This window comes from Desulfitobacterium metallireducens DSM 15288, from assembly GCF_000231405.2.
In the GTDB taxonomy this organism is placed as follows: domain Bacteria; phylum Bacillota; class Desulfitobacteriia; order Desulfitobacteriales; family Desulfitobacteriaceae; genus Desulfitobacterium_A; species Desulfitobacterium_A metallireducens.
Window position 1 is genome coordinate 1,093,195 of the sequence record NZ_CP007032.1, and the last position, 115,343, is coordinate 1,208,537.

Sequence of the window (115,343 nt, forward strand, 5' to 3'; positions counted from 1 at the left end):
TCATCTTTTAGCATTGTCTCTATCTGCCCGTAATTTAGCCTTAGCCGAAAAAGCTGGAATGAAAGATGTTATGGCTCCATGTGCAGCTTGTTTTAATCATTTGCGTACTGCTGAGGTGGAATGTGCTAAGGATAAAAAAATTCATCAAGAAGTTCAAAAAGCGATTGAAATGAAGTATAATAATCAAGTTCACGTCGTTAACATTCTTGAACTCTTAGTCGATCGAATTGGAATTCAGAATATCGGCAAAAAAGTTAAAAAACCGTTATCAGGATTGAAAGTTGCACCCTATTACGGATGTATGTTAACTCGCCCTGCGAAAATTGCCCAGTTCGATGATCCCATTAATCCACAAAGCATGGATCGTTTATTAGAAACCCTGGGGGCAGAAGTTGTTACATGGGGAGCGAAAACAGACTGTTGTGGCGCGGCTCATGTGTTAACTCGACAAGAGGTTGTTATTGAACTGACTGGACGAATCGTCCATCAGGCGAAGGAAGCGCAAGCTGACGTTATTGCAACAGCATGCCCTATGTGCATGTCTAATCTGGATTTGCGGCAAACTGCAGTTGAAAAATCCACAGGTAAAGAAACTAAAGTCCCGGTTATGTATATTACAGAACTTTTGGGAATGGCTTTTGGAATTCCAAATTCAGAGTTGGGAACACGTAAACATGTCGTGAGTACTGCGGCAGTGACTGCTAAAATTAGTTAAAATATTATACGAAGATAAGGAAGGGTATTACTATGTCTTTGAGTAGAGAGCTGAATGAGAATGCACCTTATTTCGAAATTGGCCGCTATATCAATCAATGCAGAGTAAAAAGAGGAGTTTCACTTCAGCATCTCAGTGTACGATTAGGGGTGAATCCATCCTATCTGCGTGAGGTTGAACGGGGAGAGCGAGTTCCGAGCGATGAATTTATTCGGAGTTTAACTGAAAACTGTGATCTTGATGAGAACTATATTTTTAGTTGTCTAGGTAAATCACCTCTGATCGCCCGTGAGGAACTGGATCACCATGCTATCTTACAAGAAACGCTCAAAGAGATTGGAATGTCCGAGCTATCTGAACAACAGAAAGAAGAACTTTATCAAAAGTTTTCTGCAATTGCGGAATCTGCATTAATAAAAAATATATAAAAAATACAACAAAAACTGCGTGTAATTTTTGAGTTACACGCAGTTTTTGTTGTATTTTTGCTTTATTTCGGTATCTAATTTCCTATAATATAATTGACAAAAAAGGAGGTATCCTATATATTATAAATATAGTATATATACCCCCCGGGGGTTAGGCGTTAAGGAGCGAAAAAAATGAGCGATAAAATTTTGCATCTATCTACAGAAGAGTTTGACCATGAATTGAAAAGTTATAAAGGGTTACTCGTACTTGATTTCTTTTCGGAGGATTGTCCACCATGTGCACAATTAGCTCCGATTTACGAGAGAATGGCTGAAAAGTTTCTGCAGGTCAAGTTTGTTAAGATGATGCGCCAAGAGCATCGTCCATTAGCAGAACGGTTTAGTGTAAAAGGAAGTCCAACTGTCCTTTTCTTTGAAAACGGGCAAGAAGTTGGGAATAGATTAACCGGATATATTGCAAAATCCCAAATGCGAATAGCACTGGAAAAGCTTCTTGGGATTGAACCAGAAGAAATCAAAAAAGAAGTTGTTGAAGCCGATGTACTTGTTTTAGGCGGAGGTCCGGCAGGATTAACTACAGCGATTTATGCTTCTCGTTCTAGATTACGGACGATTGTGATTGAAGAAGGGATTGCTGGTGGTCAAGCCGCAACAACGTATCATATCGCGAATTATCCAGGGACGCCGGGAACGCTTGGCGGTAAAGTTCTCATGGAAAATATGATCACCCAAGCGAAGAGCTTTGGAACTGAAATTCATGATCTTAAAGAAGTGTTTAGTATTGATTTAAATGGTAAAACAAAGGAGATTGTTACTGAAGACACAGTTTATCATGCTCCGGTAGTAGTGATTGCAACTGGTGCAGAATCCCGTCGTCTTCCAGCAGAAGGAGAAGCAGACTTCCGAGGGAATGGAGTTCACTATTGTGCAACCTGTGATGGAGCTATGTACCAAGATGCTGACAACGTTATCGTTGTCGGTGGAGGTAATTCAGCTGTAGAGGAAGCAGTTTATCTTACTAAATTTGCGAAGCATGTGACAATTCTTCATCAATTTGATCATTTCCAAGCATCGAAGACTGCTCAAGAAGAAGCTGCAGCGAATGATAAAATCAGTGTCATTTGGGATTCAGAAGTGCGTTCGCTTCTTGGTGAAAAGCATTTGACGGGAGTGAAAATCCAAAATGTCAAGACACATGAAGAGAGCAAAGTTGAAGCAAATGGTGTTTTTGTGTATATTGGCATGCAACCTCGGACCCAACTCTTAAAAGATCAATTAAAAATTAACGATTGGGGTTATATTGAATCTGATAGTGAGATGAGGACGAATATTGAAGGCGTTTTTGTCGCTGGCGATGTACGGAGTAAGACTGTTCGCCAAGTTGCTACAGCCGTTGGAGATGGAGCTGTTGCAGCTGTTAACGCGGAACGTTATTTAGCCTCTCATAAGTAAGGCATCAATACTGTTTGTCCAAAGCTCACACGAATAAAATCCTAAGATTGGGGAAAACTTCACAGAGATTTTCGATTTTAGGAGGCTATTTAAATGAACATTGAGTTGACGAAAGATGAAGTCGAGATTTTATTGAAATCAGGGAGGCATTGTCTAGGCACTTGTGAAGAAGGTGGACCAGGTCAAGAATGTCCGGATTGCCAGAGGTTACAGCAAGTGATGGATAAATTGAAAGCCGGAGTGAGTGAATAATGTTAGAAAACTTTCAATTTAAATCACATTATGAGTTAGCGATTGTAGGATGTGGGCCCGCAGGTATGGCGGCAGCTCTTAATGCGAAAATTAGGAACCGAGATTTTATCTTTTTGGGGTCTGAGTTGTGTAGTCCCAAACTCTCTAAATCACCTCAAGTAGATAATTTTTTGGGATTTCCCGAAATCAAAGGGGAAGAATTACGACAGCGGTTTTTAGACCATTTAAAACAAAAGGAAATAATAATCGTCCCTTGGAAGGTCGCTAATATTTATCCTGGGCCTCCGTTTACTTTGATCGGTAAGGATCAGTCGTTTGAAGCAGATGCAGTAATTCTGGCAACCGGCGTCTCAGTTCAGAAATTAGTACCTGGAGAAGCCGAATTTTTGGGCCGTGGTGTTGGGTATTGCGCCACCTGTGATGGTCCGCTTTATAAAGGGAAAACAGTTGCAATTATTTCTTATGACAAGGAAGGGGAGACTGAGGCAAACTTTATGGCGGATATTTGCTCTACGGTCTACTACATCCCTTTCTATAAAGAAGTTGGGGAACTGGATGAACGGATTATTCAGAAGAAGGATAAGGTCAGAGAAATCAAAGGAAATCAGCATGCTGAGACACTTGTGCTCGGGCAGGAGGATCTGAAGGTTGACGGCGTTTTCCTTTTACGGGATAATTTGCCTGCAGAGCAATTGGTGCCAGATCTACAGATGGAAAAGGGCTCTGTTTCAGTAAACCACCATTTAGAAACGAACATTCCGGGTTTGTTTGCGGCAGGCGATTGCACGGGTCAACCTTATCAGCTGATAAAAGCGGCTGGTGAGGGTGGCACTGCATCCCTCCAAGCTATAAAATATCTCGATGAACTAAAAAAAGAGAAATAAGGAAAATGAGGGCTTAGAACGTTATAACCCGTTGAGGGTTGGGGGGAACAGTTGTGTCGACTTTCGAGATTGTGAAAAGGTATACAGAAGAAAATATTAATTCCAATTTAAGTTGCGGTGGGAACATTCAATATTTGGAGCTAATAGAAGGTGAAAAGGTTCTTGACCTAGGATGTGGCCGAGGCGGAGAAACGCTAGAAGCATCAAAGCATGTGGGCAGTAGTGGTTTTGCATGGGGGCTCGATTTAACTCCGCGGATGATTCAACTCGCTCAGGAACGAGCCAAGCAAGAGCAAGTTGAAAATGTTGATTTCCTAGTAGCTTCAATGGATCAAATTCCCTTAGAAGACAATAGCTTAGATGCTGTCCTCAGTAATTGTGCGATTAACCATGTTGAGGATAAAGTTACAGTCTATCGTGAGATTTATCGTGTGCTCAAACGGGGTGGGCGTTTTGTGGTTTCAGATATCATGACTGAACAGCCCTTGCCCCAAGAGATTAGAGAAGATCCAGAAGCAATTGCAGACTGTTTTGGGGGAGCAATCACAATTCAGGAGTATGAAAATGTTTTAAAGAATGCAGGCTTTTCCCAAGTCGAAGTGTTTAAAGAACGGCGCTATATGAAAAACGGTTATGAAATGATTAGTCGTACTTTTCAAGGATATAAAGAACCTATACTTTAGGCAAAAAGATTAAAATTATGAAGGGGGGTGAGCGTTAATGCGTCCAATTACTTCAACATCGTCAACTTGCTGTAACACAAGTCTAGCACTTACAGTTGCACAATGTTGCTCGAAGTCTTCCCAAATCGTCGCGGGTTGCCACGACTAATTAAGTGGCGGCAGAGAAAGTCTGCCGCCTTTTCCACACTGCGCATCAGCGATTTATTTATCGCTAAGCTCGGCACAAGCCGAGTTTTCTTCATATCATGATATTTCCTATTGAGGAAATTGATATACGAATAAAGAATAAAACGAAATTTGTTTATGAGAAAAGGGTGGGGAAATGTACTTTAGCCAATATAATTTGATTTTGCCGATGAAAGAAAATCCGAAGTTTCCATATGCGATTTTGAACTCGCTTTCAGGAGGGTTTGATCTTGTTCCTCAGGAAGATTATGAGAAACTTCAATCTTTGAAGCGAGGAGAAGTTGTCGAAGATACTGAATTTTTAAATTACCTACAAAGCCGAGGTTACCTTTATCAGGATAAGGAGGCCGAAAATAAACGTCTCCAAGAACGGTACCCAGAATTTAATAATGCGCTTAATGAAACAGCACCACAAGTGCTTTTCGTACCCACATATACCTGTAATTTAGCTTGCCCATATTGTTATGAAAACGGGATTAAACACAAAAAGGATTTGGTTACGAAGGAAGTTGTAGATGCGTTCTTTAACCATTTGGCCCAGAAGTTTCCGAATCGTAAACCTTTCATTACCTTGTTTGGTGGAGAGGCTTTAAAAAATTCGATAAAACAAAAGGAAATGATCGATTATATCGTGAAAGAAGCCGCCCGAGGCGGATATGCTATTTCAGCTGTTTCAAATGGCTACGATTTGAAGGAATATCTGGATATCTTACAGCAAGCGGAGATTAAAGAAATTCAGGTGACGGTTGATGGCCCTAAGCCGGTTCATGATCTACGTCGTCCTACTGCAGGAGGACAAGGAACATATGACCGTATTATGGAGGGACTCACAGAGGCAATTAAACGAGAAATTCCGATCAATCTTCGTGCCGTCGTCGATAAAACAAATTTTGAGGATCTTGTGACCTTAGCTGAGGACTTCGAGCGTCGAGGTTGGCTGGATTTTCCGCCCCAACGGTTTAAAACGGCAATTGGCCGTAATTATGAATTGTTTGAATGCTATGCCACTCCACAACATTTACTCGGGCAGGCTGACCATTGGGCTATGTTTATCGAGCTGGCCGAAAAATATCCTATTCTCAAAAAGTTCCACAAGCCGGAATTTAAAGGGATCAATCACCTAGTTCAGACGGGGGAACTTTATTTACCAACTTATGATACATGCCCAGCATGTAAAACGGAATGGGTTTATGATCTCTACGGCGATATTTATGGTTGTACGGCAAGCGCCGGACAGGATGAATTTAAGCTCGGCACTTTTTATCCTGAGTACACCCTTAAGGCTAATGAAGCGAAAGAATGGGAAGATAGAAGTGTCTTAACCATTCCGGAATGTAAGGATTGCGATGTTAGCTTAATTTGTGGAGGCGGCTGTGGTGCTATTGCTAAAGACCGGACAGGTCGTGTGCAAGGACCGGATTGTCGGCCGATTAAAGAAATCCTGACGTTAGGTCTAAAGTATTATGGTGATGATCTTCTCAAAATGGGATTTTAAAGGGGAGTGCTCATATGCCAAGCTATGATATGGTTTGTCAGGAGTGCGGGCATAAATTCTCAGTTTTTTGTAGTATAAGCCAAAAAGATCAGCAGAAGTGTCCGCAATGTGAGAGTTCGAAGATTAGCCAGAGATTTACGGCAGTTAATATTGGTGGTGGCAAAAGTAACAGTAGTAGCAGTGGGGCGTCAGTTCCAACATCAGGGTTTGGCTGAGCAGGCTGCTAAGGAACCGTGAGTTCCTTTTAAGATAGATAAAGTATAGGAAAGGGCTATAGAGGGGAGGAATTTGAGTGTCCGCGTATATTCTTGAAAAACTCTGTCGAGGTTGTCAGAGGTGCGTTCATGCCTGTCCGCAAAACGCCATTCAAATGCTGTCTCATATGGCAATCGTCAACCCAAGGCTATGTATCGAATGTGAAGAGTGTATGGAAGTATGTATGCAAGGAGCTATTACTTTCCGCGAGAATAGGGAGGAGGTCAGCACTCATGGATGAGAATCAGAAGAGAACAGCTGAAGCACGTCTTGATAAATTGCAGAAGGAGTTAGCTGACCTCAAGCTGCGTTGGCCGGCACATTCGCTAAAGCCTGCTATGCTCATTGAATTAGAGGACCTAGAAGAGGAAATCGATAATCTGAAAAACCTTTTAAGCGAAAAATGAACTCAACTCTTCAAATAGGCCCTTTTGTACTTCAGACTCAAGGCTTAGTCATTATTCTTTCAGCGCTTCTCGGTTACTATAGTCTCAATTTTCGCTTAAAACGTATCGACGGTATTAAGGATTCAGAGAAAAGTCGGATCGTTGAAACGATTGAAATCGCAGCAATTCTTGCGATTGTGATCTGGAAATTCAGCTTAATCTTATTTGATCCTGTGCGTGTTCTTACCTATCCTACGTCATTACTTTATTTTTCTGGAGGAGAGCGAGGAATAGGGTTATCCGTAATAGCTGCCGTCACCTATATTTACTATCATTCAAAAAAAGAGACTCACTCAATTTTGCTTTATGCGAATTTGTTGGCAGCTGGTTATTTAGTGGGTATGGGAATATACTCTTGGGTTGCGATCTTTGAAAATTTGAATAAGGCCTGGGTTTATGGAAGTGAAGTTGTTATTGCTATACTCCTTTATCAGCAGCACTTTCGAAAAAGTAAGGAAATTGCGTCATTCGAAAATCTGAATCAATCTTTACTTTGGTTTAGCTTAGGACAAATTTTTATTTCGTTTTTTAATCCATTGAAACAAAATTATTGGTGGGGTTTTTCCAAATTACAATTGGTCTTTTTAAGCCTTGCTGTTTTATGTATTGTTTTTGATTTTGTTGTGGCAAACAGGAAAAAAGAAGTGATCTAGGAGGAGTTCGATGGAGAATATCTCAGTTCTTTTTGCCTTCACAGCAGGAATGTTATCGTTTCTTTCACCCTGTGTATTTCCTTTGATTCCAGCTTATGTCGCGAATCTTACAGGTTCAACCTATGGTGATACTCGGATTGAGGCTTCCAAACGTGTGCTCTTCACGCGTTCAGTCGCTTTTATTCTGGGTTTTAGTCTTATCTTTGTGTTGATGGGGGCATCTGCTAGTGTTGTGGGCCGCCTCTTTGCTGATTATCGCGGCTTGATTCAAAAGATTAGCGGAATATTGATTATTATCTTTGGTTTACAAATGGCAGGAGTGTTAAAACTTCGTTTTCTCATGATGGAAAAACGCTGGGAAGGCAAGCCAGCAATGGAAAACTCGGTATGGCGTTCTTTGCTCCTGGGAGTTTCTTTCGGGGCAGGCTGGACTCCCTGTGTTGGCTTGGCCTTGTCCTCCATCCTTTTGTTGGCCGGATCCGCTGAGACGGTTTACAGCGGGATGTTTTTACTTTTTATCTATTCACTCGGTTTGGGGATCCCCTTTTTAGCTATTTCGTTAATTATTACGTATTCCTTTAAGGTTGTGAAAGCTATCAACAGCAAATTAGGGATACTTTCGAGCATCAGCGGGTGGATTTTGGTGGGTATGGGGATACTATTGTTTTCCGGCCAATTACGGAAGATGAGTGCTTGGCTATCCCAATTTACATTATTTTTCTACTAGAGGAGATGAGCAAATTGAAGAAATATTTAGCTATTATCGTTTTAATTGGCTTGGCTCTTTGGGGTTTTGGAAGTGTGCAAGGGAACCGCAGTACATCTAATACGTCTTCATCAAACCAAGCGCAGGCGTTGACTGTGGGTCTTGAGGTCGGCAACTTAGCACCAGATTTTGCATTACAAACGTTAGAGGGAAAATCAATCACGCTTTCCAGTCTTAAAGGGAAAAAGGTCATTCTCAATTTCTGGGCCAGTTGGTGTCCCCCTTGTCGGCAAGAGATGCCGGACATGGAAAAGTTCTACAAAGAAAATAATAACGGTGAAATTGAAATCTTGGCTGTTAATCTAACGGATGCAGAAAAAAGCCGAGCAGATGTCCCGACTTTCATGAAAACCAATGGTATTACTTTCCCTGTAGTTCTAGATGAAAAGGGTAAAGTAGGTCAGTTGTACAATGTATCGTCGATTCCAGCTAGTTTTATCATTGACTCGAAAGGTGTTATTCAAAAAAAACTGGTGGGTCCTATGACGTACGAGTCAATGAAGTCAATGCTGACTGCCATAAGATAGGATTATAATACTAGGGTGAAGTAGGAGACTATAGAAACTAATACAGAGGCGATAAGCATTGCCACTAACGGGCGGAGGGCTCGAGAACGTAGGCTTGCTAGATGAACATTTAAGCCGAGTCCAACCATTGCAGCTACGAGTAAGAAGGATGAAAGGGTTGTAAGGGAATCCAAGACCCGTGTAGGGATGGGTAAGTAAGAGCCAATGAGGCTCGTGAGAATAAAACCTATAAGAAACCAAGGAAACGAAGCAGTTTGGGTAGTTTCTGAATTGCCTTTTGAATTATGGCGTACCCACAAGGTAAGAATTAGGCTGATAGGGATAAGAAGGAAGACGCGTCCTAGTTTGGCGAGTAAGGCCTCTGCCAATGCATCAGAGCCTACTGGGCCAGCAGCGGCTGCAACATGAGCAATCTCGTGTAGGCTTACGCCGCTCCAAATTCCGTATTGGATCGGGGTTAGATGTAAGTAAGGATAGAGAAGGGTATAGGCAAGGGTAAAAAGTGTACCGACCAGGGCAATTATACCGGCTCCGATAGCGGTATCCTCTTCATTGGCTTTAATAATTGGAGCTACAGCCGCTATAGCAGCTGCTCCACACACACCGGTCCCGATCCCTAAAAGCAGAGAAAGTTGTTTCTCACCCTTAAGCCCTTTGGAAATAAGTAACGTAGTGGAGATGGCGATTACGATGGTGAGGGTATCACGAAGTAATAAGGGGATTCCTTGCTGAAGAATCATATTGATATTTAAACGAAATCCATAGAGTATGATTGCAAAACGTAAGACTTTTTGAGCACTAAACTGAATGCCAGGGCGAAGGCCTTCTGGATATCCTAGGATATTTCGATAGAGGACAGCAATCAAAATAGCGCACAGCATAGCGCCAATTCTATTGGTTATAGGCAAGTTGGCTAACCCCGTACCGAGAGCGGCAATGACGATCGTAAATAAGAAACCTAAGATAAACCGTAAGGAATAGGACGTTTTTGATGCAAATAACTTTTGAATTGTAAATTTAGTGCTAGACATGATTTCCTCCTTTGTTTATATAATTAAGATTGGCTGCAAATGTAACTTTACAGCGAGTTAAGAGCATCAAGCAAGAAGGATTTATTATACTTACGATAGGAAAATATTATTCTACGGCAATCGGAGGGTACATTTTGATCATTGAACCCCTTGAAATTTTTAAAAAGGTAGCAGAAGAAAAAAGCTTTTCCAAAGCGGCAGAGGATCTCTTCCTATCGCAACCTGGGGTTAGTTTACATATCCGTAATTTGGAGAACGAATTTGGTACGAAGCTTATTTATCGTTCGTCAAAACGCGTTGAGCTCACTCCAGCAGGTGAAATTCTCTATCAACAGGCCTGTCAGATCATTAATCTTTATACGCAGGCTAAAGAGAAAATCAATCAAATCCAGAGTATTGTTACAGGAAGTCTGCGTATAGGAGCAAGTTTCACAATAGGTGAATACATACTGCCTGAATTAGTTAGCCAGATGGCAGCAAAATATTCGAAACTCGATGTTTCAGTAACTATCGCAAATACGGAAGAAATAGCACAGGATCTCAGCCAGAATCGCTTGGATATAGCCTTGGTTGAGGGACGTGTCAGTGCTACCGAGTTTATTCTTGAGTCATTCATGGAAGATGAGATGGTTTTAATTGCCCCACCGGGGCATCCTCTGACACTGTTAAACAAGGTGACTTTAAAGAATATGGAGAACCAAATATGGATACTGCGGGAGGCAGGCTCAGGTACACGAGAGTTCAGTGATCATTTTATGCAAATACTTAAACTTAAGATGCAGCATTCTTATGTATTCAGCAGTAATAAAGGGGTTAAGGCTGCAGTGGTCAGTGGTTTAGGTATTGCCTTAGTCTCACATTTAATTATCGAAAAAGAGTTAGTTGCGGGAGAATTAGTGGTGATACCGCTTGATCAAGAGGTTGTTAGGCTAGCTAGGGAATTTGTAATTGTCCGACTACCTGATAATTATTTCACAAAGGCTTCTGAGGTGCTCCTGGCAGAGTTGCATGGTTACAGTCGCAAATCTTAATTTTAGAGATGCGAGTGAAAATCATAGAAAAAGTAGGAGGCGATTACCCATTGAATGATCTAACTAAGCTAAGTTTAGCCGATCTTAAGCGGCGCTTGCAGACCCTTGAAGAGGAACGAGAAGAATTAGAAGAAGAAAAAAACTATGTTCTCAGACAGACAGGTCTTCATATTAGTGCAGTTAAAGCACAAAAATATCAGTCTGAGTCGGAGGCCTTGGCTCAATCTATTGCAGAAATCAAGGCAGAACTTGCAAAGAGGGGCTAGATCGCATTTTAGATTAGCCAAGTTAGGCTAAAGTAAAGGAGTAGGAAGTTGAAAGAAGTTATTATGTATGTTGTTCCGCTATGACCCCATTGTATACGCGCTAAGCGGTTCCTTAAGGGTAAAGGAATTAAATGGGTTGAGAAAAATATTATTGTGCCAGCGCATAGAAAAGAAATGGGGAAAATAACTAATGCGCAATCTGTTCCTGTAGTTCAGGTGGGTAATCAGGTTTTGGTGGGCTTTTCTGCCCAAGAGTATGAGGAAACATTTAAAGAATGGGGATTAGATAAATAAGCAGGGGATTGCTTAAAGAAGAGAGAGGCTGGAGTGATAAGCTATGGTGAATGGTAATTTTCGTGATTATGCTATAGTCGCTTGCGGAACAATGATACCGGAACTAAACGCTTTGAAAGAAACTGGCTTTTTAGATGGAGTGCTTCTTTATACTGCACCAGGTCTTCATCAGGTGCCTGAGGAATTAGAAAAACAATTACAAAAACAGCTTGAAGTAGCTAAGGAACACGCGAAGAAAATTATTGTGGTCTACGGCGGCAAGTATTGTTATATCAACATGAGAGATTCGTATCGTACGATTGATCGTGTTATAGATGAAATGCGCGAAGATGGATATTATATTGCCAGGACTGAAGTGGAAAATTGCTTAGATATGCTCGCGACGGTGGAAGAGAGAGAGCAATTGGCAGAAGGTCAAAATATTTGGTTTTGTACTCCCGGATGGCTGAAATATCGGGATATGGTCTTTAAAGGTTGGGATAAGGCCAATGCTAATGAAAATTTTCCGCAATACACTGGCGGGGGAGTTATGCTTGACGGAATTGGTTTTTTTGATCAATATGCCATAGAACATGTGGAGGAAATTCTGGATTTCTCCGATTGGGCCGCAATACCGCTGGAAGCTCATTCAGTAAGCTTAGAGCGCTTAAAACAAGTTTTAATAGCAGCAATGGAGGAAAGTTCCTTTCAATAAATAATTATAAAATATAATAAAAGGAGATGGAAAAATGAAAGACGTGATCATGTTTACAACAAAAACCTGACCGTATTGTTCAATGGCGAAAGAGTTTCTTTCGCAGCATAAAATTCACTTCGTAGAAAAGGATATTAACGTGGATACTCAAGCTCAATCTGAGTTAATGCGACGAAATATTAGTGGTGTGCCTGCATTCTTTATTGGTGAAGATGTCGTGGTGGGATTGGATAAAGCAAAAATCCTCCAACTTGTCGATCATCGTATTATTGAATGTGAGAAATGTCAGACTAAGATGCGGGTACCTTTGGGCAAAGGGACAATTAAAGTAACGTGTCCGAAATGTGCCCATACTTTTAATGTAACTCCCAATTTACTTTAGTGTTAATATGACGATAATTCTTTAAAATGCACCTGTAATAATTTACAGGTGCATTTTAAAGGCCCATTTTTCAAAGTGAGCCAGGGAGAGATCATGAGATGAGAGATTAAGTACTTGATGGTTTATAACCTTATGCTGCATAGAATAACTTAGTTATCAAGGTGATTTAATATATACCTCCCCTTGGTATAAGGGGATTTACCTACCCAGGGTATAGGGGATAAACTAAGATAATCAAACAAAAATAGACTATTGAAGTGATTAGTGCACACAATCGCAAAATATGGCCTTTTTTGTCGTTCGCATAAAATTTAAAAACCATATATTATCTATCTATAAGTGAAAATATGAACAGAGGAGGTCCATGGTATGAGTTCGCTAAAAGAACGTAACGTGGCAGCCAAACAAACCACCGCTTCACGCGATGTAGAGTGGGTACCAAGTATCTGCAATTTTTGCTCAACGGTTTGTAATGTGCGCATTGGGGTTAAAGAAGTAAACGGTAAGAAGACTGCCGTTAAAATTGAAGGAAACCCTAATAGTCCTTTGAACCGAGGGAAAACATGTGCCCGTGGTCAGGCTGGATTAAAACAAACTTATGATGAAGGGCGTCTAACAACTCCATTAATTCGAGTTGAAGGATCTAAGCGGGGAGAGTGGAACTTCCGTCCAGCATCATGGGAAGAAGCCACTAATTATTTTATGCAAAAGATGCAAGAAAACCAAGTTCAGCCTTGGGAAATGGCAATGGTCGGTGGCTGGACCTCCTGCGTGTTCTATATGCCTTTAGCCTTGGCTTTTGCTTTTACAATGCAGATGCCTAACATTGTTGCGGCACCTATGCAACAATGTGTAACAGCAGGTCACTTAGGCAATGACTTCGTAACTGGAAACTTTAACTTTCATGATGAAGTGCTCGCAGATTTTGAAAATGCTAAATACATCATTTTTTCAGCAACAAACTCTGGTGTAGCAGCTGCTTCAACAAGCCGCTTAGTTCGCTTTGCTGAAGCTAAAAAACGGGGTGCAAAAGTTGTTGTACTCGATCCCCGTATGTCTGAATTAGCTGCGAAAGCGGATGAATGGCTTCCTATTAAACCTGGAACAGATTCAGCCTTTTTCTTAGCCATGATTCACGTCATTCTTCGTAACAAATTATATGACCTTGATTTTGTAAGAGATCACACAAATATGTCTTTCCTTGCTGTTGAACATCAGGGCATGGTTGTGCCAATGATGGAAAATGACGAAAAAGGCAATCCAACTGCTTTCTGGGTAATTGATGAGATTACCGGCGAAGTTCGCAAGCTTCCGGGTTATAACAATACAAATACGGTTGATGTGGATGGCAAGAAACTTGTTCCTGCATTAGAAGTTCCCAAAGGCTTCGAGATGAATGGACAAAAGCCAAAAACAATTTTCCAATATATGCTCGAACAAACTGCGAAATTCACGCCTGCTTGGGCTGAACAAGAAACGGATATCCCCGCAGCGACTATTGAGAAAATCGCAATTGAGTTTGGACAAACTCGTCCATCTCTTATTGATCCAGGTTGGCATGGTGCTCGTTATGGAAATATGATCAATACCCGTCGTTTGCAAAGTATTGTTCAAGCTCTTGTGGGTGGAATTGATACCACTGGCGGTTGGCTCATGTCCGGTGAATATCGGGAAAAGCTTCTTCATTTCGTTAAGAATATGAAAGAGGGTAAACCGACGCCAATTCTAGGACTTCCAGGGATGAACTTCCCATTGACGGCAGCCGGTAAATTTTTTGATCCAGCTTCATGGCAGCATGGTCATCCATCCTTTGCAATGGCCCATTCGATGGCTGAAAAAGCTGCAGGTCGCCAAGGTGTTGTTATGCCAGCGTTCTCTGATTATGGGCTAGAGGAAGCAATAGACGGTAAACTTCAATATAACGGTCAACCCTATAAGATTAAAGCGATTTTAATGAATGCAGCAAATCCAGTTAGACATTACTATCCTGAATCACGATGGAAGAAGATGCTGTCAAGCCCAAATCTTGGAATACTTGCGGTAATCGATATTGTACCTTCCGATACTGCGGCTTATGCAGACGTCATTTTCCCAAATCAAAACTATATTGAACGGGATGAGCCTTTCATCTATGGAGCAGGCCCTTCTACGGATCACGCAATTACGACTCGGTTTAGTGCAGTTGAATCTAGCGCAGATTTAAAAGGAACTGCGGATATTCTCTTTGGTTTTGCCCAGGCCTTTGGAGCAACCGACGCTTTAGTTCAAACGATTTCAGAGCTTAACGGTATGAATCTTCAAGACCTTCAAGAGCAAATTGGCAAAGCTGTTAAAGGACAGCAAACATACACTAAAGCGTTACGTAATGTTTCCTTTAAGCATCATTCAAAGAATTTGGGAATGTCGCCAGAAAAGCTCGAACAAACCCTTCGTGAAAAAGGCGTGCTTATCGTTGAGACAGCTGATAAGATGCGGGAGCATGCAACTCTTCTTAAGGATCTACCGGTCCCAACTCCTTCTGGAAGAATTGAAATCTATTCCTTGTATCTTGCTGGTTTCACGATGCAGCAAGGTCCTTCAGACACCTGGAATCCAGGATTCGTTTATATCCCTCCCCAGGTTAATCAAGCGAAAAAACCGGATGAATTCAACTTCATTTATGGAAAAGTGCCGACAGTTTCTTATGCATCAACAAACTCTAATAATCCCATTCTGATGGCATTATCCAAGGTTAAAGAAGATGAATTCATGGGCCTCTGGATAAACACCCAAAAAGCAACCCTATTAAATATCAAAACCGGTGATACCGTAACGGTTGAAAACTTGGTTAGTGGACAAAAAGCGCAAATTAAAGCTTTTGTAACTGAGATGGTTCGTCCTGACACCGTATTCATGTCTTCATCTTGGGGAAGTGAAAACCCATTATTGAAAAATGCAGCTGGAGTCGGAACAGCTATCAATAAGTTGATTCCCTATCAAGTTGAACCTCTCGTAAGTGCATTCCGGAGTCAAGAATTCACCGTTCGCGTGACAAAGTAAGGAGGAATATAATATGGCACGCTATGGCATGGTCATAGATCTGCGATCCTGTGTAGGCTGTCAGGCCTGTAGTGCAGCTTGCTCTCTTGAAAATCAAACTCCATATTGGTCTAATAAATGGCGGACTAAGGTAAAAGATATTGAAGTGGGTCAATACCCTAATACGGGTCGTCATTTTGTTCCAACGATTTGTATGCATTGTAAAGAACCGGCCTGCATGACGGTGTGTCCTTCTAAAGCGACTTTTAAAAATGATGATGGCTTTGTCTTGGTTAATTATGATACCTGCCTAGGATGTAAAGCATGTATGGCAGCATGTCCTTATGGTGCACGTTACGTCTATGACAAAGAGGATGTGCGTCAAGCTAAAGAAATCTATGGTGATAGTACTCAACACACCAAAGTCCATATTGATAAGTGTACTTTCTGCCAAGATCGGATAGCCCGTGGGATGGAACCAGCTTGTGTTTCGACCTGTCCCACAACTTCAAGAATGGTTGGTGATTTGGACGATCCTAACAGCGAAGTAGCCAAAGCGGTATCTTCAGGTTTGGCCAAACCACTCCGTCCTGACCTCGATACTGAACCACGCGTCTATTATATTTATTAAGGAGGGGATATTCATGGCAAAACCGATGCATCTTGAACGCCAAGAAGCTTATGAATGGCCGGTGGCCGTCTATCTGTTCTTCGGTGGTTTTGGTGGAGCACTAATTACTCTGTCCTATATATTAAATTTCTTTGCAGCAACTGCATCGATGGTTGGACTTGCAACTCTAAGTGGACTTGTATTTTTCGCCATCGCGGGTTTATTCCTTGTTTTCTTTGATTTAGAGCGGCCTCTCAATGCAATCTACTCTATGAATAACGCAACTAAGTCGGGGATCTCTTGGGACGTCATGCTCATTATCGTCAATTATGTATTTGGAATCCTTTTCGTAATTCCTGAGTTTGCGAATTTTAGTTTTCTAAGTGGATTATCAAGTATGCTTGCGCCTTATCAAGTGTTCTTTGGCGCCATTGCGGCAATTGCAGGATTCTTGTTCCCTATCATTTCAGGAGGGTTGCTCGCTGCTCCTGCATCAATCCCTCTCTGGCACACCCCTGCACTTCCGGTGCTCTATCTTGTAACATCCTTCTCTCTTGCACTTGCTTACCTCGGTACGCTTTATGCTCCAAACGGGACCGTATATACAGCTTTCATGGGTGCTATTTTAGCCCTTTCAGCATTAACCTTCGGCTTATCTTTAGCTTATCTCGAGCATACACATAATGGTCCAATTGAGGCTAAAGAAGGAATGCATCGTATGCTAAAAACGGCTCGTTTCGTCATTCTTTATCCCTTAGTTGGAGTGCTATTCCCGTTAGGGTTAAGTGCATATTTATTCTTCTCGGGTGCCACTTTAACATGGGCTATGCCAGCTCTGGCGATTGCATTATTCCTTGGCGGTTTTGCTGCTAGGAATTGCGTTGTGAACAATGGAATTGAAACTTATCCCTGGCCCTATTAAGAGATAAGATTTTCATGAAGTTAAATTATTGACAAGATGATTAAATAAAATGCCCTGTAGAGTAGTCCGTGAAAAACTACTCTGCAGGGTATTTTGCTATAATCAAGTAAAGTTCATAAACCCTTAAAGGGGTGGAGTTAGAGAGTATGAAGATTTTGCCCCCTGTGCGATACAGAGTTCATCTTCTAAGCCAAATAGAACTATGTTTTTTAGATGTCTATTATTACCACGATGTGAATAGCATAGAGAGATATGAGTCCACGATGAGTGGACTCATATCTTTTTTTAAAAAGGGCTTTATTTTTTGGTTGCTTTTGTATACAATATACATGAGAGATAAATACCTGAGTTTAAGCAATCTTGAGACTTCCTCATCAAATAAGAGAATAAAGGAAGGCGATTAAAATGAACCGTTTGCTCCAATTTTTTAAGGCCAAACTAGATAAATGTCCACTGCGTGAGGACGATCCTTATCGTACGTATTTTTATGGACTTGGATGTTATTCTTTCCCCAAAATAATAACAAGGGATGAAAAAATAAGAGAATTAACCCGTTGATGATGTAACGTAAATTTCAAATCAATCGGTTCAATATTACAAGCTAACGAAAAGAGCGTTTATGGCAGATATAAGATTTTCTGCTATAACGCTCTTTATCATTATCTTTATTTTATAGTGTTGCTTTATTTTTCAAGACTTTCTTTGACTTCATCCCAATTGTAATCCGGAACTGTTTTACTGATCTCTTTCATCATCGTTTCTGCAGGGACATTTTTTGGAATTTTGAATGTCGTATAAAAATGTTCGAGTGGTGTATTAGTTGCTTCAGCAGCATCCTTAATCGTCATATAGCCTTTGATTTCATCATAAGTGATTGCTTCTCCAGCTTTGAGGGGAGCCGGTAAAACCGTATATACACCAGCAGCCTTGAAGGTAAGGATAGAACCGAAAAATACAACTACGACCAGAGCAATTACGATGAGAGGCTTCATCGATTTTTGACCTTCCTTGTTTTCCAAGGCTCCTGGTTTAGGACATTCTAAGACGCAAAGTTGGCAGTTAATGCATTCAGCACTTTTCACTTCCGTGTTATGCTGGATATCTATATTCATCGGACAGGAACGGTTGCATTTTCCACAATCGATGCAGGTATTTTCGTTTCTCACAACTTTAAAAGGACTGACTTTGCCCAGTATCCCATAAAGTGCACCCATGGGGCAAAGATACTTGCAGAAGAAGCGGTCATAGAGTAGTGATCCAATCAAGGTTATGACTAAGAGGATTAAACCTACCGCAGATTCTCCCCATACACTTTCTAGACCTTCAGGTAAATGACCATAAGCTGACCAAGGATCATAAGGAGCCATCCATAAACCTGCAGTTCTCCAAGCATATAATACGGTAATGATGAGGACGAGATATTTTAAATATCTTAAAGGTTTATCGACCTTTGCGGGAATAACAAATTTTTTTCTAAAGATTTTCTGACCCATTTTTGCAAAGAACTCCTGAATAGCACCAAACGGACAGAGTAACCCACAAAAGCTTCGTCTGAAAAGAATCGCCAATAGAACAGTTACCCCAAAAAGGACAAGTGTCCCTGCAAATATTTTGCTAATGAAGCTCCCTGCTGTGAATATTTGATATAAACTCTCCAGTCCACCAAAGGGGCAGAGCGCGTGTATGGAAGGTGATTCTCCACCCCCCAGTTTAATATGCAGGTATGCTTCAGTCGTAATAAACAGCGTAATAAGGGCTAAAAGAATCCAACGTAAAAATTTAATTTGTTTCTCTTTTCTCAATTATTATCACTCTTCCTCTTATAAAAGGGCTACAGAAGGGTTTTCTTACCGTAGTGTAGCCCCTATTTCATTCTCTCTGTAAATGTCTTTGAAACTAAATTGATGTTGGAATCTATTTTTTAGTTTAAAGCACCTTGAGTAGTACTTGGGGTAGCATTAGTAGTGCTTTGAGTAGCACCTAGGCCGCAAGCGCCACCTCTACCGAATCCTGCCCCATTACCGGCTCCTCTACCCATTCCGTAGCCACCACCCATGCCATAGCCTCTTCCTCCCATTCCTTGGCCATAGCAGGTTGCTTGATTATTTTTGATGTTATTATAGATTTCATCGGCTTGCGCTTGGGTAATGTCACCAGCTGCAACCTGTTCGTCAAGAACAGCTTTTCTTTGTTCTAGCATTTGGGTTTGGAATTCATCTAGCTTGCCTGCTTCCTCGGCAATCGTACCATAAGTTTTGCCTGTGGTAGACCGTTGTTCGGTTACAGTTTCAACAGTTTGGCCTGTCACACCGGCTGTGATTTCGGCTGGGGTCTTGAGTGTTGCTGCATAAACGCTACCTGCTGTCCCTAATACTCCTAGGGTTGTGACGACGACGAGGAGTTTCTTGAGATTTTTCATGTTGACACGCTCCTTTTTATTGATAGTGTATATTTACCCTTAATTGAAGTATAGACAAGAAATGTGGCAAAACTTTGGCAAAAGTTTAAAAGAATTTTGTCATTTCGATCATCGAGCAGTTCCTAAAGACGTAATCCTATGCCATAATTATGTCACACATTAGTTTCATTAAGTGGTAGATTAATGTTAGATAACAATAATCCGGATTTTGAATGAAAATACTTAAAAAACAGTAGAGATGCAGACTGGAGGGAGCAATTATGAACAAGACAATCCTGATCGCCGATGATCATGAGGATATTCTCGAAATAATGCAACGATATGTGATTAAGGAGGGTTATACGCCACTCCTTGCGCATGATGGAGAAGAAGCCATTCAGAAGTTTAATGAATCGCCACCTATCCTTCTGTTACTCGATGTTATGATGCCTAAGAAGGATGGATTCGACGTTTGCCGTAAGATCCGTGAAACTTCGAATGTACCTATTATTATGATCACGGCTAAAGGCGAAGATGGAGATCGTATCATGGGTTTGGATATTGGGGCTGATGATTATATTGTTAAGCCCTTTAGTCCAGCAGAAGTTATGGCACGGATACGGGCGATTTTAAGACGGATTGACATTTCTGAGGATGAAGAAAAAGATATTATTCGTTTTCCAGGGTTAGAAATCAATATTTCAACTTATGAAGTATTAATACAGGGCCAAATCATTAATTTGACTAAGAAGGAAATCGAAATTCTATGGTTATTGGCAGGGAATCCAGGGAAAGTTTTTTCAAGGGATACCTTGCTTGATCGTGTCTGGGGTTATGATTATTTTGGTGATGCGCGAACAGTAGATACCCATATAAAAAGACTCAGATCTAAAATAGAAAATTCCCAATCGTTCAATTGGGATATCAAGACCGTCTGGGGAGTGGGATATAAATTTGAGGTAAAGCATGTTTAGAAAAACGATTACATTTAAATTAACAGCCGGTTTTGTAGTTATTGTTCTCATATCAATGCTAACGATTGGACTTTTTTTCATCCAAATGTTTAGACAATATACGTTCGACAGTAAAGAGCAAGTCCTGCTAGAAAGAGCGCGTAGTATTTCAGAACTATTCAGTGAAAATCCGCAAAGTAGCTCGCAGATGCGGGGCTATGGTGGACTGATGAAAGTATTAGGTAACCTTGCAGAGGCAAAAGTCTGGATAACTGATGACAAGGGTAACCCTGCTGCAATATCTGGTACGAATATAAACATGGGCATGGGAAACGGTATGGGGGGTAAGGGCGGTGGTCTAGGAAATAGCGCTGGAAATGGTATTGGTCAAGCCTTTAGTAAAGACCCTTTGCCTGCAGAAGCGGAAAACGTGATCACGGAAGTTTTAGCGGGTAAAGAATCAATAAGCGAAAATTTCAGCGGTGTCTACAACGAAGCAACGCTGACCGTAGGGGTTCCAATACGGAATTCGGATCAAAACGTAGTTGGTGCAGTCTTGTTACATTCACCTGTTACAGGTATAACCGAAACTATTGATAAAGCGATTCATATGTTAGAGATCAGTCTTTTGGCCGCTCTAATCCTTGCTACAGGCTTAGGAATATTCTATTCTTTACTTTTTACTCGCCCCTTGAAAGCCATGAATCGCACTGCCGTAGAAATGACGCGTGGCAATTATGCAACGCGAACAGGAATTAAACGTGAAGATGAATTGGGACAATTAGGAAACTCGCTTGACCAACTTGCCGAGAAGCTGGGTTACACGATTGATCAGCTTTTTCAGGAAAAGGGCAAAATAAGCGATATAATCGCCAGCATTTCTGAAGGAATAGTAGCCTTTGACCTGAATTTTAATTCACTGAGTATTAATAGTGCGCTTTCGGAAATCATGAATCAGACTTTGGTATACTCCAATGAAGGACTAAAAAAGGACTTTGAAGCTTTGGCGATCTACGACTCACTTGAACGAGTTATTATGGATAAAAAGTCGTTGCAAGTCCTCAAAGATTGGAAGGGGAAAAAACTAAGATTTACTTTATCTCCTATCATTGACAATCAAAACAAAGTTACGGGAAGTGTCGCCCTAGTTCAAGATATTAGTGAAAGCGAACGCCTCGAACAACTGCGTAAAGATTTCGTTGCTAACGTATCGCACGAATTCAGAACACCTTTGACGGTTATCAAAGGATCTGTCGAGGCCTTGATGGATGGGACTGTTGACCAAACACAGGATATCGAGCATTATTACCAAAGAATGCTAGCTGAAACCAAGGGGTTGGAGAGATTGGTTGGAGATCTGCTTGAGCTATCCAGGCTTCAGTCCGGAAAAATCTCAATTCATCAGGAAGAGATCTACCTTCCAGGCCTTATTTCCGATGTCATTAAGAGTCTGCAAACATTGGCCGATAAAAAAGAAATCCAAATCGTTTATCAAGGGTTGCCCAATGTTCCTGTCCTTAATGGGGATTATGATCGTTTAAGACAATTATTCGTGATTTTTATTGACAATGCGGTGAAATATTCTCATACTTCAACAGTGATAACAGTTGAACTAAACGTAATAAAAGATAGTACACTCCAAGTCAAGATTAAGGATCAAGGTTATGGAATTCCTCAAGAAGAACTGCCTTATGTGTGGGATCGCTTTTATAAAGCAGATAAGTCGCGTCAAAGTAAGGGCACAGGACTTGGGTTGGCTATTGCTAAACACTTAGTTCAGCTTCATCAGGGTCAGGTATTCATGACCAGTGAAGAGGGGAAAGGTACAACCGTTACAGTACAACTTCCTTTAAATATTTGTGCAGATTAGTGTATGGATTTGACACAGACAAGGGTAAAAGTTATGATATTCGTATATACCCCCTGCGGGTAATAATGATGAAATAAGATAAATACGGGAAACGGGTGAAATAAACAGATGATCAGCGTCACTGAAAAGGCTGCGAAAAAGCTTAAAGAACTTATCGCGAAAAAACCAAATTCACAAAATACGGTGATAAGGGTTTCTTTCGGGGGATTTGGCTGAGGCGGTCCTAATTTTAGCTTAACTCTGGATGAGTTAAATCAAGAAAGCGATAAAGTTGTTGAATGTAAAGGAATTAGAGTGGCATATATTTCCTCCATTGAAGAGTATATTGATAATGCTATTATTGATTATTCTAACTTTTTCTTAAATCGCGGCTTTTATATTAAAGGGTCAGGACTATCGTCTTGCTAGGAGGTAATAATGAGTCATAAATTTGATCCAGCTCATAAAGATAAACTTAAAGCCGAATGGCGAATAAAGGCCATACCCCCAGTGCAAACCTTACAAAGATTAGGGCTAGTTGCTGAAGATAGTGTAGCTGATATTGGTTGTGGAATTGGATTTTTTGCGATTCCAGCAGCTAAAATCGTTGATTCATTGAATATAATTTATGCGTTGGATACATCAGTAGAAATGCTCGCTGAGGTTGAAAAAAGGATGAGGGAGGAAGAGCTTTCCAATGTCATTCCGATAAAAAGTGAAGAGTATAATTTTAAACTTTCTTCTGAATCAGTAAGTTTTGCGCTTTTGGTTACAGTTCTTCATGAGATTGAAAACAAGGAACGATTTCTTCAGGAAGCCCGTCGAATTCTGAAACCTGCTGGGAGAATAGCCATCATAGATTGGGAGAAAAAGCCGACTGAGATGGGCCCGCCGCTTAACCACCGTCTCAGTTTAGAAGAAGTCGAGGAGCTTTTGATGATGACCGATTTTGAAGTCAATCAGGAACACCATTTTACCGAAGCATTTTATGGCCTAGTTGCTGTAAAAAAATAAGAGATTTTAGAGCTAGATATAATATCTTTTGTGGTAATAAAGCATGATGATTCGCTTTTTACCTTGTAAACTTCAATAAGAATATTGAACACATTTCAACCAGAATATTTAATTAGATTAAAAGCGGATGGAGGTAAAGAAGCAATAGAAGATGGCTATAGTTTTATCAATTCATATTAGTGACAAAAGGGGACCCTAAAAAATGATGTTGCAGAAGTCAAAGTCCTTGAAGGTTGAGGACTTGAGGGGGATGCACACGGGGGAAACTAGTCATTGAAAATAAATAATAAGAACAAAATAAAATTGGAGGGTTTCACAATGAAAAAAATAGCAATTCCAACTAATGGTGAGGTTTTAGATGCCCATTTCGGCAGAGCTTTAGCATTCACAGTCTTTGAAATCGAAGGAAATGAAGCGCGTAAAGTAGAGGTTCTCAGCGCTACTGGCCTGCAGCATCAACATGAAGGACTTGCAAGTATGTTTAAACGTGATGGGGTAAATGTCCTCGTCTGCGGAGGTATTGGTGGGGGTATGATCAATGGTCTTAATGCTGTAGGTCTGGAAGTAGTTACAGGAGCTTCGGGAAATGTGGTTGATGTGGCGAATTCGTATGCCAAGGGGAATCTTGTGAGTACCGGGTCTGTCTGTCATGAACATGAACACGAACACCATTAAGAATAAGAACCAGGTAAAGTAAAGATTGAGAATATCTTTCAGAAAAATCTATACAAACAATCTTTTTTGATGCTATAATTAGTAAGAATTAAATATCTGGACATGAGTGATTTTTCCTGAGGGAAAAATTTAAAAGGGAAGTTAGTGCAAGCTAACGCGGTACCCGCCACTGTAAGAGGGAGTTAACTTACATAGTGTCACTGGGGATATACCTGGGAAGACGTAAGTTGATGAAGATCTTGAGCCAGGAGACCTGCTCATACCAAACATTACGACTACCTACGGGATGTTAGGAAGGTGAATGCTTGTGTCTGCGGTTTTCGTACCGGATACTAGTTATGAACTCTGAACCCTTCTGTTGGTGAAGGGTTTTTTTTATTGGAGGTAAACACGAATGTTCATTCTTTTGGGAGAAACGGCTGCAGCACGTGAGATCAGTGAACATCTTAATAACAAGAGGATTGAGTATAAACGAATTCAAACCTGGTCAGAGAAGTCTAGTACGCAAATACCTACGGCCATTCTTGATGCCAGCCATCCTTCCTGTGGTGCTAAGTTTACCTCGTTGGGTAAATGGTGCGAACACCAAGGAATCCCCTTTCTGCGGCTGGAAAGACCTGAGACTCAGCTTCCGACCAACTCCTTAATTTCTTCAGTACATAATTGGGAGGAAGCCTTGCTTCATTTGGAACAATGCGTCGAGACACTTTACCAAGCGAAAGGTCGACCGGTTACGATTTTTGCGACGACAGGGAGCCATCAACTCGAAAGTATGGTGAATAGTTCTTTTGCCAGCCATGTTCGTTTCGTTGTGCGTGTTCTTCCTGAAGGGCGCATCGTACAGAAATGCCAGGATATGGGCATCCACCCTAAAAATATTGTTGCGATCCAAGGTCCCTTCTCAAAAGAGCTAAATCGGGTATTATTTAAGTCTTATGGAGCAGATATCATTTTAACACGAGATAGTGGTTCTGCCGGTGGGACGGATACCAAAATATTAGCTGCCTTAGAACTGGGGTTAAAAGTTGTACTTCTAAGGAAGACCAAAATAAGCGGAGGATTGACCATGAATAATGTTAATGAATTACTGGATTGGGTAGATAAGTATCAACAAGCGGAATCTACCTAAGGGAATAGAAAATGAGGAGGTTATCAGAATGAAAAAAAGCATATTACTTGCCTTAGTTTACTGTTTATCCGTATTTGCCCTCTTTCCTGATAACGCCTATGCCATGCATATCGCTGAAGGATTTTTGCCCATGAAGTGGGCTGCATTCTGGTGGATTGTCATTCTCCCTTTTCTGATGGCGGGGTTACGTTCGATCAACAAAACGGTGAAAGATAATGCTAACCTTAAAATGCTGCTGGCGATGGCAGGGGCCTTTGCTTTCGTTCTTTCGGCCTTGAAAATTCCATCAGTCACGGGCAGTAGTTCACACCCAACAGGTGTAGGCTTAGGAGCTATTCTTTTTGGACCTGCTGCAATGAGTGTGCTCGGGGTAATCGTTTTAATCTTTCAGGCTGTTCTCTTAGCTCATGGCGGCTTGACTACACTCGGAGCGAACACCTTTTCCATGGCAATAGTTGGACCTTTTGTTTCTTATGGGATCTATAGAGGCCTTCAAAAGTTGGGCGTTTCAAGAAGCATTTGTGTTTTCTTAGCCACAGCTTTGGGTGATCTTGGTACTTATATAACGACTTCTCTCCAGTTAGCTTTTGCTTTTCCATCTACTCAGGGCGGTGTAATGGCTTCGGCCACTAAATTTATGGGCATTTTTGCTGTAACTCAGATTCCTCTGGCGGTTAGTGAGGGTTTGCTTACAGTCTTAGTATTTAATCTCTTGACTAAATACAGTAGTAAGGAGTTAAAGCAACTTGCGATTTTCAGCACCCCAAAAGATTTAGAACTTGAGGTGAAATAATGAAATCTATTATGAAAAATATTTTATTGATAGTTCTCGTTGTTGTCTTAGTGGCTATCCCATTATTCATGGTTAAAGGAGAATTCACAGGAGCAGATAGTCAAGCTACAGATGCCATCATGAGTATTGAGCCTAATTACAAGCCTTGGTTTAATTCAATTTATACGCCGTCGAGTGGTGAGGTTGAGTCATTCTTGTTTGCACTGCAAGCGGCAATGGGGAGTGGAATTGTTTGCTTCTATCTGGGTTATAAAAAAGGGCAACATAAGAAGTCTCATGAAGAAGCTTATCATGATTAATATTGATCAATATGTTTATGCGAACAAACTTTTAACAATTCATCCTGCTGAGAAATCTTTTTTGGCTATGGCGACCATGGTTGTCTGTTTAATTTCAACCTCAATCTATACACCAATAATGGCTTTGACTTTAATGGCTGGATTAATTATCTTTAAGGCGGATATTCCTGCTAAGTTCTTTGGACATTTGATGCTGATCCCCATTGCATTTTTAGTAATGGGGGAACTCACCCTGGCGATTTCAATCTCCGATCATGCTGAAGGTTTCTTGTATCATTTTGTTGTAGGCGATATTCTTATAGGGGTTACAGCTACAGATTTAGACAAGGCTGTTCTGCTTTTGAGCAAATCGCTAGGTTCTGTTTCTTGTCTCTATTTCCTTGCTCTCACGACACCGATGCTTGAAATTACTTCCGTACTTCGTAAACTAAAGGTGCCTGCTCTTTTCCTTGAATTGATGAGTCTTATTTACAGGTTGATCTTCGTTCTATTGGATTCGGCTGCAACGATTCGGACTTCACAGAGTTCACGGCTAGGATATGTGAATTGGAACAGCTCTTTTCGTTCAACGAGTCAGTTATTTTATGCTTTATTAATAAAATCTTTTCAACGTTCTCAGGCGCTTGCGACTGCTCTGGAGGCCCGCTGTTATCAAGGGGACATCAGGGTTTTAGAGAAAGAATTTCCATGCTCGGTGCGTAATTATATAATTATCAGCATTATCGAAGTTTCTCTGATTTTGCTCAATTTCTACATTGGAGGAGGCAAGCTTTTTGGTTGAAACGATTTTAGAAGCAGAAGATATAGAATACACGTATACTGACGGAACAAAAGCGTTAAGAAAAGTCAATATGGTGGTGCGCTGTGGCGAAAAAATAGCAGTGCTTGGCTCAAACGGAGCAGGGAAATCGACGTTGTTTTTACATTTTAATGCTATTCTTCAACCAGAAAGAGGATGTATCCGTTTTCATGGCCGGAAACTTTCTTATAAAAAAGATGAGATCATGGAATTACGTCGCAAGATTGGTATCGTTTTTCAAGATCCGGATAATCAATTGTTTTCTGCGAGTGTCCTACAGGAAGTTTCTTTTGGCCCGATGAACTTAGGTTTGTCAGAGGCTGAAGTGCGCAACTGTGTAGAGAAGGCTCTTCGAGCCACAGAAATTAGCGACCTCATTGATAGGCCGACACATATACTGAGCTTTGGACAAAAGAAAAGGGTCTCCATCGCCGATATCTTGGCAATGGAACCTGAAGTGATCATTTTTGATGAGCCAACAGCCTGGCTGGATCCTAGGCATGCCCGAGAATTCATGCAACTCCTTGATGAACTGAGTCAACAAGGGAAGACAATCATTATTTCTACGCACGATGTGGATTTGGCGTATTCTTGGGCTGATCGAATATTTGTTATGAAACAAGGACAGGTGCTTACGGATGGAAAGCCAGAAGAGGTGTTTTGCCAACAAGAAGTGATCAGTAGTGCTGATCTTAATCGGCCTTGGCTAGTAGAAACTCATGATGAATTTATTCGTTTGGGGTTATTACCGTCGAGTACTTGTTTACCTAGAAATAAAGAGGAATTATATGAAAGCCTGGCTCGGCCGTGTTATAATGTATTCAGACACTTCTGAACAAGGATAGAGCGTGTGGTGATTTTATGTTAGATGAAGAAAAAGGGGTATATTCTATAGGTACTGTTGCCGAGTTGATTAGCGAACATCCAGAGACCTTAAGAGTCTGGGAAAAAAATGACCTAATTCGACCGGATCGGGCAAATTATCAAAGGAAATACTCCAATAATGATTTATTAAGGTTGAAATTTATAAAATACTTGATGGATCAAAAGGGTTTAAATATAGCTGGAGTAAAGCAACTCACATCAATGTATGCATGTTGGTACAAGCGAAATTGTAAGGGCGGGGCAATGAAGAATAGCACAGTCATGGTTAATGAGTCTAAGCCTTGTTGGAAGCTAGAAAAAACCTATTGTCTTGTCGCAAGTGATAAGAGTGAACTGTGTAATTCCTGTGAAATGTATAAGAATTGCTCGGATTGCAATGGCTGTAGATCTTAAATCTTAAGCATAACATCAATAAGATTATTGATGTTATGCTTAAGAAATTTTAGAGAAGGGTGATTTTTGTGGATGAACTGATCCTTCGGTCGATATTAAAAAATCAGGATAAACAAAAATCGGTACTTGCAACTATTGTCCATACAGAGGGATCTACACCTCGCGAACCGGGTACCCAAATGTTGATTATGGAAAATGGCCAAACATTAGGGACTGTTGGGGGAGGAAGTGTAGAAAAGCATATCTATCAAAGGGCCCAGGCACTGATGACAGTTGATAGTCAAGTTCAAGTGGAAATACAGCATTGGAAAATTAACGATGAGCCAGGTCATGATGAATTTCCAAGTTGTGGTGGTAATCTGGATGTCTTGCTGGAGCTTATTAAAGAGCAGGATATATGGCAATTGGTTTACAATTTACAAATAAATTCTAAAGCAGTGTTGATAACCGCCTTATTCCCCACTTATCAGAAGAGTCTTGTGGATCTTGAAGGAAATTTCCTCGGGGGTTCACAAACAAATTTCGAGTGCTCTCCTCAAGAACTGCAAAAGTTAATCACCAGTAAGCGTGCTGAAGTTTTGGAGAACAATGAAAAACAAAGATGGTTGGTTGAACCTATCTTAAAAAAAGAACGCCTACTTATCTTAGGAGCTGGTCATGTGGCAAAAGAAGTTGCTCAATATGCCAAGTCCTTGGATTTTGAAATAACGGTAATCGATGATCGGATAGATTTCGCCAAGACCAAATTTTTTCCGGGAGCGTATCAGGTTTTATGCAGCGATTTTGTGCAGGGAATTCAAAATTATCGACCGAACGACGACACCTATGTAGTGATTGCGTCATGGAGTCATCAGACAGATGCGGATTGTGTCAGAGAGGTTTTGAAGTTTGAAGCCAAATATGTAGGAATGCTAGGCAGTACTAAAAAAGTAGCAACTATTGTTAATAAATTGAATGAGGAAAATTACTTAACACAAAATATAGCTCGTTTACGAGCACCGATTGGCTTAGATATCGGTGCCCAGACTCCTTCTGAAATAGCGCTCAGTATTTTGGCGGAGATCATTTCTGTTCGGAGAAAATAAAAAAGCGAGGTCCAGTTTAGTTCATCATAAAATCTGGACCTCGCTTTTTTATAATATCCTAAGGCTACTAGGAGCTATGTAAATACAAACTGAACTAGAGCCATGTAAAGTAGAGTTCCTCCTCCAATACTCAGGAGAACGTTATTTTTCCAAAGGTGAACCAGGACAATGCAGGCAATGGCAATCCCTTCGGGAAGACCATAAGGGGTAGAAATAAGAGACACGTTTTTTAAGCAGTAAATAATCAGTAAACCAATTGAGGCAAAGGGGAGAACATTTCCCAGATAGAGAACGAATTTAGGGGTATCCCGGTTAGCAGGAAAGAGGAAGAAGGGCATTGCTCTCGTTAAAAAAGTGCCGAAGGCAATGGTGGCGATTAAGATGAGTGACTGTTGGATGGTAAGTAACATTTCTCTGCCTCCTTCTCAAATGGTTTCCTGTAAAAGCCTAAGGTAATAAGAATCAGACCCATTGCAGGAATAATGAAGTTTTGAGCGCCAAAAATCAATAAACATATGACCGAGGCGCTAATACCAATCAAGGCAGGAGCATGATGCTTTTGGGATTTCCACTGGTTAATAAAAATAACAACGAATAACGCAGTCATTACAAAATCGATCCCTTTCGTGTTAAAGGAGACTAATGATCCTAATATACCTCCAAGCGCACAAGCAGTAATCCAATAAGAGTGGTTGAGAAAGGTGACAAAGAACATAAACCATCCCTTATCGATTTCTGCTGGAGTTTCAGTTGCACAGAGAATGGAAAAAGTTTCATCAGTAAGTCCAAACATAAGATAAAGCTTTTTTTTGCCAGCTTCATTGTATTTTCCTAAAAGAGATAGTCCATAAAATAAATGTCTGGCATTAACCATCAGAGTCATAAAAAAGGCGTTCAGTGGATCAAAGGCCACAGTTAGTAGCTCAATGGCAACATATTGCATTGATCCGGCAAAAATAATGATACTCATGAAAATGGCCCATTTAAAGGAATAGCCTTTACTGTTTAGAAGTATCCCAAAGGCCATTCCCAGAAATAGATATCCGGTCATCACAGGAAGGGTATAGGGAAAGGCTGCTTTTAAGGCTTTTATCTGTTCCTGCATTGTCACGTTCTCCAATCGTTTTTTATCATCTATATCTATGCGATCATTAAATAGTCACTCTTCATCAAGGGGAATAGATAAGGTTCTTTTTTCAGTCTGCATAACGATACTTGTTTCCACACGGTTTACGCCAGGTATAGCCATAAGATAATCGATGATAAAATCCCTGTAAGTAGACATATCTTTGGCCACCACTTTTAAGAGATAGTCCTGACCGCCCGTAATCGTATAGCACTCAAGTACGTTTGGAGTTTCATTAATCTTTTGCACGAAGGAATTTGCAATCTCACGGTTAAGAGGAGATAAACTCACCATTGTAAAGGCAAGCGTCTCTATGCCTAGCTTTTTTTCATCTACAAATGCTGTAAAACGCTGGATGACTCGTAATTCTCGTAAGTTCTTGGTTCGGGCAAGGCAAGCCGAAGGGGACAATCCAATGGATTTGGATAGCACGAGGTTCGAGATCGATGAATCCTCTTGGAGTGCATGAATTATTGCTTTGTCATAATGATCAAGGGTTATGTTCATCATATAATTCGCCTTTCACATAGAATAGGAAATAATATTTTTATATAGACCATTTATACTATATATTATTTCGAGATGTCAAGTTATTATTGAATAATTATGCATATAAGGAAAGGACGCAGAATGATAATCATTCGTACGTCCTTTTTAGAGCTATTCAATTTACAAGATGTGAGCTCCTCGAGGGCTGATTTCAAGAGGATAAGCTTGAGCATTTAAACCATGATTCGCAAAGGTTTTAACCATCCCTTCGGCAACATCTTGAGTATACTCAGGTGCGAGGAAGGCCAAAAGAGTAGGGCCTGATCCACTGAGTGCTGCTCCGTAAGCTCCATTGTTTAGGGCAGAGCTTAGGGCTTCTGGTAGACCTGGAACGAGTGCAGCTCGTTGGTCTTGATGAAGCCGATCGCGCATTCCTTCTTTGAGAAGCGTGTAATCGCCTCGGATGAATGCTTCAATTATCAATCCGGCATGGGCGATATTAAAGACTGCATCAGAGCGGGAAACCTGAGAGGTAAGGACCTTGCGGCTCTTCGACGTATTGAGCAGAAATTCGGGGATCACCACTAAGACATCAATGTAAGGATTCTCATTCAGGACTCGAGGTAGGATCCCTTTTGCGGTTTCGACAGCAAGGGTAACTCCTCCATATAAAGCAGGAGTGACATTGTCCGGATGTCCCTCCAGTTCGTTGGCCATTTGGAGAAGGTCAAGCTGAGAAAAAGGATTTCCAGCGAGGGAGTTTGCAACGACTAGCCCACCAACGATCGCAGCCGAACTGCTTCCTAAACCTCTTGCAGGAGGAATATTATTCTCTAACGTTAATGTCAATTTAGGTGTTGGATAGTTTACTTTTTCCCAAAGATAAAGTATCGTTTTCCAAACGAGATTACTTTCATCTACTGGTAAATCGGCGGTGTATTTTCCAGATAAACGAATTTCCCAGTTTGAACTTTTTTCAACGGTAATCGTATTGAACAAATTAAGGGCCAGGCCCAGGCAGTCAAAGCCTGGGCCGAGATTGGCCGAAGTCGCGGGTATTCTAGCGGATAGCATTTTTTTACCTCCAGATTTAGTTGCCTTCAAAACGAATGACATTGTTGACGGCTAAAACTTTACTATAGGCTTTGACTGATTCAAGGGCTTCTCGAAGTTGACCCTCATAGATAGGGTGAGTTAATAGGACGATTTCTGCTTCCTTGTTTCCCTTTTGCTTCTGAATAATTGATGCAAAACTGACATTTGCTTCAGCAAAAAGAAGGGCGAGTGTCGCTAGAACACGTGGCTCATCTTTAACCCGAAGCCGGATATAGAAGGCCGTATTAAAATTATCGGATTTTTTCAGTGGAAGATCATTATAACAGGTACAGTTGATTGTTGCGGTGGATTTGGATTCAATATTACGCGTTACTTGAATAATATCTGATACGACGGCGCTACCTGTCGGTAGTGAACCCGCTCCTCGGCCGAAAAACATCGTCTCACCTATGGCATCTCCAATTACATAGATGGCGTTATAGACACCTCCGACAGAAGCTAAGGGGTGAGATTTAGGAATAATCGCAGGATGAACGCGAATTTCTAAGCCATCTTGCTGATGCTTAGCAATAGCTAGTAATTTGATGCATGAGTTGAGTTCGGAGGCATAAGCAATATCATCCGCAGTAATCCGCGAAATTCCATCAACATGAACATCATTGATGGTCACACGAGAATTAAAGGCAATGGAAGAAAGAATGGCTAATTTTCGTGCAGCATCTAGACCATCAACATCTGAAGAGGGGTCTGCTTCAGCATAGCCTAATTTTTGGGCCTCCCCTAATACTTCATCGTAATCTCGACCTTGTTCAGCCATTGCAGTAAGGATATAGTTAGTCGTACCATTGATGACGCCAACGACTGTAGAAATTCGATTCGCTGCTAAGGATTGTTTAAGGGCAGCGATAATGGGGATTCCTCCCGCTACACTTGCTTCAAAATAAAGGTCTTTCCCTACTTCTTTGGCAACATCAAGAAGTTCATGCCCATAGAGTGCAAGCAAATCCTTATTCGCAGTGACGACGTTTTTTCCTTGGTGTAGTGCTTCTAAAATATAAGTCCGAGCAGGTTCGATCCCCCCCATGACTTCAACAACGATATCAATATCAGGGTCTTCTAAGATATCTTTCGGTTTATCTGTGAGGGTAAAACTTCCACTCACGGAACGAGGAGTTTGTATATCACGAACGAGTACCTTCTTAATATTAATATGACTATTAGTCCTGTTAGTAATGTCTTCAGCGTTCTGGGTGAGAATTTGGATTACCCCACTACCCACTGTTCCGAGTCCTAATATTCCGATTTGTATCTCTTGCAAAATAAGCTCCTCCAATCCACCTTGTATAAACACTTGTATTTGTATAGTGGACATTATAGTATGAAAGAGGGCGTTTTACAAGAGTGATGAATAAATTTTAACTTTAGTGGAATAATGGGTTGACACTCTAAGCTGTAGCATATACACTAACAATAATAAATCAATGTATTATAACACGATACAAATCATGATAACACGAAGGAAGTGTACCTAGGGTTCCGGGGTAATCCTGTCTGGACCGAGCGGTACAGAAGTCCAGTGAATTGGACTTACACCGTGGGTAGAAAAAGCCCGAGCGGAAAGTTCCTATGTCTGGAACTTTTGCTCTGGTTTTTTATTTTATTTAAATAATAATTATAATTAAGATTTATACTTTCTAGGTATTATTATATGAAGTAACAGAGGAAGGGGTTGAATAATTAAAAATATCCTTAAATTAAATTAGATAACATACCATGTCGATGATGTGGCAACTAGGTTATAATTAAACTAGTTTAGATGAAATAAGATATATTAATAATTGGAGAAAAGAGGAATAGCCAATGAATAGTGACATTATTAAACAAGGTGTAGATCGAGCTCCTCATCGGTCTTTGCTGAAAGCGTTGGGTTTAACTGATCGGGAAATTAAAAATCCGTTTATCGGTGTGGTTAGCTCTTTTACCGAGATGGTGCCAGGGCATATGCATTTAAGACAAGTTGCAGAGGCTGTAAAAGCAGGAATCCGTGCAAATGGGGGAACCCCTTTTGAATTCTCAACCGTTGCGGTCTGTGATGGTTTAGCGATGGGACATGTGGGAATGCATTTTTCACTGGCCAGTCGTGAGTTGATTGCTGATTCCATTGAAGTGATGGCGAAAGCGCATCAATTGGATGCCTTAGTCTTGATTCCGAGCTGTGATAAGGTTGTTCCGGGGATGATGATGGCGGCAATGCGCCTTAATCTGCCGGCGATCGTAGTGAGTGGCGGACCAATGTTACCGGGGCATTTTGAAGGAAAACCTGTTACACTAAGCACTGTTTTTGAAGCGGTAGGGCAGGTCCATGCGGGTAAAAAGGATGAAGAATGGCTTTATGACTTGGAATCCAAAGCATGTCCTACCTGTGGTTCATGTGCAGGTATGTTTACGGCAAATTCAATGAACTGTCTAACTGAGGCTTTAGGGCTTGCCTTACCGGGGAATGGCACGATTCCAGCCGTTTATTCTGAACGGTTAATTTTAGCGAAAGAAACTGGTTATCAAGTGATGGAGCTTCTGCGAAAGAATATTAGACCTAGGGATATCGTGACGAAGACATCACTTAAAAACGGGGTTGCTCTCGATATGGCCTTGGGCTGCTCGACGAACACTATCCTTCATTTGCCAGCCATTGCGAATGAAGGAGATATCGATTGGGATCTTCGCAACGTTAATGAAGTGAGTGCTACAACTCCTCAAATTTGCAAACTAGCTCCTGCGGGGGATAACGTTCTCGCAGACTTGAATGAAGCAGGTGGAGTGAGTGCTGTCTTAAAACAACTTTTAGATAATGGGTTCATTGATGGAACTCCGATGACGGTTTCCGGGGTCAGTCAAGCTGAACGCTTAAAGAATTATAAAGTACAAAACGCTGAAGTTATTCATCCCATGGATCACCCTTATAGTGTCCAAGGGGGATTGAAAGTCCTCTTTGGTAATCTTGCTCCCGAAGGGGCAGTTATTAAACAAGGGGCCTTAGACAATCAAGAAATGGTTTTTGAGGGTACTGCAAAAGTGTTTAATGGTGAAGTTCCAGCGGCTGAGGCCATTCGTAATCGTGAAATCAAAGCCGGTGATGTTGTGGTCATTCGTTATGAAGGGCCTAAGGGAGGACCGGGAATGCGAGAAATGCTCGGACCTACAGCAACCTTAGCAGGAATGGGTTTAGACGCTTCTGTTGCTCTAATTACGGACGGACGCTTCTCAGGTGCCAGCAGAGGTTTATCTATCGGTCATTGTTCTCCTGAAGCTGCACTTGGCGGAGAAATTGCTCTTCTGAAGACAGGAGATAAGATTCGTATTGATTTAAAAGAAGGACGCCTTAATTGGGTAGCTTCTGATGAAGAAAGAAAAATGCGACGTGAGCAATATGAACAGAATCCGCTTCCGTTGGAAAACTTAAACCCCGAATTAAGAGCAGGGTATCTGGGCCGATATTCGGAATATGTACAATCAGCATCACGGGGGGCATCTTTTAGACGAACAACATAGAGAAGAAGAGGAGAAGAGGAGGAGAGGCGAATGGGTAAAGGTAAAGCAAAAGAGCAAGAGCAAGCACTTGTTAAGGTTAGTGGTGCTGAACTCTTACTAAATTCTTTGGTTAAAGAAGGCGTAAAAGTTATCTTTGGGTATCCGGGAGGTACGGTGTTATCAATTTATGATGCCCTTCTTCATTCCCCAATTCGCCACATTTTACCTCGACATGAGCAAGCAGCTGTTCACGCTGCTGATGCCTATGCTCGGGTCAGTGGGGAAGTCGGCGTATGCTTGGGAACTTCTGGACCCGGTGCGACAAATTTAGTGACAGGTATTGCCACAGCTTATATGGACTCAATTCCTATGGTAATCTTAACGGGACAGGTTCAGACTACGCTACTGGGAACAGATTCGTTTCAGGAAGTAGATATATCAGGGATTACGATTCCAATTACTAAGCACTCCTATATAGTTAAAGATGCCAGTCAAATTCCTCGCATTGTTAAAGAAGCATTTTATATTGCGCGTACGGGACGTCCTGGGCCAGTACTCATTGATCTACCGAAGGATATCCAAGCGGCTTTTGTCGAACCTACATCAGATGACCTGAAACTTAAAAGCTATAAGTTTTTCAGTAAGGGGAATGCGGGACAGATCGAAGAAGCAGCTCGTGTTTTGGCTGAATGTGAACGCCCAATCTTGTATGCCGGTGGAGGGGTAATTAGCTCTGGTGCGGGAGAAATTCTTCGCAAGATCGTTGAGAAAGGAAACCTTCCGGTTGTAACTACGCTGATGGGAATGGGCAGTTTACCTACGACTCATCCCAATCTTCTCGGTATGGTGGGAATGCATGGTACTGTGTCAGCAAATTACGCAGTCAATGATTGTGATTTGCTCATTGCGGTAGGTGTGCGTTTTGACGATCGTGTCACGAGCGGGTTAGGTCACAAATTTGCCACTAAAGCAAAGATTATTCATATTGATATCGATCCGGCTGAAATTGGAAAAGTCGTCAAGACCCATATTCCGATTGTCGGTGATGCACGGAATGTGCTTGAAGATTTGTCCAAGCATTTGGTTCCACCCCAGATCGATACTTGGTGGAAACAAATCCGCGAGTGGCAAAAGGAACAAGTATCAAGGCAAGAATCGTATGAAAATACACATCAGTTAACGCCACAAGACGTCATTCGCATTCTCGGAGAAAAAGCAGACCCACAAGCCATTGTCACGACAGATGTTGGACAGCATCAAATGTGGGCGGCACAATATTATCCAGTTTCCCAACCACGACGTTTTATTACGAGTGGAGGATTAGGAGCGATGGGCTTTGGTTTGCCTGCGGCGATTGGCGCACAAGTAGCTGACCCAGACGCCCAGGTCTTCCTGATTACAGGGGATGGCTCTTTCCAAATGTGTATTCAGGAATTAGCAACAACAGTGCAATGTAAACTCCCTATTAAAATTATTTTGCTGAATAACGGAGTTTTAGGAATGGTTCGGCAATTGCAGAAGCTCTTCTATGATGAACGTTATAGCCAGATTCAACTGAGGGATAATCCGGACTTTATCAAAGTCGCGGAGGCTTACCATATTCTCGGAATTCGGGTTACATGTTTGGACGAAGTAGAGTCAGCATTTGATAAAGCCATCGCTTATGATGGGCCAGTGCTTATCGACTTTACCATTTCTGAAGACGAACTCGTTTTCCCGATGGTTCCTTCAGGAAATGAACTAACCGATATGATAGGGAGGTGAGGCGTATGTTGCATACTTTAGCCGTACTTGTAGAGAATAACCCGGGTGTTTTAACACGGGTTTCTGGGCTTTTTGCTCGACGGGCTTATAATATCAATAGCCTTTCCGTTTGTCAGACAGAAGACCCCGGTATTTCTCGGATGACCATTATGGTTGACGGAGATGACGCGGTGATTGAACAAGTCACGAAACAATTGATTAAATTGGTTGTCGTTCATAAAGTTACAGATCTAACAGAGGAACAGATTGTCGATCGTGAACTCGCTCTTGTAAGGGTCAAGGTTAAGCCGGATACACGTCTTGAAATTCTTCAAATCGTAGATGTCTTTCGCGGTCGCGTTGTCGACATGGGTAGAACTAATGTGACTGTAGAACTTACCGGTGATGCTGAAAAAATTGATGCATTCGTTCGTACGATTCGACCGTTTGGGTTGATGGAACTTGTTCGAACAGGTAATATAGCAATTACACGCCTCGACAGTTAATAATTGACTATCCTTACATTTTAATTCAGATAGAAAAAGGATAAGAAAGCAAAATTAAAGGAGAGATAATAATCATGGCAAAAATGTATTATGATTCAGATGCAAATTTAGAAGTACTCGCAAAGAAAACGATTGCGATTATGGGTTACGGAAGTCAAGGACATGCACATGCTCAAAATCTTCATGACTCAGGATTAGACGTTATCGTTGGTCTACGCGAAGGCTCTCGTCGGTGGAAACAAGCTGAAGAAGCAGGATTAAAAGTTATGACTGTTTCTCAAGCTGCTGAAAAAGCGGATGTAGTCATGATACTCCTTCCAGATGAAAAACAAGCTGAAGTTTATGATACCCAAATCAAACAATATATGACCCCTGGTAAAGCTCTTGCCTTTGCACACGGTTTCAATATTCATTTTGGACAAATCATTCCTTCAAGTGATATTGATGTCTTCATGATTGCTCCAAAGGGCCCAGGGCATATGGTTCGCAGAACTTATGAAGAAGGTGCTGGAGTTCCTTGCTTGATCGCAGTTCATCAAGATGCTACGGGTAAAGCGCATGACATAGGAATGGCTTATGCCAAAGGAATCGGTGGTACACGAGGCGGAGTTTTGCAAACAACCTTTAAAGAAGAGACTGAAACCGACCTCTTTGGTGAACAAGCTGTTCTTTGCGGTGGAGTTACCGAACTGATGAAAGCCGGCTTTGAAACTTTGGTTAATGCGGGTTATCAACCAGAAAGCGCTTATTTTGAGTGTCTACATGAAATGAAATTGATTGTAGATTTAATCAATGAAGGTGGATTTGGCTGGATGCGTTATTCCATTTCCGATACGGCTCAATATGGAGACCAAATGATCGGTAAACGGATTATTACAGATGAAACTCGTAAGGAAATGAAGAAAGTTCTCGAAGAAATTCAAGATGGAACCTTCGCCAAGAATTGGTTAATGGAAAACAAAGTAGGTCGTCCTCAATTCAATGCTATTGCCCGTCGCGAACAAGAGCATCAACTCGAAAAAGTCGGTGCTGAAATTCGTAGCATGATGCCTTGGTTGAAAAAACACTAATATTTCTTATTAAGAATATGAATAAACGGAGCTGTAAGTCTTTAAAATAGCGTATAAAAACATAGTATGGTCTCAAGAACTTCAGGTGGAGTCTAAAACTCCGCCTGAAGTCAATTTCTATATTTAGGGAGTATCTCAAGTCTAGAGGTGAGGAGGTTCATATATGCGCCAAATCGATATTTTTGATACGACATTAAGGGATGGAGAGCAATCTCCGGGTGTGGCCTTAAATCCTGGTGAAAAAGTGCAGATCGCTCGGCAACTCGCAAAGCTAGGTGTCAATGTTATTGAAGCCGGATTTCCTATCGCTTCGCCAGGAGATTTTGAAGCGGTTAAACGAATAGCAGAGGAGGTCCGTCAAGTTTCAATCTGTGCTTTGGCGAGAACCCAAGCGCAAGATATTGAGAGAGCTTGGGAAGCAATTTTAAAGGCGGAAAGCCCGAGGATTCATACATTTATCGCAACTTCTCCGATTCATATGCAGTATAAATTGAAGAAATCTCCTGACGCTGTGTTGGAACAAGCGGTGGCTGGGGTTAAACTGGCAAAATCCAAGGTAGCAGACATTGAATTTAGCGCAGAGGATGCTTCACGCAGTGATGTCGATTTTCTGGGGCGCGTATTCTCTGCAGCGATTAAGGCAGGCGCAACCGTGCTCAATATTCCAGATACGGTCGGATATGCAACACCGGATGAATTTGCTCAGTTCCTTAGGGCTGTTATGGAACGTACGGAGGGTATTGAGAAGGTCAAGGTTAGTGTGCACTGCCATAATGACTTAGGGTTAGCGGTTGCTAATTCGCTAGTTGCTGTTCAAGCAGGGGTTCATCAGCTTGAAGGTGCTATCAATGGAATTGGTGAACGTGCAGGAAATGCAGCTGTCGAAGAGCTTGCAATGGCTTTAAAGACGCGACGTGATCAATATCAAGTTGAAACGACGATCAACAGTAAAGAAATTGCGCGCACCAGTCAAATGGTAAGTCGGTTGACAGGGATGATAGTTCAGCCGAATAAGGCAATTGTCGGAAAAAATGCCTTTGCACATGAGTCGGGGATCCATCAAGATGGCGTTTTAAAAGAACGCTCAACGTATGAGATTATGTCTCCGGATTCGATTGGTCTAGATATGGATACCATCGTTCTAGGCAAACATTCAGGACGACATGCTGTGCGGGAACGACTAACTGAATTGGGACTCGAAGTTGATGAGGCACGTATGGATGAAGTCTTTAAGGAATTTAAACTTTTAGCAGAACGGAAAAAAGAGGTGACATCTGCGGATTTGTTTTCCTTGGTTGACACACATGTACATGATGTTCCTGAAATCACCTTAGAATACTTGCAAGTTTCCAGCGGTACTCAAATTGTACCTACCTCAACTTTAGGATTGAATTATAAAGGTCAGCGCTTTGAGGATGCAGCTTGCGGAGATGGTCCTGTGGATGCGGCTTATAAAGCGATTGATAAAATCTTAGGAATAGATCATAAACTCCTTCGTTACGCTCTTCAAGCGATCGATGGAGGTGAAGATGCTCAAGGGGAAGTCACCATCAGCGTTCAGTTTAATGAACATACTGTTGGTGGACGCGGCGTAAGTACGGATATCATTGAATCCAGTATTAAAGCCTATATCCAAGCTGTTAATCGGGCGTCTGAACGAGGCTGGATTTCTATTAAGATCGGGGGTAATTGAAACAGTGGGTATGACAATTACAGAAAAAATCTTAGCTGATCATGCCGGACTTACGGAAGTTGTTCCAGGACAATTAATTACAGGAAAGCTTGATCTTGCACTAGCAAATGATATTACCGGTCCAGTAGCGATTCAAGAATTTGCAAAGTTTGAAACGGATAAAGTGTGGGATCCGGCAAAGGTTGCTTTGGTTCCCGATCATTTTACCCCAAACAAAGATATTGCCTCAGCAGAATTGAGTAAATCCTTGCGCGTGTTTGCCAAAAATCAAAAAATTGTGCATTACTGGGAACAAGGACGAGTAGGGATTGAACATTGCCTTCTTCCTGAACAAGGGGTAACGCTTCCTGGAGATGTTATCATTGGTGCAGATTCACACACCTGTACTTATGGAGCACTGGGTGCTTTCGCTACGGGTGTAGGTAGCACTGACTTAGCAGCTGGATTGGCAACAGGCGAAGCTTGGTTTCGCGTTCCGGAATCGATAAAATTTATATTTAAGGGTCAAAACTTTCAACCTTGGGTTGGAGGGAAAGACCTGATTCTTTATACCATTGGCAAGATTGGTGTTGATGGCGCTCGGTACAAGGCGATGGAATTCTCTGGAGAGGGAATTGCGGCTCTGTCAATGGATAATCGTTTCACAATTTGTAATATGGCTATTGAAGCTGGGGCGAAGAATGGAATTATCGTCGCGGATGAGAAGACGCTCGCTTATGTGAAGGAGCGTGCCCAACGTCCGTTTAAGGTCTATGAAAGCGATCCTGATGCACAATACTCAGAGGTATTTGAATTTAATGTTGCTGATATTCCGCTCCAAGTAGCATTCCCTCATCTGCCAGAGAATTCGAAAGCCGTTGAAGAAGCACGCGGAATAAAGATCGACCAAGTCGTTATTGGTTCTTGTACGAATGGACGGCTGGAAGATCTGAGGATTGCAGCCGAAATTTTACGTGGGAAGAGCGTTCATCCTGATGTTCGTCTCATCGTAATTCCAGGGACGCAAAATATTTATAAGCAAGCCATGAAGGAAGGATTAATCGACATCTTTATTGATGCCGGAGCGGTTGTGAGTACTCCGACTTGTGGACCTTGTCTTGGTGGATATATGGGGATCCTTGCCAAGGGCGAGCGTGCCTTGTCGACGACGAACCGTAATTTTGTGGGTCGGATGGGACATCCCGAAAGTGAAGTTTATCTTTCTGGCCCAGCAGTTGCTGCAGCATCCGCTGTTAAAGGCGAAATTGTACATCCACAGGAGGTGGCGTAATGAGTAAGGCATGGAGATTTGGCGATGATGTGGATACAGATGTCATCATTCCAGCACGCTATCTGAATCAAACCTCACCTGAACATCTAGCCGCACACTGCATGGAAGATGCAGATACTCATTTTGCTCAGGCAGTTAAGGTTGGGGATGTTATAGTTGGTGGCAAAAACTTTGGATGTGGATCGTCTCGCGAGCATGCTCCTTTAGCCATTAAATCCGCAGGAGTTCAAGTAGTAATAGCAGAATCGTTCGCTCGGATTTTTTATCGGAATTCATTAAACATTGGGCTTCCTATTCTTGAATGTCCAGAAGCAGTACAGGGTATTCAAGCGGGAGATGATGTTTCTGTAAATCTATCAACGGGTGAAATTCAAAATATAACTCGGGGAGCGAGTTACCAAGCACGCCCTTTTCCACCATTTATGCAAGAGTTGATTAAAGCGGGTGGACTTATTCCTTATGTGAAAGGACGGAAGAACAATGCCTAAAATTGCAGTACTACCTGGAGATGGTATCGGACAAGAAATCATTCCTGAGGCAGTTAAAGTTTTAAAGACTGTCTTGGCGAATTCTCCGGAAGACTTCGAGTTTAAAGAGTATTGGGTTGGCGGTACCGCTATCGATAAATGTGGAAAAGCTTTACCTGAGGAAACCTTAAAAGGCTGCGAAGAAGCAGATGCTGTTCTGCTCGGTGCAGTAGGCGGACCGAAGTGGGATCACCTTCCTGCTGCAGAGCGCCCAGAAACAGCAGCTCTACTTGGCTTAAGAAAAGGGCTAGAGTTCTACGCCAATATTCGCCCTGTTAAAATGTTAGTAAGTTTGATTGATTCTTCAACACTAAAAAAAGAAATAGTGGAGAACGTTGATATGGTTGTCATTCGGGAACTTACGGGAGGCGTTTATTTTGGGGAGAAGAAGAGAATTGATAATCCTCTCTCCGCTTATGACATGATGTCTTATTCTGCTCCTGAAATTGAGCGGATTGTCCGTTTAGCTTTCGAAATCGCTCAAAATCGCCGGAAAAAAGTGTGTTCGGTTGATAAAGCGAATGTCCTCGAAACCTCGCGTCTCTGGAGAGAGATTGCAATCAAAGTCTCGAAAGATTTCCCAGAAGTAGAGCTATCCCATTTGTATGTTGATAATGCGGCAATGCAACTCGTTCGTTATCCCGAGCAGTTTGACGTTATTGTTACGGAGAATATGTTTGGAGATATCCTTACTGACTTAGCTTCAATGTTAGGTGGTTCGATTGGAATGTTGTCTTCAGCAAGCATGAATGGTAAAAAGGGAATGTATGAACCCGCTCACGGCTCGGCACCAGATATTGCCGGTAAGAATCTTGCTAATCCTTTAGCTACGATTCTATCTGCAGCTTTAATGCTGAGAAATACATTTGGACTTGAGGAAGAAGCACAAAAGATCGAAGCAGCGGTTACTAAAGTTCTCGCTCAAGGCTATCGAACGGCGGATCTTGCTCGTCCAGGGGATAAACGTATGGGGACAAAGGAAATGGGTGATGCCGTAGTCGCAGCACTGTAAAAAGGTTAACTTCAAGAAGCAGTGGATAATTGAATCTAGTTATGGTAATATAAGGTTAATTTAAATAACATTAAAATGCTGATGAACGACCTAAACGGTCTACTAGTTGCTTTTAGAAGAGAGAGTGGCGGATGCTGAGAGCTACTTAGGGCACAGGCCGAAACCCAGTCGTGAAGTGCTGATGCTAAATCAGACGGCTCCCACCGTTAATGGGCTAAAGTTGGCATAAGCAATTAAGGTGGTACCGCGGAAGGTTACTTTCGTCCTTGTAAAGAGGATGAAAGTAACCTTTTTGATTATTAAACATTGAGAGGAAGTAGAGTTATGCAAGCAATAGGTTTTATAGGCGCGGGCAATATGGCGGAGGCCATTATTCGTGGCTTGCGCGCAGTAGGAATCTCTAGTGAAATACGTGTGACGAATCGTTCAAATCAAGAAAAACTACAGAAAATGGCAGAACAGTATATGATCATACCTTCCACTCTTGAGAAAATCGTCAAAGAATCAGAGATTATCCTGCTTGCTGTGAAGCCAAAAGATATGCTCGGGGTCTTAAAGGATCTGCAAAAGGACCTGAAATCCAGTCAACTCCTTATTACCGTTGCCGCTGGAATACCTTTAAAAACTTATGAAATGAATTTACCTGGAATTCCTGTGGTGCGCGTTATGCCAAATACTTCAAGCTACGTATTGAAGTCCATGACTGGCTTAGTTCAGGGAAGTGTAGTTCATGAAAATCACAAGCGAATGGCTGAAGAAATTTTTCAAGCGGTCGGAAAAACACTATGGATCACTGAAGATAAATTGAATCCTTTGATGTCAATCAGTGGAAGCGGACCTGCTTACATCTATCTCTTCACAGAAACCTTAATACAAGCAGGAGTAAGTTCGGGACTTTCTGAAGTGGATGCGGAGATGCTTGCAAAAGAAACTTTATTTGGAGCATCTCAAATGTTGCAAGAATCAGGAAAATCACCTGCTCGTTTACGCGAAGAAGTGACTTCGCCTAAGGGGACAACTTTAGCCGCTTTAACTGTTTTTTGGGAAAAAGATCTGCAAGACATTGTTACGAGTGCGGCTAAGGCTTGTCAAGATCGGGCAGAAGAAATGGAAAGGGAGTATCAGGGGTGAGCCGAAGAATCGTTATTAAAATCGGAAGTAGTAGTTTGAATCATCCTACGGGTGGTTTAGATGATACCGCCATTGAAAATATCGTTAAGGTAATCTCTGAAATATGTACCCAGGGTATTGAATGCATCCTTGTTAGCTCTGGTGCTGTCGCGGCTGGGGTGGGTAAGCTAGGCCTCTCATCAAAACCTAAAGATATTGCAGGTAAGCAGGCAGTGGCTTCGATTGGACAAGGGGTTTTGATTGAAAAATATGCTCAGGTACTTGATAACTACGACTTGGTTGGTGCCCAAGTCTTACTCTCAAGAATTGATTTAGCCGATTCATCACGTTACAAAAACGCCCAAAATACATTAGAACAATTGCTTAAATTTAAAGCAATCCCGATTATTAATGAAAATGACACAGTCGCTGTTGAAGAGCTTTGTTTTGGTGATAATGATCGGCTTTCTGCGCTTGTCGCAGGAATTGTCCACGCCGATTTGCTAGTTATCTTTACGGATGTCGACGGCCTCTATACGTCAAATCCCAAGACCCACCCAGGCGCTCGCTTGATTGAAAAGGTTGAAGATATTACAAAAGTAAAAGGACTTGCTGGCGGTGCGGGATCCAAGTTGGGCACAGGTGGGATGATTACCAAGATTAAAGCTGCTGAAATTGCAACACGGTTCGGTATTGGAACCTATCTCGTGAATTCTAGTCGGATGAAAGATTTGCCCGCGTATTTTAAAGGAGAAAATTTATTAGGTACCTATTTTGTTCCTACTACTCATCGTTTGGTGGGGAAGAAAAGATGGATCGCTTATGGCGGACTTTCTGAAGGGAGTATCATTATTGACGAAGGAGCAGTTAAAGCATTAGCTAAAGAGGGTAAAAGTCTCCTTGCTACAGGGATTATCGGTGTTGAGGGAGAATGGGAGAGAAAAGAACTTATCCGGATAGTTAATGCCAAAGGAATGGAAATTGGTCGTGGCTTAGTGGAATTAAGTAGCGAAGAGGTTATCTGCACCCAGGGTAAACATTCTGAAGAAGTGTTAAGGCTTATCCCTGATCTCGAGGGATATGAAATTGTACACCGAGATAATATGACGTTAATGGTATGAAATGAATTGATTAAATTTAATTTAATTTAATGTGGCTATTTAGAAAGAGAAGATCTTGAAATCTTATTTAAGTTCGGAGGATGTTTATGAGCGAGTTTGATTCTGTACTTCTGAATATTGGACTGAACGCAAAAAACGCTGCGCGTAAATTGGGCTATATTGGGACAGCAGCCAAAAATGAAGCGCTTACAGAAATGGCAAACGCTTTGATTCTTCATGAAGAGGAAATTCTTCAGGCTAACAGCAGGGATATTGTTGCAGCTGAGAAGAAAGGAATCAAGAAAAGCTTAGTGAATCGTTTGCGCTTAAGCTCAGAAGGAATTCATCAAATTAGCGAAGCTTTACTCGATGTGGTCCATTTAGCGGATCCCGTTGGAGAGGGTGAATTTTGGACACGTCCTAATGGGTTAAGGATGCAGAAGATGAGAGTTCCGCTTGGGGTTGTGGCCATGATTTATGAGGCAAGACCCAATGTCACTGTTGATGCAGCGGCGCTTTGCTTAAAATCTGGGAATGCCGTGATTTTAAGAGGAGGCTCCGAGGCGATTGAAAGCAATAAAGTGTTAGCACGCGTTATTGCTAAGGCAGCAGAAAGTAAAGGGATGCCCGTAGGAACAATTCAACTCGTTGAAGAAACGTCACATGAATGGGTTCATCAAATTATTAAAATGAATCAGTATATCGATGTCGTTATACCTAGAGGTGGAGAAGGGTTAATCAAAACTGTGGTACAAAATGCAACTGTGCCAGTAATTGAGACAGGAACAGGAATTTGCCATGCCTATGTTGAGAAGGAAGCGGATATCAAGAAAGCAATCCCCATTGTGATCAATTCGAAAACTCAGAAACCTGGAGTTTGTAATGCCTTGGAGACTCTCCTTGTGGATCAGTGTATTGCTGAATCATTTTTACCCTTAATGGGTGAAGAATTGGAGAAGCATAACGTTGAAATTCGTGGCTGTGCGGAAACCTGTAGAATTCTTCCTTATGCAGTTCCAGCGACTGAAGAGGATTGGGCGACAGAGTATCTCGATTTGATCATCAGTGTTAGAGTTGTTAAAAATGTAGATGAAGCAATGGATCATATCTATCAATATAGTACCAAGCACTCTGAAACAATAATTACAGAAAACTATAGTATCGCTCAGAGATTCCAAAGGGAAGTGGATGCAGCAGCAGTATATGTCAATGCATCAACGCGATTTACGGATGGTGGACGCTTCGGTTTTGGCGCAGAAATTGGGATAAGTACTCAGAAACTTCATGCGCGTGGTCCTATGGGCTTAAAAGAATTAACGACTGTCAAATATCTCATTTATGGCGATGGGCATATTGTGCCTTAACCAGTGGGCGAGCGGCTCTGCCTTACTTGGACTGAAAAGTCCTAGTAAAGTTTGGTCGTTGCCAGGCAAACAAAAGCGAAGGGACTATATTAATAGTCCCTTCGCTTTTGTTTATTGTGTAAAAGTTTTTAAGGTTTTATTAGTTTGCTTAAGAAGTAAATTGTGATTATTGGACAACCTCGTAAGATTTGTCAGCACTCCACCCTTTGGCAAAGCCATCCATACCAAATCCGAAATTTAGACTCTTGGCGTTGATTCCATAGAGATTAAGCATGGAGTCTATCTGTCCAGCCGTTTGTCCGGTATAGCAATAGACAACTACAGTTTTGCCTTTGCCATTGTCTTTAATTGAATCAAGATTTTTCGCAATTTCTGGACCGTAAGGAATGTTCACAGCTCCTTTAATATGGCCTTTGGCGAAATCAGCTGCTTGGCGAACATCAACAATATAGTATTTATCTGCTTCTTTAGCTAGGGCATCTTTCATAGCAGGAAGATCGATCTTATAGGAGTCTTTTACTGTAGAACCAATTGCAGCAAAATATTTTTGGACTGCATCGTCAATTGCTTTACTCTTAGTAGCAACTGCTGTAGCTGTTGGCATTGGAGTTGCTTCAGTTACAGTCGGGTAGTTCTGTCCTAACCATCCTCTAGTCTCAAAGCCTGGAGTACCGCTACCACCCATTCCTGAGTTTAAAGAGACGGCGTTGATTCCGGCAGCATTGAGAAGTGAATCTGTTTGACCAGCTGTTTGGCCGGTATAACAAGTAACAACTAAAGTCTTATCTTTGGCAATAGCCCGGATGTTATCAAGGTTTTTCGCGATGTCTGGGCCATAAGGTACGTTTATAGCTCCCTTGATGTGGCCAGCAGCATAATCTTTTGCTTGACGAACATCCAATACTACATATTTATCAGGGGTTGTATCAAGCGCAGCTTTGAGATCTTTCTCAGGAATTTTATAAGAATTTTTAACAGTGGATCCAATATTACCAAAATAAGTTTCAATTGACCCTTTAATTGCTTTAGATGAGTCTTCCGCAGGAGCAGTTGCTGCTGTTGTATTTGTTGGAGTAGTGGCAGCTGGCTTTGCTTGACTGCATCCGGTAACGAGAAGGCCGACAATTAGGAGGTTTGATAAGAGAATAGATAAATTCCTTTTTTTCATGTCTGAGCACCCTTTCAAATTTTATTTTTTAAGTTTGGTTGGAAAACCATATATAACATATTCTCCAAGATGTGAAAAATCCCTCTATCACAATTTATAAACATTTATTATATAGCCATAAAATTAAACTATAGAACATTGTGCAGGAGAGAACATGTACATGGCGAATATAATATCCATAAACATCTGCAGAAAAATCTATTTTGCGTCTTTGGCTACATCGCAGCGTGTAAAAATGCAAAATGCAATTTCTGTAGTAGAGCCTACATGTTTCTTCTAAAACATGTAGGAATTAATTATTTAAGAGGAGGGCGAGTGATTTGAAAGCTAAGTCGAAGTCAATGAGATCGAAGAGTTTAATGTTTAGTTTTCTGTTGTTACTAGGTTTTGGCATGATTTTTTTATCCGGCTGCAGCAACAGTCAATCAACGGCGGGGCAGGATCCGCCAAAGGCTAATAGCAGCCAAGAACAGGCGAATGTTAACCAGACTGCCACTACCATGATTCCTGATACTGCTAAGGTATCGACCGATGAGTTGGATGCTGCTATGCAAGCTAATAAAGGGTGGCAGTTGATTGACGTTCGGGAATCCAGAGAATTTGCAGCAGGGCATATCAAGTTGGCGATTAATAGACCTTTGGCTGACTTGAAAAACAACCTTAACCAAATTAGTAAGGACAAAGAAATTGTACTAATCGATCTTAATGGTAGTCGTTCTGAGTCAGCGTGGCAAATATTGGTAGATAGCGGTTACGATAAAAACAAAGTTAAAGTTTTAACCGGGGGCATGCTGTACTGGAACGGTATTATCAGTTCAGCAGGTAGTAATAGCGTTAACAATAGTAGTAGCGGTAGTGCTGCGACAGCGCCTAAGCCTGAAGTCCAAGGAGTGGTTGGCGGTTGTTAATAAATGTTATTAAATTCTTATTATATTAGATGTCAGATTTCAACATGAATGGAGGGGAACGTATGAAACGTAGAAATTTCATAAAGGGTTTACTTTATGGAACTGGCGGTACCATGGCTTTCATGGGCGGGTTCGGAACCTTTAGTAACCTGAACAATCTCAAAGCTGAGGCGACAGATTCTGAAACAACAGTATTTTCTTCATGTGAAATATGTCGGAATCAGTGTCCTATTGCTGTTAAAGTCAAAGATGGGAAAGTCACTAAAATTGAGGGTAATCCCAATGATACAGCTTTTGGTGGCGTGATTTGTGCTAGAGGAAATGCAGGCCCGTCACTTCTTTATGACCCGCAAAGAATTAAAAAACCGATGATTCGTACTGGCGAACGGGGTTCTGGTAAGTTCAAAGAAGTAAGTTGGGATGAAGCATACACTTATATTGCCGATAAATTATATAACGTAAAAGACCAATTCGGCGGTGAAGCTATCGCTCTCGCAAGCCGTAAAGGACCCCATGATTGGTTTTTCCGGTCAATCGGGAAAGCGATGGGTTCGCCTAATACGTTTTCCCATGAAGCTTCTTGTCCACTAACTCGTAATGTGGCCTTAGATACTACCTTTGGAACTGAAGCGATTGCTGCTGATTATGGAAATGCTAAGTATATTATCTCTGTTGGACGAAACTGGTTTGAGGGAATTCAGGTTGCTCAGACTAGAGCAGTTTCCAAAGCAATCAGCAATGGAGCTAAACTTGTAGTCCTTGATCCGCGTTTTAGTGTCACTGCATCGAAAGGTGAATGGCTTCCAATTAAAGGTGCCTCTGATTTAGCCTTTGTTATGGCTATGGCCAATATCTTAATTAAGGAAAATTTGTACGATCAAGACTTTGTTTCGCAATATACGGTAGGGTTTGATAAATGGGCCGAAGCAGTTAAGGATAAAACTCCGGAGTGGGCAGAGAAAGAGACTGGAATTTCCAAAGACAAAATCATTCAGATAACCCGGGAGTTTGCAGCTGCAAAACCAAAGGCAATCTTAGACTTTGGTTGGCGGACAGCGTATACATCGAATGACTATCAACTGCGTCGTGCCATAATGATCGTTAATATGATGATTGGAAACTTTGAAGTTCCAGGGGGCTATTATCATAACAAAGGAGCAGGAGTCTTAAAAAAATTCCCAGATCAAGCTGCTTATGGTAAAAGCTTAGGGGGTATAGCTCAACCGAGTTTTCCTACGCCTTCAAAAGCGAGAATTGATGGTACAGGCGTTAAAGGAACACTAGGTCAAATCATTCCTGCTTATGATGGAGCTGTCGGGAAAATCGTAGAGAGCATCTTAACTGAAGATCCATACCCGATTAAAGCATGGCTTGTTCACCGTTTTAATCCCTATATAACAATTACTGAAAGTGAGAGGGTTTTAGAGGCATTCAAAAAACTCGATCTCTTGGTAACCTGTGATGTCTACATGACTGACACTGCATATTTTTCCGATGTAGTATTACCGGAATGTACGTATTTAGAGCGTTATGAACCCATTTTTGATATGTCAGGATTAACTCCTAAATTTGTCTTACGGCAGCCTGCAGTGCCGCTTGTTTATGCAGATACAAAACCATATTGGCAGATTTATAAAGAACTTGGAGAAAAGATGGGACTCGGTGACTATTTTGGCTATAAAGATATGGAAGACTATCTCACTCAAACACTTGCGCCAACGGGTATAACCTTAGATCAAATGAAGGAAAAAGGCGTTTGGACTCCTTCAGGTATGAAAGCGTTCTACGTTCGAGCTAACGATCCCAAAGCTTCTTTAGATAATGTCTTGGAAAATAAAAGTAAAAAAATAGAGATATTCTCTGAAGAGTGCGAAGAAGCAGCAAAACAAGGTATCCCGCAATATGTGAGCCATCCACAACCAGAAGAGGGTAAGTTCCGTTTTGTCCAGGGTAAAGTCGCAGTACACACGAATGCGGGAACGGCGAATATCCCGGTATTGAACGAGTTAATGCCGACAAATACGTTATGGATGAATCCAGTGAGTTGCACTAAACTCGGCTTGAAAGATGGAGATGACATTGTTATTTCTTCTGGTAAGTATGAGCAAAAAGGTAAGTTAAAAATGACCGAAGGAATTCGGCCGGATACCGTATTCTGTTATCATGGGTTTGGACGAATTTCACCTGAACTGAAGAGAGCATACGGTAAGGGCATCAATGGTAATTGTTTGATTCCTAATGAAATTGGAGATGTGGGTAACACCGTTACCTCTGCTACGTTTGTAACGGTCCGAAAAGCCTAATGAAGTAAATATTTAGTTTGCAAAGTTGATTGAGTCAATGCGTCAACTAAAAAGGGAGAATTCATGGACAAAAGTATAATTGCAGAGCTCTATTTGTCTTTTGCAGCAATTTTTCACCGTCCTAACCAAGATGTTTCTGATCATTTGGAAGAGTTAATTATCCTCTGGTCTGAAGAAATACCAGGAATAGACATGCAGACTCAGGAATTGAAGAATTTTTGTCATCAATTCCTGCAGGGGGAACAGAGGCTCAATGCTTTGTGGGAACATTATATTCCTCTTTTTGAAACAGGTGCAGTTGAAGCCTCTCCTTATGCCTCTGTTTATTTCGAGGTCGAAGGCAGGGTTCTTGGTAAGGAAGCTTTTAATGTTAAACAATTTTATGCAAAATGTGGGTATGCAATGGGAACGGAAAGTGGCGAGCTTCCTGATCATTTGGCGGTTGAATTAGAGTTCTGTGCCTTGCTTGCCCAAAATGGACAGGAGTACACATTGAAAGAATTTGAAGAAAATCATTTAAATCCTTTCTTAAAGTGTATTTTGCCTAAGATTAAGAATTCTTCTCGTCCTGTTTACGCCGCTGTTGCGACTATTCTTGAAGTCAAACAGTTTAATTTACTGAAAGAGGGTGATTTTGTTGGCTAAAAAATATACTATGGTTGTTAACCTAGCTAAGTGCATAGGGTGTCAAGCCTGTACTGTTGCTTGTAAATTCCAGAATAATGTACCTGAAGGACAATTTAGAACGAAGACTCCCACAGAAGGGATTAAGGGGACTTATCCTAATGTTTCGACATATTTTATAAAAGAAGCATGCCAAATGTGTCAAGAGGCACCTTGTGTCAGTGTCTGTCCGACAAAGGCTTCTCACTACAATGAAGACGGAGTAGTCTTGATCGATATTAATAAGTGTGTGGGCTGCAAGTATTGTATGACAGCCTGCCCTTATGATGCTCGTTTTCTCAACAAGGAAACGGGTGCGGCTGATAAATGCACATTCTGTTACGAAGCAAGGGTTTCTAAAGGGGAAAAACCAGCCTGTGTTTCAACGTGTCTTGGTGGGGCTTTGATGTTTGGAGATCTTAATGATCCGTCAAGCGATGTTTCCAAGTTTCTGGCCACACATAAAAGTGAAGTTCGTAAACCTGAGTTCGGCACACACCCAAGTGTCAACTACATCTATGAAGGGGTGGTGAAGTAAAATGGACGTTACCTGGGGTGCGAGTGCAAGTGCAAATGAACTTGCTTGGGGCGGAATGATTGCAATTTATTTATTCCTAGCCGGGATTGCCGGTGGAGCATTTCTAACTGCTTCCTTGACAGATCTTTTCAATAAAAAGCAGTATTCAAAGGTAATTCGATCTGGAGCCTATATTGCTCCAATTACAATTATCATTGGTTTATTGTTATTGGTTGTTGACTTAGGTCGTCCGTTCACTTTCTGGAAACTTCTTCTTAATGTGAACTTTGGATCGGTAATGTCAATCGGTGTCTTTATCGTCTCGGGTTTCTCAGCTTTGTCAGTTGTATATGGTTTTCTTGTATGGTCAAGTGCTGCAGCAGAAAAAAAGGTTCTGATCACTACTGCTAACGCCGAAGTAGCAGCTACCTCAATGATAACAAAAGTTACTTCTATAGGTCAGGGCATTCAAGCTATTCGTAAACCTATAGCCGCGTTGGGAGTTCTGTTTTCGATTGGAACAGCTTCGTACACGGGTTTCTTATTATCCGCAATAGCAACCAACAGTTTCTGGCACACATCGTTTTTAGGTAGTGAATCAATTCCATTCTTGCCTATTCTATTTTTAGTGTCTGCAATTTCTACTGGTTTAGCAGCTACTTTGATTGGAGCAGTCAATTGCAGTGATTTAACTGTTTATAAAAAAGTTGATATTGTTCTCATCATTGTAGAGATCATCTTACTCTCTATTCTTTATCTATCCGTCAATCCTATTTACTTTACTGAAAGTATGACTGCTCTCTTCTGGTTAGGAGTTGTCTTGATAGGATTATTAATTCCATTGATTTTATCAATTTATGGTGTTGCTAAACACAAAAATATTGTTATTCCGGTTTGTGGGATGGTCGTTATTGGGGGACTGTGTTTACGATACTTCGTTGTGTATACTGGACAGTTGTTCAGATAATTTGGCAGTTTAGAGGATCAATTGAATATTATATCCTCGTTTATACTTATACGGGCTTTAAGCCCGTTTTCTTTTCGCAAATATATCATGATTCTAAAAGAAAAGTATTGAGTGATTACTGCAGAGAAAGCATTTGCGTAAGATTAATTTTATGAAGTTGGCGGTGATCCTGGGGGAGGCTCTTTTATCTCGAAAAGAGCGACAAGAGTACCGATGGCTAAGGCTAAACAGCTCAGCAGCAGTAGTAGATTAGCATCTTTTAAAACAAATTTCATAAAAACAAATGCAATAAGGATTCCAAAGCCTATTCCATAAACAACGGGAAACTTCGGCATCCTAACTCCCCCTCTTCTAGTCTTTCTTTCGGAATCTCTTAATCGTATATATAATAGAATATTCTGATTATATTATTGTATTCGTGGTCATATTATATGTTCCTGCTTCAAACTGAAAAAACTGTGGTTTCGTGTCTGTTAAATTTTTTATAATTGTAAATCATATAATGAATGAATAATTCGAAAAAGTTTTAAAACTGTGCAATAAAGCTTATGTAATAGAAGAAAATATGTGTTCCTAACTAAGATTGCAGGATAATGTCGTGTTGCTCTCGAAATTTTTAATAGTAGAGACGTGTCGAATTACGGAGAAAAAGTAAGACGCGAGTTCGTAGAACTCATGGATATTAAATATATAAAGGGGTGACCTTGTTGACAGATGATCGGTTGCTCTACAGTAGGCGACAAGTCTTAAATTTGGGACGTAAAGCTCTTATTGTCATAGGGGTAGGTTGCCTTTACCCTATAGGTCGCTATTTGACGGGGAACGAGGATCGATTGGCCGAGGCCCGTATTGCTAGTAGTGAAATGCCTTTGAGTCAGAATTGGAAGCGATTGGAGCAAACTCGCTTTTGGCTACGTCAGGGAGATAATGGGGTGGAGGCGATCTGGGGTAGTTGTACTCATTTGGGGTGTGAAGTGAACTTTAATCTCGAACAGGACCAATGGCTTTGCCCCTGCCATGGTAGTCGTTATAATAGAGAAGGTCAGCCTATTCAAGGGCCAGCTGTTATTCCCTTAGTACGAGCAAGCATAAAAGAGAAAGACGGTTATTATATTCTAAATCAGCCAAAAGGGTAAGTACAGGAGGGAGAACAAGATGGTTAAAAAGGAAAAGAGTTCCTTTATCGGACATATTCGCCCTCGCCAAATAAAAGCAGGAGCTCTTCGTCTTAGAGCTACTTTCTGCTTGGGTGGATTTTCTTTCTTGGCTTTTACCATATTGACTATCACTGGAGTGCTACTCATGTTTTATTATCAGCCTGGAGATAAAGCATTTGCTACCCTGAGTGAAATCGATTCCGCGCTGCCTTATGGGGGATTCATACGTTCACTGCATTTTTGGGCAGGCCAGTTGATGGTGATCAGTGTTTTTTTACATATGGTAAGGGTGGTATGGACTAGGTCCTACAGACCTATAAGCGAGCTTAATTGGATTGTTGGGGTAGTACTTTTTGTCTCGACTGTGATATTAGACTATTCTGGTTACCTTCTAAGGGGGGGACAGGAAAGCGGAGCCGCGGCATCAGTTGGACAAACTTTGCTTAGAACGTTACCTGGTGGGCAAGCTTTGGCAATAGTTTTTTTTGGACAACCTTCGCCTCTTAATGGGAGTACCATAAATGTTTTTGTTTGGCACATTTTTATTTTGTCGGGAATAGCAGGCTTTTTACAGATGTTCCATTTTTGGCGGGTACGGAAAAATGGTGGGGTGCGACCTTTGTAAAGGAGATGCGATAGAGTGTGGCAAGCAAGATTACGTGCTGAGAAAGAAAGTATTACGGATGTACAGGAAGAAAATATTGAACCCAATAAAAACGATAAGGTCATATTGAGTGAGTTGCAGGCGAGGGAATATATTAGTACATTTCTTTGGTTGGGCTTATTATTTGGCTTAACTATTCTATTAAAAGTCCCTTTAGATAGCTCTGCAGAGGCTACCGCAGTGGGTATATCTAAAGCGCCCTGGGTATTTGGATCAATTCAATGGCTTTTACAACGGTTTCCAGTTTGGCTGAGTGGGTGGGTATTGCCTGTTCTGTCGGGGATAGTGCTTTTAAGTTTACCGTGGTGGGCACAAAAAATAGGTAAAATGTGGACATGGATCGTTTTCCTGGTTCTGAGTTTGACTTGGGTAGGATTAACATTTTTGTATTGGTTTATGGACTGAAGGGGGGGTCAAGAATGTCTAAGCGTTTAAAGGTATTTTTGGGATTGGCAATTCTTATTTGCTTTGCAATGTTTTTTTGGGCAGTGAAATCATATAGCTCTTCCGCATGGCAGACTTGGCAAACAAAATATTTTGAAGCACAAATTGCTGTTCTTCAAGAAAATATGACTAAGGTCCAAGGAGAAGAGGAAGCGGAACAAATAAAACAAAAGATAAAGGAATGGCAGGAAAAGAAACCCACAGTGCAGGAGATCCGATTATCAAACGGCAACATTGAGCGTTGTACAACCTGTCATTTAGGAATTGAGGAAATTTCTAAGTCCCACCCTAGTGATATGGGATGTACGGTTTGCCATGGGGGAAATGCCTTATCCTTAGATGAGAAGACGGCTCATGAGGGGATGTATGGGGGAGGGCACTCAGGGCAGTTGGACGTGACCCGGCTAAGTTGCGGAGGTGGGAGTTCAGCAGTTGGACAGTGCCATAGTGGAAATAAACATGAGATTGATAATCAGGTGGATTTGATGAGCACCTCCTTAATGGCCAGTAAAGGGGGTGAACTCTCGATGACTAGGTACATGTATGGACTAGATATTCCACCTCAAATCTTGCTAAAGCCTGGGGAGACGGCTACTAATGTAGAAGTGCCCTTTAATCATCGTGCAGAGGAGATGAAATTCCAAGAAACTTGTTTATCAGCTTGCCACCAAACTGAAGGGAAACTACCGGGGCTAGAAGTTCAGTCTAACGGGTGTGAGAGTTGTCATGTACTTAGTAATAGTGAGCATACCTATGAGGGACGGGATGTTACCATATCACAAGAAAAACTAGGCTATGGGATGGAGCATAAATTAACAGTTCAAATTCCCTACACCCAGTGTAATCAATGTCATAATCAGGGAGAATATGAACTCTACACTATGGATTTTACTCCCCGTCCTGATTTAGATCGCGTTAATTCTTCTCCGTCACCGGATAAAGAGAGTTTGGAGACGCGTTGGCAGAATGTATATTCCCCAGGATTAGTTTTTACTAAATGTGAAGTCAACTTAGATTGCATCGACTGTCATACGCGGAAGGAGGTTATGGGGGATGGAGAGATGCACGTTTCCGAATGGAAAGCATTGAAAATTCAATGTCAGGACTGCCATGGAACTACGGACAGTAAGCCTCAAGAGTGGACAATAACAGATAGATCTGATATAGCTTGGGCGGAAGCTCGCATCAATCCTGATTTTCCCTCTCTCGAAATGGGGGATGTTATTCTGAAGACATTAAAGGGAGAAGAATTACCATACGTCCGCCTGGAAAACGGTCAATGGTTTAGTTATCGCAAAACAAACGGAGAGAAATTTCTGATTCCGCAGGTTATAGGTAGCAAATGCCTCCAGGATCCTGATAAACAGTCTTCAGACGACTGTCATAAATGCCATGATGTATCAAAGGATAAACCTTCTTCAGGCGGGAATAAGTAAAATAGAAATACTATAGCCAGATATGTGATATTATAGAGATAGAGTTTAGAATTTATTTACACTCATTGAAAGTCAACATAAGAAGTAGGTGAATGGCTATGGACAGTTATCAACTTAAAATATTTTGTACGGTCACTCGTGCCCAAAGCTTTTCTAAGGCTGCAAAATTGTTGCATATGAGTCAACCTGCGGTGAGTACACATATTAAGAATATGGAGGAATATTATCAAGGAGTACTCTTTGAACGAACCCCACATGGTGTCATTTTAACAAAAGCAGGCGAGGTTTTTTACGATTATGCCCAAAAAATCCTCGACCTTCACGATGAAATGGAACAGCAACTGGAAAGTGTTCTTCTAAGGAAGAGTCATCAGATTATCGTTGGAGCAAGTACTACAATAGGGAACGTTTCTCTCCCTTGTTCGATTTATCTTTTTAAAGAGGAATATCCAGAAGTTTCAATTCGTTTGGAAATTGCCAATTCTGATGAAATTTTACGTAAGTTAATGGTTAACGAAGTTAATATTGGCGTTTTTGAAGGTCACCATGAGTCCCCCGACCTCAATGCTATTCCTGTGACTTCAGACGAATTAGTCTTAATCGCTTCTCCTCATCATTCAAAGGAGGAAGGGAGCATTTCGATTGAGAACTTTTTGAAAAGACCTCTTATTCTTCGTGAAGATGGCTCAGGTACACGGAAAATACTAGCTGATGCTTTGGAAAGACATGGGCATAACATTAATGACCTCAATGTCATTACTGAGATGACAACAATTGATGCCATTAAATCTGCAGTCGAAGCGGGCTTAGGTGAGGCTATCGTTCCTCGTCTTGCTGTTCGTAAGGAAGCATATCTTGGAACGTTGAAGGTGCTAAAAATAACAGGAATGGAAATGCCTTTGGATTTTAACATTATTTACCCTTCTCAAAGATCTTTATCTACAGCGGCGAAACGGTTTATCCGATTTCTATCTGATCCTGAAGAGCGTTATTTGTGCTAAATAGAGGGAGGGGTACAGAGGACTAAACTAAGAAACGAATCAATAATTTAGTTCCGATCCAAACCCCTACCAAAATAGCGCCTCCAAAGATCCATCCGGTCAGGGAGCCCGAGGCTATACCGTTAAGAAATCCACCAATATTACATCCGTAGGCAATCCTTGCGCCATATCCCATTAAAATTCCACCGAGTAAAGCAGAGATAAAAAATTTTTTCTTGCGAATTGGGCGAAAACGAGCTTGTGAAGCTATTAGAGTTGACCAAAAGGCACCTAATACGACTCCAAGATTTAAATATGTTCCATCCAAGGATAATAAGTCACTAAAGGTAAAATAACTTTCTTTAGCTAGGCCTATCTTAAAGGCGAACCAAAGCGCCCATTCTTCGATATTGAGTGTTACGCCCCAGGGACATTGCCGTACATAGAGAATGATGATATTTAGAAACGCAAGAATTATAGCTCCAACCCAATAAGGCCAGGGACCATGCGAAAAGATCTTCCAGAACGATTTCATAATAATCACATTCTTTCTACGTGTGTGTTTTCGTAAGCTCCAAATGCCAAATTCCATTATCTATCTCAGTCTCTTCAATCATATATTTATTTTTCTTAGCCCATACGACAATTCCTTGTGAAGTGCAACTATGTTCTGTTTCCATAATCAGCATATCTCCAATTGCCATAGTTTTAAGCTTTTTCTGGGCCTTTATCAAAGGGATCGGGCACATTTCCCCCCAAATTTCTAATCGATACTGTTCCATGTCAATCACCTACTCCCCAAGTTGTTTATGTTGCCACCATTTAGCCAATTTCCAAAGGCCCGCTAGGATTAAAAGCTCAATAATCAGGGTCGGAATCCAACCAAGAAGAGCAGGAATAAAAATTCCAGGCCATTCTCCGAAGGTTCCCTGCCAAAAAGATCGCGTATTTTTTCCTGCGAAGGCTCCGATGAGCACACCCACGAGAGCGAGCATTTGCATTTCAAAACCTTCACCAATCCGCATCAGTATTCCTGAGATACAACCGCCGGCAAGAACCATTCCTATTCCGAAAAGGATTCCGCCAACGATCGTTGCGAGTCCGAATGGAAGAATAAACAAGGTAAGCGAGTAATGAGTGTTTTGACTAATTTGATATACAATGGCAAAGCCAATAATACTTAGTCCTATTAATAAAATAACGGATCGAGTTATTTCTGTAATTCCTGTAATCATCGGGTCGCGAAAAGCAGCCGTAAAGCAGAAACGTGATTTTTGAAGAGTATAACCTATAGCTGTGCCTAAAGCGAAAATAAGAGCAATCTTAACGCTAAACTGCAATAATGTAAGGAAAAACATAAACATAAATACTGAATAAGCAAGATTCCATTTACGTTGTGATTTTACCATGCTGTTTCCTCACTTTAATTAGTGTAAGCTTTCACGTAAAGAATAGCATTATAGAATTGTGCTTGTCAATTAATTACGGGGAAGATATGTTTACTGGATTTCTCTAAAAGTATATATAAATAGGTTGGTTCAAAGATGAAACAAGCATTCTTGCTTAAGAGTGGAAGTCCTCAGCCTAGGTACTAGGAGCAACCCTGCAGTTATTGAATGACCTGCCATATATTTTGAGTAGTAAATTAGTTAGAAATCGACATAATAAACTTTATGTTGACACATAGTATTCCCTATGGTATTCTAATTGAGCGCTAAGGGACAGCCGTTCCGAAGCCGGCAGAAATGCTGGCAAGTGCATGGGGGCTTAGAAATGACACTTGACTCGGTAGAGAGAAAATGTTAATCTAAGAATCCACGCAGACGGGCTTCAAATGAAGTTCAGAAGCGAAAAAGGCACTTGACTCGAGAGAGTCAATCTGACTAAAATAAATAACTGTCGCGAGTGATTGCGACGACAAAGATTGGTCTTTGAAAACTAAACAACAAGGAACAGCCAAGTGACTCGTTAAAGAGTTTGAGATGAATTTGAGCAATCAAATTTTCTTCATAAATTTTATGGAGAGTTTGATCCTGGCTCAGGACGAACGCTGGCGGCGTGCCTAACACATGCAAGTCGAACGGAGAACTCAATAAGCTTGCTTAGCGAGTTTTAGTGGCGGACGGGTGAGTAACGCGTGGGTAACCTACCCATTAAATCGGGACAACCCTTGGAAACGAGGGCTAATACCGGATACGTTTAACTGATGGCATCATCGGTTAAAGAAAGATGGCCTCTGAACATGCTATCGATAATGGATGGACCCGCGTCTGATTAGCTAGTTGGTGGGGTAAAGGCCTACCAAGGCGACGATCAGTAGCCGGCCTGAGAGGGTGAACGGCCACACTGGGACTGAGACACGGCCCAGGCTCCTACGGGAGGCAGCAGTGGGGAATCTTCCGCAATGGACGAAAGTCTGACGGAGCAACGCCGCGTGTATGATGAAGGCCTTCGGGTTGTAAAGTACTGTTTTCAGGGACGAACGGTAGATATGCAAATAGTGTATTTACATGACGGTACCTGAGGAGGAAGCCCCGGCTAACTACGTGCCAGCAGCCGCGGTAATACGTAGGGGGCAAGCGTTGTCCGGAATCATTGGGCGTAAAGGGCGCGTAGGCGGATAATTAAGTCTGGTGTGAAAACTTGGGGCTCAACCCCAAGCCTGCATCGGAAACTGGTTATCTTGAGGACAGGAGAGGAAAGTGGAACTTCCACGTGTAGCGGTGAAATGCGTAGAGATGTGGAGGAACACCAGTGGCGAAGGCGACTTTCTGGACTGTAACTGACGCTGAGGCGCGAAAGCGTGGGGAGCAAACAGGATTAGATACCCTGGTAGTCCACGCCGTAAACGATGAGTGCTAGGTGTAGAGGGTATCGACCCCTTCTGTGCCGCAGTTAACACAATAAGCACTCCGCCTGGGGAGTACGGCCGCAAGGTTGAAACTCAAAGGAATTGACGGGGGCCCGCACAAGCGGTGGAGCATGTGGTTTAATTCGACGCAACGCGAAGAACCTTACCAAGGCTTGACATCCTACGAATTCTTAGGAAACTAAGGAGTGCCCTTCGGGGAACGTAGAGACAGGTGGTGCATGGTTGTCGTCAGCTCGTGTCGTGAGATGTTGGGTTAAGTCCCGCAACGAGCGCAACCCCTATGTTTAGTTGCTAACGAGTAAGGTCGAGCACTCTAGACAGACTGCCGGTGATAAACCGGAGGAAGGTGGGGATGACGTCAAATCATCATGCCCCTTATGTCTTGGGCTACACACGTGCTACAATGGCCGGTACAGACGGAAGCGAAGCCGCGAGGTGGAGCAAATCCGAGAAAGCCGGTCTCAGTTCGGATTGTTCTCTGCAACTCGAGAACATGAAGTTGGAATCGCTAGTAATCGCAGGTCAGCATACTGCGGTGAATACGTTCCCGGGCCTTGTACACACCGCCCGTCACACCACGAAAGTCTGCAACACCCCGAAGCCGGTGAGGTAACCCGAAAGGGAGCTAGCCGTCGAAGGTGGGGCCGATGATTGGGGTGAAGTCGTAACAAGGTAGCCGTATCGGAAGGTGCGGCTGGATCACCTCCTTTCTAAGGAGACATGTTAGCTTAAGATTTTAAGTTAACTAATCCTATGGTCGATCCTCAATCGAGGAAGAATCTCTTTGGAGAAACGGAATCGATTGAAGGGTAGAGTCGAAAGACTCAAAAGCCGAAAAGGCAAAAGCGCAGAGCAATCTGCGAGGCTGTAAAGAAGCGTAAGCTTTCCTTTGTTGTTTAGTTTTGAGAGACCAGAAATGGCTTCTCTAAATTTTTTGTCCAATCCAGAGAATAAACCCTCAGAATTGGCCCAAAAAAATGGTGTTCTTTGAAAACTGCACAGAGAAAATAGTTTTTCAAAAGTCAAAGGATTCATATAAAAACCTGAAGTGGCGAAAAGATTTAGGTCAAGCTACTAAGGGCGTACGGTGGATGCCTAGGCGCTAAGAGTCGAAGAAGGGCGCGGTTAACAGCGAAATGCCACGGGGAGCAGTAAGCATGCATTGATCCGTGGATACCCGAATGGGGCAACCCCATTGGAGTTATATCCAATGATCTTTAACTGAATAGATAGGTTAAAGAGGACAACCCGGGGAACTGAAACATCTAAGTACCCGGAGGAAGAGAAAGAATAATCGATTCCCTGAGTAGCGGCGAGCGAAACGGGAAGAGCCCAAACCAAGCTCTTCGGAGCTTGGGGTTGTAGGACCCTCTATTAAGCATTAATTCTTAGCTGAAGAAATCTGGAAAGATTCAGCAAAGAAGGTAACACTCCTGTAAGCGAAAAGAAGAAATGCTGTGAGGGTATCCTGAGTACCGCGGGACACGAGAAACCCCGTGGGAAACCGGGAGGACCACCTCCCAAGGCTAAATACTCCTTAGCGACCGATAGTGAACCAGTACCGTGAGGGAAAGGTGAAAAGCACCCCGGGAGGGGAGTGAAAAAGAACCTGAAACCGTACGCTTACAAGCAGTCAAAGCACCCTTGAGGTGTGATGGCGTGCCTTTTGTAGAATGAACCGGCGAGTTACGGTATGTAGCGAGGTTAAAGCGAGAAGCTGGAGCCGAAGCGAAAGCGAGTCTGAAAAGGGCGACAAGTTACATGCTGTAGACCCGAAACCGTGTGATCTACCCATGGTCAGGGTGAAGGTGGGGTAAAACCTACTGGAGGCCCGAACTCACTGTCGTTGAAAAGGCAAGGGATGAACTGTGGGTAGGGGTGAAATGCCAATCGAACACGGAGATAGCTGGTTCTCCCCGAAATAGCTTTAGGGCTAGCCTCAATTGATGATTCTTGGCGGTAAAGCACTGAATAGGCTAGGGGCCTTACCGGGTTACCGAACCTTATCAAACTCTGAATGCCAAGAATTTAGATTGGGAGTCAGACTGTGGGGGATAAGCTTCATAGTCAAAAGGGAAACAGCCCAGACCATCAGCTAAGGTCCCAAAGTATACGCTAAGTGGAAAAGGATGTGGAATTGCACAGACAACCAGGATGTTGGCTCAGAAGCAGCCACCATTTAAAGAGTGCGTAATAGCTCACTGGTCGAGTGGTTCTGCGCCGAAAATGTAACGGGGCTCAAGCGTATCACCGAAGCTATGGCTTTACAGTTTACTGTAAGGGGTAGGGGAGCGTTCCAAGGTCAGCGAAGTTCAACTGGAAGGTTGGGTGGAGAGCTTGGAAGTGAGAATGCCGGTATGAGTATGCGAAAAGGTGAGTGAGAATCTCACCCGCCGAAAATCTAAGGTTTCCTGGGGAAGGCTCGTCCGCCCAGGGTCAGTCGGGACCTAAGCCGAGGCCGAAAGGCGTAGGTGATGGACAACTGGTGGATATTCCAGTACCTCTCTTAAACGTTATTAGCGATGGGGTGACACAGAAGGATAGGTTAAGCGTGCCGTTGGTTGAGCACGCCCAAGCCCGTAGGGTGTGAGGCAGGTAAATCCGTCTTACGCGTTGCCTGAAAGGTAATGGGGAGCGAAAATAAGTAGCGAAGTAACCGACTCCAAGCTGTCAAGAAAAGCCTCTAGTGAGTGAGAGAGAGCCCGTACCGCAAACCGACACAGGTAGATAAGGAGAGAATCCTAAGGCGCGCGAGAAAACCCTCGTTAAGGAACTCGGCAAAATAGCCCCGTAACTTCGGGAGAAGGGGCGCTCTTCGCAAGAAGAGCCGCAGAGAAATGGTCCAGGCGACTGTTTAACAAAAACACAGGTTCCTGCCAATCTGAAAAGAGAAGTATAGGAGCTGACGCCTGCCCGGTGCTGGAAGGTTAAGAGGAGAGGTTAGCCGCAAGGCGAAGCTTTGAATTGAAGCCCCAGTAAACGGCGGCCGTAACTATAACGGTCCTAAGGTAGCGAAATTCCTTGTCAGGTAAGTTCTGACCCGCACGAAAGGCGTAACGATCTGGACACTGTCTCAACGAGGGACTCGGCGAAATTGTAATACCCGTGAAGATGCGGGTTACCTGCGACAGGACAGAAAGACCCCATGGAGCTTTACTGTAGCTTGACATTGGATTTTGGTATAAAATGTACAGGATAGGTGGGAGACTAAGAAGCTAGGGCGCCAGCCTTGGTGGAGTCGCCGGTGGGATACCACTCTTTTTGTACTGAAATTCTAACTTAGACCCCTGAATCGGGGTTGAGGACCGTGTCAGGTGGGCAGTTTGACTGGGGCGGTCGCCTCCTAAAGAGTAACGGAGGCGCCCAAAGGTTCCCTCAGCGCGGATGGAAATCGCGCGAAGAGTGTAAAGGCAAAAGGGAGCTTGACTGCGAGACCAACAAGTCGAGCAGGGACGAAAGTCGGGCTTAGTGATCCGGTGGTACCGAGTGGAAGGGCCATCGCTCAACGGATAAAAGCTACCCTGGGGATAACAGGCTTATCTCCCCCAAGAGTCCATATCGACGGGGAGGTTTGGCACCTCGATGTCGGCTCATCGCATCCTGGGGCTGTAGTAGGTCCCAAGGGTTGGGCTGTTCGCCCATTAAAGCGGTACGTGAGCTGGGTTCAGAACGTCGTGAGACAGTTCGGTCCCTATCCGTCGCAGGCGCAGGAAATTTGAGGGGAGCTGACCCTAGTACGAGAGGACCGGGTTGGACGGATCACTGGTGTACCAGTTGTCTCGCCAGAGGCATAGCTGGGTAGCTATATCCGGATCGGATAAGCGCTGAAAGCATCTAAGCGCGAAACCGACCTCAAGATGAGATTTCCCACAGCACAAGCTGGTAAGACCCCTGAAAGATGATCAGGTAGATAGGCCCAATGTGGAAGCGCGGTGACGTGTGGAGCTGACGGGTACTAATCGGTCGAGGGCTTGACCTAATGAGCCATGAAGGTTGAAACTGATGACTTGAAGAAAAACGAAAAGATCTGTGTAGTTTTGAAGGAACAGAAAGCTCTGAAAAGAGCCCTGAAAACTTCAAACGATCTGGTGATTATGCCGGAGGGGTTCCACCCGTTCCCATCTCGAACACGGAAGTTAAGACCTCCAGGGCCGATGATACTTGGACCGCAGGGTCCTGGGAAAGTAGGTCGTCGCCAGGTAAGCAAAAGCAGAGAGACTATCTTAATTGATGGTCTCTTTGCTTTTTTCTTTTTACTGCGTGAAAACTCAATTGTGCCTGATATCTGAGGATGTTGGATACGTACGCATTTAAATGAGATTATATTTGAATTGAAAAGCTCAAATATGTAACAGTGTTTTGTCCATTTATATATTGCATGTTGCAAAGATTAGCTAAAATCGTTACATCGATACAATAAGCTTCTAAAGATAAGATTGCTTTATCTGGAAATCTGCACGGCTTATTTGAAATTAGAAATTTCAATGCATTCATGAAATCCATTTTGAATTTCCTCTCGTGAACATTCTATTAAACCCGTTACAGAGAAAGATCTACGTTGCGAGAGCGTAGCTCTTTCTCTATAATGAACTAGAAGCATTTAATTCTGAGTTTAATGGATTGACAGAGAGGTAAAAAGTATATTGGAGATTCAACGACAAACAAAACGCGGCTTTATATTAGTTAGTATTATGTTGGCTATGTTTATGGCTGCAATCGAAGGAACTATTATAGCGACAGCTATGCCGAATATCGTTGCTGAGCTTGGGGGATTTTCTCTCTTTAGTTGGGTATTTTCTGTGTTTTTACTGGCTCAAGCAGTGACGATTCCGCTTTATGGAAAGTTTGCAGATATTTATGGCAGAAAACCAGTGTTTACTATTGGAATAATTATTTTTATCATTGGCTCCTTTCTTTGTGGTTTCGCAAAAACTATGCAGACGCTAATCCTCTTCCGACTCGTTCAAGGTCTAGGGGCTGGGGCAATCCAGTCTATTGCTATGACAATTGTAGGGGATATCTATTCGCTTAAAGAACGTGCAAAAGTCCAGGGTTATATTTCCAGCGTTTGGGGATTCGCTTCCATCTTCGGACCGGCTTTAGGTGCTTTTTTTGTACAGTATATTCACTGGGCTTGGGTATTCTGGGTAAATATCCCGATCGGGATCTTTGCTGCTTTAGGGATTGTTGTTTTCCTTAAAGAGGATATTCAGATGCAACCTCATGAGATCGACTATCTTGGCTCAATCTACATTTTTATTTCCATTAGCGTGTTGATGATTGTTTTAATACAAGCAGGAACAGTATGGAAATGGTTGTCTCCTCAAGTGCTGTCAATGTTTGTAGCTTTCGGAGTAGGTATAACGCTTTTTATTTTCCAAGAGAAAATAGCAAGTGAGCCTATTATTAAGCTCGAGCTCTGGAGAGATCCAGCAATTCTTATTTCAAATATTGCAACGTTGACCACCGGCATTGTCCTAATTGGTATTTCGTCCTTTTTACCTACTTATGTTCAAGGCGTGATGAACCAGTCGGCGTTAATTGCAGGGTTTAGCTTAGGCGTTATGTCAATTGGATGGTTAATTTCAGCCGCGTTAGCAGGTAAATTCGTGCTAAAATATGGTTTTAGGAAGATCGCGCTCTGGGGCGGAATCTGGATTGTATCTGGAAGTATATTTTTTGTAAATATAATGCCAAATAGAGGCTGGGTTTGGGGAGCAATTGGGTCATTTCTTATTGGAATTGGTATGGGGTTTACCCGGACTGTATTTATAGTTGCCATCCAAGATAGTGTGGGATGGGAGGATCGTGGTGTCGCAACAGCTTCGAATATGTTTATGAATATTTTAGGGAATACAATCGGTGCAGCATTATTGGGCGGGATTTTGAACATGCGATTACTCAGTTATTTTAAAAGCATCTCCGCGGGACAATATTCTTTAGATCTGAATGTTGTAAATACACTCCTCGATGAGACTAAGAGGAGTCAATTACCACAGGAGCTCATTCAACAGATTACAACGGGCCTCTCTTTATCTCTTAAAAATGTATTTTGGGGAGTGCTTTTTTTTAGCGTTGTAAGTTTATTTCTTATCTTCCTTTTGCCTCAACATAAGGTGGAAAGTTGATGATATACTTGCCAAGTCTGCTATTTAATGTATTATTTAACAAGAGGAATTTATGTTAAAATATCGAAGTTACTGACATGATCGTAGTTATAGTATGAAAACTGTTTGTTTTGAGTAAAGGATGGGTGTTTTTTGTCTACGAATAATGATAACCTTGCTTATAATTCAGGAGAAATCGGGCAAGCTCCGTTACTACCTTCTTCACGGAAAAGAGAAATTGACTTCAAAGCGAAGTTAGCCTTTTTCCTTAAAGATGGGCTTTTCTTTTTCATGGTTATTTCACTTTTGCTTAAATCTATTCTTTTTATTGGTTTAGTCAATAATAATGGGACAAACTTTAGTGCATTACATGCATTTAAGAGTTTTAGTTCCCCCCCCCCACTTAGTGTTTATGTTTTCTTCATCGTTATTTTTCTTAGCTTTACCTATTTATTTAAAGGTAAACGTCATTACTGGGCTTTATTGAGTATTGATTTTGTTATCTCCTTATTTCTCATCGTCGATTTAATGTATTTTCGTGGGTTTGGTAGTTTTCTTACGCCTTTTCTATTGAGTCAATCATCTAATTTGGATAATCTTTTCTCGTCGATTATTTCCATGCTCCGCCCAGTTGATCTGCTATTTGTTGTCGATTTGCTTGTTTTAGGGGTGATTGGTCTCCGCGTACGTAATCTTTATGCCCGTGCGGAAAGAAGCTTTTTATTGTGTTTCTTTTTACTTGGTGTCTCGATTTCTGGTATTTATTATCAACATGTTCATCTAGATATCAAAGGGAACGGTGACACGATGCTTTTCAGAGTAGCCTGGGCGCCGAATCAAACGTTAACGAACTTATCCCCTTTGGGGTATCACCTTTATGACCTTTACAATTACTACGAGGATACGAAACCGTATACGTTTACGGTTCAAGAAAGTGAACAGCTCAAAACCTGGTTTGATGAAAAGCAGGAAAATTTACCTCCTAACCAGTATGCAGGGCTTTACAAGGGGGAAAATCTGCTCGTCATTCAGGTTGAGTCCCTGGAAAACTCCGTTATTAATCAAAGGGTTAATGGACAAGAAATCACACCAAATCTGAATAAACTTCTAAGTAATAGCTTATATTTCTCGAATTACTATGAGCAAGTCTATAACGGGAATAGTTCCGATGCAGAATTGATGACGAATACTTCAGTTTATCCCGCTCGAAAAGGGGCAACGTTCTTCCGTTTTCCTCAGAACACCTATAATTCGTTGCCAAAGCTTTTGGAAAGTCAAGGGTATAATACGCAAGCGATCCATGCTGATAAAGGAGCATTATGGAATTGGCAATCCGCACTTCAAGGGATCGGTTTTCAGAAAACGACGGATGCCTCATACTTCAATCAAGATGAACAAATTGGGTTAGGCGTTAGTGATGGGAGCTATCTCAAACAAGTGGTTCCACTCATTACTGAAAAGAAATACCCCTTCTACACCTTTATGGTGACGTTATCTAGCCATAGCCCTTTTGAGCTCCCGGAAAAGTTTCAAACGATGGATCTTGATGAGAAGTTGAATAAGACGAAGTTAGGGGGCTATTTTCAAAGTATTCATTATACGGATGAGCAACTGGGGACATTTCTGACAACGCTAGAGGAGAAAGGAATCTTAGAGAATACCACCATCGCAATTTACGGAGATCACACTGGAGTGCATAAGTACTACGATAACGAAGTTCAAGCAATAGAAGACCCTGAAAGTTGGTATCTAGATAATTCCAAACGTATACCCTTGATCATTTATCATAAGGGGTTGACCGGTCAGGAGATTAAGACTACGGGTGGACAAATTGATCTTTTACCTACATTAGCTTATCTTATGGGGATTCCAGAGGATAAATACAGTCAAACAGCGTTCGGGCGGAATCTGCTGAATACTCAAAAGGATTTTGCAATCCTCGCCAACGGAGAATATAAAGGAACACCTGTTTCGGTAGAAGAACAAAATCAGGAGATTCAAGGAATAGCTCTTGCAGATTTGATCCTCCGAAGTAATTATTTAAAAGACAAATGATTTGTATGTTTATGACATAAGCCTTCCATAATATAAAAGAAACTTACTTCAGGTTGAGTTTTCAACTCTAACCAAAAGTGGAGTTAAGGGATATGGAGATGAAGGAGTGTCATACTCATGCTAAAAAATAATGAGGGCTTTGAGGAAGAGTCAAAAAATCCGGAAGTACAAAATCTCAAAGAGTTAGGACAAATTCGAATACCGGAACCTGCTGAAAATATCTATTGTTTAACCGTAGTTGGGCAAATTGAAGGACATCAGATTTTACCCGCACAATCTAAGGCGACGAAGTATGAACATGTGATTCCTCAACTAGTTGCAGTTGAGCAAAATCCAAAGATTGAAGGAATTTTGCTCATCTTAAATACAGCTGGGGGAGACGTTGAAGCAGGTTTAGCTATATCCGAGTTAGTTAGTAGTCTAAGTAAGCCGAGTGTCTCCTTGGTTCTCGGGGGCGGACATAGCATCGGAATCCCGATTGCTGTTAGTTGTAGTAAGAGCTTCATTTCTCCAACCGGAACAATGACTGTTCACCCAATTCGTTATACTGGCTTGGTCATCAACGGTCATCAACAGTTTGAGTATCTTCAAAAAATGCAAGAGCGGATTAATAGCTTTATTGTCCAGCATTCGAAAGTATCAGAAGAAGATCTGAAGAAATTGATGTTTGCGACAGGTGAACTAGCTCAGGATATTGGAACAATTCTTATTGGGCAAGATGCTGTTGATGTTGGGTTGATTGATGCTGTCGGGGGGCTGAAAGAAGCTTATGCAGAAATGAAGCGTTTAATTGAGGTCCAAAAGACGAATTAGAAATCAAGAAAAAGCGGGCATAAGTTCCCGCTTTTTCGTTCTATAAAGCGTCGAAAACTATACATAAGTGAAGTTTCTATATTATACTAATAAGAGATAATAAACGTATAGGAAAAAAATGGATAAAACAAAAGGGATACTCAATTGTGTAGAGAAAAGTATTAATTTAGAACTAAGAAATCAGAAGGTGTGGGGGATTATTTGTGGCGAAGAGAAAAACACCACGCCGCACGGTAAAGAAAATGCCAACGATTAAGGAAACTGTACAGCATGAAGTCGTTGGAATATTGGCTTTGGGCATGGCAACACTGGGAATTGTCATGCTCTATTCAGGACCGAGCGGATTTATGGGTGAAAAGTTAAAATATGCCCTTACTGTTTTTGCAGGCGGGGGTAGGATTTGGGTGCTTATTCTGCTCGGACTTTGGGGTATCGCTTATATGAATCGGCGTCATCTTGATAATAGATGGCGTATCGGTGGCGTACTCCTGCTTTGGCTTGTACTAGAGGGAATTCTCCATTTTCAGCTTCCGGGAGTAGAAGCCTTTTCTAGAGCTGATCTTTGGCAAGCGGGCAAAAGTGGACTAGGTGGAGGAATCGTTGGTGCCGGGATTGCTATTCTCTTGAAATCCTCGGTTGGGATCGCTGGAGGCTATGTTATCTTGATCATGTTTTCTTTGATCGGTGCTCTGCTTGTCACGAATCGTTCTTTAATTGGTGGGGTTCAGGAAGCGAAGCAGATCGCTAAGCAAATGGGACAGTGGGTCAAGGAACAGGTCCAAGAATTTGTCTGCGTGGTTCAAGATCCGGAGCCCGATGAAAAGCAAGAAGGTCAACAGGAACCAGATGCATCCGTGAAAAAGAACATGAAAAAGATCATTAAGAAAAAGGAAATTAAGGATGAGATTATTTCCACCAAAGTTCTTGATCCTGATGTTGTAGAACGCCCCCTTATTATTCAAACATTACAAGACAGACCTGATTTTCAAGATATCGAAATAGATACAAAAAATTTAGAAGGAGTAGAACTTGCACAATCTAGTTTTGCTTTTTCATCAAAACAGGGCCAAGAACAAGAAGGGGAAGAGAAGAATCATCGTCAGGGGGAAATTCTGCCTCCGGGAAAATTGACGAGTACCCCCATTTCGCGACAGGTTCAAAAAGATAATACAACATACCAATTACCAAACTTTACGTTGTTAGAGAAGTCTTTAAAAGTTAAAAACCCACGCATCAATAAGGACTTAGCGGATAATGTTAAGATCCTTGAAGATACACTAGGAAGCTTCGGAGTGAAGGTGAAAGTCACACATGTTACTCAGGGACCTGCTATTACCCGCTATGAAGCGCAACCCGCACCAGGGGTGAAGGTGAGTCGGATTACGAGCCTTGCCGATGATATAGCCTTGAGTTTGGCCTCATCTGACGTTCGGATTGAAGCTCCAGTTCCCGGAAAATCTGTTGTCGGAATCGAAGTGCCGAATCGAGAGATTGCCATGGTCCATTTTCGAGAAGTCCTGGAGACTCCAGAATTTCAAAATGCCAAGGGGAAATTATCAGTGGCTTTGGGAAAAGATATCACAGGAACCCCAATCATTGCTGATTTAACTAAAATGCCTCATTTACTAATTGCAGGTGCGACCGGGTCCGGAAAATCGGTTTGCGTGAATACGTTAATTAACAGTATTTTATTTAAGGCCCGTCCTGATGAGGTTAAATTTTTACTTGTGGATCCTAAAATGGTAGAACTTACAAATTATAATGGCGTTCCTCATCTGATCGCCCCTGTCGTAACCGATCCAAAGAAAGCAGCAGGTGCTCTGAAATGGATCGTTACGGAAATGGAAACACGCTATGAGTTGTTTGCATCCTCAGGTGTGCGTGATATCGTTCGCTATAATTTTCTAAAAACCCAAGAAAAAAAAGAGGATGCTCCTCCCTTACCTTATGTGGTCGTGATTATTGATGAGCTTGCTGATTTAATGATGGTTGCCCCGGGTGATGTTGAGGATTCAATTTGTCGGTTGGCTCAGATGGCGAGGGCGGCAGGTATTCATCTGATTATTGCAACCCAGAGACCTTCAGTCGATGTCATTACGGGCTTGATTAAGGCAAATATCCCTTCACGTATCGCCTTTGCCGTTTCTTCGCAGACAGATTCACGAACGATCTTGGATATGAATGGGGCAGAAAAGTTATTAGGACGTGGTGATATGCTCTATTCGCCTATGGGTTCCAGTAAACCGATACGTGTCCAAGGATGTTTTCTAGCTGACAAAGAAGTGGAAAACGTGGTTCATTTTTTGCAAAATCAGGCAACCCCTGAATATCAGGAGATCCCTAACATCGAAATAGAGAGTAGTAAAGTTGAAGCAGCAGGAGACGAGTTGTTCCATCAAGCCTCACTTTTGTTCATCGAGTCGGGTAATGCTTCTGTGTCTCTCTTACAAAGAAGACTCAGAATTGGATATACGCGGGCAGCGCGTCTTATGGATTTTTTAGAGGAAAAAGGCGTCGTCGGAGGATATGAGGGTTCTAAACCTCGTGAAGTTCTCTTAACAAGAGGACAATTCGAACAAAAATTTGGTTTAATGGAGGAAATTGTCGGTAAATAAGTTGCGGATTTAGCGGGTAGGATTTATGATAAAAGAGAATACAGTCTTCCAGAAGGGAATAAAAAATGATTCGCGAAATTATTGTAGAGGAATTGGAAAATTTAGAGAATCCAATTCTTGTTGATGTACGTTCCGAAGGAGAATATCAGGAGGCCACTATTCCGGGTGCTCTGAATCTGCCTCTTTTGAATAATGAAGAACGGGCGCAAGTGGGAACCACTTATACCCAAACTTCACCTGCCTTAGCGAGAGAAGAAGGATTGAAATTTATTAGCCCGAAATTGCCGGACTTGATAAAACAGGCTCAAATTTGGTCAGAACAAGGACCGCTCGTTCTTTTTTGCTGGCGAGGTGGGATGAGAAGCAAATCCTTGGCTTCGGTTTTGGATCTTATGGGAGTTCCAGTATACCGTTTGCAAGGAGGATACAAGTCCTATCGTAAAAATGTTGTCGAGTTTTTCGAACAGGAGCCATTCTTAAAATTCGTTGTCTTGAGGGGAAATACTGGAGTGGGTAAGACCGAGATCCTTAAGCAATTAAAAAGTGAGGGCTATCCGTCGATTGATCTAGAAAAATTAGCGAATAATCGAGGGTCAGTTTTTGGCGATGTCGGTTTAGGTGCTGCCCCTTCACAAAAAAAATTCGAAGCTTTACTTTACGAAGAGTTGAGGGAAATCAAAGATAAGGGATATTCGTATATCATTGTCGAATGTGAAAGTAAACGCATTGGACGTGTTACGTTACCGGTTAAATTTTATAACGCCATGCAGCAGGGGACGCAGATCCTCGTTTACGATTCGATCCCTAATCGTGTCAAACGGCTAGTTCAAGAATATACGGAAATTCCTGATTCCCTTACTCAAATCCGGGAAGCATTGATCCGGCTTGCGAAGACACTTGGGCATAAGAAGTTAGAACAATACAATTTGCTTCTAGAGGAAAATCGTTTAGCGGATTTTACACAAAATCTGCTTGAGTATTATGATGCGCTTTACGGATATCCCAATGAATCAAGTCTTGAGTATGAGTTTGAGCTGAGCCAAATTGCTCCAGATCGAGCAATTCAAGAGTTGAAAAACTTTCTGGATAAGGAAGTGGCTGTTCAAATTGGAATATCCATTCAAGCAGACGAAATTTAGCAAAATAAACATGACGTATCAATTAAGGAGGGTTTGGTATGGCAGGCGAGGGAAAACTCCTTCAGATAGCACGTGAAGAAAAAGGGTGGAGTATAATTCAGGCCGAAGATGTAACGAAGATCCGGGTGCGTTATCTTGAGGCGATGGAAAATGAAAATTATTCGATCTTACCCGGAGCGACCTATGTTAAGGGTTTCTTACGAACTTACTCCAAACATCTTGGGATAAATTCTGAGGAGGTATTGGAACTTTATAAAGCGAGTGAACCTGTCCTGCAACCGAAAAGTGAGTCCGATCTTAGAACGTCTACTTCTCTTCGAAGGCCTGTTTGGTTTCGCCCCATGGTAGCAGTTTTGGTGGGCTTTCTTGCTGTAGGAGCTGTAGCAGGAATTGCGTCATTGAGTAAGCAGGGCGGAGAAGTTAAAACGGCAGATTACACGCCTGTTCCTTTGCCTAGTGCTCCGCAAACTGAACAAAAGCCAGCATCTGAGGTCAGCCCAGATCAAGCGCAGAATACCACACCTCAGAATCCGCCTAGTGTTATTGCTGCAACGACAGATGGATTAAAAGCACAAATCGTATTTACTCAACCTTGCTGGTTAGTCGTGAATGTTGACGGTAAACCGGCTCTCGAAGGAACCTTTTCTCTTGGCACAACGAAAGAACTGTCTGGTGCTGAAACAATCGAATTTGTTACAGTCGGAAATGCTGGAGGAATAACAATTACCCTAAATGGTAAAAATGTTCCCTCTTTTGGTACGGCTGGACAAGTTGTTCGCAATGTCGTCCTTAATAAGGAAACCTTGAACCAAATTTCGGCTCAAACTCAAACTGGTCAAACCTCACAACCTTCAGTACAACCGCAATAATGAAAAGCACAGCTGTAAAAAATGTAGGAAAAGGAGAGAATGGCTTTGGCTAAGGAATCTTCATTCGATATAGTTTCCCAAGTTGAGATGCAAGAAGTGAGTAATGCTATCCACCAAGCGCAAAAAGAAATTGAACAACGTTTTGATTTTAAAAATAGTAAATCATCAATTGAACTTCAGGAGGATAAAATCATCTTAGTTTCAGATGATGATTTTAAATTGCGTAATGTTGTGGATATACTCGAGAGTAAGCTGGTGAAAAGACAGGTTTCATTGAAAGCGTTGGATTATGGAAAAGTTACACCAGCTGCAAGTGATACGGTACGGCAGGAAGCTAAATTGGTTCAGGGAATTTCTCAGGAAAAGGCCAAACAAGTCAATAAACTGATCAAGGAGAGCAAGATTAAAGTCTCAAGCTCTATCCAGGGTGATCAGGTTCGGGTTACGGGTAAAGATAAAGATGACCTCCAGGCTGTAATTGCCCTGCTCCGGCAACAAGATTTAGGGATTGACCTGCAATTTATTAATTATCGTTAAAAGGTTTTAGCGAAAGAGATATTTTCGAGATCTCCCACTTCCAGTGGGAGTTTTACTTTTAGTTCTTTAAAGAATTGGAGTGATACTGATTAAGAAGCAACAGTTTTTACCCATAACTCAAGAGGATATGAAAAAACGGGGGTGGCGGGAACTGGACTTCCTGCTCATAACCGGAGACGCTTATGTCGATCATTGCACTTTTGGAATAGCTATTATTTCAAGAGTGCTAGAGAAAGAAGGATATCGGGTGGGAGTTATTGCCCAACCGGATTGGAAAGACCTTGAATCCTTTGAAGTTTTAGGCCGACCCCGGTTGGGTTGCCTTATTTCAGGAGGAAATCTCGATTCCATGGTCGACCACTATACTGCGGCTAAGAAGAGACGCGCTAAGGATGTTTATTCCCCAGGCGGAAAAGCGGGACTAAGACCCGACCATTCAACCGTTGTTTATTCTAATCGTGTGCGGGAGGCCTTCCCAGGACTTCCTGTCGTACTCGGAGGAATTGAAGCTTCCTTACGCCGATTTGCCCATTATGATTTTTGGAGCAATAAGGTAAAAAACTCGATTCTCTTGGATAGTCAGGCCGATATACTTGTTTTCGGCATGGGCGAAAAGGCTATCGTGGAAATTGCCAAACAATTAGAAACAGGAATTCCTGTACGAGATATTCAAGGAATTCGAGGGACGATGGTCCCTTGGAAGGGGGAACTTCCTGAGCAAGTCATCGAACTTCCTTCAGCTAAGGAAGTCGCTGCAGATAAGAGGAAGTATGCTGAAGCATTTTGGGTTCAATATAATCAGCAGGATCCCATTCGAGGTCAAGCTATGTACCAACTCCATGGCAAGGAAGGGGTATTACAGTATGGACCTGGATATCCTCTCTCACAGTCAGAAATGGATGCAGTCTATGCTTTACCTTATATGGGTACCTATCATCCAATATACGAAGAAGAAGGTGGGGTTCCTGCTATTACAGAAGTCGAGTTTAGCTTGGTCAGTGCACGGGGATGCTATGGTTCCTGCTCTTTTTGTGCGATCACCTTTCATCAGGGTAGAATTGTTCAAAGCCGTAGCCAAGAATCAATTATTCGGGAAGCAGAGCGCTTAACCTGGCATCCTGATTTTAAAGGGTATATTCATGATGTGGGTGGACCTACGGCTAACTTTCGACGTCCCGCGTGCCAAGCACAGCTTAACAGAGGGGCCTGTCCCCAGCGACAGTGTCTTTTTCCCTCACCCTGCCCAAAAGCTGATGTGGATCATGGAGAATACATCCAACTTTTGCGCCGTTTGAGGAGTATTCCCAAGGTTAAGAAGGTCTTCGTACGTTCAGGTATCCGTTATGATGTAGTACTCGCCGACAAGAAAACCGACTTCTTACGCGAGCTTTGTGAATACCACGTTAGTGGACAACTTAAAGTGGCACCCGAGCATGTAAGCGATCAGGTGCTTAAAAGAATGGGTAAACCCGGAAGAAAGGTTTATGACACTTTTGCCAAGGAATTTAAAGAGGTCAATGAGGAGTTAGGTAAGAAACAGTTTCTGGTTCCTTACCTCATGTCTTCACACCCTGGAAGTGGATTGCGAGAGGCGATTGAATTAGCAGAATATGTACGCGATATGGGCGTTAATCCCGAACAAGTTCAGGATTTTATCCCGACTCCAGGAACTCTAGCCACATGTATGTATTTTACAGGTTTAGATCCCCGTACGATGGAAAGTGTTTACGTTCCTCGAAGTATGGAAGAAAAAGCGATGCAACGAGCCTTAATTCAGTATCGAAATCCGAAAAATTACGGACTCGTTGAAAAGGCACTGAAAAAGGCTCATCGTGAGGACCTCATTGGTTATGGACCGAAATGTCTGATTCGCCCGAAACATCCTTTTTACAATAGATCCAAAGGATCAGGCGAGGGGAAAATGGAGGGATCGACTTTAGAAAAGTTTAGCTCGAAGAGAAGCTCCCGCGCGAGCGAACCTAGTAAAGCAGTGTTCTCTAGGGGTACTGCGAAGAGTACAAGCAGCGCAAAGAGCACTAAAAACGTAAAGAACGAAAATCAGGCCAAAAGAACAAAGCTAAAAAAGAAGAAAGCTAAATAATCGCTCCAAACTCTTCGATCAAAGCATCCTCCACTTCATTAAAATCAATAAACCCTAATTCCTTGGTATAGGTTGGTTCAAAATCGAGGAATTCCTCAAGCGTGAGGGGTTCATCTGAATAGAATTTGTTTAAAGAAAACCAGGTTCCTTTTTCATCCTTCTGAAGATATTGCAGTTGATAAAATTCGGTATTATCCAGTTGACTCTGAAAGATAATGGATTGCGCAGGGATGATAAAAACGACAGTGGCATCCTCATATTTGCGATTGTTAAATTTCCAGATAAAGGCTTCGATAAGAGCCAAAGAATCCTGTGGACCATCCTCCTGATCTTCCCAACTAAAATCTAAAGAATTTAGATTTCGCTGTTCCATCATATCGGCTAAGTCATCAATGCGCGGAACAACCGGTGAGGGAAGGGTATATTGGTCACATAGTTTACTGCCACAATGATAGACGGGGACTTGATGAATATGGCCCATTCCCTGAGCCAAGTCGATCGGAATTGTTCGTTTAGTTAAATAACCGGTATCGCCACAACCACAAAAATCTACGGGAGAAAGTTCTTTCATTGTTAAAAACGCCTCACTCTTTAAATATTCAAGTTTATTATACACATATATTATAGGATAAAAATTGTCTTGTGAAACTTTATTGTTCTATATAGTTTTTGACCGTTAGGAGAAGTTGGTTTATACTATTAGAAGAATGCATGAGGTTATGTAGATATTGAGGTGCAGTTTTTGAGTAAAAAAGTAGCTATAGTGACACTCGGATGCCCGAAAAATCAGGTGGACAGCGAGGTTATGTCCGGTCGTATCAGTGAAAAATATGACTTAGTTCAGGAACTTGAACAGGCTGATATTATTATTGTTAATACGTGTACTTTCATTGATAGTGCTAAAGAGGAGTCTGTTGATACAATTCTTGAAATGGCTCAGTACAAACAAGAGGGGCACTGCCAAACTTTGCTTGCGGCAGGTTGTCTAGCACAACGTTATGGCGAAGAACTGATGACGGATATTCAAGAACTTGATGGAATTTTAGGCACAGGCAATTTGGCAGAGGTTCTTGAAGTCATTGATGAGGCTCAAATTCATAAGACCAAACATGTGACTCAAGGAGCTCCTGAATTTCTTTATAATGATTTGATGCCGAGGCAACGTCTTTCACCAAAACATTACGCGTATGTAAAGGTCGCGGAAGGGTGCGATAATTTTTGTACTTATTGCATTATTCCTAAAGTAAGAGGGCATTTTCGGAGTCGTCCTGAAGAATCCATCCTGCGCGAAATTCGACAGATGGCTGATGAAGGGGTTAAAGAAATACTTCTGATTGCTCAGGATACAACGCGATATGGCAAGGATCTTTATGGAGAATTAAGACTTCCTTCTTTAGTCCGTAAGGTTGCCGAGATTCAAGGAATCGAATGGATCCGTCTGATGTACTGTTACCCTGATTTATTTTCAGACGAACTGATTCAAACGATGAAGGAGACGCCAAAGGTTTGCCGCTACATTGATTTACCTCTGCAACATGCGGACAACCAGATTCTAAAAGAAATGAATCGCCGGGGAACGAGTGAAGAAACTGAAATATTGATTAAGAAATTGCGTCAAGCGATGCCGGATATCCAGATTAGAACTACGATGATTACGGGGTTCCCGGGAGAGACGGAGGTCCAGTTCGCCAATTTATTGGCATTTGTTAAACGCGTAGGTTTTGATCGCTTAGGTGCCTTTGCTTATTCGCAAGAAGAATCTACACCTGCGGCTCAACGAGAAGATCAGGTTCCGCATGAAATTCGTGAACAACGTCGTGACGATTTGATGCAGGTTCAACAAGGGATAGCCCTAGAACGCCAGCAACGCTGGATAGGGAAGACCTTAAAAGTCTTAATCGAAGAAAAATTACCGGATGGACGCTATCTAGGACGATCAGAAGGGGATGCGCCCGAAATTGATGGTTCAGTTTATGTAAACTCGTCACAAGAATTGAAAATTGGTGAATTTACTCAAGTCAAAATCCATGAAGTGGATAGTTATGACTTAATGGGAGAGGTTGTTTCGTGAATTTACCCAATCGACTCACATTGGCCCGAATTATTTTAATACCGGTTTTTATGGCTTTTTTGCTGATTCAAGATGCTAAAGGGCATACGATTATCCCTTATCAAGATACAGTGGCTGCTATAATTTTTATTTTAGCAGCCACTACCGATGGCTTAGATGGCTATATCGCTCGCAAACGCGGTCAGGTCACGACTCTTGGTAAATTTATGGACCCGCTGGCGGATAAACTCCTCGTATCAGCAGCGTTGATTTCTTTAGTTGAGCTTGGAAGTGTACCTGCCTGGGTTGCTTGGGTGATCCTTGGACGGGAGTTCGCGGTTACAGGACTAAGAGCCATTGCCTCAGCAGATGGAATCGTCATTAGCGCGAGTAAGCTGGGTAAGATTAAAACCGTCACCCAAGTCATTGCTATTTCGGCTATACTCCTTGAGGATTGGCCCTTATCGCTCGTGCATATTCCGGTAGGCCAGCCGTTCCTCTATATTGCCTTATTCTTTACGTTACTTTCAGGTATAGATTATATGGTGAAAATGAAGACGATATTCCGTAAGTAAATTAACGATAAAAAGTGTTCAAAGAAGGATTCTCTAAAAAGAGCAATTCTTCTTTTTTTGTTCTCTAAATTTAACATATGTGGATATATTTATATAACCGTCAAGTATACATTTGATGATATAATGTGATATATCAAAATTGATATACCAAATTTTTGTTGAGATCAAGTACATGAAATGGAGGGTACAGATGTCGATGATGAAACAAAGAATTCTAAGGATTAGTTTTGTGGGAATTCTCGCTTTTGGACTTTTATTGGGTGGCCAAATTCTTTATAGAACGAACTGGGTTAATGGACAGTTAGCTCAAAATAGTCGCCAAATAAGTGGTGTCATTTCGGCGCAGATTACAGCGGAGAATGGACAAAAAGTTTTAGAAGTAACGACAAACCATGTTCAAAATCTAGAAAAAGTAGGGCAGCAACTCGAAACGCTGGCAGGGGAAAATCCAATACGTTTAAAAGATCAGAGAACACCTGAATTAGAAAGGCTAATGGCGAAGATGGAATTTCCCTTACAAGAAGGTATCACTCAAGGAAATTTCACGCAGATGGAAGAAACACTTCAACAACAAGCAACCCAAGCCAGGGTGGATCTCGAGTTATCGATGAACAGTGAAGGAATTTATGTGAACTTAACACAGGGACAAGCTCAGTTGCTTGAGGTTATTGAACGCCCGGGTCAAGGAAAATTTTTACCATCTAGAAGTCAATGAGAGGAGGAGCATAAATGGGTATTGATATTGTAATAGGTGCTGGAATTGGGCTTTTCCTCTTTCTTTGGGTAATCGGTTATAACGTTTTACCTCTTGCGTTTTTAGGAGTGGGGGCTTTTCTTGTTTGGAAATTAGTTATTCAGAGACAGGTGTTAACGACGTCCGGAAGAGGGGTTCAGATTTCAGATACCTCGGTGGATTTTGAAGATATTGGGGGACAAAGCGCAGCCAAAAAAGAACTACAGGAAGCTTTAGATTTTTTGTTATATTCAGAGCGTATGAAGGAATTGGGAATTCGTCCGCTGAAAGGGATTTTATTATCCGGCCCGCCAGGGACAGGTAAAACTCTTTTGGCGAAAGCAGCGGCTCGCTATACAAATTCTTCATTCCTAGCAATATCAGGAAGCGAATTTGTGGAAATGTATGCTGGCGTAGGCGCTGAACGGGTTCGTAAGTTATTCCACAGAGCCAAAGATCTTGCCCATAAACAAAAAAAATCGAGTGCGATTATTTTTATCGATGAGATTGATATTCTTGGGGCAAAGCGAGGAAGTAACGTTTCTCATCATGAATATGATCAAACCTTAAATCAGCTCTTAGTCGAAATGGATGGATTAGGGTTAGAGCAAGAAATTCAAATCTTGGTTCTTGCGGCGACGAACCGTGCAGATGCTCTTGATTCTGCTTTATTAAGACCGGGTCGTTTTGACCGGCAGGTCAAGGTTGATTTGCCAGATAAGGAAGGCAGGCTGGCAATCCTCAACATTCATACACGGAATAAACCTTTAGCAGAGGATGTTAACTTAGAAAAAATCGCTCAAGAGACATTTAGCTTTTCAGGGGCACATCTCGAAAGTGTCACGAATGAAGCTGCCGTTTTGGCGTTGCGTGATGACGCCCAAGAAATTGAAATGAAACATTTTCGAGAAGCGGTTGAAAAAGTCTTATTAGGAGAAAAACTCGATCGTAAACCCACCGTCGAAGAATTAAAACGAGTGGCTGTTCATGAAAGCGGGCATGCTATACTGGCTGAACGGGTCCATCCCCATTCAGTATCCCAAATTTCAATTCGCTCACGAGGAAATACTTTAGGGTATGTTCGCCATTACCCGAAGGACGATCTTTACCTTTATACTCAAGAAATGTTAGAAGAGCAAATTATGATTGCCTTGGCTGGCGCTTTAGCAGAAGAAGCCGTGTTGGGCGCACGAAGTACTGGCTCGGCGGGAGACTACGAACAGGCCTTGCGCTTAGTTGAGAAAATGCTAGCTTCAGGGATGTCCGAATTGGGAGTTGTGGATGTCAGCAAACTCGGTACTGATCAGAGGCAGGCAGTGACTCGTGATATTCTAAGCAAACTTGAGCAAAGAACTCAGGAAATCATAAACGAGGGAAAAACAATTTTACTCCAAATTGTTGATCTTTTGAAAGAGGAAGAAAGTATTAGCGGAGAAAAACTTCGTTTGTACCTTGGAACAGTAGCATAAATAATTTGAAACTCGGCCTTGACCGAGTTTTTTTATATCTGAATTTTAGTCAACCGGAAGCAGGATAAATCTTTTTACGATAAGAAATAAGATATAAATAGAGACGTAATGGGAATCCTTATAAAAAGAGAAATCTTAAATGATGGAAAAATCGCGTTAGTTTGCGTTTAATGGTGGAGAGTGATAAAATACTATGAAAGCTGAAATTATCGCTACAGGTACAGAGATACTACTCGGACAAACTCTAAATACCAGCGCCCATTATTTAACGGGCAAATTATCAGAGCTTGGGATTGAAGTGGATTACCATACCACAGTAGGGGATAACCGGGAACGGGTCGAACAGGTTCTGAAGCGGGCTATTAATCGTTCAGAATTATTGGTGACGACAGGTGGAACCGGGCCTACTGTTGATGATATGACGAAGGAATTAGTCGCTAAGGTCCTAGGCCTGAATTTACAGCTCGATTCTGGCAGCTTGGAGCGTATCCAGCATTTTTTTTCGAGTCGTGGTTCAGTTATGCCTAAAACCGAAGAAAAGGAAGCTTATTTCCCTGAAGGTTCAAAAATTCTTACTAATAATCATGGAACAGCCCCAGGTGCAATTATTCAGCATAAGGGGAGAACGATTGTGATCTTGCCAGGCCCGCCGGCTGAAATGAAACCCATGTTTGATGATTCTGTGTTTCCTTTCTTGGAAAAATTAGTAGTAAACAACATGGAACGTATGTATAGTCGGGTGATCAAGATCTTTGGTTTAGGAGAATCGGAGATAGAACAATCACTGCAGGATTTGATGGGGAATGATCAATTAGGGATGACGTTGCTTGCCAAACATTCAGAGATGCATGTCCGATTGGTTATTAGATCAGAAAGTGAGCCGAAAGCAATAGCACTTTTTGATAAAACTGAGCGGATCATTCGAGAACGTTTAGAAGCTAGGGTATTCGGAACAAATGATGAAACTATGCTGGGAATTGTCAATGAGATCTTAAAATCAAGACAATTCACGATCTCGACAGCGGAATCTTGTACGGGAGGGTTGCTTGGAGCAACTTTAACTCAAGAACCCGGTAGTTCGGAGATTTATTTAGGCGGTGTCGTAAGTTATTCCAATTCACTAAAAGAGAAGTTCCTAGGAGTTAACCCTCAAACGTTGCAAGCGTATGGAGCGGTTAGCCCAGAAACTGCGTGCGAAATGGCAGCGGGAGTCAAAGAACGCTCAGGTTCTGATCTCGCGGTTGGAATTACAGGAATTGCGGGTCCAGGTGGTGGAAACGATGTAAAACCGGTAGGCTTAGTCTACATTGGCCTAGCTACTCCGGAAGGCGTCCAAGCGAGCAAATTTCAGTTTCACGGTCAGAGGGAGTCAATTCGGCAATTGTCAGTGATGGCTGCCTTAGATATGGTCCGTCAATATATGTTAAAAGTTGAAAGGAGCACATTATAGTCATATGGTAGAACGTTTACAATCCTTTGGGGAAATTGCCTTAAGCAAACAAGTACTACAATCGCTTTCAGAAATGGGATTTGAGGAGCCCTCCCCAATTCAGAAAGAAGCAATCCCTTTAGCGCTTGAAGGTGTTGATTTAATTGGACAGGCTCAGACGGGAACTGGTAAAACTGCAGCTTTTGGTATTCCCATCATCGAAAAAGTAAACCCAAAGTTCCAAGCCGTTCAAGCCATTATTTTAAGCCCAACGCGAGAACTTGCAGTGCAAGTGTCTGAAGAGCTTGCGAAAATTGGAAAGTATCGCCATGTTAAGATTTTGCCTATCTACGGAGGACAATCGATTGATCGTCAAATAAGAGCCCTTCGCTTCGGAAGCCAAGTCGTTGTGGGAACACCAGGACGGATTCTTGATCATCTGAAGCGGGGAACCTTGAAACTGCAATATGTTAAAATGGTCGTGCTTGATGAAGCAGATGAAATGCTAGATATGGGCTTCGTGGAAGATATTGAGCACATTTTAAAAGAAGTTCCCCCAGAAGATCGTCAAGTAATGCTATTTTCGGCAACAATGCCACTCGCTATTCGTAAGTTAGCCCAACATTATATGAAAGACCCTAAATCTGTTGCTGTCAGCCGAGATGAATTGACCGTACCTCTTATTGAACAGGTATTCTATGAGACTCGGGATAAAATTAAGGTTGATGCACTTTGCCGAATTATCGACATGGAAGATATTGGGCAAGCTATTATTTTTTGCCGGACGAAACGCGGGGTTGACGAACTCGTTGCGAGTTTGGAAGCACGGGGATATTTTGCAGATGCACTGCACGGGGATTTAAGCCAACAACAACGGGATCGTGTTATGAAACGCTTCCGGGATGGTAAGATTGAACTACTCGTGGCAACAGATGTTGCAGCCCGTGGTTTAGATATTGATAACGTAACCCACGTTATTAACTTCGATATTCCTCAGGATCCTGAATCTTATGTTCATCGGATCGGTCGGACCGGGCGGGCAGGACGGAAGGGTCAAGCTATCACGTTGATCTCCTCAAAAGAATATCGTCAACTTCGCTTGATTGAACGCCTGATTAAGACGCGTATTATTCGGAAAGAACTTCCTTCCTTAGCAGATGTGAGTGAACGACAAGCAGATAACCTAAAAGAACAACTCATTAAGTTGTTGCAAAAGGACCATTTGGCAACGTATCGCCCGATTGTTAGTGCCCTAGTTGAAGAATATGACTCGATCGATGTCGCCGCTGCTGCGCTACAATTTGCTGTTGAAGGAGCCGAAGAGCGGACTGACGATAACGATGAAGAATTTAGCTTTGGAAACACGGGAGCAGCTCAAGGTATGGTTCGCATGTTTATGAATATTGGGCGACTTCAACAAATTAGGCCGCAGGATATTGTACGCTGGATTGCAGATGAAAGTGGCATACCTGGAAATATCATTGGGATGATCAATATTTATGATAAATTTACTTTCGTTGAAGTACCTGAAGAGTATGCGAACCGAGTCCTCAGTTGTATGCATCAAAACTTCATTAAAGGACGGAAGGTTAATGTTGAGCCCGCAAAAGCTCGGTAAACCAAATGTTGCACTAGAGAAACATTTGTAACATGAAACAGGATAGCGTTAAAAATTAAAACGCTATCCTGTTTTTTAATTAAGATATTTAGCCAGAAACAGAATATTAACTATAAGTACATAGGCGTTTCTCAGTTCGACAATCTCTCGGAAGAATGATAATATAATAAGTTAGAAGTTATATTTAAGACTTGTTCAGGGAAAATTTTTGTAAAAGGGATGAAAAAGTCAATGGCAGGACTATTAGGAGGAGTACTAAGTATTGTTGCTATCGATTTAATTTTAAGCGGAGACAATGCAGTAGTTATCGCTTTAGCGACACTCCGTTTAAATGACAGGGATCGAAAGAAAGGGATATTCTGGGGAACCTTTGGCGCAGTCGCTCTTAGAATTTTTCTCGCGACGGTTGCAATTATGCTCTTAAAACTACCATTCATCCAGGCTGTGGGAGGAGTATTATTATCGGGGATCGCTATTAACCTTCTCAAGGATAAACATGATGATGAAAACGTTAAAGCAGCAGGAAGTCTTAAGGAAGCCATTCAAACCATTATTTTTGCTGACTTCTTAATGAGTTTGGATAATGTCCTTGCTGTAGCAGGTGCAGCTAAAGGAAATATATTACTCTTAGTATTTGGTTTAATGATTAGCATTCCAATCGTCATTTTTGGTAGTAATATTATTTCAAAGTTTATGAAAAAATGGCCCTGGTTGGTTTCTCTGGGTGCTGGTCTGTTAGGATTTACCGCAGGTGGTATGATATTAAATGACTCATATTTTAGTTTCCTATCGGAAATACCGATTCTTAATTATCTGATTCCAGGTGTGTTTGCGATGTGTGTTATTATTATTGGAAATGCATTGAAGAAAAGGAATAAGTTAAAATCTGTGGAACAAGAGGATGAGCATGAAATTGCATAAAGATCACAATCCAATATACCCAGAGTAGTAAAATATTGACGACTACTCTGGGAGTTTTTTTATATATTGTTGTTTCCTATTGCATTTTGTCAGAGATTGTATTATCCCATAAAAGTGATTGACATGGTTGAAGGATAAAGTATAATTAAATCGAACAAATGTTTTGTTTTTGACGTTTGTAAACTGATTTTTGAGTTAAAGGGAGGAAAATTGATGGCAGGGACGGACAAGCTAAAGGCTTTAGATGTGGCATTAAGCCAGATTGAAAAGCAGTTTGGGAAGGGTTCCATCATGAGACTGGGAGAAGCTTCTGCGAAGATGGTAGTTGATGTTATCCCGACGGGTGCCTTATCCTTGGATATAGCCTTGGGCGTGGGAGGAATACCCCGGGGAAGAATGATTGAAATTTATGGACCAGAGTCCTCAGGAAAAACGACAGTAGCTTTGCATATTGTTGCTGAGTCACAGAAAATGGGGGGGACAGCGGCATTTATCGATGCTGAACATGCCCTAGATCCTGTCTATGCGAAGTCGATTGGCGTCGATATTGATAATTTACTCATTTCCCAGCCTGATACGGGAGAACAGGGATTAGAAATTTGTGAAGCCTTAGTTCGGAGCGGAGCGGTCGATGTTGTAGTTATTGATTCCGTGGCTGCACTGGTACCTCGGGCTGAAATTGAAGGCGAGATGGGAGACTCCCACGTGGGATTACATGCTCGCTTAATGTCACAGGCTTTACGTAAATTAACGGGTGTCATTAGCAAAAGCCATGCGTCAGTAATTTTTATTAATCAACTTCGCGAAAAAGTAGGAATTATGTTTGGTAATCCGGAAACGACGACTGGCGGTCGGGCACTAAAGTTCTATGCTACGATTCGGCTGGATGTGCGGCGGACAGAAACCCTGAAACAGGGACAAGAAATGATTGGTAATCGTACAAAGGTTAAGGTTGTTAAGAATAAAGTGGCACCTCCATTTAAAACGGCAGAATTTGATATTATGTACGGCGAAGGAATTTCTCGTGAAGGGTGCATAATTGACGTCGGTACAGATATGGATATTATCAACAAATCTGGTGCTTGGTACTCCTATAATGGGGAACGGTTGGGTCAAGGTAGAGAAAATGCGAAGGAATATATAAAACAACATCCAGAGATTGAAAGAGAGATCGAACAACAAATTCGAGGAAATATCGACCTCGCCAATGTGCCTTCTACTGATGATACTCCAGAACCTGGACTTGGTGATGAAGAATAAGGTTAACGATTTAAAAAGCGCACTCGATTCTGCTCTAACCTATCTGAGTAGACGAGCTTTAACTTACTATGAACTTGAGACTAGGCTTGAAAAGAAAGGCTATTCTGAAACAGAAATAGCGGAGGCCATGGTAAGAGTCAAAGGATGGGGTTATGTAAATGACAGAGCATTAGCGGTTTCTTTCGCTCAAACTAAATTAGTGAGCTATTCTCTCAAACGGGTTAAGCAGGAACTAATAAAGCGTGGCATTGCTGTAGAGCTTATTGATGAGGTATTGGAAGAAATATATGAGCCTGAACAAGAATTAACCCAATGTATTGATTTGGCAAAAAAAATGTGGTCTGAAGAAGGTAGACGGTGGGAAAGTTCATATCAATATAAGAAGACCTATATGCATATTCCACGAGAACCTTTTCTTAAACAAAAAATAGGACAAAAATTGATGCAAAAAGGATATCCTCAGGAGATTATTCGCCAAGCGCTATATGAATCATCGAGATGGAATTAAACCATCTTGATGATTCATATAGTCGCTGAAAACCGCTGAATCAAGGATATTCTTGACAATTTTTTGAAAAGATATTAAACTCAATTAAGAAGCCTGTTTCCGTAAATTCACCTTTATGGTTTTCTTATAGATTTCATCGTTGTTAGTATAAAATAGGGAGCTTTTTAAGCTAGCGCGTTTGGGTTTGTAGGATTTTTAAGACAAATTCTTTTGATTTGTCTTTTCATAAAGGTATTTTATAGAAACTGGTGTGATCCAGTTTTTTTATTTTTATTTGAATTATTTTATTGATTAAGTACAAGGATAAGGGAGGTGAAATCCACTTGGAGGTTACTATTATAGTATCTGGAGTGCTGGTCATTTTAGCACTTGGCATAGGTGGCTTTGTAGGGTGGATCATTCGCAAAAATGCGTCTGAAAAAGTAATCGGTTCTGCTGAAGAAGAAGCAAAACGTATCCTGGATAACGCCCAAACAGCGGCTGAAGCAAAGAAACGTGAGTCAGTTGTCGCTGCTAAAGAAGAGGTCATGCAAATTCGTAATGATGCTGAAAAAGAAGTTCGTGAAAGGCGTTCAGAGGTTCAACGTTTAGAACGAAGGGTTACGCAAAAAGAAGAGACTCTTGATCGTAAAATGGAGACTCTTGAACGAAAGGAAGAAAACTTACATCGTAAAGAGGAAGAAACTGAAAAACTTCGCGAAAATTTAACTGCAACCGTAGCGAAGCAAAAGGAAGAATTAGAACGTGTTTCTGGTCTTTCAACAGAAGAAGCGAAGCAAATCCTCTTACACAGTGTAGAAGTAGAAGTCCAGTATGAATCCGCAATTATGATTAAAGAGATTGAAACTCGGGCTAAAGAAGAAGCGGAAAAACGGGCAAAGAATATTATCTCGTTAGCTATTCAACGTTGTGCGGCAGATCATGTTGCCGAAACTACGGTTTCAGTTGTAGCGCTACCGAGTGATGAGATGAAAGGGAGAATTATCGGGCGTGAGGGTCGTAATATACGGACTCTTGAGACCTTGACCGGTATTGATCTGATCATTGATGATACGCCGGAGGCCGTAATTCTTTCGGGATTTGATCCTATTCGTCGAGAAGTTGCACGTATCGCTTTAGAAAAACTGATTGCAGATGGTCGGATCCATCCTGCACGTATTGAAGAAATGGTTGAAAAGGCCCAAAAAGAAGTGGAACAGAAAATCCGTGAAGAGGGAGAACAAGCGACCTTTGATACAGGCGTGCATGGTCTCCATCCTGAGATTATAAAACTTTTAGGCCGATTGAAATTCAGAACGAGTTATGGTCAAAATGTCCTCAAGCATTCCATCGAAGTTTCTCATCTAGCAGGTTTGATGGCGGCAGAACTTGGCGTCGATGTCCAACTCGCTAAGCGCGCTGGATTATTGCATGACATTGGGAAAGCTGTCGACCATGATACTGAAGGAACGCATGTTCAAATTGGTGTAGACCTTGCGAAGAAGTATAAAGAATCTACTGAGGTTATTCATGCAATTGAAGCCCATCATGGTGATGTTGAAGCTAAGACAATAGTAGCGGTTTTGGTATCTGCAGCAGATGCCGTATCGGCTGCACGACCTGGAGCTCGTCGTGAAACATTGGAGTCTTACATCAAACGTTTGCAGAAATTAGAAGAGATTGCGGATACTTTTGAAGGAGTCGAAAAATCGTATGCTATCCAGGCTGGCCGAGAAATTAGAATTATTGTAAAGCCGGATAAAGTTGATGACATTTTAGCTCCACGCGTAGCTCATGAAATTAGCAAACGAATCGAAGATGAACTCGAATATCCTGGACAGATTAAAGTGGTAGTTATTCGGGAGACACGTGCTGTTGATTTTGCAAAATAAAGTCTTAGCTCGTTAATATTTAAACTTTAGATTTGAGCAGGCGATGAAAATTCGCCTGCTTTAAATTTTCTCCTTTTTGTGACGAAAAAAATATCAATAGTTTATCAATGGAAATATAAGTAATTCGTCGAGTTATCTTCTGAGCAGGACTTTAGGAGAATATGACGAATTATATCTTTTATGGCTAATAAAACTTTAATAAATGTGGCTTTAAAGAGAGGATTGAAAATATGAGGGGCTTTAACTTCAAATATAAGGACGGCGGACAGGTACAAGATGGGGTAGGATTGCTCATTTCTATTTTGTTACGTTATCCGGAAGTTTGCTCTGTCCGTTATTTACGAGAACAACATGCGCTAAAATTTCAGTTTTTGCTATATGACTCAATTAACATAGCTGGTTTGCCACAAAATCTGCTTGATGCTTTGGAAGTCTTCCACCAATTAGAATTAAGATCGATGAAGATTTGTCAAGTGGAGGGTCAACAAGAGGAAGATTTTTATCGCTTAACTGTAACTCGTGATGTAGAGAGTATGAATCAAACTGAAGTAGGACTTATCGTTGACTTAGTTAAAGGAAGTCCCTCGAATGAATTGTTATATGAGGAAGTTGAATTACAGGAGGATGAACTTCTTTTCCAGGAAGAGGTTATAGCTCAAGTTCTAGAACATCTTCAAAACAATGAACTCGATAAGAATTTTATCGCTGTACGAGATGAAGGCCGGGTTTTCGTTTATAAAAACTAGAGTTTAGTTTTATAAACCGATGGTTTAGAGCGTGAGTAAATCGAGTACAATACAGTTATAAATTTAGGATTGAAAAGAGAAGGTGACCCATTTGAATATCTTATTTATTGGTGATATTTTTGGAAATCCGGGCCGTAATGCGATCCGGTATTTTCTTAAGGATTTGAAAAAAGAGTATAGTGTTGATGTGACGATTGCTAACGCTGAAAACTCAGCTGGAGGAAAGGGAATAACTCGGGTAATTGCTAATGAATTATTCGCTGAAGGTATCGATTTTCTAACGATGGGTAATCATGTTTGGGATCAACGTAGTATTACAAGTTTTATTGATGAAGAACCTCGACTCATTCGCCCAGCTAACTATCCTATTGGTGCTCCTGGTAAGGGGTATGGTTTTATTCGCGTCGAAGGACAAAAGGTTGGTGTTCTTAACCTTTCGGGACGGGTTTATCTTCCACCTTTGGATGATCCTTTTAGTATGAGCATCCGTTGGATTAATGAACTGGCTAAGGAAACTTCAATCATTATCGTAGATATTCATGCTGAAGCCACTTCTGAAAAAATTGCTTTGGGATGGTTCCTGGATGGTAAAGTAACCGCTGTTCTAGGTACGCATACGCATGTGCAGACAGCAGATGCTCGAATTCTGAATAATGGCACAGCCTATATCACGGATGTTGGTATGACTGGACCACGCGATTCAGTTTTAGGAGTGAAGAAAGAACTGATCATCAATCGTTTTCTAACGCAAATGCCCGTTAAATTCGAAGCAGCATCAGGACCCATTCAAATCAACGCAGTTGTGATTAACGTAGATGATCGTACTGGAAAAGCTCTCCATATTACACCAATTCAAAAAACAGCTGATGTAAAAGAGTAAAGAAAATTGATATTGTAATATTAACCTCCTGTAAATACATTTTTATCCATGTTTAAAAAATCTGAAAAATCACGTAATAAAAAGAGGAATTCTTTCTTCTGTCGAGAATACTTTATCAGTGTGGTGGAAATACATGTCAGCGGAAGTGAACAGGAGGTTGTCGTACATGGATGTTTTAAAAGTCTCAGCTAAGTCGAGCCCAAATTCTGTAGCAGGAGCTCTGGCTGGTGTACTCCGTGAAAGAGGCGGTGCAGAATTACAAGCCATAGGTGCGGGAGCACTGAATCAAGCCGTTAAAGCAGTGGCTATTGCAAGAGGATTCGTGGCTCCAAGCGGAGTAGATCTTATTTGTATTCCTGCTTTCACGGACATTCAAATTGACGGAGAAGAGAGAACAGCAATTAAGCTCATTGTTGAGCCTCGTTAATCTCGTGAATGAGGAAAAAAGAAAAAGCACCTGTTTGCTACGGCATGCAGGTGCTTTCTTTTCTTAAAAGAATATAATTTGAGTGGATAGTATATGCCAACCAATGGCTTTCCTACAATGCATGGGGTCACGCCCTGCAGAATAAGGTAACCGTAGCTAGATATTAGAAAGGAGAATGAGTTTTGTTTAAACCGTTAGTAATAGATGGACACTGTGATAGTATTGGAGACTTTATTCGGGAGAAAAGAACCCTTCGAGTGGGAACTGAAGGGGGACATTGGGACATAGAACGAGCCCGGGCAGGGGGAATGGCCTTGCAAATAATGGCTTGCTTTATAGAAAGCGAATTTAAGCCGCATTCCTCTTCGCGAAGAGGCCTAGAATTGATTCAGGCTGCGCAACGGTTTATTGCCGAAAATTATGACCGTGTTCTTTGGATTCGTAACCAACAGGATCTGAGTCAGCTTCCCAATTCTGATAAATTAGGAATTCTACTCAGTGTTGAAGGTGGGGAGATTCTTGGCGAAAGTCTTTTTATGCTGGATATCATTTATGAACTGGGAGTACGGGCTCTGGGGTTAACCTGGAATCAACGGAATGCACTTGCTGATGGAGTAGGAGAACAGACGAACAGTCGTTTGACGCTTTTGGGTCAAAACGTGATCCGACGAATGAATGAATTAGGAATGCTGATTGATGTCTCTCATCTCAATGAAGAGGGTTTCTATCATGTTCTGGAGTTGACTGATGTCCCTATTGTAGCTTCCCATTCCTGTGCTCATGCGCTTTGCCCGCACCCCCGTAATTTGACCGACGATCAATTGAAAGCGCTTGCACACAATCACGGCCTAGTTGGGATTAATTTTTATTCGCGCTTTCTAACCGAGCAGGGTGAGGCCAGTATAGTTCATGTCGTCCAACATATCGCGCATATAGCGGAGGTAGCGGGGGTCGAGACGATTGGTTTGGGCTCAGACTTTGACGGAATTGAGCAGGCTCCACGAGGGTTGGAAGATGCTTCAAAATATCCCAATCTAGCAGAAGCCTTGCTTCAGGCAGGTTTTCATGAAGGAGAGATTGATCAAATCTTTAATAAGAATTTTAGGCGTTTATTGGGAGACGTGATAAAATAAGGAGGTATAGGTTGGATTAGTGAAAAGAGGTTTATAGAATGCGAGTACAATCTTCAAGATTTCCAGAAGCAGATTTGCATTGCCATACGACATCTTCCGATGGTTTGTTTACCCCAAGGGAGCTTATTCAAGCGGCTTCTGAGCTTGGTTTAAAAGCTGTAGGGATAACGGATCATGATACTATCAGTGGATGGAGTGAGGCCTTTAACGCGGGAGAAAAGTACGGGGTTGAAATCCTTCGCGGGGTTGAATTGAATACGGAATGGAAGGGGATTGAGGTCCATATCCTCGGTTATGAGCCTTCGCCAGAATCGGGGCAGTTTCAAGCGAAGCTACAAGAACTTCGTGAGGATAGGAGTGAGAGGATATATAAAATCATAGGTCGCTTACATGATTTGAAAATTGAAATCACAGAGGAAGAGATTAAAACAGTCGCTCACGGTGAGTCTGTTGGTCGTCCGCATGTTGCGCAAGTGCTTATTCAACGAGGATATGTTAAAACGATTAAGGAAGCGTTTGATTCTTATATTGGGAAAGGATCGCCAGCCTATGTCCCCCGTTTAAAGCTTACTCCCGAGGAAGGAATTAAGCTTATTCGAACAGCCGGCGGGGTAGCCGTCTTAGCTCATCCGGGTATCCATCAACTTGGAAATATTATTACGCCTTGGATTAAAGCAGGCTTGCAGGGAATAGAAGTAAGCCATTCTGAACATACCCCTGAGGACGAACGACGTTGTCGAGCTTTAGCGAAGCAGTATCATTTAATAACGACCGGAGGCTCTGATTTTCATGGGGAAGAACGCAAGCCCGGGGTTAAACTGGGAGAATGGGGAACTTCCTATGAGGTCGTCGAGCAAATTCGTGAGTTAGCCGAGAGCTCAAAACGTAAAAATATTAGTTAATAAGAAACAAGAGTAGGAGGAAAAGGAATGAGAGCACAGCGTTTACAAGGCTTAGGAGCTTCAGTGTTCACAGAGATGGATAATCTTAAACTTGAATTACAAGCTCAAGGAAAAGATCTCATTAATTTAAGTATTGGTAGTCCGGATAGAGCGCCTTCATTAGACGTGAGGAAAGTATTGAGCGATGCTGTAATGGATGGATCACAATATGGGTATACGTTAACTCGTGGAACGAAGGAATTCAGGGAAAGCTGTACTAACTGGTATCAGCAACGCTTTGGAGTGAGACTAGATTCGGAAACTGAAGTCCTTCCTTTAATGGGCTCTCAGGATGGACTTGCTCACATTTTCTTAGCGTTAATTGATCCTGGAGAAATGGCTTTAATACCCGATCCGGGTTATCCAATCTACACCGCTGGCCTTGTGCTTGCTGGTGGACAGAAAGTGTCGTTACCCTTGTTAGAAGAAAATAATTTTTTGCCTAAATTGGATGATGTTGATCCTGAGGTTGCACGTAAAACTAAGCTTATGATTTTGAATTATCCGAACAATCCTACAGCTGCAGTTGCTTCGCTAGAATTCTTTAATCAAGTTGTCAAATTCGCACAAACTTATGATATTGTCGTTTGCCATGACGTAGCTTATTCAGAGCTTGCGTTTGATGGTTATCGCCCCATAAGTTTTCTACAATCAGAAGAGGCCAAGGCGGTTGGGGTGGAGTTCCATTCTTTATCTAAAACTTATAATTTTGCGGGAGCGCGGTTAGGGTTTGTCGTCGGTAATGCAGAAATCATCGAAGCCTTGAGTGAGCTTAAATCAAATATTGATTATGGCGTATTTGGACCCGTTCTGAAAGCAGGCTCCTATGCCTTAAATACGCATCAACCTCAAGTGGAAGAGACTCGCGCAACATATCAAAAGAGAAGAGATGTCTGGATCCAAGGTTGTGCTGAAGCGGGTTGGAAGATGTCTATACCGAAGGGTTCCATGTTTATTTGGGCGCCTGTCCCGACAAAACAAGATTCTTTAACCTTTGCTATTGAATTAGCGCGTGAAGCGGGAGTGATCGTCGTGCCAGGAGTCGGTTTTGGCGAACATGGAGAGGGGTTTGTCAGGATTGCTTTAGTTCAGGAAGAAGACGTACTTCGTGAAGCGGTAAGGCGAGTGCAAGAGTTTTTGAGCCGTAAGGATTAAATCTTTTTTCCCTGGCATAGAATATAAAGGAGACAATGTAGGAAAGTGCCGGGGGTGTGAATCTTGGAGTGCCAAGAAGAATTGAAGAATCTCCGTGAAGAGTTGCGATTGACCAAGTCTCGAGTGGGTGAATTGGAGCAACGAGTTGAGCATTTGAGAGTGAGCCGGAGAGTTTTGATGAACTTGCTTGAAAAAGTAGAAAGAGAAAAAGTAACTTTAGTTCATAAGCTGGAGAAGGAGAACGTTCGGTTACAACGGGATAATACACGGTTTGCTAAATGGATTTTTTCTAAGAATCGCGAAATTATGGAGCTTCAGGAACGAATTGAAGAACGTCAAGAGAAGGTCTAAACTTAAATGCAAGTTTAGACCTTCTCTTTTTTAGTTTACATATCGATTTAATGATGATTATCCGCTATGTAGAGTAACTTTCCTGCTTCCGAATGGGGGGCATGATGATTACGGATTAGCTCGATGACCTCTTCTGTCAGACCTGCCTTGGAGGCGAGCATGGCTCCCCATTTAGGATGCTGCTGAGCTAAAATGAGCGGGAGTGATAACGCTTGGAATGTTGTGAGCCCTTCAAGAAGATTCTGAACTGGAATAGGAAGTTTAACACACAAGACAATGTATACTCTTTGCCAGATTTTCAAAGGATAGCGAGTTTTGCCACAATCGTGTAGAAGTGCAGCTTGAATTAAGATCCTTTTTTGAGGAAAAGATAAGTGAACTTGATTTTGAAGTAAATCTAGGGCTACATCGATTGCATGACGTTGATCAGCAGGGGGTTGAGATTCAAATAGAAAAAGGGGTGCACCAGAAAGAAAGGAATGAACGAGTTGAAGATCTTTGGAGCTAATCCGAGGAAATAAGCCATGATAAAATTGCTCAATACGGTAAAACATTGCATACCTCCTCGTTCACCTTGGGTCCAATATATCATAACATTTATTTGGGTGTGAAGTTAATAGAGAATTGGTTCGACTTAGTATTACATTTTTCACTGTGTTATAAAAAATACTTCTATATTAGTCGATATTCTGATATACTAATTAGAAAACATTTGAAAGGAGTTCTATATGTTCACAGATAAAGTTATTAGTGAAGGACTTACGTTTGATGATGTCTTACTTGTTCCCGCGAAGTCGGAAGTGCTCCCGCGTGACGTCGATGTTAGTACTTATCTAACCCCTAAAATTAAATTAAATATTCCTTTGATGAGTGCAGGAATGGATACGGTTACGGATTCACGGATGGCGATTGCGATGGCTCGTGAAGGCGGTATTGGAATTATTCATAAGAATATGGGCATTGTGCAACAGGCCATGGAAGTAGATAAGGTGAAACGTTCTGAACATGGGGTTATTACTGATCCTATTTTTTTACATCCTGAGGATAAAATTCAGGATTGCCTAGATTTAATGTCTCGATATCGGATTTCGGGCGTGCCGATTACGGTTGCGGGAAAATTGGTTGGAATTTTAACCAATCGTGATTTGCGTTTTGAGAAAGACTACGATCGCACGATTGGCGACGTCATGACCAAAGATAATTTAGTAACAGCACCTGTGGGAACAACCTTAGATCATGCTAAAGATATTTTAGCCCACCATCGTATTGAAAAGCTACCGATCATCGATGATGAAGGATATCTCAAAGGGCTGATCACAATTAAGGATATAGAAAAAGCACGTCAATACCCTAATTCAGCAAAAGATGAGAGAGGTCGTTTACGTGTTGGGGCAGCCGTTGGAGTTACTGCGGATACGCTTGAGAGAACTGAAGCTTTATATAAGGCAGGGGCGGACGTTGTCGTACTTGATACCGCACATGGTCACTCTCTTGGAGTGCTCAAAAAGGTTAGAGAATTACGCGATGCATTTCCAGAATTACAAATCATTGCAGGTAATGTAGCGACTGCAGAAGGAACTCGTGCTTTGATTGAGGCGGGTGCAAACGCGGTCAAGGTTGGAATTGGACCGGGTTCAATTTGCACTACACGAGTGATCGCTGGAATTGGGGTACCTCAAATTACAGCCATTATGAATTGTGCTGAGGAAGCAAGTAAGTATGGAATTCCGATCATTGGTGACGGTGGAATTAAATTTTCGGGAGATATTGTCAAGGCTTTAGCAGCAGGCGCCAACACCGTGATGATCGGTAGCCTCTTTGCTGGAACGGAAGAAAGCCCTGGTGATACAGAAATTTATCAAGGCCGTAGTTTCAAAGTTTATCGAGGTATGGGTTCGATTTCAGCGATGAAGGCTGGAAGCCGTGATCGCTACTTCCAGGAGAAAGATCAAAAACTCGTTCCTGAAGGAATTGAGGGGAGAGTTCCTTACAAAGGTTCTTTAGCAGATACGGTTTATCAGATGTTGGGCGGGTTACGTGCTGGCATGGGTTACTGCGGAGCGAAAAACCTTGAAGCGTTAAGAAAGGATAGTCGTTTTATCCGGATGACAGCAGCCGGACTTAGAGAAAGTCATCCCCATGATGTAACGATTACTAAAGAATCACCGAACTATAGTCTCTAAGAATAGGGAGGTTAATGATTTTGAATCAAGGTGCCTCTCAAGAGCCTGTTCGAACTCTAAAATCCTGGTATTTCGGTTTATTTATGTTTGCCTTCTATCTTTTTTGGGGTGGATATTTTACCGATCTATCGGTTGCGTCACAGATCGTATTTAACTTTGCTGTATTTTACCCGGCAGGGTTTCTAGCAGGATACTTTAGTAAGCGCAGTCGATTACGGGATGTTTTTCTTTCAGGATTTTTATTCAATTCCCTGACCTATGGATTGGCTTTTGCTGGAGGACAGACAGTGAAGCTCGGGTATGTTGGCGTAGATTTTATCACTATGATTTTGTGGATCTATATTGGAATTTTCGTAGGAAAACGAACAGCGAATTAGCATAAAAAACCCTTTTTTCCAGAAGGAAAAATATGGATTCTGGCGAATTATTTAACAGAGTCTAATATCTATATACTGGAAAAGGGGGTTTTTCTATGGCTGAAATCTCCAGGCGCGAGCGAAAAAAGCAGGAAACGTATGAACGTCTTTACAGCACAGCCCTTTACCTCTTTCAAACTCAAGGTTATGAAACAACCTCAATCGAACAGATTACTCAACGTGCGGATGTCGGTAAGGGTACGTTCTATAATTATTTTGACTCGAAGGAAGCAGTTGCCTTAGAATTTTCGCGTCGCCGTTATCAAGACTTAATCCTGAAAGGACGACTTTCCCAAAGTAATACCATTCGAGAACGTTTATCCAGCTTATTAGAAGCTTGGGCTGATTTTATGGTTCATGAGCGAGAAATGGCCTGGGTTACCATTAAACAGCGGGATTATGCAGAACTAGATAAAGGACTTCATTATGGAATAATGGGGGTAATCACGCTCGGACAACGGGGAGGGGAACTTTCGGATCGCTTTGATCCGTGTTTTTTAGCAGAAAGCTTAGAAGGCATGGCCTTACAGCATTTTATTCATTGGCATGTTACGCAGGAAGGAAATTTAAAAGAGGAAATGGAGAGAACCATTAGCCTCTTTTTTGAGGGACTGTTCGAGCATAAAATGAAGGCCTAACATAAAAAATATTTCTACATTCTTTGGATTGTGATATATTTATGAAGTAAAAAATTTGTGGAGGGTTAAAAAAGTGACCATTTTTCAAGCCATAATATTAGGAATTGTGCAAGGCTTAGGAGAGTTTTTGCCTATTTCCAGTTCTGCACATCTCGTTTTAATTCCCTGGTTATTTGGATGGAAGGATATGGGGCTCGCCTTTGATGTTGCTTTACATATGGGGACACTTCTTGCGGTTGTTCTTTATTTTTGGAAGGACTGGATAGGTCTATTAAAAGGAGCACTGAGTCGCAAACCTTCGAACGAAAAACGTTTATTTTGGTATTTGGTTATTGCTACAGTTCCTGGTGCGCTTATAGGATTTATTTTAGAGGACAAAGCGGCTACTGTTTTTCGATCTCCTCTTTTAATAGGAATTATGCTTATCATACTCGGCATAGTCCTGTATTGGGCAGATAATACGCGTCAATTACGAACGTTGGAAACGATGACCTTGATGGATGCAATATTGATTGGTTTATCACAGTCGCTGGCGATCATACCCGGTGTTTCTAGAGCAGGAAGTACAATGACAACGGCACGGCTGCTTTCCCTGACACGGGAAGACGCTGCTCGATTCTCATTTTTAATGTCCACGCCTATTATCATGGGAGCAGGTCTCCTCAGTGTTCGTCATCTTCAACCGTCAGATATTAATCTGGCCTTTGCTATCGGGATAATTACAGCTTTTATTGTAGGGCTATTCAGTATTTCGTTTTTACTCAGATATTTAAAAACAAGTAATTTTAAAATTTTCGTGGGATATCGTTTTTTTATCGGACTTGGTGTTATTCTCGTATTCTTTTTTAGATAGAGATTAAGTGATGTATAGTGTGAACTATACATTTCCTTTTTTATGGCCAAAATCAAACTTCGAATTTATAAATTTTATAATTCTGAGAATTCAGAAACTAAGGGGCAGGATTTCGGAAGTATAACTCGAACCTTCTATTAGAGATAGAGATAGAGATAATCATAGGGGGAAGTTTGATGGAGTATGAGGCTCAACTGGAAAAGATTCTGGAATGGGTAGGCCCAAGATTGATAAGTTGTCCGGTGCGTGATGGTGTGTCTTTTTATCAAAATACAGATAAGATATTCAAAATCCGCCGAAGACGTAAAGGCTGGTATCTTGAATTTTCAGTCCCTGTTCCAGCGTGCCCTGATCTCAAAGTATTGTCATCTGAAGAAGTGGTTGTCCGAAAACTCGGGAGGACGCGCTGGATTTATCGGGGGACATCTGATGAGGACGTTCGACAACTAGTGGTAGCTGCCATGGCGAGCATATCCCAACCGCGTGCTGTTGAACCTGCGATGATGCGAGATATGAGAATTGTTACCGAATTTACGTGTCCTTGTTTAAAGAAGATGGAGAAGCTACAAAACGCGTCCAATCTGCCTCAAGAAATATCTCAACAATTAAAAGAAGCATGTGATCTCTTACGTAGCGAACGCTATAATGACTTCATCCCTAGAATAGCGCAAGCCCTACAGAACATAACTTCACATATGCTTCATGAAAATGGAATAGAACCCTCAGGAGATTTGAGGAATCAACTTGATTCGCTAATAGAACGTGGAATAATTTCATCCGTACTTAAAGATGAGGTGGCGGAGCTCTTCAGGACTAATATTCTGGAACGGCATTTTGAAGATCAAATGCGGGCGTACCCGTTAGCCCTAATGCTTGTTTCATTTACAAGCAAATTAATAAATGTTGAAAAATTAGTAAATCATTGGAGCTAGTTATACCCCCCTTAGTCATCTCATAAGGTGACTAAGGGGGGGTTTTAATGAATCGCAGAACACCGCGTGATTATGGATTATGGATGGGAGAACTACCTACAGGCAGGCAGAATGATATTTGTGACGTGCCTGGTGTGATGGTCGGGAATGTATCGATTATTAGAGGAGAGGGAGCTTTGATTCCCGGAAGAGGTCCAGTTCGTACTGGCGTAACTGCTATTCACCCGCACACTGGGAATCTGTATCGAAACCCATGTTGGGCAGGAATCTCTGTTTTTAACGGTTTTGGCAAATCAGTTGGAATCCCTTTTATTCAGGAAACTGGAATTCTCAGCTCTCCAATCCTTTTGACAAATACTTTGAGCGTAAGTGACGTTGCTCAAGGTTTATTAACGTATCTCTTAAACCAAAACCCTGAAATCGGTAATGATGCCCGAACTCCAAATCTTGTCGTTTTTGAGTGTGATGATTCGTATTTGAATGATATTCAAGGTCGGCATGTTAAGCCTGCTGATGCCATTTTGGCCTTAACGCGGGCGAAAAATGAGCGTGTTCCCCAGGGTAATGTTGGGGCAGGGACAGGAATGTCCTTATTTCAGCTTAAGGGGGGAATTGGAAGCTCTTCTCGCCTTCTGCGAGCAAAGGATAAAAACTATGTTTTAGGGATGCTTGCTTTGGCGAATTTTGGTTTGCTGAAGGATTTGCTCATCAACGGGAGACCTATCGGCCAGTTGTTATCCGTTGGAGCAGAAGGGTATTGCCCTGGCTCTTTAATTCTTATTGGAATGACGAATGCACCTATATCACGATGGCAACTGACAAGGCTTGCTGAAAAGGCTTTTTTAGGATTGGGGCGTACTGGAGGGCTCTCACGTATCGGCAGTGGAGAATTCTGCCTAATGGTGAGTACCCAAGGTTTAGGATATGAAGATGAAATTTCTGACTGGGAAATGGATGACTTTTATCAAGCGGTTGTTGAAACTTCAGCCGAAAGTATTTGGAATGCACTTTTTCAGGCGCAGACCATGGAAGGCAGAGATAAGAGAATTCGTTATGCTGTACCCATTAAGGAAGTTCTCCAGATACTAAAAATGTAATATAAAGTCACGATTGTGGAGATTCCCTTGATAGTACCTATTTTTCACAAAAACGCTCTTCTGGATCAGAAAGAGAAAATTTGGTTTCAATTGTCTTAAGACGTGGATGGTGGTTCCGAGTTTAAAATTCCATATTACTTGCGTTTAAAAAAGCGTCGGGCAAACCTCCTCGCTTTTTCTCACTGCTTGTGTCATTTTGTACGACGTTAATGCGTAGATATGTAATGTGACAAAAGCTAAGGGAGGATCATTGTGGAGAAATGGCAAGCAGTTTGGGAAGCTCATCCTGATTTCTTCATTGCAAGAAATTTTCAGGAGTGCCCTAGTGACAAGAAAAAAGACTGGCGACTTCCAAACCAGTTTGATTATTTTTTAGGAGGAGAGACTTCGCTACGAGTGGGAATTATTGCGAGTTCAAAGATTCCAAAGGAAGAGGATTTTCTACTTGCAGGAATGTTGTGGGGAAGCCGTTTGAGTAATGGGGCAAAGACAGTCATCTATTTTATTGCCCCTGATTTTTCTCTTTTTTTTCTACAAACTTTAACATTGCTTGGAGGAGTTTTGAATGCTCGCGCCGCTTATTGGCGTGAGAAATTAACACCTAGCCTTTATCTTATACCAGAAAATGCAAATCAAAAGAATACTCATATTTCTCTAGGGGAAGAGCGTCTTGATTGGAACAGATGGCGTCAGGAACTTAACCCTGTAGCCCAATATCAGCTCGATGTGGTCAAAGCATATGTTGATCAATTGCTTAAACGTCAAGTCAGAGTGGATATCAAATCCCTGAGTATTAGCTTCTTGTGGGGAAATCTCGAAATAGCTGAGATTCGGCGCAAAGGGAAAAAGTTCGAAATCATGACCAAAACAAAGTGGGAACGTGATTCAGCGCTCAACAAACAATGGCAACGTTCGGGCTGGGTTGATGTTTCGGGAGTATTAAACTTAGAATTCCGTCAGGTGATTACAAGTATTCTGGACCACTTGGAGGAAAAAGAAAAGAGAGGGGATCTTAAGCCTAAAGAAATCCTTTCTCACTATTTACATCATGGCAGCGGGATTATTAGCACACTCTGGGGTAGTCCTTGGGAATGGCCATGGCTACCTAAAGAACGGAGTGAGAATTGGGTTCATGAATTAGGGCAATGGTACTATTTTCAGGGAGATGGACAGTTAAGCGTCGTTTGTCCGATTCTTGACAAGCCCATGGCTTTTGCGAGCCATTCCCTCCTTTTAAGCAGTGTCTTGAAAAATAGTGATCTGCTTTGCTCGTGCAAGCTAAAACCTTCTAAACTTTTATGGGATGGGAGGATTATTTGGTTAACGACAACGAGTATGGAAGAAGACCTACGCCTATTTCAATCTTGGCTAAAGAATCCAGAGCAATTTCAAATCTGGACATTATCGGATCATTGGCAAACGAAAGGATTGGATGAAATAAACTGTCGTAGCCAAGTCAACGCTTCACTGATAGAATTTTAGAGTCTTTAAACGAGGGGCTGTTGTACATGTGAAACACTCGGTTCACAGTGCAACAGCTCTTTGTAGCTTAAGGACAAAACGCTTTGCCCGCTTGTCATGGCACCCCAATTTTTAATTGAAAGTTTTAAAGCAGCAATGGTATAAAACACCGATTTAATGTATAATTATACGACAGGACATGGAGGAGTGATAGTCATGGAAATTAGAACAGCTAAACTAACAGATGTGGAGCAAATCCAAAAGTTAATCAATGGTTTTGCAGAAGAAGGCTTAATGCTTGCGCGTTCACGTCACATGCTGTGTGAACATATTCGTGAATTTAAGGTCTATGAGGATGATGGAGAGATTAAGGGTGTTGGTTCACTTCATATTCTTTGGGATGATTTGGCTGAGATAAGAGCTTTAGCTATTGATAAGAATTATCAGAGAAAGGGGTTAGGGCGAATGATCGTCGAGTCCCTTCTGCAGGAAGCGAAAGAGCTTGGTGTACCTAAAGCCTTTACGTTAACTTATCAGCCGGAATTCTTTGCCCGTTTAGGATTTCAGAGTGTGAATAAAGATGAATTGCCACAAAAAGTTTGGCAAGAATGTCTTTATTGTATCAAATTCCCGAACTGCGATGAAAATGCGTTACTCATTGATGTAAATAAAAAAGACGGTGAATTAACACCGCCAGGTAAAACCGTATTTTAATTGAGTCCTTATGCAATAGTAGCGCGAGTATTTTTTCTTAGCACTTGAACGGAACGACGTCTCTGTGACGCTGTCTTTGTCTTTAAAATAGTTTGGAGAAACTGCCACTGTAGTTCTAAGTAAGCGTTACCCAAATCATGTTCACTTGTTCCATGGGATAAGAGATAATCTCGAGAGGAATCTTCAAATTCGCGAATAAACTTTAATACCTCTTCATTAGATGACAGCATTTAACATTCCTCCATCCAAATCGGTTATATTTAAACTTGCTGATATATTCTGTAATTATTTAGCTTGTTTTTATTATATGCAATTCTATTTGTGAAATGTGTTGTAAAAGGAAGAAGTAGACTTGTGAAACCTAGAAAAGAATGGAGAACTAATGTGATTTTGTGTAGCTTTTTGAAGAATAGCTATGAGATAGGCTAATTTTCCTCCAGAGAGAGAGATCAAATAATCGTAAATTACCTGCCCATATATGTTTTTTAGCTAGCTGATGATCCTTAAGCTGGAGGAAGCAATCCGCCAGAGAATGGTGTAAATTGGCTTTATAACTTAAGGATAAGAGAATTTGAGTGAACCAAGATGCACCATTACGAGGAAATCCCGTTTGCTGTGATAGGCGCAGACTCCGCTCGTAAATTTTTACAGCTTCTGTATAGCGTTCAAGATGCTGTAGCACATGGCCTTGTATTAGAAGGAGTAAAGGATCAGCAAGTGTATAAGGATTATCGCGAAGAACTGACAATGCTTGGCGAGGACGACTTTCCCGAAGAAGAATGTCGGCAAGGGTGGCACAAAGCAAAGGGTCCTGTGATGGTAAATAGTTCTGAAGTAGATGAATAGCCTGTTCAGTTTCATGTAAATAAAAATAGAGTTGGCTGGCAAAACGTGAGATAGCTAGAGTGCTGGTATTTTGAGTGATTTCTCGGGCCATACGTTGTGCTGTAAGCTTTTTATCAGGTGGGGGGAAATCTTTTTTTCTCATCATTGCAAGATAGGAAAGCAAGGTACAGATGGAAAAAAGACATAGTCCAGGAATAACACCAAATCTCCAAAGTGTTAGCCCTCCTAAGATTATGGAGAAACTCCATAAGAGAAGAAAAAAATAAAACTTATAGACAAATAAAATTTCACGATCATATTGAATATGGTTCATTTACGTTCCTCCGTATTCATTTTAGGAAGGCGTCTTTAATTCGATTCAATATAATTAAGAAAAATACTTGAGTATTCTCCAAGATTCGGTTATACTATTCTGCGTTGGGGGTATAGCTCAGCTGGGAGAGCGCTAGAATCGCACTCTAGAGGCCAGCGGTTCGATCCCGCTTACCTCCACCATTTAATAAGATTATATGACAAGGGTTTCGGCGATATGTTATTTTCGCTGAACCCCTTTTTTGTTATGAGCAGCCTTCCTCACTAAAAATAGTAAATCGCCAGGTAAGACCAGCAGACAACCTGAATATTGAAAAAATTATTATTTGAAGAAGGATTTTAAACTTGGATAGAGAATATTATGTTTTAAGATGTAAAACAGTGTTTTGGTATAATCAAACTCAAACGCAAGTTTTCAGAAAATATTTAATTCAGATTCTGATCAAATTCTTTTAATTATTATATTGACTTATGCAGAAATTCGATTCATAATAAACCTATCAAGCAAAATGAAACTTGGTTTTAAATAGTGAAACATTAACAATACTAAGTTTCAGAGTGTAACCTCCATAATCCAAATAAATTACTCTCAGTTGGATAAACTTGAGAGTAGGAAAGGGGTGAGAAACTTCTTTCCCAAGTGTAATTGAGTAAAAGAAGTATCTCCAGATTACCTAAAATTTTCATTATGGAAGGGATCATGCATGGCTAGATTTTTAGAATATCAAGGAAAAGCATGGCTTGCAAAAGCAGGCATGCCAGTACCGAAAGGCCGACCAGCGTTCACTCCAGAAGAAGTAAAAGAAGTGGCGGAATGGATTGGTGGACCTGTAGCGGTTAAAGGCCAAGTTCAAGCAGGTGGCCGAGGTAAAGCAGGTATCGTAAAATTAGTCAACACCCCAGAAGAAGCAGCTCAAGCGGCAGCAGAAATTCTTGCTAAAACGGTTAAAGGATTACCTGTTCAACAGGTGCTTGTCGAAGAGAAAATAAATATTAAGAAAGAATTTTATTGTTCTTTCGTTGTTAATGGAGCCAGAGAAGCTCGTTCCCCAATGCTCATGTTTAGTACAGAGGGGGGGATGGACATTGAAAGTGTACCTGAAGAGAAAATCTTTAAATTCAATGTTGACCCGCTTTTTGGATTACAAACCTATGATGCTGTTGATTTACTGGCTAAAGCCGGTGTTCCGGCTAAGGAATTAAGCAAGTTTGCCAATCTTTTAACAAAATTATCAAAGACCTATCAAAAATATGATTGTCAGACGTTAGAGATAAATCCGTTTATTATGACCGCTGAGGGCGACCTTATTTGTGCAGATTGCAAGATGGAAATTGATAATAGCGCAGTAGGGCGTCATCCAGAGTTCGAAATTGAGATTGCTCGTGATCTCCCTGGCGTACCGACAGAATTGGATTATATCGGGTGGAGTATTGAAGAAACAGATGCTAGAGGTACAGGTTTTCTGATGAACATGGGGTATGATGAAGTCAGTCCGGGCTATATTGGTTATCACCCAATTGGTGGCGGTTCAGCCATGATGGGACTGGATGCTTTGAATCAGGTCGGTCTAAAGCCAGCCAACTATGCTGACACGAGCGGAAATCCTGTGGCTTCGAAAATTTACCGAGTGGCTAAATCTGTTCTTGCTCAGCCGAATATTGATGGCTATTTGTTAGGTGGTTTCATGATGGCTAATCAAGAGCAATGGCATCATGCCCACGCTATTGTCAAAGTCTTGCGTGAAATTTTGCCGACTCAAAAACCGGGCTTACCTTGTGTGCTCTTGCTTTGTGGTAACCGAGAAGATGAGTCCTTAGAGATTCTTCGCACAGGTTTAGCGGATCTTATGACGGTAAACGGCCCAGGAAGAAGAATTGAAATCTATGGTAAAGAACATGTAACAGATACGAAGTTTGTTGGTGAAAGACTATTACTCTTGAGTAAAGAGTATCGTGCTGAGAAAGAAGCTCAAGGAAAGTAGGGAGATACCGTGCTGGAATTCGCAGAAAAAAGTTGTTTGATTAGAATCGATACCAGCAAGTGCGATTCGTGCGAAAGCAAGGCTTGCGCAGATGCCTGCAAGAAATATGCTCGAGGTCTGCTCGGTATTGATGATCAGGGAAGAGCCTCTATTACGCATCGTAGCGATGATGAAGTTCTACGGTTAGGAACGGAATGCCTTGCCTGTGAATTTGCTTGTAAATTTCGTGGTAAGGATGCAATTCGTATTGAAGTCCCGGTTTCCGGTTTAGATGAATACCTCAAAAAACGCAGTTTGGCATAAACATGAGTACGTCTAGGTAACAACCGAGCAAAATGTTAAATGAGGGATAAAAATGGGCATTTTGATCAATAGAGAGACTAAAGTGGTTGTCCAAGGGATCACTGGACGTGAGGGATCAGTTAGGACAAAGTATATGATGGAATATGGGACGAAGCTCATCGGTGGAACTAGTCCAGGGAAATCAGGTGAGGAAGTCTATGGTATACCCGTGTACAACACGGTGAAAGAAATAGTGCAGGCCAATGGAGAAATCGACTTTAGTGTTGTATTTGTTCCGGGCCGAGGTCTGAAAACAGCAGTGATGGAAGCTGCTGATGCAGGGGTTAAAAATATTATTCCCTGTGTTGAAGGCACACCTATTCATGACATTATGGAGATGATCGCTTATGCCAAAATCAAAGGCTCACGGGTCATTGGACCCGGTTCAATAGGAATCCTTACCCCAGAAGAAGCAGTTGTCGGCTGGCTTGGCGGAAATGTTGAGTGGGCTAATAAATTCTTTAAGAAAGGGAGTATCGGTGTTTTCTCACGGAGTGGGGGACAATCGGGTACAATTCCTTGGGTCTTGAGAGAAGGCGGCTTTGGGGTCAGTACTGTGGTTCACACGGGAACCGAGCCAGTCCTAGGAACTTCGATGGCAGATTTGCTCCCCTATTTTGAAGAGGATCCTGAAACTAAAGGGGTTGCGGTTTATGCTGAAATTGGCGGGACACAAGAAGAAGAATGTGCTGAAGTTATCGCCGCTGGGAAGTTCACAAAACCTTTTGTCATCTACGTTGCTGGAGCATGGGCTCCAGAGGGTCAGCGCTTTTCGCACGCGTCCAATATCGTTGAACGCGGACGGGGATCAGCCAAAAGTAAGATGGAAGCCATTCGTAAAGCCGGAGGCTTTGTAGCAGATACACCTACAGATATTCCACTTATTTTAAAAGAGAAATTAGCGACTGACTTTTAGCGGATAAGACCGCGAATTAATATGCTACTAAGGTTTTTACCTTAGATATAAAAAATTTAAAATTTTTAGGGGGTAATTAGTCATGGCAGTTATGAGATCTATTATGTACATCCCAGGAAACAATCCCAAATTCATTTCCAAAATATCAACAATCCCAGCAGATATTATCACCTTTGACCTTGAAGATGCTATTCCACCGGCAGAAAAAGTGGCTACTCGCGAAATGATCAAGGAAAATCTTCAAGTAGGTCATTCTGGTGGAGCACAAGTCTTTGTTCGTATCAATAACTGGGAAACATTATTGACCGATGACGATCTTGAAGCTATTGTTTGGCCAGGCCTTGACGGTGTAACCTTAGCAAAAACTGGTTGCGCAGCTGATGTGCAAAGACTGGACTGGAAACTAGAAGAGCTTGAGCGTCGCCGTGGTATCCCAGTCGGAACCGTTAAAATTTCCATGCTTCTTGAAACTGCTAAAGGTGTTGCCAACGCAGAAGAATGCTGTCTTGCGAGCAAACGTAATGTCAATGCTATTTTCGGTGCAGTAGACTATTGCCGCGATATGCATGTAAAATTGACCTCTGCAGCTGTTGAACAACAATATGCACGTGCAAAAGTAGCGGTAGCTTGCCGCATGGCAGGAATTGTCGCAATCGACGCTCCTTTCGTAGACTATAAAGACATTCCAGGTTTTGAGAAAAACGTTGCTGATGGTCGTCAAATGGGTTATGAAGGCCGCATGATTATTCATCCAGGACAAGTTGAGCCTTCCAATAAATTATATGCTCCAGATCCTGCCGATGTTGAATGGGCAAAGGCTGTTGTTAAAGTCTTCGAAGAAGAAGGTTTGGCCAAAGGTAAAGCTTCCGTTTCCTTGAACGGGAAAATGGTAGACACGCCTGTTTATCTCAATGCAAAAGACATCTTAGCAACATACCTTGAAATCGAAGCTAAAAATGCAACTATGAATAAATAATTGCTATAGAAAATAGATTTGGCTTGAACGCCTGGCTGCAAGCTCATGTAGCCAGGCGTCCTAAATAATGGGACTCCTTATTTTTAAGAGTTAAGTGATTTAAGATGAGAGGATGGCGAAGTACATGTCACGTATTAAGAATCTTCGTGAGGAAGCCTTAGAATTCCATAAGGTAAAACCCGGCAAGCTAGAAGTCAGAGTTACTGTACCCGCAAATGACGTTGATGATTTAACGTTGGCTTATTCTCCAGGAGTTGCTGAACCCGTCAAAGAAATCGCGGCCCATCCAGAAGATCTCGATGTATATACCAATCATGCTAATGCAGTTTGTATCGTATCCAATGGTACAGCAATCCTAGGTTTAGGTAATCTGGGTGCTGCTGCTTCAATGCCCGTTATGGAGGGAAAAGCGCTACTCTTCAAAACTTTTGGAGATGTTGATGCCTATCCGATTTGTGTTAATACCACTGACGCTGACAAAATCGTTGAATTGGTTGAGCTTATCGCTCCTTCGTTTGGCGGTGTCAATCTTGAAGATATCAAAGCGCCTGAGTGTTTTGAAATTGAAGGCAAATTGAAAGAACATGGCATCTTCAAAGGACCGATTTTTCATGATGACCAACATGGCACCGCTATTGTAACTTTAGCCGGTCTAGTCAATGCACTTAAAGTTGTCGGAAAAAACATTGAAGATATCAAACTTGTTGCAAATGGGGCTGGCTCAGCCGGTATTGCCATTGTTAAGTTGCTCATGAGTATGGGACTAAAGAACGTTATTATGTGTGATACAAAGGGCGCTATCTACAAAGGTCGTCCTGCAGGTATGAATAAATATAAAGATGAAATCGCTGAAGCTACAAATCCTGAAAGATTCAGTGGCGATCTTGCCGGTGCTTTAGTCGGTGCGGATGTTTTTGTCGGAGTATCGGCTGCTAATGTCTTGAACGAAGATATGATTCGTTCGATGGCAAAAGATCCGATTGTTTTCTGTCAAGCTAATCCTGTTCCTGAAATTTGGCCCATAGAGAGAGCCTTTGAAGCGGGAGCTAAAGTGATTTCTACCGGTCGCTCTGATGTTCAAAACCAAATTAACAACATCTTAGCTTTCCCAGGAGTATTCCGTGGCGCGATTGATGTAAGAGCAACTGATATTAATGATGCTATGAAAGTAGCGGCAGCATACGCAATTGCTAACCTTGTTAAAGCTGAAGATCTTCGTACAGATAATATTATCCCAAGCGCATTTGACCCTGAAGTTGCACCTGCAGTTGCTAAAGCAGTTGCTAAAGCAGCGATTGAAAGCGGTATTGCTCGAAACCCGATTGATCCTGAAATTGTTGCTCAGAATCTTAAAAAAAGATTAGCCAATCAGTACAAATAAACCTCACTTTAAAAAAGAAATTACGAGTAATGGTTACTTCCTCAATATAGGGGGTAACCTTTTTTTGATTATTAAAAAATTTTAAAAACTAATTTTACGAAAAAGATTGTAATTTCAAACATTGTAGAATAAAATTAGTTTTGCAAGGTGGTCTGACCACCTGGACATAGTATAAAAAAGAGTAAGAGAGACAAGGAGTTGAGTAGAGTGGGAGATGTTAATCTCTTATATGATCGTTTCAAAAGTAAGATGGAGTCTGTGTCAGGCGAGTGTTATCGTGCGAATACGGTAGCAGAGGCTCAAAAATTGATGGGTAAGCTCCTCCAGGAAAAAGGGATCAAGAGCATAGCTATGGTGGATTCACCTTTAGCGAGGAGCTGTGATTTAGCTCATTTTCTCCCTGAAAGTGGACTTACCCTACATATGGATCATTATCAAGAAGTAACTCCCACAGTAGATGCCGGAATAACAGAAATGAAATGGGCGATTGCTGAACTCGGAACTTTAGTCCAATATGCGGTAGATGTGAATGAACGTCTGTGTTCTGCATTTACTCCTATTCATTTTGCACTTGTGCGGACATCTGCTTTGATTCCAACCTTGCCAGAAGCCTTGAGCGTAATCCACACGGAACCACAGATTCCTGGATTCATAGGGTTTATTACAGGTCCAAGCCGAACTTCCGATATTGAGCGAGTATTAACCATCGGAGTACATGGACCTGGGGAGCTCATCGCTATCTTTGTGGATGATTCGGTCGAGGAGGGAAAATAAAATGGCAGATGCACAATTTAAACAAAGAATTGAAGATGCGCTAGAAAATAAAACACTTCGAGGTGCTTTAGGTCGTTTTGTTGATACGTATTCAGATGCACGGGCAAAAGCTTATGAAGGCTATGATGTTGATGCTCTTCGGGATAAAATTGCTGATGTTAAGTCTTATGCAGCTACACATCTCGATGAGATGATTGATAAGTTCGAAAAAGCAGCGACTGCGCGTGGCGCAAAAGTCTACCGTGCGAAAACGGGGGAAGATGCCAGACAGTATATTCTCGAACTGGCCAAAAAGCAAAATGTCCACAATATTGTTAAATCTAAATCGATGGCTTCAGAGGAAATTCACCTTAATCAAACCTTGATTGATGCAGGACTGGATGTGCAAGAAACTGACCTAGGGGAATGGATTATTCAGATGGCGGGCCAACGTCCATCTCATATGGTTATGCCAGCAATTCACTTGACTAAAGAAGAAGTTGCTGATGAATTCACCAAGAATTTACATTATCATAATGATCCGGAAATTTCAAAATTAGTAAAGACTGCACGTGCTGAAATGCGCAAGAAATTTATGGATGCGGATATGGGAATCTCAGGAGCTAATATTGCAGTGGCTGAAACAGGTACATTGATGATGGTTACCAATGAAGGTAATGCTCGTTTGACCTCTACCTGGCCTAAAACACATGTTTTTCTTGTAGGAATTGAAAAGTTTGTGAACAATTTTGAGGATGCAAGTGCAATTCTTCAGATGCTTCCCCGAAATGGGACATGTCAACAGATTACAAGTTATGTCACGATGATTACCGGTCAAACTCCTGCGTATTACCCTGACGGTACCATAGATGGTAAGGAATTCCACATTGTCCTTATGGATAATGGACGTCGGAAAATGTATGAGGATGAAAAGTTTAAGAAGACGTTCCAATGTATCCGTTGCGCAGCGTGCTTGAATGTCTGCCCTGCATTCCAATTGGTTGGAGGACATGTCTATGGCCATATCTATACGGGAGGAATTGGGATCATTCTGACCAACTTCCTCAATTCAGAAGACGACACAGCTAATCCTCAAAATCTCTGTATTCAGTGTGGAAGATGTGATGAGGTTTGCGCTGGAAAGCTTAATATTTCGGAAATGATCTTAGAAATTCGAAATAGAATTGGAGAGAAGAAGGGCTTGCCCTTCGTACAAAAATTTGCATTGGACGTGGTCTCTAACCGTCGTCTTTTTCATTCTCTCTTGAAGGTAGCTTCTAAAGCGCAATTGCCTTTTTCTAAGGGGCAGCCAATGATTCGTCATCTCCCCATGCTCCTCTCAGGTTTAACTCAAAATGGGAGTTTACCAACAATAGCTGATGTCCCTTTCCGCGATGTCATTAAGACGATGGATCAAGACGTTAAAGAGCAAAAGGGAACGGTTGCTTTCTTTGGAGGATGCCTTGTCGATTTTGCTTATCCTAAGATTGGTGAGGGTGTTGTCAGAGGATTAAATGAAAAAGGATACAAGGTGATTTTCCCTGAGGGACAATCCTGCTGCGGCGCTCCGGCCAGCTATATGGGTGACCGTCAAAATGCCCGTAAATCGGCTGTTATCAATATTGAGGCAATGAATGCAGAAAAAGTAGATTATGTCGTTTCGGCTTGCCCCACCTGCACCCATGCTTTGAAGGATAGCTTCCGAGAATTAGTTGCGGATGATCCTGCAATGTCGAAACGAGCAGAAGTACTTAGCCGGAAGACCTTTGACTTCTCGAAACTTCTATATGACCTAGGAGGTTTGGCGCCAGGCGGGGATGGAGAAAATGTGAAAGTGACCTACCATGATTCCTGCCATTTAAAACGTAAAATGGGTGTATATAAAGAGCAACGGGAAATCTTAACGAACATTAAAGGTGTAAATCTCGTTGAGATGAAAGATTCTGATCGTTGCTGTGGTTTTGGCGGATCATATTCCATTAAATTTCCAGAGATGGCAGGCCCTATTCTTGAGAAGAAATTGAATAATATTAAAGATACAGGGGCTGAAGTTGTCGCTGTGGATTGCCCCGGATGCCTGATGCAGATTTATGGTGGATTAGATAAACTGAATTCGCCAGTGAAAGTTAAACACACAGCTGAGATCATTCTCGAAAAGTGGTCAAAATAAGTTAGATAAGAGTTTCTCAGACAAAACTGCCTGCTTATTTTAGCAAGCAGTTTTGTCTTTCTGTTTTCTTTCATTCAAAATGGGGAAACTAGGGAAAGTTAAGGATTCAGCAGGAATTTTGAAAATTAGGGAGAAATACTAAAGTATAACTACAAGGATTAGGTGGAACGATGATAAAAGCAATCCTTTTTGACTTAGATGGAACCCTGACGTTAATGGATCAAGAGGAATTCATGCGCAACTATATTGGACTTTTGGCCCCTCGATTCAGCCATCTCATTTCTCCAGAGAAGTTTGGGAAAAACGTGATGCGTTCAACCGAAACCATAATTAAAGAACCAAAAGAAGGAAAAACGAATCTTCAAAACTTTTTTGAGGATTTTACGAAAGTAACAGGTCTCACCTATACTACGCTGTGGCCTATTTTTGAAGAGTTTTATAAAACAGACTTTCCAGCTCTGAGCTGCTTAGTCAAGGTGAATTCAGAGGGTAAGCGTGCCGTTGAAAGCGCTATCCAACAAGGGTATACTGTAGCGATTGCTTCAAATCCTGTTATGCCAACGCTCGCTATTGAAGAGCGTATTCGATGGGCAGGATTGTCTCCAGAACAATTTTCGCTCATTCCCTCTATGGAAAATTTCCATTTTTGTAAACCACAGTTGGGATTTTATGAAGAAATTGCCCACTGTCTAGGATTATCCCCTAAGGAATGCATGATGGTTGGAAATCATCCAATCGAAGATTTAGTCGCGCGAAATACTGGAATGAAAACCTTCCTCGTTGGAACACCCTCGGAAGACGTTCAAACGGATTATTACGGAGATTTATTGGAGCTGAATAAGCTTATACTTCGTGGAAATATCTAATCTCAAGGAGACTTTTAAATGGGCGTGATTATCCAGCCTTTCTATGTGCAAAAAGTAAAGCATGATGGTGCGCCTGCGATCTCACCCCGAATGGAACGTTTATTTACTGAGTTTCTTGTTCGATATAGAGAATGGCAATTTTATCAAAAACGCGAATTTGCTTGGTTATTGACAACATTGATTTTAGGGTCAACAAGCTTAGGAACGTGGATGTATCTTCCTTATGCATGGAAATTAAATTTCACGCTTTTTTTGTTTTTTATTGGGGTTCTTCGTCGCTATCTTAACGTTAGACAGCGGGTTAATCATCTTTATATTAACGTTCATATTCTCCATCATCATCTTTTGGGAAAATTAGACGTCGGTTTTTGTATTCATCAAGGTGACTGTCACTGTGTTATGCAATTTAAAAAATATGTTTGGGAACACTATAGAATATCTCTCTATGGGGACGGGCTGTAGGTTTTCTAGATAAAAATTGGATTAGAGAGGTTGATTCAAATGAAACAAACCGTTATTTCGACAACGAAGGCTCCAGCGGCAATTGGACCTTACTCTCAAGGAATCGAAGTTGGAAATTGGGTATTTACTTCGGGTCAGATTCCGTTAACACCCGAGGGAAATTTAGCAGGTCCAAGTATAGAAGAGCAAGTTCGCCAGGTTTTGCAAAATGCGGAACAAATATTACTGGCAGCGGGGACTTCCCTGGATAATGTCGTTAAAACGACTGTTTTTCTTGCTGATATGAATGATTTTCAAATTATGAACAGTATTTATGCAGAGTTTTTCACTGCAGAACCCCCCGCTCGTTCTGCGGTGCAAGTCACACGTCTCCCCAAGGACGTGAAAGTTGAAGTTGAAATGATTGCCTTTAAAAACTAATATTTAAGGGCATTTTAATGAAAATAAAAAAGGAGGCCGTGTACATGAAAAAATATGTTTGCTCAGTCTGTGGTTATGTATATGATCCTGAAATTGGTGATCCAGACTCAGGAGTTGCTCCAGGCACAGCTTTTGAAAATATTCCGGATGATTGGGCTTGCCCGGAATGCGGAGTAGGTAAAGATTCTTTTGAGGTTTCTGAAGAGTAGAAAATGAATTTGACAACATAAAGAGAAGGGGCCGTTACACTTTGTGAACTAAGTGCAACGGCCCCTTCTCACTATTAAGATCTGTTTTGAAAAGGTCTGTTATAGGCCAAGGATAGCCGCTTCATCACGATCTAATTTCTCCATACACGTTTTCAACCTTTGGTTCAGTCTAG

At 41.7% G+C, this 115,343-nt stretch carries 116 protein-coding genes, 1 tRNA gene, 3 rRNA genes, 1 pseudogene and 1 riboswitch (2 of these 122 only partly in view); of the genes and pseudogenes, 102 read left to right on the forward strand and 19 right to left on the reverse strand.

The features are described from left to right. From DESME_RS05280 to DESME_RS05335, 14 genes and pseudogenes are all read left to right on the forward strand, one after another. On the forward strand, positions 1 to 715 hold the 3' portion of the coding sequence (locus tag DESME_RS05280; RefSeq protein ID WP_006717901.1) for a CoB--CoM heterodisulfide reductase iron-sulfur subunit B family protein. Its footprint begins 152 nt before the window's first position; only the last 715 of its 867 coding nucleotides appear in the window; its start codon lies beyond the left edge, outside the window; the stop codon is at positions 713 to 715. 32 nt (positions 716 to 747) lie between these two features. After that, positions 748 to 1,143, forward strand: a complete 396-nt coding sequence (locus DESME_RS05285) for a helix-turn-helix domain-containing protein (RefSeq protein WP_006717899.1) — start codon at positions 748 to 750, stop codon at positions 1,141 to 1,143. Between the two features lie 174 nt (positions 1,144 to 1,317). Continuing rightward, positions 1,318 to 2,598, forward strand: a complete 1,281-nt coding sequence (gene trxB, locus DESME_RS05290) for a thioredoxin-disulfide reductase (RefSeq protein ID WP_006717898.1) — start codon at positions 1,318 to 1,320, stop codon at positions 2,596 to 2,598. Positions 2,599 to 2,691: 93 nt separating this feature from the next. Beyond that, a complete protein-coding gene (locus DESME_RS15870; protein WP_006717896.1) occupies positions 2,692 to 2,850 on the forward strand; it encodes a hypothetical protein in 159 nt (52 codons plus the stop codon). Continuing rightward, positions 2,850 to 3,734, forward strand: coding sequence for an NAD(P)/FAD-dependent oxidoreductase (locus DESME_RS05295; RefSeq protein WP_006717893.1), 885 nt, complete (start codon positions 2,850 to 2,852; stop codon positions 3,732 to 3,734). The genes DESME_RS15870 and DESME_RS05295 overlap by 1 nt, the downstream gene beginning before the upstream one ends. Before the next feature lie 53 nt (positions 3,735 to 3,787). Next, positions 3,788 to 4,417 (forward strand): methyltransferase domain-containing protein, encoded by a 630-nt coding sequence (locus DESME_RS05300; protein WP_006717891.1) that lies wholly within the window; start codon positions 3,788 to 3,790, stop codon positions 4,415 to 4,417. 355 nt (positions 4,418 to 4,772) lie between these two features. Further along, complete coding sequence (locus DESME_RS05305; protein ID WP_242837442.1) at positions 4,773 to 6,098, forward strand: radical SAM/SPASM domain-containing protein; 1,326 nt, start codon at positions 4,773 to 4,775, stop codon at positions 6,096 to 6,098. 29 nt (positions 6,099 to 6,127) lie between these two features. Then, positions 6,128 to 6,196 (forward strand): annotated as a pseudogene (locus DESME_RS16235) (FmdB family zinc ribbon protein); the annotation flags it as partial. Between the two features lie 10 nt (positions 6,197 to 6,206). Next, positions 6,207 to 6,335: a hypothetical protein gene (locus DESME_RS16365; RefSeq protein ID WP_282432832.1), complete on the forward strand. Its 129-nt coding sequence runs from the start codon at positions 6,207 to 6,209 to the stop codon at positions 6,333 to 6,335. A 55-nt stretch (positions 6,336 to 6,390) separates the two neighbouring features. Beyond that, positions 6,391 to 6,594, forward strand: a complete 204-nt coding sequence (locus tag DESME_RS05315) for a DUF362 domain-containing protein (protein WP_006717886.1) — start codon at positions 6,391 to 6,393, stop codon at positions 6,592 to 6,594. Then, the gene (locus DESME_RS05320; RefSeq protein ID WP_006717884.1) at positions 6,587 to 6,760 is read left to right on the forward strand and encodes a hypothetical protein; all 174 of its coding nucleotides are present in this window, start codon (positions 6,587 to 6,589) and stop codon (positions 6,758 to 6,760) included. Before DESME_RS05315 ends, DESME_RS05320 begins: the two co-directional genes overlap by 8 nt. After that, positions 6,757 to 7,452 (forward strand): hypothetical protein, encoded by a 696-nt coding sequence (locus DESME_RS05325; RefSeq protein ID WP_006717882.1) that lies wholly within the window; start codon positions 6,757 to 6,759, stop codon positions 7,450 to 7,452. The genes DESME_RS05320 and DESME_RS05325 overlap by 4 nt, the downstream gene beginning before the upstream one ends. A 10-nt stretch (positions 7,453 to 7,462) precedes the next feature. After that, positions 7,463 to 8,179: a cytochrome c biogenesis CcdA family protein gene (locus DESME_RS05330; RefSeq protein ID WP_006717880.1), complete on the forward strand. Its 717-nt coding sequence runs from the start codon at positions 7,463 to 7,465 to the stop codon at positions 8,177 to 8,179. 5 nt (positions 8,180 to 8,184) lie between these two features. Then, complete coding sequence (locus tag DESME_RS05335) at positions 8,185 to 8,745, forward strand: TlpA disulfide reductase family protein (RefSeq protein WP_041484114.1); 561 nt, start codon at positions 8,185 to 8,187, stop codon at positions 8,743 to 8,745. A 2-nt stretch (positions 8,746 to 8,747) separates the two neighbouring features. Here the strand turns inward: DESME_RS05335 and DESME_RS05340 are convergent, their stop codons facing one another. Next, positions 8,748 to 9,776, reverse strand: coding sequence for a YeiH family protein (locus DESME_RS05340; RefSeq protein WP_006717875.1), 1,029 nt, complete (start codon positions 9,774 to 9,776; stop codon positions 8,748 to 8,750). 134 nt (positions 9,777 to 9,910) lie between these two features. Here DESME_RS05340 and DESME_RS05345 point away from each other — a divergent pair, with 134 nt between their 5' ends. From DESME_RS05345 to nrfD (DESME_RS05375), 8 genes are all read left to right on the forward strand, one after another. Then, entirely contained in the window at positions 9,911 to 10,807 is an 897-nt protein-coding gene (locus DESME_RS05345) for a LysR family transcriptional regulator (RefSeq protein ID WP_006717873.1), read from the forward strand. A 50-nt stretch (positions 10,808 to 10,857) separates the two neighbouring features. Next, positions 10,858 to 11,073, forward strand: a complete 216-nt coding sequence (locus DESME_RS05350; protein WP_006717871.1) for a hypothetical protein — start codon at positions 10,858 to 10,860, stop codon at positions 11,071 to 11,073. Positions 11,074 to 11,166: 93 nt separating this feature from the next. After that, positions 11,167 to 11,367, forward strand: coding sequence for a glutaredoxin family protein (locus DESME_RS16370; RefSeq protein WP_282432827.1), 201 nt, complete (start codon positions 11,167 to 11,169; stop codon positions 11,365 to 11,367). Between the two features lie 43 nt (positions 11,368 to 11,410). Then, complete coding sequence (locus DESME_RS05355) at positions 11,411 to 12,061, forward strand: DUF1638 domain-containing protein (protein ID WP_006717869.1); 651 nt, start codon at positions 11,411 to 11,413, stop codon at positions 12,059 to 12,061. A 34-nt stretch (positions 12,062 to 12,095) separates the two neighbouring features. Next, positions 12,096 to 12,443, forward strand: a complete 348-nt coding sequence (locus DESME_RS05360; protein ID WP_084553167.1) for a glutaredoxin domain-containing protein — start codon at positions 12,096 to 12,098, stop codon at positions 12,441 to 12,443. A 369-nt stretch (positions 12,444 to 12,812) separates the two neighbouring features. Continuing rightward, complete coding sequence (locus DESME_RS05365; protein WP_006717866.1) at positions 12,813 to 15,482, forward strand: molybdopterin-dependent oxidoreductase; 2,670 nt, start codon at positions 12,813 to 12,815, stop codon at positions 15,480 to 15,482. Positions 15,483 to 15,495: 13 nt separating this feature from the next. After that, positions 15,496 to 16,092 (forward strand): 4Fe-4S dicluster domain-containing protein, encoded by a 597-nt coding sequence (locus tag DESME_RS05370; protein WP_006717864.1) that lies wholly within the window; start codon positions 15,496 to 15,498, stop codon positions 16,090 to 16,092. 13 nt (positions 16,093 to 16,105) lie between these two features. Beyond that, positions 16,106 to 16,993, forward strand: coding sequence for an NrfD/PsrC family molybdoenzyme membrane anchor subunit (gene nrfD, locus DESME_RS05375; protein ID WP_006717862.1), 888 nt, complete (start codon positions 16,106 to 16,108; stop codon positions 16,991 to 16,993). A gap of 683 nt (positions 16,994 to 17,676) precedes the next feature. Here the strand turns inward: nrfD (DESME_RS05375) and DESME_RS05385 are convergent. Together DESME_RS05385 and DESME_RS05390 are read right to left on the reverse strand one after the other, a co-directional pair. Continuing rightward, the gene (locus DESME_RS05385) at positions 17,677 to 18,795 is read right to left on the reverse strand and encodes a 4Fe-4S binding protein (RefSeq protein ID WP_006717857.1); all 1,119 of its coding nucleotides are present in this window, start codon (positions 18,793 to 18,795) and stop codon (positions 17,677 to 17,679) included. 119 nt (positions 18,796 to 18,914) lie between these two features. Further along, positions 18,915 to 19,412 carry a DUF2680 domain-containing protein gene (locus tag DESME_RS05390; protein ID WP_006717854.1) on the reverse strand — a complete coding sequence of 166 codons (498 nt, stop codon included), beginning with the start codon at positions 19,410 to 19,412 and terminating at the stop codon, positions 18,915 to 18,917. Between the two features lie 260 nt (positions 19,413 to 19,672). Here DESME_RS05390 and DESME_RS05395 point away from each other — a divergent pair, with 260 nt between their 5' ends. The 11 genes from DESME_RS05395 to DESME_RS05445 all read left to right on the forward strand — a co-directional run bounded on the left by DESME_RS05395 (position 19,673) and on the right by DESME_RS05445 (position 29,265). After that, positions 19,673 to 20,365: a response regulator transcription factor gene (locus DESME_RS05395; protein ID WP_006717852.1), complete on the forward strand. Its 693-nt coding sequence runs from the start codon at positions 19,673 to 19,675 to the stop codon at positions 20,363 to 20,365. Beyond that, the gene (locus DESME_RS05400) at positions 20,358 to 22,214 is read left to right on the forward strand and encodes an ATP-binding protein (protein WP_006717851.1); all 1,857 of its coding nucleotides are present in this window, start codon (positions 20,358 to 20,360) and stop codon (positions 22,212 to 22,214) included. The genes DESME_RS05395 and DESME_RS05400 overlap by 8 nt, the downstream gene beginning before the upstream one ends. A 417-nt stretch (positions 22,215 to 22,631) precedes the next feature. Continuing rightward, positions 22,632 to 23,207: a class I SAM-dependent methyltransferase gene (locus DESME_RS05405; RefSeq protein WP_006717849.1), complete on the forward strand. Its 576-nt coding sequence runs from the start codon at positions 22,632 to 22,634 to the stop codon at positions 23,205 to 23,207. Between the two features lie 318 nt (positions 23,208 to 23,525). Then, a complete protein-coding gene (locus tag DESME_RS05410) occupies positions 23,526 to 23,882 on the forward strand; it encodes a NifB/NifX family molybdenum-iron cluster-binding protein (RefSeq protein ID WP_006717847.1) in 357 nt (118 codons plus the stop codon). Between the two features lie 87 nt (positions 23,883 to 23,969). Then, positions 23,970 to 24,157, forward strand: a riboswitch (cobalamin riboswitch). A 119-nt stretch (positions 24,158 to 24,276) separates the two neighbouring features. After that, a complete protein-coding gene (locus DESME_RS05415) occupies positions 24,277 to 25,011 on the forward strand; it encodes a precorrin-6A/cobalt-precorrin-6A reductase (protein ID WP_006717845.1) in 735 nt (244 codons plus the stop codon). 28 nt (positions 25,012 to 25,039) lie between these two features. Continuing rightward, complete coding sequence (locus tag DESME_RS05420) at positions 25,040 to 25,804, forward strand: energy-coupling factor ABC transporter permease (protein ID WP_006717843.1); 765 nt, start codon at positions 25,040 to 25,042, stop codon at positions 25,802 to 25,804. Next, positions 25,804 to 26,103, forward strand: coding sequence for an energy-coupling factor ABC transporter substrate-binding protein (locus tag DESME_RS05425; protein WP_006717841.1), 300 nt, complete (start codon positions 25,804 to 25,806; stop codon positions 26,101 to 26,103). The genes DESME_RS05420 and DESME_RS05425 overlap by 1 nt, the downstream gene beginning before the upstream one ends. Beyond that, on the forward strand, positions 26,096 to 26,884 hold the full coding sequence (gene cbiQ, locus DESME_RS05430; RefSeq protein ID WP_025248680.1) for a cobalt ECF transporter T component CbiQ: 789 nt from the start codon (positions 26,096 to 26,098) through the stop codon (positions 26,882 to 26,884). Before DESME_RS05425 ends, cbiQ begins: the two co-directional genes overlap by 8 nt. Next, a complete protein-coding gene (locus DESME_RS05435; protein ID WP_006717837.1) occupies positions 26,877 to 27,737 on the forward strand; it encodes an energy-coupling factor ABC transporter ATP-binding protein in 861 nt (286 codons plus the stop codon). Before cbiQ ends, DESME_RS05435 begins: the two co-directional genes overlap by 8 nt. 26 nt (positions 27,738 to 27,763) lie before the next feature. Then, positions 27,764 to 28,180, forward strand: coding sequence for a MerR family transcriptional regulator (locus tag DESME_RS05440; RefSeq protein ID WP_006717834.1), 417 nt, complete (start codon positions 27,764 to 27,766; stop codon positions 28,178 to 28,180). Between the two features lie 68 nt (positions 28,181 to 28,248). After that, positions 28,249 to 29,265, forward strand: a complete 1,017-nt coding sequence (locus tag DESME_RS05445) for an XdhC family protein (RefSeq protein ID WP_006717832.1) — start codon at positions 28,249 to 28,251, stop codon at positions 29,263 to 29,265. Between the two features lie 74 nt (positions 29,266 to 29,339). On the opposite strand, the gene DESME_RS05450 is transcribed toward DESME_RS05445, so the two are convergent. From DESME_RS05450 to DESME_RS05470, 5 genes are all read right to left on the reverse strand, one after another. Then, positions 29,340 to 29,675, reverse strand: coding sequence for a branched-chain amino acid transporter permease (locus DESME_RS05450; protein WP_006717830.1), 336 nt, complete (start codon positions 29,673 to 29,675; stop codon positions 29,340 to 29,342). Beyond that, positions 29,642 to 30,370: an AzlC family ABC transporter permease gene (locus DESME_RS05455; protein WP_006717829.1), complete on the reverse strand. Its 729-nt coding sequence runs from the start codon at positions 30,368 to 30,370 to the stop codon at positions 29,642 to 29,644. The genes DESME_RS05450 and DESME_RS05455 overlap by 34 nt, the downstream gene beginning before the upstream one ends. Positions 30,371 to 30,424: 54 nt before the next feature. Next, positions 30,425 to 30,898, reverse strand: a complete 474-nt coding sequence (locus DESME_RS05460; RefSeq protein ID WP_025248681.1) for an Lrp/AsnC family transcriptional regulator — start codon at positions 30,896 to 30,898, stop codon at positions 30,425 to 30,427. Positions 30,899 to 31,060: 162 nt separating this feature from the next. Continuing rightward, entirely contained in the window at positions 31,061 to 31,954 is an 894-nt protein-coding gene (thrB, locus tag DESME_RS05465; protein ID WP_006717825.1) for a homoserine kinase, read from the reverse strand. Between the two features lie 16 nt (positions 31,955 to 31,970). After that, the gene (locus DESME_RS05470) at positions 31,971 to 33,254 is read right to left on the reverse strand and encodes a homoserine dehydrogenase (protein WP_006717822.1); all 1,284 of its coding nucleotides are present in this window, start codon (positions 33,252 to 33,254) and stop codon (positions 31,971 to 31,973) included. A 542-nt stretch (positions 33,255 to 33,796) separates the two neighbouring features. Here DESME_RS05470 and ilvD point away from each other — a divergent pair. The 11 genes from ilvD to DESME_RS05525 all read left to right on the forward strand — a co-directional run bounded on the left by ilvD (position 33,797) and on the right by DESME_RS05525 (position 46,859). Then, a complete protein-coding gene (gene ilvD / locus DESME_RS05475; protein ID WP_006717821.1) occupies positions 33,797 to 35,485 on the forward strand; it encodes a dihydroxy-acid dehydratase in 1,689 nt (562 codons plus the stop codon). 30 nt (positions 35,486 to 35,515) lie between these two features. Next, complete coding sequence (ilvB, locus tag DESME_RS05480) at positions 35,516 to 37,228, forward strand: biosynthetic-type acetolactate synthase large subunit (RefSeq protein WP_006717819.1); 1,713 nt, start codon at positions 35,516 to 35,518, stop codon at positions 37,226 to 37,228. Between the two features lie 5 nt (positions 37,229 to 37,233). Continuing rightward, a complete protein-coding gene (gene ilvN, locus DESME_RS05485) occupies positions 37,234 to 37,713 on the forward strand; it encodes an acetolactate synthase small subunit (protein WP_006717817.1) in 480 nt (159 codons plus the stop codon). Between the two features lie 74 nt (positions 37,714 to 37,787). Then, a complete protein-coding gene (gene ilvC, locus DESME_RS05490) occupies positions 37,788 to 38,783 on the forward strand; it encodes a ketol-acid reductoisomerase (RefSeq protein WP_006717816.1) in 996 nt (331 codons plus the stop codon). Between the two features lie 163 nt (positions 38,784 to 38,946). After that, complete coding sequence (locus DESME_RS05495; protein ID WP_006717814.1) at positions 38,947 to 40,476, forward strand: 2-isopropylmalate synthase; 1,530 nt, start codon at positions 38,947 to 38,949, stop codon at positions 40,474 to 40,476. Positions 40,477 to 40,480: 4 nt separating this feature from the next. Beyond that, positions 40,481 to 41,746 (forward strand): 3-isopropylmalate dehydratase large subunit, encoded by a 1,266-nt coding sequence (leuC, locus tag DESME_RS05500; RefSeq protein WP_025248682.1) that lies wholly within the window; start codon positions 40,481 to 40,483, stop codon positions 41,744 to 41,746. Beyond that, the gene (locus DESME_RS05505) at positions 41,746 to 42,234 is read left to right on the forward strand and encodes a 3-isopropylmalate dehydratase small subunit (protein WP_006717811.1); all 489 of its coding nucleotides are present in this window, start codon (positions 41,746 to 41,748) and stop codon (positions 42,232 to 42,234) included. Before leuC ends, DESME_RS05505 begins: the two co-directional genes overlap by 1 nt. Continuing rightward, complete coding sequence (gene leuB / locus DESME_RS05510) at positions 42,227 to 43,285, forward strand: 3-isopropylmalate dehydrogenase (RefSeq protein ID WP_006717809.1); 1,059 nt, start codon at positions 42,227 to 42,229, stop codon at positions 43,283 to 43,285. The genes DESME_RS05505 and leuB overlap by 8 nt, the downstream gene beginning before the upstream one ends. Before the next feature lie 324 nt (positions 43,286 to 43,609). Then, positions 43,610 to 44,416, forward strand: a complete 807-nt coding sequence (gene proC / locus DESME_RS05515; protein WP_006717806.1) for a pyrroline-5-carboxylate reductase — start codon at positions 43,610 to 43,612, stop codon at positions 44,414 to 44,416. Beyond that, positions 44,413 to 45,516: a glutamate 5-kinase gene (proB, locus tag DESME_RS05520; protein ID WP_006717804.1), complete on the forward strand. Its 1,104-nt coding sequence runs from the start codon at positions 44,413 to 44,415 to the stop codon at positions 45,514 to 45,516. The genes proC and proB overlap by 4 nt, the downstream gene beginning before the upstream one ends. Positions 45,517 to 45,602: 86 nt before the next feature. Continuing rightward, positions 45,603 to 46,859 carry a glutamate-5-semialdehyde dehydrogenase gene (locus DESME_RS05525; protein WP_006717802.1) on the forward strand — a complete coding sequence of 419 codons (1,257 nt, stop codon included), beginning with the start codon at positions 45,603 to 45,605 and terminating at the stop codon, positions 46,857 to 46,859. Positions 46,860 to 47,025: 166 nt separating this feature from the next. On the opposite strand, the gene DESME_RS05530 is transcribed toward DESME_RS05525, so the two are convergent. Then, positions 47,026 to 48,027: a rhodanese-like domain-containing protein gene (locus DESME_RS05530; RefSeq protein ID WP_006717800.1), complete on the reverse strand. Its 1,002-nt coding sequence runs from the start codon at positions 48,025 to 48,027 to the stop codon at positions 47,026 to 47,028. A gap of 320 nt (positions 48,028 to 48,347) precedes the next feature. On the opposite strand from DESME_RS05530, the gene DESME_RS15340 reads away from it, so the two are divergent. From DESME_RS15340 to nrfD (DESME_RS05555), 5 genes are all read left to right on the forward strand, one after another. After that, the gene (locus tag DESME_RS15340; protein ID WP_006717798.1) at positions 48,348 to 48,935 is read left to right on the forward strand and encodes a rhodanese-like domain-containing protein; all 588 of its coding nucleotides are present in this window, start codon (positions 48,348 to 48,350) and stop codon (positions 48,933 to 48,935) included. Positions 48,936 to 48,997: 62 nt separating this feature from the next. Next, the gene (phsA, locus tag DESME_RS05540; RefSeq protein ID WP_006717796.1) at positions 48,998 to 51,238 is read left to right on the forward strand and encodes a thiosulfate reductase PhsA; all 2,241 of its coding nucleotides are present in this window, start codon (positions 48,998 to 49,000) and stop codon (positions 51,236 to 51,238) included. Positions 51,239 to 51,301: 63 nt separating this feature from the next. Then, entirely contained in the window at positions 51,302 to 51,883 is a 582-nt protein-coding gene (locus DESME_RS05545; protein ID WP_006717795.1) for a TorD/DmsD family molecular chaperone, read from the forward strand. Then, on the forward strand, positions 51,876 to 52,439 hold the full coding sequence (locus DESME_RS05550) for a 4Fe-4S dicluster domain-containing protein (protein ID WP_006717793.1): 564 nt from the start codon (positions 51,876 to 51,878) through the stop codon (positions 52,437 to 52,439). The genes DESME_RS05545 and DESME_RS05550 overlap by 8 nt, the downstream gene beginning before the upstream one ends. A gap of 1 nt (position 52,440) precedes the next feature. After that, positions 52,441 to 53,385, forward strand: coding sequence for an NrfD/PsrC family molybdoenzyme membrane anchor subunit (gene nrfD, locus DESME_RS05555; protein ID WP_006717791.1), 945 nt, complete (start codon positions 52,441 to 52,443; stop codon positions 53,383 to 53,385). 149 nt (positions 53,386 to 53,534) lie between these two features. Here the strand turns inward: nrfD (DESME_RS05555) and DESME_RS05560 are convergent, their stop codons facing one another. Beyond that, positions 53,535 to 53,720, reverse strand: coding sequence for a hypothetical protein (locus DESME_RS05560; RefSeq protein ID WP_006717789.1), 186 nt, complete (start codon positions 53,718 to 53,720; stop codon positions 53,535 to 53,537). Positions 53,721 to 54,092: 372 nt separating this feature from the next. Between DESME_RS05560 and DESME_RS05565 the strand changes: the two genes are divergently transcribed. The 5 genes from DESME_RS05565 (at position 54,093) to DESME_RS05585 (ending at position 58,087) form a co-directional block, all read left to right on the forward strand. After that, positions 54,093 to 54,521 carry a QcrA and Rieske domain-containing protein gene (locus tag DESME_RS05565; RefSeq protein ID WP_006717787.1) on the forward strand — a complete coding sequence of 143 codons (429 nt, stop codon included), beginning with the start codon at positions 54,093 to 54,095 and terminating at the stop codon, positions 54,519 to 54,521. Between the two features lie 19 nt (positions 54,522 to 54,540). Further along, positions 54,541 to 55,167, forward strand: a complete 627-nt coding sequence (locus DESME_RS05570) for a cytochrome b N-terminal domain-containing protein (RefSeq protein WP_006717785.1) — start codon at positions 54,541 to 54,543, stop codon at positions 55,165 to 55,167. Between the two features lie 15 nt (positions 55,168 to 55,182). Next, entirely contained in the window at positions 55,183 to 55,611 is a 429-nt protein-coding gene (locus DESME_RS05575) for a hypothetical protein (RefSeq protein ID WP_006717783.1), read from the forward strand. A 14-nt stretch (positions 55,612 to 55,625) separates the two neighbouring features. Further along, a complete protein-coding gene (locus DESME_RS05580) occupies positions 55,626 to 57,086 on the forward strand; it encodes a hypothetical protein (RefSeq protein ID WP_006717780.1) in 1,461 nt (486 codons plus the stop codon). Positions 57,087 to 57,184: 98 nt separating this feature from the next. Further along, complete coding sequence (locus DESME_RS05585) at positions 57,185 to 58,087, forward strand: selenium metabolism-associated LysR family transcriptional regulator (RefSeq protein WP_006717778.1); 903 nt, start codon at positions 57,185 to 57,187, stop codon at positions 58,085 to 58,087. Positions 58,088 to 58,109: 22 nt separating this feature from the next. Here the strand turns inward: DESME_RS05585 and DESME_RS05590 are convergent, their stop codons facing one another. The 3 genes from DESME_RS05590 to DESME_RS05600 are packed head-to-tail and all read right to left on the reverse strand — an operon-like array spanning position 58,110 to position 59,475. Then, positions 58,110 to 58,601 (reverse strand): YeeE/YedE thiosulfate transporter family protein, encoded by a 492-nt coding sequence (locus tag DESME_RS05590; RefSeq protein WP_025248684.1) that lies wholly within the window; start codon positions 58,599 to 58,601, stop codon positions 58,110 to 58,112. Between the two features lie 16 nt (positions 58,602 to 58,617). Next, positions 58,618 to 58,848, reverse strand: a complete 231-nt coding sequence (locus DESME_RS05595) for a sulfurtransferase TusA family protein (protein ID WP_006717775.1) — start codon at positions 58,846 to 58,848, stop codon at positions 58,618 to 58,620. Between the two features lie 9 nt (positions 58,849 to 58,857). Further along, on the reverse strand, positions 58,858 to 59,475 hold the full coding sequence (locus tag DESME_RS05600; RefSeq protein WP_006717773.1) for a YeeE/YedE thiosulfate transporter family protein: 618 nt from the start codon (positions 59,473 to 59,475) through the stop codon (positions 58,858 to 58,860). A gap of 606 nt (positions 59,476 to 60,081) precedes the next feature. Between DESME_RS05600 and DESME_RS05605 the strand changes: the two genes are divergently transcribed. The 3 genes from DESME_RS05605 (at position 60,082) to rrf (ending at position 65,139) form a co-directional block, all read left to right on the forward strand. Next, a 16S ribosomal RNA gene (locus tag DESME_RS05605) occupies positions 60,082 to 61,648 on the forward strand. A gap of 354 nt (positions 61,649 to 62,002) precedes the next feature. Then, positions 62,003 to 64,917, forward strand: a 23S ribosomal RNA gene (locus DESME_RS05610). Between the two features lie 105 nt (positions 64,918 to 65,022). Further along, positions 65,023 to 65,139 (forward strand): 5S ribosomal RNA (gene rrf, locus DESME_RS05615). The 16S, 23S and 5S rRNA genes sit together here, the layout of an rRNA operon. Positions 65,140 to 65,258: 119 nt before the next feature. On the opposite strand, the gene DESME_RS05620 is transcribed toward rrf, so the two are convergent. Next, complete coding sequence (locus tag DESME_RS05620) at positions 65,259 to 65,441, reverse strand: DUF2284 domain-containing protein (RefSeq protein WP_006715701.1); 183 nt, start codon at positions 65,439 to 65,441, stop codon at positions 65,259 to 65,261. Positions 65,442 to 65,581: 140 nt separating this feature from the next. On the opposite strand from DESME_RS05620, the gene DESME_RS05625 reads away from it, so the two are divergent. The 8 genes from DESME_RS05625 to DESME_RS05660 all read left to right on the forward strand — a co-directional run bounded on the left by DESME_RS05625 (position 65,582) and on the right by DESME_RS05660 (position 77,174). Continuing rightward, positions 65,582 to 67,066 carry an MDR family MFS transporter gene (locus DESME_RS05625; RefSeq protein WP_006715700.1) on the forward strand — a complete coding sequence of 495 codons (1,485 nt, stop codon included), beginning with the start codon at positions 65,582 to 65,584 and terminating at the stop codon, positions 67,064 to 67,066. A gap of 132 nt (positions 67,067 to 67,198) precedes the next feature. Further along, the gene (locus DESME_RS05630) at positions 67,199 to 69,100 is read left to right on the forward strand and encodes an LTA synthase family protein (protein WP_006715699.1); all 1,902 of its coding nucleotides are present in this window, start codon (positions 67,199 to 67,201) and stop codon (positions 69,098 to 69,100) included. Positions 69,101 to 69,217: 117 nt separating this feature from the next. Then, the gene (locus DESME_RS05635) at positions 69,218 to 69,913 is read left to right on the forward strand and encodes a ClpP family protease (protein WP_006715698.1); all 696 of its coding nucleotides are present in this window, start codon (positions 69,218 to 69,220) and stop codon (positions 69,911 to 69,913) included. A 242-nt stretch (positions 69,914 to 70,155) separates the two neighbouring features. Next, positions 70,156 to 72,528: a DNA translocase FtsK gene (locus DESME_RS05640; protein WP_051414010.1), complete on the forward strand. Its 2,373-nt coding sequence runs from the start codon at positions 70,156 to 70,158 to the stop codon at positions 72,526 to 72,528. 65 nt (positions 72,529 to 72,593) lie between these two features. After that, the gene (gene mnmH, locus DESME_RS05645) at positions 72,594 to 73,667 is read left to right on the forward strand and encodes a tRNA 2-selenouridine(34) synthase MnmH (protein WP_006715695.1); all 1,074 of its coding nucleotides are present in this window, start codon (positions 72,594 to 72,596) and stop codon (positions 73,665 to 73,667) included. Positions 73,668 to 73,705: 38 nt separating this feature from the next. Then, entirely contained in the window at positions 73,706 to 74,536 is an 831-nt protein-coding gene (locus DESME_RS05650; RefSeq protein WP_006715694.1) for a helix-turn-helix domain-containing protein, read from the forward strand. 45 nt (positions 74,537 to 74,581) lie between these two features. Further along, positions 74,582 to 75,073, forward strand: a complete 492-nt coding sequence (locus DESME_RS05655; protein ID WP_006715693.1) for a YajQ family cyclic di-GMP-binding protein — start codon at positions 74,582 to 74,584, stop codon at positions 75,071 to 75,073. 127 nt (positions 75,074 to 75,200) lie between these two features. Then, positions 75,201 to 77,174 (forward strand): YgiQ family radical SAM protein, encoded by a 1,974-nt coding sequence (locus DESME_RS05660; protein WP_242837444.1) that lies wholly within the window; start codon positions 75,201 to 75,203, stop codon positions 77,172 to 77,174. Here DESME_RS05660 and DESME_RS05665 read toward each other — a convergent pair. Continuing rightward, positions 77,167 to 77,745: a hypothetical protein gene (locus DESME_RS05665; RefSeq protein WP_006715691.1), complete on the reverse strand. Its 579-nt coding sequence runs from the start codon at positions 77,743 to 77,745 to the stop codon at positions 77,167 to 77,169. The genes DESME_RS05660 and DESME_RS05665 overlap by 8 nt on opposite strands. A gap of 171 nt (positions 77,746 to 77,916) precedes the next feature. Here DESME_RS05665 and rimO point away from each other — a divergent pair, with 171 nt between their 5' ends. From rimO to DESME_RS05750, 17 genes are all read left to right on the forward strand, one after another. Continuing rightward, the gene (gene rimO, locus DESME_RS05670; protein WP_006715690.1) at positions 77,917 to 79,245 is read left to right on the forward strand and encodes a 30S ribosomal protein S12 methylthiotransferase RimO; all 1,329 of its coding nucleotides are present in this window, start codon (positions 77,917 to 77,919) and stop codon (positions 79,243 to 79,245) included. Further along, the gene (pgsA, locus tag DESME_RS05675) at positions 79,242 to 79,799 is read left to right on the forward strand and encodes a CDP-diacylglycerol--glycerol-3-phosphate 3-phosphatidyltransferase (RefSeq protein WP_006715689.1); all 558 of its coding nucleotides are present in this window, start codon (positions 79,242 to 79,244) and stop codon (positions 79,797 to 79,799) included. Before rimO ends, pgsA begins: the two co-directional genes overlap by 4 nt. 190 nt (positions 79,800 to 79,989) lie before the next feature. Further along, positions 79,990 to 80,514, forward strand: coding sequence for a hypothetical protein (locus DESME_RS05680; RefSeq protein ID WP_006715688.1), 525 nt, complete (start codon positions 79,990 to 79,992; stop codon positions 80,512 to 80,514). A gap of 14 nt (positions 80,515 to 80,528) precedes the next feature. Next, positions 80,529 to 82,001 carry an AAA family ATPase gene (locus DESME_RS05685; RefSeq protein WP_006715687.1) on the forward strand — a complete coding sequence of 491 codons (1,473 nt, stop codon included), beginning with the start codon at positions 80,529 to 80,531 and terminating at the stop codon, positions 81,999 to 82,001. A 193-nt stretch (positions 82,002 to 82,194) separates the two neighbouring features. After that, positions 82,195 to 83,451 carry a competence/damage-inducible protein A gene (locus tag DESME_RS05690; RefSeq protein ID WP_006715686.1) on the forward strand — a complete coding sequence of 419 codons (1,257 nt, stop codon included), beginning with the start codon at positions 82,195 to 82,197 and terminating at the stop codon, positions 83,449 to 83,451. A 4-nt stretch (positions 83,452 to 83,455) separates the two neighbouring features. Next, on the forward strand, positions 83,456 to 85,048 hold the full coding sequence (locus DESME_RS05695; RefSeq protein ID WP_006715685.1) for a DEAD/DEAH box helicase: 1,593 nt from the start codon (positions 83,456 to 83,458) through the stop codon (positions 85,046 to 85,048). A 231-nt stretch (positions 85,049 to 85,279) separates the two neighbouring features. After that, positions 85,280 to 85,969 carry a TerC family protein gene (locus DESME_RS05700; RefSeq protein WP_006715684.1) on the forward strand — a complete coding sequence of 230 codons (690 nt, stop codon included), beginning with the start codon at positions 85,280 to 85,282 and terminating at the stop codon, positions 85,967 to 85,969. 213 nt (positions 85,970 to 86,182) lie between these two features. Next, entirely contained in the window at positions 86,183 to 87,229 is a 1,047-nt protein-coding gene (gene recA, locus DESME_RS05705) for a recombinase RecA (protein WP_006715683.1), read from the forward strand. Further along, entirely contained in the window at positions 87,192 to 87,737 is a 546-nt protein-coding gene (locus DESME_RS05710) for a regulatory protein RecX (protein ID WP_242837423.1), read from the forward strand. The genes recA and DESME_RS05710 overlap by 38 nt, the downstream gene beginning before the upstream one ends. 323 nt (positions 87,738 to 88,060) lie before the next feature. After that, complete coding sequence (rny, locus tag DESME_RS05715; protein WP_006715681.1) at positions 88,061 to 89,608, forward strand: ribonuclease Y; 1,548 nt, start codon at positions 88,061 to 88,063, stop codon at positions 89,606 to 89,608. A 230-nt stretch (positions 89,609 to 89,838) separates the two neighbouring features. Then, entirely contained in the window at positions 89,839 to 90,354 is a 516-nt protein-coding gene (locus DESME_RS05720) for a hypothetical protein (RefSeq protein WP_006715680.1), read from the forward strand. A 91-nt stretch (positions 90,355 to 90,445) separates the two neighbouring features. Then, a complete protein-coding gene (locus tag DESME_RS05725) occupies positions 90,446 to 91,234 on the forward strand; it encodes a TIGR00282 family metallophosphoesterase (protein WP_006715679.1) in 789 nt (262 codons plus the stop codon). A 166-nt stretch (positions 91,235 to 91,400) separates the two neighbouring features. Then, positions 91,401 to 91,661, forward strand: coding sequence for a stage V sporulation protein SpoVS (spoVS, locus tag DESME_RS05730; RefSeq protein ID WP_006715678.1), 261 nt, complete (start codon positions 91,401 to 91,403; stop codon positions 91,659 to 91,661). Positions 91,662 to 91,843: 182 nt separating this feature from the next. Beyond that, the gene (locus DESME_RS05735; RefSeq protein ID WP_006715677.1) at positions 91,844 to 92,794 is read left to right on the forward strand and encodes a dipeptidase; all 951 of its coding nucleotides are present in this window, start codon (positions 91,844 to 91,846) and stop codon (positions 92,792 to 92,794) included. 38 nt (positions 92,795 to 92,832) lie between these two features. After that, complete coding sequence (locus tag DESME_RS05740; protein WP_006715676.1) at positions 92,833 to 93,696, forward strand: PHP domain-containing protein; 864 nt, start codon at positions 92,833 to 92,835, stop codon at positions 93,694 to 93,696. 27 nt (positions 93,697 to 93,723) lie between these two features. Next, positions 93,724 to 94,890, forward strand: coding sequence for an aminotransferase class I/II-fold pyridoxal phosphate-dependent enzyme (locus DESME_RS05745; protein WP_006715675.1), 1,167 nt, complete (start codon positions 93,724 to 93,726; stop codon positions 94,888 to 94,890). Positions 94,891 to 94,953: 63 nt separating this feature from the next. Then, on the forward strand, positions 94,954 to 95,241 hold the full coding sequence (locus DESME_RS05750) for a hypothetical protein (RefSeq protein ID WP_006715674.1): 288 nt from the start codon (positions 94,954 to 94,956) through the stop codon (positions 95,239 to 95,241). A 47-nt stretch (positions 95,242 to 95,288) separates the two neighbouring features. Here DESME_RS05750 and DESME_RS05755 read toward each other — a convergent pair whose 3' ends face one another. Beyond that, positions 95,289 to 95,795 (reverse strand): HD domain-containing protein, encoded by a 507-nt coding sequence (locus DESME_RS05755; RefSeq protein ID WP_006715673.1) that lies wholly within the window; start codon positions 95,793 to 95,795, stop codon positions 95,289 to 95,291. A gap of 174 nt (positions 95,796 to 95,969) precedes the next feature. Between DESME_RS05755 and guaB the strand changes: the two genes are divergently transcribed. From guaB to DESME_RS05795, 8 genes are all read left to right on the forward strand, one after another. Beyond that, positions 95,970 to 97,424, forward strand: a complete 1,455-nt coding sequence (gene guaB / locus DESME_RS05760; RefSeq protein ID WP_006715672.1) for an IMP dehydrogenase — start codon at positions 95,970 to 95,972, stop codon at positions 97,422 to 97,424. Positions 97,425 to 97,444: 20 nt separating this feature from the next. Next, positions 97,445 to 97,801: a hypothetical protein gene (locus tag DESME_RS05765; RefSeq protein WP_006715671.1), complete on the forward strand. Its 357-nt coding sequence runs from the start codon at positions 97,445 to 97,447 to the stop codon at positions 97,799 to 97,801. A gap of 95 nt (positions 97,802 to 97,896) precedes the next feature. Continuing rightward, positions 97,897 to 98,478: a TetR/AcrR family transcriptional regulator gene (locus tag DESME_RS05770; protein WP_006715670.1), complete on the forward strand. Its 582-nt coding sequence runs from the start codon at positions 97,897 to 97,899 to the stop codon at positions 98,476 to 98,478. A 73-nt stretch (positions 98,479 to 98,551) separates the two neighbouring features. After that, entirely contained in the window at positions 98,552 to 99,331 is a 780-nt protein-coding gene (gene uppP / locus DESME_RS05775) for an undecaprenyl-diphosphatase UppP (protein ID WP_006715669.1), read from the forward strand. A gap of 176 nt (positions 99,332 to 99,507) precedes the next feature. Beyond that, the gene (locus tag DESME_RS05780; protein WP_006715668.1) at positions 99,508 to 100,263 is read left to right on the forward strand and encodes a hypothetical protein; all 756 of its coding nucleotides are present in this window, start codon (positions 99,508 to 99,510) and stop codon (positions 100,261 to 100,263) included. A gap of 47 nt (positions 100,264 to 100,310) precedes the next feature. After that, positions 100,311 to 101,360, forward strand: a complete 1,050-nt coding sequence (locus tag DESME_RS05785; protein WP_006715667.1) for a DmpA family aminopeptidase — start codon at positions 100,311 to 100,313, stop codon at positions 101,358 to 101,360. 252 nt (positions 101,361 to 101,612) lie between these two features. Further along, positions 101,613 to 102,842 (forward strand): hypothetical protein, encoded by a 1,230-nt coding sequence (locus DESME_RS05790; RefSeq protein ID WP_006715666.1) that lies wholly within the window; start codon positions 101,613 to 101,615, stop codon positions 102,840 to 102,842. A 195-nt stretch (positions 102,843 to 103,037) separates the two neighbouring features. After that, positions 103,038 to 103,535 (forward strand): N-acetyltransferase, encoded by a 498-nt coding sequence (locus DESME_RS05795; protein ID WP_006715665.1) that lies wholly within the window; start codon positions 103,038 to 103,040, stop codon positions 103,533 to 103,535. Between the two features lie 8 nt (positions 103,536 to 103,543). Here the strand turns inward: DESME_RS05795 and DESME_RS05800 are convergent, their stop codons facing one another. Further along, positions 103,544 to 103,765, reverse strand: a complete 222-nt coding sequence (locus tag DESME_RS05800; protein ID WP_006715664.1) for a hypothetical protein — start codon at positions 103,763 to 103,765, stop codon at positions 103,544 to 103,546. 149 nt (positions 103,766 to 103,914) lie between these two features. Continuing rightward, the gene (locus DESME_RS05805) at positions 103,915 to 104,694 is read right to left on the reverse strand and encodes a tetratricopeptide repeat protein (protein ID WP_006715663.1); all 780 of its coding nucleotides are present in this window, start codon (positions 104,692 to 104,694) and stop codon (positions 103,915 to 103,917) included. A gap of 106 nt (positions 104,695 to 104,800) precedes the next feature. Between DESME_RS05805 and DESME_RS05810 the strand changes: the two genes are divergently transcribed. From DESME_RS05810 to rd, 12 genes are all read left to right on the forward strand, one after another. After that, a tRNA-Ala gene (locus DESME_RS05810) sits at positions 104,801 to 104,876 on the forward strand. 521 nt (positions 104,877 to 105,397) lie between these two features. Next, a complete protein-coding gene (locus tag DESME_RS05815; RefSeq protein ID WP_006715662.1) occupies positions 105,398 to 106,675 on the forward strand; it encodes an ATP-grasp domain-containing protein in 1,278 nt (425 codons plus the stop codon). A 9-nt stretch (positions 106,676 to 106,684) separates the two neighbouring features. After that, a complete protein-coding gene (locus tag DESME_RS05820) occupies positions 106,685 to 106,978 on the forward strand; it encodes a hypothetical protein (RefSeq protein ID WP_006715661.1) in 294 nt (97 codons plus the stop codon). A 52-nt stretch (positions 106,979 to 107,030) separates the two neighbouring features. Then, complete coding sequence (locus DESME_RS05825) at positions 107,031 to 107,933, forward strand: succinate--CoA ligase subunit alpha (RefSeq protein WP_006715660.1); 903 nt, start codon at positions 107,031 to 107,033, stop codon at positions 107,931 to 107,933. A gap of 82 nt (positions 107,934 to 108,015) precedes the next feature. Further along, positions 108,016 to 108,909: an HpcH/HpaI aldolase/citrate lyase family protein gene (locus DESME_RS05830; RefSeq protein ID WP_006715659.1), complete on the forward strand. Its 894-nt coding sequence runs from the start codon at positions 108,016 to 108,018 to the stop codon at positions 108,907 to 108,909. Positions 108,910 to 109,033: 124 nt separating this feature from the next. Beyond that, complete coding sequence (locus tag DESME_RS05835; protein ID WP_006715658.1) at positions 109,034 to 110,290, forward strand: NAD(P)-dependent malic enzyme; 1,257 nt, start codon at positions 109,034 to 109,036, stop codon at positions 110,288 to 110,290. Positions 110,291 to 110,497: 207 nt separating this feature from the next. Continuing rightward, positions 110,498 to 111,064: a LutC/YkgG family protein gene (locus DESME_RS05840; protein WP_006715657.1), complete on the forward strand. Its 567-nt coding sequence runs from the start codon at positions 110,498 to 110,500 to the stop codon at positions 111,062 to 111,064. A 1-nt stretch (position 111,065) separates the two neighbouring features. Further along, complete coding sequence (ldhH, locus tag DESME_RS05845) at positions 111,066 to 113,213, forward strand: L-lactate dehydrogenase (quinone) large subunit LdhH (protein ID WP_006715656.1); 2,148 nt, start codon at positions 111,066 to 111,068, stop codon at positions 113,211 to 113,213. Between the two features lie 170 nt (positions 113,214 to 113,383). Further along, positions 113,384 to 114,079, forward strand: coding sequence for an HAD family hydrolase (locus DESME_RS05850; protein ID WP_006715655.1), 696 nt, complete (start codon positions 113,384 to 113,386; stop codon positions 114,077 to 114,079). Positions 114,080 to 114,097: 18 nt separating this feature from the next. Then, a complete protein-coding gene (locus DESME_RS05855; protein ID WP_006715654.1) occupies positions 114,098 to 114,541 on the forward strand; it encodes a hypothetical protein in 444 nt (147 codons plus the stop codon). 39 nt (positions 114,542 to 114,580) lie between these two features. After that, positions 114,581 to 114,961, forward strand: a complete 381-nt coding sequence (locus DESME_RS05860; protein WP_006715653.1) for a RidA family protein — start codon at positions 114,581 to 114,583, stop codon at positions 114,959 to 114,961. 44 nt (positions 114,962 to 115,005) lie between these two features. Beyond that, positions 115,006 to 115,170 carry a rubredoxin gene (gene rd / locus DESME_RS15605; protein ID WP_006715652.1) on the forward strand — a complete coding sequence of 55 codons (165 nt, stop codon included), beginning with the start codon at positions 115,006 to 115,008 and terminating at the stop codon, positions 115,168 to 115,170. Between the two features lie 99 nt (positions 115,171 to 115,269). Here the strand turns inward: rd and DESME_RS05865 are convergent, their stop codons facing one another. After that, on the reverse strand, positions 115,270 to 115,343 hold the final stretch of the coding sequence (locus DESME_RS05865; RefSeq protein WP_006715651.1) for a DEAD/DEAH box helicase. Its footprint extends 2,179 nt past the window's final position; only the last 74 of its 2,253 coding nucleotides appear in the window; the start codon falls outside the window, past its right edge; the stop codon is at positions 115,270 to 115,272.

What these genes read in the sequence shown, in the direction of transcription:
- DESME_RS05285 (WP_006717899.1), top strand. Translation starts at nt 748, where the DNA reads ATGTCTTTGAGTAGAGAGCTGAATGAGAATGCACCTTATTTCGAAATT.
- trxB (WP_006717898.1), top strand. Translation starts at nt 1,318, where the DNA reads ATGAGCGATAAAATTTTGCATCTATCTACAGAAGAGTTTGACCATGAA.
- DESME_RS15870 (WP_006717896.1), top strand. Translation starts at nt 2,692, where the DNA reads ATGAACATTGAGTTGACGAAAGATGAAGTCGAGATTTTATTGAAATCA.
- DESME_RS05295 (WP_006717893.1), top strand. Translation starts at nt 2,850, where the DNA reads ATGTTAGAAAACTTTCAATTTAAATCACATTATGAGTTAGCGATTGTA.
- DESME_RS05305 (WP_242837442.1), top strand. Translation starts at nt 4,773, where the DNA reads ATGAAAGAAAATCCGAAGTTTCCATATGCGATTTTGAACTCGCTTTCA.
- DESME_RS05320 (WP_006717884.1), top strand. Translation starts at nt 6,587, where the DNA reads ATGGATGAGAATCAGAAGAGAACAGCTGAAGCACGTCTTGATAAATTG.
- DESME_RS05325 (WP_006717882.1), top strand. Translation starts at nt 6,757, where the DNA reads ATGAACTCAACTCTTCAAATAGGCCCTTTTGTACTTCAGACTCAAGGC.
- DESME_RS05330 (WP_006717880.1), top strand. Translation starts at nt 7,463, where the DNA reads ATGGAGAATATCTCAGTTCTTTTTGCCTTCACAGCAGGAATGTTATCG.
- DESME_RS05335 (WP_041484114.1), top strand. Translation starts at nt 8,185, where the DNA reads ATGAGCAAATTGAAGAAATATTTAGCTATTATCGTTTTAATTGGCTTG.
- DESME_RS05340 (WP_006717875.1), bottom strand. Translation starts at nt 9,776, where the DNA reads ATGTCTAGCACTAAATTTACAATTCAAAAGTTATTTGCATCAAAAACG.
- DESME_RS05355 (WP_006717869.1), top strand. Translation starts at nt 11,411, where the DNA reads ATGGTGAATGGTAATTTTCGTGATTATGCTATAGTCGCTTGCGGAACA.
- DESME_RS05365 (WP_006717866.1), top strand. Translation starts at nt 12,813, where the DNA reads ATGAGTTCGCTAAAAGAACGTAACGTGGCAGCCAAACAAACCACCGCT.
- DESME_RS05370 (WP_006717864.1), top strand. Translation starts at nt 15,496, where the DNA reads ATGGCACGCTATGGCATGGTCATAGATCTGCGATCCTGTGTAGGCTGT.
- nrfD (WP_006717862.1), top strand. Translation starts at nt 16,106, where the DNA reads ATGGCAAAACCGATGCATCTTGAACGCCAAGAAGCTTATGAATGGCCG.
- DESME_RS05390 (WP_006717854.1), bottom strand. Translation starts at nt 19,412, where the DNA reads ATGAAAAATCTCAAGAAACTCCTCGTCGTCGTCACAACCCTAGGAGTA.
- DESME_RS05395 (WP_006717852.1), top strand. Translation starts at nt 19,673, where the DNA reads ATGAACAAGACAATCCTGATCGCCGATGATCATGAGGATATTCTCGAA.
- DESME_RS05400 (WP_006717851.1), top strand. Translation starts at nt 20,358, where the DNA reads ATGTTTAGAAAAACGATTACATTTAAATTAACAGCCGGTTTTGTAGTT.
- DESME_RS05405 (WP_006717849.1), top strand. Translation starts at nt 22,632, where the DNA reads ATGAGTCATAAATTTGATCCAGCTCATAAAGATAAACTTAAAGCCGAA.
- DESME_RS05410 (WP_006717847.1), top strand. Translation starts at nt 23,526, where the DNA reads ATGAAAAAAATAGCAATTCCAACTAATGGTGAGGTTTTAGATGCCCAT.
- DESME_RS05415 (WP_006717845.1), top strand. Translation starts at nt 24,277, where the DNA reads ATGTTCATTCTTTTGGGAGAAACGGCTGCAGCACGTGAGATCAGTGAA.
- DESME_RS05420 (WP_006717843.1), top strand. Translation starts at nt 25,040, where the DNA reads ATGAAAAAAAGCATATTACTTGCCTTAGTTTACTGTTTATCCGTATTT.
- DESME_RS05425 (WP_006717841.1), top strand. Translation starts at nt 25,804, where the DNA reads ATGAAATCTATTATGAAAAATATTTTATTGATAGTTCTCGTTGTTGTC.
- cbiQ (WP_025248680.1), top strand. Translation starts at nt 26,096, where the DNA reads ATGATTAATATTGATCAATATGTTTATGCGAACAAACTTTTAACAATT.
- DESME_RS05440 (WP_006717834.1), top strand. Translation starts at nt 27,764, where the DNA reads ATGTTAGATGAAGAAAAAGGGGTATATTCTATAGGTACTGTTGCCGAG.
- DESME_RS05450 (WP_006717830.1), bottom strand. Translation starts at nt 29,675, where the DNA reads ATGTTACTTACCATCCAACAGTCACTCATCTTAATCGCCACCATTGCC.
- DESME_RS05455 (WP_006717829.1), bottom strand. Translation starts at nt 30,370, where the DNA reads ATGCAGGAACAGATAAAAGCCTTAAAAGCAGCCTTTCCCTATACCCTT.
- DESME_RS05460 (WP_025248681.1), bottom strand. Translation starts at nt 30,898, where the DNA reads ATGAACATAACCCTTGATCATTATGACAAAGCAATAATTCATGCACTC.
- thrB (WP_006717825.1), bottom strand. Translation starts at nt 31,954, where the DNA reads ATGCTATCCGCTAGAATACCCGCGACTTCGGCCAATCTCGGCCCAGGC.
- ilvD (WP_006717821.1), top strand. Translation starts at nt 33,797, where the DNA reads ATGAATAGTGACATTATTAAACAAGGTGTAGATCGAGCTCCTCATCGG.
- ilvB (WP_006717819.1), top strand. Translation starts at nt 35,516, where the DNA reads ATGGGTAAAGGTAAAGCAAAAGAGCAAGAGCAAGCACTTGTTAAGGTT.
- ilvN (WP_006717817.1), top strand. Translation starts at nt 37,234, where the DNA reads ATGTTGCATACTTTAGCCGTACTTGTAGAGAATAACCCGGGTGTTTTA.
- ilvC (WP_006717816.1), top strand. Translation starts at nt 37,788, where the DNA reads ATGGCAAAAATGTATTATGATTCAGATGCAAATTTAGAAGTACTCGCA.
- DESME_RS05495 (WP_006717814.1), top strand. Translation starts at nt 38,947, where the DNA reads ATGCGCCAAATCGATATTTTTGATACGACATTAAGGGATGGAGAGCAA.
- DESME_RS05505 (WP_006717811.1), top strand. Translation starts at nt 41,746, where the DNA reads ATGAGTAAGGCATGGAGATTTGGCGATGATGTGGATACAGATGTCATC.
- leuB (WP_006717809.1), top strand. Translation starts at nt 42,227, where the DNA reads ATGCCTAAAATTGCAGTACTACCTGGAGATGGTATCGGACAAGAAATC.
- proC (WP_006717806.1), top strand. Translation starts at nt 43,610, where the DNA reads ATGCAAGCAATAGGTTTTATAGGCGCGGGCAATATGGCGGAGGCCATT.
- DESME_RS05525 (WP_006717802.1), top strand. Translation starts at nt 45,603, where the DNA reads ATGAGCGAGTTTGATTCTGTACTTCTGAATATTGGACTGAACGCAAAA.
- DESME_RS05530 (WP_006717800.1), bottom strand. Translation starts at nt 48,027, where the DNA reads ATGAAAAAAAGGAATTTATCTATTCTCTTATCAAACCTCCTAATTGTC.
- phsA (WP_006717796.1), top strand. Translation starts at nt 48,998, where the DNA reads ATGAAACGTAGAAATTTCATAAAGGGTTTACTTTATGGAACTGGCGGT.
- DESME_RS05545 (WP_006717795.1), top strand. Translation starts at nt 51,302, where the DNA reads ATGGACAAAAGTATAATTGCAGAGCTCTATTTGTCTTTTGCAGCAATT.
- nrfD (WP_006717791.1), top strand. Translation starts at nt 52,441, where the DNA reads ATGGACGTTACCTGGGGTGCGAGTGCAAGTGCAAATGAACTTGCTTGG.
- DESME_RS05560 (WP_006717789.1), bottom strand. Translation starts at nt 53,720, where the DNA reads ATGCCGAAGTTTCCCGTTGTTTATGGAATAGGCTTTGGAATCCTTATT.
- DESME_RS05570 (WP_006717785.1), top strand. Translation starts at nt 54,541, where the DNA reads ATGGTTAAAAAGGAAAAGAGTTCCTTTATCGGACATATTCGCCCTCGC.
- DESME_RS05580 (WP_006717780.1), top strand. Translation starts at nt 55,626, where the DNA reads ATGTCTAAGCGTTTAAAGGTATTTTTGGGATTGGCAATTCTTATTTGC.
- DESME_RS05585 (WP_006717778.1), top strand. Translation starts at nt 57,185, where the DNA reads ATGGACAGTTATCAACTTAAAATATTTTGTACGGTCACTCGTGCCCAA.
- DESME_RS05590 (WP_025248684.1), bottom strand. Translation starts at nt 58,601, where the DNA reads ATGAAATCGTTCTGGAAGATCTTTTCGCATGGTCCCTGGCCTTATTGG.
- DESME_RS05595 (WP_006717775.1), bottom strand. Translation starts at nt 58,848, where the DNA reads ATGGAACAGTATCGATTAGAAATTTGGGGGGAAATGTGCCCGATCCCT.
- DESME_RS05600 (WP_006717773.1), bottom strand. Translation starts at nt 59,475, where the DNA reads ATGGTAAAATCACAACGTAAATGGAATCTTGCTTATTCAGTATTTATG.
- DESME_RS05620 (WP_006715701.1), bottom strand. Translation starts at nt 65,441, where the DNA reads ATGGATTTCATGAATGCATTGAAATTTCTAATTTCAAATAAGCCGTGC.
- DESME_RS05635 (WP_006715698.1), top strand. Translation starts at nt 69,218, where the DNA reads ATGCTAAAAAATAATGAGGGCTTTGAGGAAGAGTCAAAAAATCCGGAA.
- DESME_RS05640 (WP_051414010.1), top strand. Translation starts at nt 70,156, where the DNA reads ATGCCAACGATTAAGGAAACTGTACAGCATGAAGTCGTTGGAATATTG.
- mnmH (WP_006715695.1), top strand. Translation starts at nt 72,594, where the DNA reads ATGATTCGCGAAATTATTGTAGAGGAATTGGAAAATTTAGAGAATCCA.
- DESME_RS05650 (WP_006715694.1), top strand. Translation starts at nt 73,706, where the DNA reads ATGGCAGGCGAGGGAAAACTCCTTCAGATAGCACGTGAAGAAAAAGGG.
- DESME_RS05660 (WP_242837444.1), top strand. Translation starts at nt 75,201, where the DNA reads ATGAAAAAACGGGGGTGGCGGGAACTGGACTTCCTGCTCATAACCGGA.
- DESME_RS05665 (WP_006715691.1), bottom strand. Translation starts at nt 77,745, where the DNA reads ATGAAAGAACTTTCTCCCGTAGATTTTTGTGGTTGTGGCGATACCGGT.
- DESME_RS05680 (WP_006715688.1), top strand. Translation starts at nt 79,990, where the DNA reads ATGTCGATGATGAAACAAAGAATTCTAAGGATTAGTTTTGTGGGAATT.
- DESME_RS05685 (WP_006715687.1), top strand. Translation starts at nt 80,529, where the DNA reads ATGGGTATTGATATTGTAATAGGTGCTGGAATTGGGCTTTTCCTCTTT.
- DESME_RS05690 (WP_006715686.1), top strand. Translation starts at nt 82,195, where the DNA reads ATGAAAGCTGAAATTATCGCTACAGGTACAGAGATACTACTCGGACAA.
- DESME_RS05695 (WP_006715685.1), top strand. Translation starts at nt 83,456, where the DNA reads ATGGTAGAACGTTTACAATCCTTTGGGGAAATTGCCTTAAGCAAACAA.
- DESME_RS05700 (WP_006715684.1), top strand. Translation starts at nt 85,280, where the DNA reads ATGGCAGGACTATTAGGAGGAGTACTAAGTATTGTTGCTATCGATTTA.
- recA (WP_006715683.1), top strand. Translation starts at nt 86,183, where the DNA reads ATGGCAGGGACGGACAAGCTAAAGGCTTTAGATGTGGCATTAAGCCAG.
- DESME_RS05710 (WP_242837423.1), top strand. Translation starts at nt 87,192, where the DNA reads ATGATACTCCAGAACCTGGACTTGGTGATGAAGAATAAGGTTAACGAT.
- DESME_RS05720 (WP_006715680.1), top strand. Translation starts at nt 89,839, where the DNA reads ATGAGGGGCTTTAACTTCAAATATAAGGACGGCGGACAGGTACAAGAT.
- spoVS (WP_006715678.1), top strand. Translation starts at nt 91,401, where the DNA reads ATGGATGTTTTAAAAGTCTCAGCTAAGTCGAGCCCAAATTCTGTAGCA.
- DESME_RS05740 (WP_006715676.1), top strand. Translation starts at nt 92,833, where the DNA reads ATGCGAGTACAATCTTCAAGATTTCCAGAAGCAGATTTGCATTGCCAT.
- DESME_RS05745 (WP_006715675.1), top strand. Translation starts at nt 93,724, where the DNA reads ATGAGAGCACAGCGTTTACAAGGCTTAGGAGCTTCAGTGTTCACAGAG.
- DESME_RS05755 (WP_006715673.1), bottom strand. Translation starts at nt 95,795, where the DNA reads ATGTTTTACCGTATTGAGCAATTTTATCATGGCTTATTTCCTCGGATT.
- guaB (WP_006715672.1), top strand. Translation starts at nt 95,970, where the DNA reads ATGTTCACAGATAAAGTTATTAGTGAAGGACTTACGTTTGATGATGTC.
- DESME_RS05770 (WP_006715670.1), top strand. Translation starts at nt 97,897, where the DNA reads ATGGCTGAAATCTCCAGGCGCGAGCGAAAAAAGCAGGAAACGTATGAA.
- DESME_RS05780 (WP_006715668.1), top strand. Translation starts at nt 99,508, where the DNA reads ATGGAGTATGAGGCTCAACTGGAAAAGATTCTGGAATGGGTAGGCCCA.
- DESME_RS05785 (WP_006715667.1), top strand. Translation starts at nt 100,311, where the DNA reads ATGAATCGCAGAACACCGCGTGATTATGGATTATGGATGGGAGAACTA.
- DESME_RS05795 (WP_006715665.1), top strand. Translation starts at nt 103,038, where the DNA reads ATGGAAATTAGAACAGCTAAACTAACAGATGTGGAGCAAATCCAAAAG.
- DESME_RS05800 (WP_006715664.1), bottom strand. Translation starts at nt 103,765, where the DNA reads ATGCTGTCATCTAATGAAGAGGTATTAAAGTTTATTCGCGAATTTGAA.
- DESME_RS05805 (WP_006715663.1), bottom strand. Translation starts at nt 104,694, where the DNA reads ATGAACCATATTCAATATGATCGTGAAATTTTATTTGTCTATAAGTTT.
- DESME_RS05815 (WP_006715662.1), top strand. Translation starts at nt 105,398, where the DNA reads ATGGCTAGATTTTTAGAATATCAAGGAAAAGCATGGCTTGCAAAAGCA.
- DESME_RS05825 (WP_006715660.1), top strand. Translation starts at nt 107,031, where the DNA reads ATGGGCATTTTGATCAATAGAGAGACTAAAGTGGTTGTCCAAGGGATC.
- DESME_RS05830 (WP_006715659.1), top strand. Translation starts at nt 108,016, where the DNA reads ATGGCAGTTATGAGATCTATTATGTACATCCCAGGAAACAATCCCAAA.
- DESME_RS05835 (WP_006715658.1), top strand. Translation starts at nt 109,034, where the DNA reads ATGTCACGTATTAAGAATCTTCGTGAGGAAGCCTTAGAATTCCATAAG.
- ldhH (WP_006715656.1), top strand. Translation starts at nt 111,066, where the DNA reads ATGGCAGATGCACAATTTAAACAAAGAATTGAAGATGCGCTAGAAAAT.
- DESME_RS05850 (WP_006715655.1), top strand. Translation starts at nt 113,384, where the DNA reads ATGATAAAAGCAATCCTTTTTGACTTAGATGGAACCCTGACGTTAATG.
- DESME_RS05855 (WP_006715654.1), top strand. Translation starts at nt 114,098, where the DNA reads ATGGGCGTGATTATCCAGCCTTTCTATGTGCAAAAAGTAAAGCATGAT.
- DESME_RS05860 (WP_006715653.1), top strand. Translation starts at nt 114,581, where the DNA reads ATGAAACAAACCGTTATTTCGACAACGAAGGCTCCAGCGGCAATTGGA.
- rd (WP_006715652.1), top strand. Translation starts at nt 115,006, where the DNA reads ATGAAAAAATATGTTTGCTCAGTCTGTGGTTATGTATATGATCCTGAA.